Genomic DNA, 115,343 nt, shown 5'->3' with positions numbered 1-115,343 from the left:
ACAGAACGGTGTCGCGCTAACGGATGTTACATTGGTGGGCCAAGGCGGATTCGATGAAACTTATGTGGCGCTCAAAAAAGGCGAGATTGATGCAGCATGGGTATACGGTTCGGTATTGAATCAGAAGTTTGCCGCTCTTACCGAAGCGCATGAAATGACTGATATGTCCAAAACACCAGTGCGGCTAGGGACGGGACTCATCGCTTCCAATAAGCTGATTCAAGACAACCCGGACGGATTGATTGGGTTTATGAAGGCATTGGACGAAGCTTCCTCATATGCACAAGCTCACCCGGAAGAAACGGCTGACATCATGTATGACGAAGTGAAGCAGCCGAAAGAGGCTACGTTGAAAGATCTGCCGAAGAACCCTTGGAATATAGGTTTCACGGAGAAGGCATACGAAGGGCTTGTGGGTCAGAAGAAATATATGGTAGAGCACGGCATTATTGAAAAGGATTTTAATTTAAATGACAAACTGAACCTGGAGCTGGTTCGCAAAGCGTTTCCGGATCGTGTCATTGATTTGAAATAAGGAGGGTGGAGTATATGAGTACATTACCCAAGCAGAATGAAATTCACATTGAACGATTGAATAAGAGCTACACGCAGCAGTCCGCCGGGGACCTTCATTACATCATCCAAGATGTCGATCTGGTGGTCAAGGGTGGGGAGTTTTTTGTCCTGTTGGGTCCCAGTGGTTGCGGAAAGTCAACTCTACTGAGTCTGATCGCCGGATTCGTATCCAAGACCTCCGGACAGGTAAGGGTTGGAGAAAAGGAAGTGGAGCGTCCCGGCCAGGATCGTGCGGTCGTGTTTCAGCAGGCGGATTCTTCCCTTTTTCCTTGGCTGACGGTCAGAGAGAATGTGGAGTTCGGTCTTCGTATGAAACGGATTCCCGCAGCTAAGCGTCAGGAAATCTCCGATCAGTTCATCGCGTTGGTCGGGCTTCTGGGCCATGAAAGCAAGTTCCCGCGGGAGTTGTCGGGCGGCATGAAGCAGAGGGTACAGCTGGCGAGAGTATTATCCAATGATCCCGCGATTCTGCTCATGGATGAACCATTCGGCGCTTTGGATGCCATGACAAGAAGAACGATGCAGCGGGAACTGGTGAAAATATGGCAGGAGACCGATAAAACGGTTATTTTCGTCACGCATGATATTCAGGAAGCACTGCTGCTTGGGGGACGCATCGGAATCATGTCCGCTGGCCCATCCTCAAGAATCACCGACATCTACGATATCCCGCTCTCATATCCAAGAGACTTGGCAGCACCGGAATTTCATGCGCTTTATAGCCAAATCCAAGCCCATTTTGACGAATAGAAGAGAGGAACGGAGGAAATGCTCCATGAACGTGAAAGCTAAGAAAGGGTTGCTGCATGTTTTGTTTTGGATCGCACTATTGGTCCTGTGGCAATTGGCCTCGTTAATATATGGCCCGGAGATATTACCAGGACCCATATATACAGCCAAGGGCGGTTATGAACTGCTGTCGGATGGAACACTGCTTCAATATATCGGAATCAGCGCTTATCGGGTTCTGCTGGGATGGACACTTGGCAGCTTGATTGCCGTGCCAGTCGGAATCGTCATTGGTAAGGTGGGCGTAATCCGTATATTTGCCGAGCCGTTTCTTAATTTTATCCGTTTCATTCCCCCTATCGCATTTATTACATTATTTCTTGTCTGGTTTGGCATCGGGGAGACGTCCAAAGTGATGCTGATTATGTATGCGACATTTTTCATCGTCATATTAAATACGCTGACCGGGGTAATGTCCGTCGAAGAGGATAAAATCCGCTCTGCACGCAGCATGGGAGCTTCGGAATGGCAAATCGTCATTCATGTCGTTATTCCGGCAACGGTTCCCTTCATATTCACCGGTATCCGACTCGCTATGGGGACATCCTTTATGGCCATAATTGGTGCAGAGATGATTGCTTCCAACGAGGGTGTGGGCTACTTAATATGGAATTCCCGTTTATTTTTCCGAACCGATTGGATCTTCGTTGGACTTATTTGCCTCGGACTGATGGGCTTCATAACGGATCGGGTGGTGGCGATGCTTGGCCGCAAAGCGTTATCTCGGTACGGCGTTGTCAGCACAACATCTTTGAAACGCTAAATGCCGTGCAGGTCATGCGTGTATCGGTAAAGTAAATGAGTTGAAACTATCCGGTAGAGGTCTTTACGGAAGCGTACGGGGCGCCACATTTAAATAAGAAGCACATCCTGTCATGCAGGATGTGCTTCTTTTATAATTTACTGCGAATCATTTGGAACGTTGATATATAGTTCCGCGAGTTTTGGGTCCCACGAGACATCGAAGCCCATTGGTCTGAGCAATGAGGCAGGAATCATCGTAGCACCCGTCATTCCATATACCGGACTGGACAGTATTAATTTTTGCCCATTCATTTGGGCTTCGGCGGATCCCATTTGGAAAGTGACTGCAGTCTGCTTATATTGGAGCTTATATATTGTTTGACCAGTACTGGAAGTGGTCACAGTAAGCGATGCTCCAAGCTCTTTTGCGACATTCTTTAAAGGAATGCTGATCTGATTATTCGTCATGACAGAAGGGAAGGACGCCGGAAGCAATTTTCCATTGACGATAACCGTGATTGGTTTCTGAATGCGCTGAGGAATATATATCATTCCATCCGGCGTGTTCCGAGGCACTCCGACCTCATTCCATTGATTGGCTCCCCATCCCCAGACTTGTCCTTGGGAGTCGATCGCCAGACCGTGAGTATCACCGGCAGCTATGGATACAATGCCGCTTAACCCGTTTACCTTGCCTTCTTTACCTGCCGGTTTCTTACCGTATGTCCATACTTCGCCTTGCTGAGTTAGAAGGACAGCATAACCGTTGGCGGCTTTGATGCTCTTTGCTTTCAATTGAGGATAGATTTTAGAAGGCTTATTTGAAATCTTAATCGCAGCAGATGAGTTCGTTACGGACCATACCCATGCGGTTCCGTCGGCATCTACTCCATACGCCTTACTGGAATGGTACACTGAAATTTGCTTCAGTGCTGGTAATCCATTCATCCGGGAAGGAGACGAGAGAAGGAGCTGCTTATCTTTTAGGCTAGCCGAAAAGATCCAGACAGATCCCGAGGAATCAAGTGCATAAACCATTCCGTTACTGATATCCAGTTGTGTTATTTTATTCAGACCGTCGATTCGGAAGGGCTTCGTGGATTCCCCCGTGTCATGGTCCCGACTCCATGCGCTTACGGTGCCATCCTTCATAAGCGCAAAACTGAAATCTTGCAACGTTGAGACCTGGGAAGCGCCCGAGATTTGCGATAATTGACGCGGCGGCTGTGACTCGCGGGTTAATCCGGAATGAATGCCCCATTCCCATACACTACCGTCTTTTTTGACGCCCAGCTGATACCCGTATCCGCTGGAAGCAATGGAAGTGATATCCGAAAGAGCGCTTAAACGTACGGGAGCATTCATATTTGAGACTGCGGTCGTATCCGGAATACCCAGTTCACCATATAGATTTCTCCCCCATGTCCATACGGAACCGTCCGCGCGTAATCCTACCGAAAAGTAATTGCCTGCTGTTGTCTGAATAAAGGATGTACCTGCGTTGACGGTGCTGTTGACAGGTATGGACACGCTCAAAGCTTGTGATGCGGCATCGATCTCTGCAGAAACCGCTGAAGGTTGTCCAGATATGAGTACAGCAGCAATAACAAATGCAGTAACCTTAATCGTTGCAGAGTGAGATTTCTTCATCATTTAACCTCCGAAATAATGGATTGTATGATATCCAGACGTGAGGAAGTAGAAGAATGTTACGTACTAACTGGAATGTTGACACATTTCGGACACAGATGTATAATTGCTTTGTTGAACAACTGTTCAAAACATATGTTCAAAACAATTGTTTAGTTTTATGCAATGTTCTAATTTCATTGATTTCCATTTGACCTCATGATTTGGTGAACAACTCATATTTGAATCAAAAAATCCGGTACATGAAAATCAAATGATGTGACCGCAGCCATACCTTTGGGAAATTGACGTCATCCCAAACAAATGGTACGTTAATCATGAATTGATTTGAACAACTGTTCAAATAGGGTCCGGCATTTTTTAAATTGCTTCTTGCAAGCAGATGGGTGGGTTAACCATGAATAATAAGGATGAAGTCAAAGATAAAGACGTGAAAGCCGTTATCCTACAGGCAGCTAAAAAGCTGTTTGCCCTCAAAGGTTTTGAGGGAACGACGGTGAGACAAATTTGCGAAGAGGCTGGTGTATCGCTTGCGCTGGTGTCCTATCATTTCGGTGGAAAAGACAATGTCTTCTATGCCTTGTTCGAACCGCTCCGGCAATATTTTGCCAAAATGAACTATGAGCTTGCCGATCCCGTTTCGGATCTGCGTACTTTCATTGAGAGGTTTGTGGAATATCGTTATGAAGAAAGGCATTTAATCAGTATTCTACAGCAGGAGCTCATGATGAAAAGTCCAAGAGTGGAGAAGCTGACCTATGCCATTTTTCCAACCTGGGAGCATCTTCGGCTTATTCTGAAAGCTGGAATGGATCTGGGATTCATTCGTTTTCCTTCACTTGAATTTGCCGTGAATTTTACGATGGGGACGATCATTTCCTCCATGCTGGATCCTTATCTGAATCCGATGGAGAATCAGGAGAATGTATCATCGCAGCAAGCAGCCAGCCTTACTGTACAGTTTATTTTCAATGGATTAGGCATTGATAACCATTACATTTGAGGAGCTGACATCATGAAAGCAGCACACATTTACGGCGCCAGAGATATCCGGGTAGAGAATATTGAAATTCCTGAATTGCAGCCGGGGACGGTTAAAGTTAAAGTCGAATTTGCAGGAATCTGCGGAAGCGACATGCATGAATATTTGGCCGGTATTTATCCAATCCGTAAACAGCCCGTACTTGGTCACGAATTCTCTGGCGTGGTTACGGAAGTCGGCGAAGGTGTTGAAGGGATCATGGTCGGTGACAAAGTTGCGGTGGAACCGCTCATTCCTTGCGGACACTGTAAGAATTGCAAACGAGGAATGTCCAATCTTTGTACCCAATCCCAAGGTTATGGCTATTCCTTCTCTGGCGGTTTTGCAGAATACGCCGTCGCCAGAGCAGAAAACGTGTTTGTTTTGCCTCAAAACATGAGCCTTGAGCTTGGCGCACTGGTTGAACCAACAGCCGTTGCAGTACATGCAGTCCGTCAAAGCCAATTAAACCTGGGTGATTCCGTAGCCATTTTGGGCGCTGGTCCTATCGGTCTGTTGCTTCTGCAAGCGGTGAAGGCGGCAGGCGCAGGTCGGATATTCGTTGTGGAAGTATCTGAAGAACGCAGAGATAAAGCGCTTGAGCTTGGAGCTACACATGTCATCAACCCGGTCACGACGGACGCTGTTCAGCTTATCAACGAGATGACGGACGGCGGCGTAGACGTTGCTTATGATGCTGCTGGCGTACAAGCCACATTCGAGTCTGGCATTATGATCGTCAGACCTGGAGGCGAGTTTAAAATTGTCAGCTTGTGGGAGAAACCGGTAAACTTTAACCCTAGCATCATTGTTAAAACCGAAGCCAAAATCAGCGGGTCCTATGCTTACAATAATCTGTTCCCTGAGGTTATCAACCTGCTTGCGAGCGGAGCTATCAATGGCAACGCGGTTATCACCAGTATGATCGCATTGGACGATATTGTGGAAAAAGGATTTGAGCAGCTCACCAAAGACCGCAAGCAGTGCAAAATACTCGTAAATATGAGCCTGTAAGGACTCTTATCGTAAAGCCGGAAGCGAATGTAGGATTCGCTTACCGGCTTTTTGTATTGAAATACAACATTCGCCAATTCATAACGCTGCCCGAGAATCGGCAGCCTTTGATATTTTTTAATTATACATAAACTTTATTTTCCCAAAAGCAAAAGATCGGAATATGATTGAAATGTAAGATTCAAAAGAACGGATCGGTGATATCTATGCGCAAGTTGAAGATACGCTCTCGGGGATCAGAGTTGTTAAGTCATTTGCCAACAAAGACCTTGAGCAACAAAAATTTGATTACGAAAACAACCGTTTCGTTGAGAGCAGAAGAGATGGTTATCAGAGTGAAACATATTTTCACGAAGGGGTGACTGCATTTACGCAGCTACCGTGGCTGTCATTACCTTCTACGGAGCTGCGGGCTTGAAATCCGAGTTCTCTCCAAAGTCGCGAATGCGGCTTTTTTTGTTGTGAAAGAAATCATTGATGAGCAAAAAAATTCGCCAATTGCATATGATGATACATGGTCCTTATGGTACAATTTTCTTGTTGCGGTCATTCTAAGCAATCGTGGAAGACATTAAGATTCAAAAGCAATGTTTACAGGTCAGTCTGATGGCTGGAAGACTGCCGGAATGGGAGGGGAACGGATAGATCATTCTTCAATTTAGGATATCGGATGGAACCGATCCGGGAATACAACGTAGGTATAAAGCAGTGATATTAGCATCCCTTGGGATAACTCCACCCCGATTTTTTACATAAAGGGACAAATCAAGAACTGAGTCTACCGATTTTTCAAAGACCGTGAACGAATCGTGACGATGATAGCTGTCGCTGATAACACGGTAAAAGCGTCAACTTCAACTGAAGGGTTCCAACCCGGGAATCGTTTTGATGCAAGATACACATTCTTGGACATAAAGGATCACGGATTAGTATACTTCCAGCGATTCCTGATGGGGGTAGAGGAGGAAAAGGTATTGAAGCAAATGAAGTACATAAAATTTCTGGGACTGATTCTAGGAATATTGGCTTTGAACATTCTGGTGCTTTCACCCGGATTTCTGGGAGTTGAGATCGGAGGAAGCGCCCTCTCGACTGCGTTTGGTATTACCTTGCTGCTTGCCAGCGCAATCGCTTTGCTGTACGGGAGTTATGTCCTGCTGTTCAAGCCACCGATCGTTGTACCCGTCAAAGAAATCAAAACGCACGAAGACTATGTGGAAGGCTTAAATCAATACAAACACGTAAAAACGCTGGAAGAGGACATCACGCTTGCGCTGGAGCAGCTGGAACGCATGAAAAAGAAGCGGGGCACCTTGCTGAATGTGCTGAATCAGCGGTTTGATGAGACAGAGCTGAGTTACAAAAAGTTTTCATCCGTAACTTATGAGGTCGAAAAGCTCTTTTATCTTAACGTTAAAAGCATTTTGAACAGATTGAGCATCTTCGACGAGTCGGAGTTTCTGATCGTCATGAACCAGAAGCCGACCAAATTCTCCCGTGAATTGCTGCAGGAAAAGACGAATGTGTACAACGAGTTCCTGTCATTCATGAGAGGGTCCTTAAGCACGAATGAGGAGATTTTGCTGAAGCTGGATAAGCTTCTGGTAGAAATCTCGCGTCTGGACAGTTTTGAGCCGGGGGATATCGACAATATGCCGTGCATGCAGGAGATCGACTCTTTGATTAAGCAAACCAAATATTATAAACAGTGAGAGGTGCAGTGAATGGCAAAGAAGAAATTTTTCCTTATATCCGGAATCATTTTGGTTATCGTATTCGTTCTGGTGTACGTTGGGGTCAACATGACCTCAAATTTGGGGAAAACAAAAATGCAGGTGACTGCTGAAGATGCCGCCAAGCGATTAAACAAACTCTATTCCAACATCTCGGTAACGACCGACACACCCGTGAAAGGACAAATCGATTTGAATCCGGCAGATGTGGGGGATTCCTTACCGGATATCAACAAGTTCCCGATCACAGTCAATAACACAACCAATAATTTCGTTGAGATCTTCTCTTCTCCGGAGAAGGGGGGAACAGGGGTTGACGGGTGGTTATCGGATGTAGCAAAAGACTTTAACCAGGCTAACATCAGCGTAAACGGAAAACCGGTATCTGTAAAAATCCGCAATATAGCTTCCGGAACCGGCGTTGATTATATTAAATCCAAAAAATACATACCGGATGCCATTACGCCATCCAATGAATTATGGGGCGAGATGATCAAGGCAAGCGGTGTCAAAACGCAGCTTGTATCGAAACGCCTCGTCGGGAATATTCCCGGCATTGTATTATCGAAATCCAAGCACGACGCATTAGTGGAAAAATACGGAGCCGTGAATGTCAAAACCGTCACCGAAGCGATCGCAAACAACGAATTTTCGATGGGGTATACCGATCCGTTTGCCAGCTCAACCGGATTGAATTTTCTTGTTACGGCGCTCAACACCTTTGATAGTTCAAATATTTTGGGGGAAAAGGCCGTTCAAGGATTTGAGAAATTCCAGGCCAACGTACCATTTACGGCTTCAACGACCATCCAAATGCGGGATGCTGCCAAATCGGGCATGCTTGACGGGTTCGTATTGGAATATCAAACGTTCCTGAATGCGCCAGACTTGAAGGGCGGCTATGTTTTCACGCCATTTGGCGCAAGACATGATAGCCCGCTATACGCATTAGGCGATTTGCCTCAGAATAAGCGGGATATTCTCAAGAAGTTTGCCGACTTTGTTGCACAGGACAAATATCAATCAGCGGCAAAGGATAAGGGCTTTAATAACCTTGAGGATTACAAATCGGAGCTTGCCGCAGTGGATGGCAATATTCTGACAGCCGCACAAAAGTTATGGAAGGAAAAGAAAAACGGAAATAAACCGATTGCCGCAGTATTCGTGACGGATGTATCCGGCAGCATGGCAGGTGAGCCGTTGAATCGCCTGAAAGAGTCTTTGCTCAAAGGCCAGAAATATTTGGGGAGAGACAATAGTATCGGTCTTGTTTCTTACTCAAGCGATGTCACTATCAATTTGCCGATTGCCAAATATGACACGAATCAGCAGTCCATGTTCGTCGGGGCGGTCGACAGTTTGCAAGCCAGTGGGGGTACGGCTACATTCGATGGAATTGTTGTAGCTTTGAAAATGCTGCAGGAAGAGCTAGCCGTTCATCCTTCGAGTAAACCTCTAATCTTCGTTCTGAGCGATGGCGAAACGAATGAAGGGCATACGCTCAAAGACATTAAGAGCCTGATCGAGGCCTACAAGGTTCCGATTTACACCATAGGATACAATGCGAACATTAAAGCGCTGCAGAACATCTCCAGTATTAACGAAGCGGCCAGCATCAACGCAGATACGGACGATGTAGTCTACAAAATCGGAAACCTGTTTAACGTTCAGATGTAACGAATACTGTGAATCATACAAATCACTAGAGGGGGATTAAGATGTCATTTTCGATGGAAGTAGCAAGTCCGGACGAAATTAAAGCAGCGATTGAGGAAGAGGTAAAACCGGTACCTGAAGAGGTTGCAAAACTCCAGGAGCTGGCGGATTCCAATGTGGCTGCGATCATGGATCTCGATATCGAATCGCTGGATAAACGGAAAGAAATTCTGCAATCCATCGATGCTTTCGGTTTGAATACGATGAAAGTATCCTCGGATAAAAACGCCCTGCTTCAGGTTTCGGTAGGCAAACTATCCAAAACGGGTGACGAGGGCGGGGATGTCGCCAAAGGGCTGGCCGAACTGCATACACAATTGAAGGACTTGGATCCGAGCGTGGTAGACTTTGCGAAAACGGGCCTTCTAGGTAAGCTCTTCAACCCGCTTCGTGCCTATTTCTTGAGATTCGAGAAAGCGGATAGTGTCATTGCGGATATCGTGGTCTCCTTGGATAAAGGAAAGCAAACCCTTAAGAATGACAATACCACGCTGGAGATTGAGCAGCAGACGCTTCGGGAATTGACGAAAAAGCTCCAAAAGGAAATCCAGCTTGGCGGACTGATGGACGAATCGATTGAATCGCAGATCGAAGCCGCAAAGTTGCGCAACGAGGATCCAGATAAAATCCGCTTCATTACCGAAGAAGTTCTGTTTCCGCTGCGGCAGCGGGTTATGGATCTGCAACAGATGCTGGTCGTCAACCAGCAGGGGATCATGGCAATTGAAGTGGTCATCCGCAACAACAAGGAACTGATCCGCGGAGTGGACAGAGCGAAGAACGTTACAGTTTCGGCGCTTAAGATTTCCGTAACGGTTGCCAGTGCGCTCTATAATCAAAAGATTGTCCTGAAGAAAATCGAACTTTTAAATCAAACGACGAATGAACTGATCTCCAGCACGTCGAGAATGTTGAAAAACCAAGGGGCCGAGATTCAGAAGCAAGCGCTTCAGGCCAGTATTTCGGTAGATACGTTGAAACAAGCCTTTACGGATGTGTTGTCCGCTTTGGATTCCATCAGCACCTACAAGCAGGAAGCATTGCCTAAAATGCGCGATACGATCAATCAATTCCGTGAAATGGCAGACAGTGGTGAAAAGCAGATTCAGCGTCTGGAAAAGGGCCATAAATTAGGTTTATAAAGGGAATTCATTCCATAATACTGTTCTTATATGTATATATATACAAAAGCCCTTCCACTTGTGGAAGGGCTTTTTGAGTTAAGCCAAAAGTATGCCCATGCAAAGAACGTATTGCCGTAACATGCGATGTGAGGACGCTGTTTTATTTTTATGATAAGTTTGAAGTTAAGGTAACGCCGCTTTATCATTCGTTGAGTAGTCATGAAGGAGTGTTGATGATGGATATTAGAATTGACGATTTAAGCGGACCAGAGGTGGCTGACTTAATAGGTCAGCATCTTCATAACATGTCGGAGCTATCTCCGCCGGAAAGCACGCATGCGCTGAATTTGGACGGACTCCGAAGCCCGGAAGTGACATTTTGGAGTGCTTGGGAAGAAGGGGAGTTAGCCGGTTGCGGTGCGATCAAAGAACTGGATGAAGAACATGGGGAGATCAAATCGATGCGTACAGCAACGTCGCATCTAAGAAAAGGCGTTGCCAGAAGGATTCTTGCTCATATCATTGAAGAAGCCAAACGGCGCGGCTATCGGCGTCTTAGCCTGGAGACGGGCTCTATGGAAGCTTTCGAGCCTGCCAGGAGATTATATGAAAGCTTCGGTTTTCAATACTGCCACCCCTTTGCGGAATACATCGAGGATCCTAACAGTTTATTTATGACCTTGAACATAACAGTCGCCCAAAGATAAAAGCATGAAAAGCCTGAGAAATCAGGCTTTTCGTTTTTGCAGGCGGAGTGGATCAGCTTGAATGTGGCGAGCAATAGCACGCGAGTCATTAAGATGGCATTAACAAGTCATGATTATGGTAGTTAACTTTTGGGCTGCTGTGTATAATCGTCGCGTAAGGAGCAGCTGAATATGAATTGGGGGGGACTTATATAAGAAATGTTTGCATTGAAAACCTTAGCAGCATGATGATACTTTCATTCCATTCGTCACGTCATCCTGAAAAAAAGGTGGTTTTGTAATGGGAAGAAACATGGTAAAAAAGCTGATGAGTATTGCTTTAAGCGCTGTATTAGCCACAGTCATCACCGTGCCGCTCACCGCACATGCTGCGTCCGATGTTTCCATCAACTGGAATGACATCAAGCAAGATATTGACGGATTCGGGGTATCCCAAGCCGGGTGGTCTGACGCCATCTACGATTTGCAGGAGCCTGTACGGAGCCAAGTAATGGACCTTTTATTCACACCCGATACCGGAATTGGCATATCTATTTTTAGAGGCGCTTTGTTTGCGGCTTTCAATCCTGCTCCGGGACAATATGACTTTAATGCAAGACCTGATCAGGTATGGGTTATGCAGCAGGCCAAAGCCAGGGGAGTCGACAAGCTGATTGCAAGCACATGGAGTCCGCCGGCATGGATGAAGACAAATAATTCGACGACGAACGGCGGATACCTGAAGCAAGAGAACTATGGCGACTATGCTCTGCTGATGTCCAAGTTCATCAAAGAATATAAGCAGCAATTCGGCATTGATTTGTACGCTGTCTCGATCGCCAACGAGCCTAACTCCATGACGTTTCTGTCCTGGGATTCGAGTGAATGGAATTCGACCAATTTCCAGGTGTTCTTGAAGGACTACTTAAAACAGGCCATGATCAATGAAGGCGTGCAATCGACCAAGGTTATCGCGGGCGAATCATCCTGGTGGTCGGAGGATCTTATCAAGGATTCGTTGAATGATCCCGCATCCGCCGAGAGGCTCGACATCGTAGCCGGTCATAATTATCCCGTTCCCGTGATCAATACGGAGCTTCCTACCACTCCGTTCTCAACGGCTGCCGCTAAAGGGAAGAAGGTATGGATGACCGAAGTCTCCAAAGTGGATTCATACGATCCGGGAATGGGCTCGGCGCTCAAGTTCGCCAAACAAACCCATAACTTTATGACCAAAGCGAATGTCAATGCTTGGATGTACTGGACGGGAGCAATCCCAGGAAATAATGACGAAGGCCTGATCAATGTAGACAAAACGGCGAATACGTTCCAGCTGACGAAACGGTATTATGCCTTCGGCAATTTCAGCAAATTCATCAAACCTGGATATGTTCGGATCGGAGCTCCGGAAAGTCCGCAGTCAGGCGTATATACTTCGGCTTACAAAGATCCGGTTACCGGTAAATTCACCATCGTAGCAGTGAACGACAATGATTCTACAGCAGAGCTCAATCTCGTTCCAAGCGGTTTCACGGCAGGTCGGATCACTCCATACACCACAAGCGACAGCCTCAATCTGGCGGAAGGCCCGGTGATTCCTTTTGCGAGCGGCAAATTCCAAACGGTGATCCCTCCGAAAAGCGTCGTTACTTATGTAGGAGAAAATGGATCTTCGGCACCTCAGGTCACTACATTAACCGATGACTTAAACGATTGGTCCAAAACGAGTTCTCACACCAGCGGCCTTGCGATGGATTCCACGAACAGCATTTACTTTAACGGAGATACATCAAGGGTGAAGCGAACGGACGGCACAACTCAAAGTTTTGTGTATCATATTCCCAACATGACCCAATTCAAAGCAGACCTGTATCACTTCAGTGTTTGGGATGGCGTGGCATTCTATACATCTAACGATAACCAAAATTGGACCCCCGTGGTTCATACGAGTACGCAAGGCTCATATACCGGAAGCAAATGGTACAAAAAAACATATACGCCGGTGCAGCTTCTGCCTGCAGGCACCCAGTATCTGAAGGTCGAATTGTCGGGAAGCGATTCCTGGGAAAAGCAGGTGTCCAAAATGGTGATTACCTCACTGCAGTAGAGCCGGCCGAATAATAAAAAGACGACTAGCAAGAAGTTCCTTGCGTAGTCGTCTTTTTTTGCAATTAACCGGTGAATTCCTGAACCCATTCGTTGTTGTAAAAAGCGATGCCGATCTTGGAATAGCTTTTATTCAAAATGTTAGCCTTATGTCCGGGACTGTTCATCCAGTCCTTCATCACTTGCGAGGGGCTGGTTTGTCCTTTGGCTATGTTTTCTCCAGCCGAGTTATAGGTGATCCCGTATTCCTTCATCATGTCGAACGGGGAACCATGACTTGGGGAGTTATGATCAAAATAATTGTTGTCATACATATCCTGTGCTTTTGCCATGGCCATTTTGGAAAGATCTCCGTCCATGCTCAAGGAGCTCAATCCGGCTTTGGATCTTTCCTGATTCACCAAGTCGAGAACTTGTTGTGCGTACTGGGTCGAATCCTTTTGATTTGCTTGGTTTTGACCGGCCTGATTGGTTTGTCCCGTCGTTTGTCCCGTCTGTCCCTCTGTGGCTGTACCTGTATCTGTACCTGTACCTGTGCCTGTAGTGCCAGTTGGCATTTTCGCATTATTATTGCCGTTGGAACCCGTAGGGGCTTGACCCGTTGATCTATTGCCATTTGGAGCCTTTATCAAATCAAGCAGTTCGGAAGGAAGTTCGTCTTGAAGTCCTTTTGCAGACAGTTTCGATCCGCTCCAAGCTGTTGAAGTCGATGATGCTTGCGTCGCAGTAGAAAACGGTACAGCTTCCCTTGTATGCGATTGTATTTTTACGGGATGCGGATTAACTTGCTTCTCGGTCAAATGCCTTTGAGAAACTTGCTGTTGAGAAACCTGCTTTTGAGTCATATGGTCGTTAGTTGAACAGCCTGCAACCACGATCAAGGCAGCGAGCACGATAAACTTTATCATCACCAATCTCCTCGGTCCGTTAATTTTAGTGAAGTCACCGGGATTAAGTTATCCTGTTAGCCATCAATTTATTCCTCATTCTGATCATCAGTGGGAAGCGGTCGCATTGAGGAAGGAACACTCTATCAAAATAGTCATTAAACTCTTAGAATAGTGTTATGTAAGTGAAAATCGGAGGTGCTACAGCATGTGGCTAGAGGAACTTCATATTCAAGGTTATAAGTCATATTCCTGTCAAGAAGGAGTCCGTCTGGATAACTTTAAAAAAATCAACCTTTTCATAGGCGCAAATAACGTAGGCAAATCAAATATTATACGGTTGTTTGATTACCTGAAAAGCCGTAAGCATTATTATGGCGTTCCAGCTATTAGAGGGGGGGATTTATGGTCCGAAGATGAGGAAATATCCTTTGCAGCTTCACTTGTATGGAATGAGATCCCGCCCCAAGATACCCGGAAAACCATTCGCATGACTCAAAAAAAGAACGAAGATATAGAAGTCAGCGGCGACTGTAACAGGAGAGAGGCAGCAGAATGGATCAACCAGTACATACGCTTATTCTCGGATAAGAGGGGGTTCGTACAAAATCATAACACGCCAGGAGGAAGGGTACATCCTCAGATGGACGGGATTCGATTTGCAGATTCGATTCTCGAGCGTGCCATTCTGGAATATGACAGCTGGTACCTCCACTATCAGGAGAAAATGACGCTATATCTATCGCAATTGCTCCATGAAAGAGTAGAGTTTCATATTTGTTATCAGGATGACGGGAAAAATGAAGAACTACATATCGAAAAACGAGGCACCATCCAAAGCCAAATCGAGGATCTTCAAAAGCATAAAAGATTGATTCCAAGCTTTCAATTTAAAGCAGAATTTGAAATCAAACTCATGCGCAATGGCCAGTGGCGATCTTTTAAGCTGCAGGACCTCGGTTCAGGCGTATTACAATTTGTTGTTCTGCTGTCTGCCCTGTACATGGTAAAGGATGAGCGGGCAAATATTTTCCTGGAAGAAATCGAACTGAATATGCATACCAAAGCGTTGGTTCAATTGGTACATATTCTGGAACATGAAAAGGATTTTGAAGGTCACCGATACTTTCTTTTGACGCATTCGTCTGCAATCGTGGATCAGTTTTCATCCAATTACTCCATTTATTTGTTCGAACAAAATACCGATGGCTCAACAAACGTTCAGCGGTGTACTCAAAGAACGGACTTGCATCGTTTGTTGGATGAAATCGGCGTGAGGCCGTCTCAATTGATGCAGTCCAATTTTGTCATTTGGGTGGAAGGGCCCAGTGATAAATTATATCTTCAAAAATGGATTCAACTCATGGCTCAGGCGAGAGGCAAACAATACATTGAAGGGAAAGATTATAGCTTCGTGTATTATGGAGGGGCACTGCTCCATCATTACAGGGTTCTGGTTGAAACGGAAGAAGAGGATATGCACCATGAAACAAATACGCTCATTGATATTTTACGAACCAGCCGCTATGCTGCGATCGTTTGCGATAGCGACATAGGCGGCGAGCGTACCGAGTTTAAAGCAAGAGTGCAAAATATATCCAGGCATCTTGATGCAAATCCTGAATTGAAGCCATATATTTTCCAATGGATTACCGCAGGCCGCGAAATAGAAAACTATGTTCCGCAACCTTTGATGGAAGACGTGATCTGCAATCATATACCGCAGCGGGAAAGATTTAAATACCAGGAACAATCACGGGAGCTCCCGAAACCTGATCGTGCACGACTGCAAGATCAAACATTCCTGGAATCGGACTCTTTTGACGTGTTTTTCGCCCAGGCCTATTTAAAGGAAGGAGAGGAAGGAACGGCGTACGGACAAGCCGTGATCAAAAATGTTTCAGGCAGCTTCGATAAAATCAAGATTGCCCAAAAAGCAGCGGAGCTTTGGACAATGAATGATTTCGGTGTATTGGATATCGGACATCAATTGAATGCACTTCTTGATTACATGGATCGTTCAGCAGGTGTGATAGCATAAGCAATAGGTGAACCGGTTTCTCCATTTGGAGAAGCCGTTTTTTTTACGGAAAGATTCCCAATACTACAGGTTTTGTGTCCTGGATTTCAGTTCAATCGAAATTTAAGGAATATTTAATTTTTGCATCATTCCTATTTTAATAGTGTTCCTTATTGTTAGGGCAAGGGGATGATGATTGGAATCAAAAATGGAATCAGCTTGTATCAAGCATTTGTTAACGAAAGGATGATGAAGACGATTATGGGGAAGTGGCTCCGCAAGGATGCTCCGGCGGCAATATTATTCCTTATTCCAAGCGGTGTCGGCTTTGCGATGTTTTACCTTATCCCGTTTGTTTTGGGTATTTTTTATTCGTTTATGGACAGTACGCTGGATGGTCAATTTGTAGGACTCGATAACTATAAAGAGCTTATGGCGAGCAGTTCTTTCCGCAAAGCGGCGTCCAATACTTTTTATTTCAGTTTGATCAGCGTTCCGCTTCTCATTGTTGTATCCCTTGCACTGGCATTTTTACTCAATAAAAGTGTATATCTCCGAAAATGGCTGCGTACGGCTTACGTCATGCCTCTGGTCGTTCCGGTTGCCTCTATCATTCTCATCTGGCAAATGCTGTTTGACTGGAATGGATCTCTAAACGCCTGGCTTAGCCAGTTCGGGATTGCCCGCGTAGATTGGATGAAGACGGACTCGGCCCGCATCGTGATCATTATCGTGTATTTATGGAAGAACATCGGTTATAACGTTATTTTATTTTTGGCCGGGCTGCAGCAAATCCCAACGGATTATTACGAAACCGCTCAGATTGAAGGAGCAGGCCGTATACGGCAGTTTAGGAGCATTACGCTGGTCTATCTCACGTCAACGATGTTTTTTGTCGTCATGATGTCGATCATCAACTCATTTAAAGTGTTCCGGGAAACGTATCTCATCGCAGGTGATTATCCGCACGACAGCATCTATATGCTGCAGCATTATATGAACAATATGTTCATGTCGCTCGACATACAGAAGCTCACAGCGGCAGCGGCTTTGATGTTTTGCTGTATTCTGCTGATTGTTATGGGCATGTTTGCGCTGGAACGAAGACATCGGCAATTCATGGAATAGGAGGTGAGAACATTGCCGGTTGTCAAAGTCTTGCAAAAAAGCGCGTTAACCTTCGTCATGGGCGTGATCGCTGTAATGTTATTATTTCCAATTGTGATCACGTTCACGAATTCTCTGATGACAGAAAAGGAAATTGACATCAATTATGGCCCTATAGGGCAGATGAACGAAGCAGGCGCAGGGAGAGAAAGTCCATTCGTCAATTTGAAGCTGATCCCCGATAAAGTGTCGTTGGAGCAATATGGCAAGGTGCTCATGGACAACCCGAAATATCTGACGATGTTCTGGAATTCCGTATTTATGGTGGTGCCGATCATTACCGGGCAGACCCTTGTGGCGGCACTGGCTGCATACGCATTCTCCAAGTTGAGGTTCCGCGGACGGGATCCTTTGTTTCTTGTCTATGTCTTGACGATGCTGATGCCTTTCCAGGTGACGCTGGTTCCCAATTACATCATGTTGGATAAGCTTGGATTAATGAATAGTCCCGGTGCAATTATTTTACCAGGGATATTCGCGGCTTTCGGGGTGTTCATGCTAAGGCAATTCATGCTCGATATTCCACATGCTTACATAGAAGCGGCCAAAATGGATGGCGCAGGCCATTTGCGTATTTTTTTCAAATTGATTATTCCCATGATTAAACCAGGCCTGGCTGCGCTCATGATCTTATTGTTCGTCGATTATTGGAATATGGTGGAGCAGCCTCTTATTTTTCTGGACAATCCGTTCAAGCAGCCGCTGTCAGTCTTTTTATCAAGGATCAATGATGGGGAGCGGGGAATGGCATTTGCTGCATCCGTGCTTTACATGTCTCCGATGGTGCTGTTGTTCCTGTACGCGGAATCATATTTCATTGAAGGCATTCAATTGTCGGGCATCAAGGGTTAATCAAGAGAAGTAACGCTTACGATGTAAACTTTCCTACGGAAAGTTTTTAGCCAACGCTTACGATGTAAACTTTCCTACGGAAAGTTTTTAGGAGGTCAAAGAAAGGAAATGGAGCTAGGAAAAGAATCGGCTGACCAGAAACGCAAACGAATCATCCAGATCGTATTCGTATTTTTTGTGGGTTTGCTGCTATTTTTCACCTTGTTCAGCAACACGCTGCAATCGTTGACGCTGCCGAAAGTCGGAACGGAAAAGCCCTCTAAGGGTGGTCTTGATTACACGATTGAGGGCAGCGGTATGCTGCAGCCATTTGCTGAAGTAAAACTGTCGAATTCGGCCGACTGGAAAGTGCAGAAGATTCTCGTCAAGGAAGGAGAGCATGTGAAGAAGGGGCAAATGCTGATCGTCTATGACAGCCGATCTGCTGAACAAGAGATAGACGTGGAAGAGACGACCCTGGAAAAGCAGAAGATCGAGCAGCAAAATACGCAGGATCAATTCATCCAGTCCGCCATGGAAGAGGACGAGCTCAAACTGCGGAATGCCAAGCGCGAAATTGAAAAGGGAAAGCTGGAAATGGCTGCACAGGAACGAAAAATCATCGAAATGCGAACTCGTTTAACCGGTCAGAAACAGCTGACGTCTCCTTTCGACGGAATCGTTACCCAAGTGAATGCCATTGAGGGCCTCGCATCAACCGGAGAACCGGATGTGATTGTATCGAACAGCAGTCTGGGCTTCCGCTTAGAAATTCATGCAGAAGCCAAGGTGCTGAAGAGTCTCGGGATTAGAGCAGGAGAGCAAATAGAGGTTTATGTAGACGTAAGTCAGACCCAGCAAGCCAAAGTCATCAACGGCAAGATTGAAGAAGTGGTGAATGCGAATCCGCGAAGTGATCGCTCATCTGATGAAGAGGCCGGGCAGGGCGCTTCGATTCCTCAAAAGACCCTTCGTATCAAAGTCGCTGATTCAGATCTGAAGGGAGGAGAGCAGGCATCGATTCGAATCGAAAAACGCTCGGTGCGAGAAGGATTGCTCGTATCAAGCGAAGCGGTCCATCAAGATCGGCAAGGCCCGTTTGTTTACAAAGTCGAAGAACAGCGGGGGGCTCTCGGCAATGTATTTGTAGCCCGGAAAGTTCGGATTATGTCCAGTGAAAAGAACGAAAAAGAGACCATGATAGAGTCGGACAGCCTTTATGAGGAGGACGCAATCATTGTGGACAGCAGCGAACCTTTACAGGATGGAAACCGTGTTCGTTTGCAGTAGTTTTCGATATTACTTGGGAAAAATGGAGGGGTTTATACGATGAAAAAGTGGCTGATGGTGATATTTATGGGAGCACTCGTCACGACGACATCCGCATGCGGTTCAGGAGGAAGCGACAAACCGGGAAGCAAAGAAAAACAAACAACCAAAGACGGGAAAACGATCGTCACCTTATCGATACAGGAAGCGACGCCGTTCTATCAATCGCTGGAGAAAAAGTTTGAAGCAAAATACCCGGATATCGACCTGCAAATCAAGTCCTATAAAAACATGGGAGAACAGTGGGACTCCGGGGACTATGAGAAATACAAAAAAACGACGAATACGGCTATGCTTTCCGGCAAAGGAGCGGACATCATCGAAGTCGGCGGTTTGCCCGTGGAGGAGTATGTGAATAAGCATCTGCTGCTAAATATGAACGATTTAATGAAGCAGGACAAAACGCTCAATACAAACGATCTGCAAACGAGCATTTTGGATGCATTGAAGCTCAGTGGCGGTATGTACACGATCCCATCCGGTTTCTTCCTGCGGGCATTTGTAGGCGACGGTAACGTGATTAAGAACTCCGGCGTGAAAGTTGACGATAAGAACTGGAACTGGAAGGAGTTCGAAGCGACATCGAAGGAGCTCATTCAGCAGGCAGGAAAAAGCGGCAAAAGGCAGCTCTATGCTCTCGCAAACAATCCGCCGGAAGTCACTCTCCAAGAAATGGCCGTGGATAATTATACGGAGTTCGTTGACAGTACCTCAAAAACTTCAACCTTTGACGGACCCGCATTCATTGAACTGATGCAGCAAATCAAACAAATGTACGACGAAAAGATTATGACTTCCAATCAGGCAGAGATGGGCAATCAATTGTTTTATTCTACCGTTTTGTTCTCTCCGACAGATTTTGTTGACGGCCCTTATTCATACTTCGAAAATCCGCTACTGCTGCAAAAGCCGCATACAGGCAAAGCAGGCGGCATGCGCATCATTCCTTCATCCCAGTTTGCGATTCAAGCCAAGTCTCCGGTGAAGGAGGAAGCATGGAAATTTATCGCTTTCTTGTTGTCTGATGAAGCACAATCTTTGCAAGAGAGAGAAGGATTCTCGCTTCTCACATCAGTGAATAACAAGAAGTTGGACGAAGTTCAGGTGAAGGTTAAAGATGGAGCATACAAGCTTCCGGACGGTAAAACAGCCAAAGTACCGGACGATGCATTTATGCAGTTCAAACAACTCGTTCAAAGCGCGGATCAATACGCCGAACTGGATGGTAAAGTGATTTCCCTCATAGGCGAGGAAGGTTTGTCATTTTTTAGCGGACAGAAATCTGCAGAAGAAGTAGCCAAGCTTATCCAGAATCGGGCGACAACCTATTTGAACGAATAGGAGGCATGAATAACGGAGAAGCAGCCACCTCGTGAGCTGCTTTTTCTTTGGAAGAACTCATCCAGGAGGGGCATTGATGAACAAATCGATAAAGATATACGCAGCAGTTTTGGTTAGCACATTGCTCGTAAGCCAGATTATATCTAATGGAGCATACGCAGGGGCAGCATCGATCACTAAAACATACACAACAACCTCATTCACGCTTGATAAGCTGGGAACTGTTACCTTGAAGAGACAGTTCAGCGTAAAACTGATGAATGTGGATATGTTTGCCCAGCCGAGCGGGAATATTCTGATCTATACGCTTCAATACACTAATGGCACAGGAAGCAGCATGGATCTGATCGATTATTTTTCCAAAGTAACCACGACAGGCGGGACAGTAGTGCAAGGCAAACCCGTTACAAGGGATGTTGCGATAAAAAAAGTACCTGCGCAGAGCGGACAAACGGTTACGTACTACGTCAATATCGGCAAAGCAGCAAAAATAAGCGGAGTTAAAATATCGATGTTCGGCTGGGACTTCAACAGCTCCAATTACCAAAAATCGCTGGGCTCCTTCACGATACCGAACAGTTATTCAACCGTGGCATCCCAAGGACAAAGCAAAAAGATCATGATGAATGATCTGCCCGTGACGGCCAAGGCCGAAAGCATGCAAAAAGAAGTTCTTAACGGAAAAGTATACCTGAGAGTTGGCGTCAGTCTCGTGAATGCTGGTAGTAAGGTGCTGAACGATCCCGGATATAAAGCATACTTGAGATCGGCTGGTGGATCGGTATTCGAGCTCGCGCTGGAAGAAGGAAGCAGCCATTACAAAGTGCAGCCTCTGGAAAAGAAAACAATTAATTACCTGGCCGAAGTCCCATCTTACATGAAGACGGATAACATGATACTGCAATTCGCGCAGGAAGACCCGGCATTGAAATTCAACCTTCCAATTCAATCCTTCAATCTCCCGGCCCTTTCTGCTTCGGATTCAGCCGTGGGTGATTACTCCATCAAGAAGCTAACGATCGACAAGAATGCTGTGGAAACGCAGCTGAAGAGTGCAACGATATATACGGAGAACGAATCGGCGAAATGGAGTCTTCAATTCCGCATCAAGAATCTCGGCAACAAACCGGTGACGCTACCCGCTTACGATCTTGCGATTAAGGCAGTAGAAGGGTACAGCATTCCGGTGGATTCCAAAGAACTAGCCCATCTATCGATTAAACCTCTTGAAGAGAGGCTCATTGAACTAACCGCAATGGTGCCGTTAAAACTGAATCAAAGTTCACTGCAGCTGGTATTATCGGAACCGTATGTTGACGACAAGATCATTTTTCCAGCGGCTCGATACAAAATTCCGTATTCTCAGGAAAGTAACTACGTTCTGGGGATGGAGTACCCGCTTGAAAACGATCATGGAAGATTCGCTGTCAAGCTCGATGCTTTCCAGCGTCTGCCATGGGCCGATGGCGATCAGATTACGGCCAAAATCAGCTTGCGCAATACGACGGGCAATACCGTTCAGCTGCCACCGCTCAAGGCTTTAGTCAAAGCGGGAATGAATGATCTAAGTGGGTCAGCCCAGATCGTGAGCGGTAATGGTCACACGACTCTAGCACCAAATGAATCGGCAGAAATGTATGTGCTAGCGAAGGTGCCTTACACTTATAACATCAGTCAACTCAGAATTGTGCTACAGGAAATCGCGGGAGAGAATGTCAAGAAATTTCTATCGATGAATACGAGTGCAGTGAATACGGTCATGAATTCTGTGGCGGCTGGCGGTTCCTATCATGTGGACACCATGGGCAAAAAAGCAGAATTAAGGGAACGCAGATCGACCGTTTATGGCGATAACGGCAGCAACTTGATGTATACAGAGCTTGAAATGATAAACGAGGAACCGCGTCAATCGAAACCGTCTCAGCTCGTTGCTTATTATAAATCGGATGACAATCAATACTATGAATCCGTCGTTACGCAGTCATCCAGCTCGATCAGTCCGGGCGGAAAAAGCCTGGTAACCGTTTGGAGTAAACTGCCTCGCAATGTGAATACCTCAAAGCTGATGCTTTATATTGGGGAAGGCGTAACGGATAGCATGCTGACGGATGCAGGCGGAGAAGCAAGCGGGTATATCAATACATTCAGTCTTCACCTTACCCCGACTGCTGTTAAACCTGCTTCGAATCTGAAGGACGTGGATATGTTTCCGTATAGTCTTTCCATTGCAAAGGCGGAAAGTACTCTTACAGAAGGGACGGATACATTGAACACTGTCTTGCATTACAGTTTATCGCAAAATGGTGATTTTGAGGCAGGTGCCTATGAGCATAAGCTTGTCCTGGAACTTACGGACCCATTTGGACAATCTACGGAAAAATCGTTGACACTCGGAACGGATTGGACAATAGGTAACAGTAAATCGTTCTCAATAACGCTTACCAGCAATCTCTACAATACGTTGAAGGGAGGTTCTATCCGCGTAAATTTGTATGATGAATTCCAGGGGCGAAGAATTCTGCTGGGCAGTCAATCGTACCCGATTATTTACTTGCGAGCGGAAACGAGCAGCGTCAATCCATAGTTGTTGAAATGCATCTCGATTAGAGCAAGCCCAGTCACCTGACTGGGCTTATTTCTATCGTTCATGAGCGTGAAAAATCATTTGTAATCATCGCGAGCACAAATAGGCATTTATTACCATATATTCTCATATTATCCCTAATGTCCTGATCGCTTTTATGGGTTAAGAAAGGAGGGACGCTTCGGTTATTCAATCCACGATGTGATTTGTGAACGCTATCATTTGGGCTTTATTTTGAAGGAGGACTTTAGGGAATGGTTGTCAATCGTACCTTGTTTCGCAAGCCTTGGATTATCGCATTGATTACTATGTTAGCTGTAACTCTGCTTCAGTTGGTGATTTTTAACACACCGAAGGCGCATGCTGCCGTGGCAAGTAAGACCATTGTTGGTTACTGGCACAATTTCGATAACGGATCCGGGTTTATCAAGCTTCGGGACGTTTCCACCAAATTTGATGTTATCAACGTCTCATTCGCTGAACCCACCTCCGGTGTCACCAACGGAACGATCGGGTTTACTCCTTACAATTACACGGATGCCGATTTCAAAGCCGATGTAGCCTATCTCCAATCCCAAGGTAAAAAAGTGATCATCTCCATCGGTGGCGCAAACGGTCAAGTGCAGTTGACCAGCACGTCTGCACGCGATAACTTCGTGAATTCCGTGACATCCATCATTGAAAAATACGGGTTCGACGGATTGGATGTTGATTTTGAAGGTCATTCGCTATTCTTGAATTCAGGTGATAGTGATTTCAAGAACCCGACTACGCCAGTGATCGTCAATTTGATATCTGCGCTGCGAACCATCAATAATCATTTTGGAACGGATAAGTTTTACCTGACGATGGCTCCGGAAACTTTCTTCGTACAGCTTGGATATAGCTTTTATGGGGGCAGCTGCATCAGTTGTGATAGCCGCGCAGGCGCGTATTTGCCCGTCATCTATGCAACTCGCGATATTCTGGATTGGCTGCAGGTGCAGAACTACAACTCCGGTCCGATCACGGGGCTGGATGATCAATATCATACGATGGGTAACGCAGACTTCCACGTTGCCATGGCGGATATGGTATTGACAGGCTTTCCGGTTGCCAAAAACCAGAATAATATGTTCCCGGCGCTACGGCCTGACCAAGTCCTTCTTGGACTCCCGGCCAATGCCAATGCAGGAGGGGGCTTCACATCTGTTGCAGAGGTACAAAAAGCGCTTGATGCGCTGATTAAAGGCGTGCAGTTGACCAGTTATAAAACACGCGGCAGCACAAGCGGCTATCCTGATTTCCGCGGCGTGATGACGTGGTCCATCAACTGGGATAAGTTTAACAACTTTGAATTCTCAAACAGCCATCGTGCGTACCTGGATGCCCTAAGTCCCTCCGTACCGGATACCCAACCTCCAACGGCTCCAACGAATGTTGCCGTTGTCTCCAAATCGTCCACGACCGTCAATTTGAACTGGTCGGCCTCGACGGATAATGTTGGCGTAACGGGCTATACGGTTTACTATGGGTCCCAATCTCTGAATGTAACGGGTACCAGCGCATCGATTTCGGGTCTTACGCCGGATACATCCTATGTATTTACCGTAAAAGCCAAGGATGCAAAGGGCAATCAATCGGCTGCCAGCAGTCCACTTACCGTTAAAACGGATGCTGCAGGCACGGGAGTTGATCAAACCCCTCCTTCCCAACCAGGCAACCTGCAGGTGACGGGAAAAACTGCGACAAGCGTCTCTCTAAGTTGGACGGCTTCCAGTGATAATGTCGGTGTAACGGGCTACATAGTCGCATATGGAGCAAATTCCGTCAATGTGACGGGGACAACCGCCACGATCAGCGGCCTAACGGCAAATACGAACTACCAGTTTACCGTGACGGCAAAGGACGCGGCTGGTAACGTGTCAACGGGTGCTATTGTGAGCGCTACGACGGATCCGCAAAGCGGAGCACAGGCTTGGGCTCCGAATGTTAGCTATAAAGTCAATGACGAAGTGACGTATGGAGGCAAGACATATGTTTGTCGTCAGCCCCATACTTCTTTGATTGGCTGGGAGCCGTCAAACGTGCCAGCTCTTTGGTTGTTGAAATAATCTAGTTATCAGGGAAAAGCGAAAAGTCCCCAGTATTCGGTCTTTGCCGAGTATTGGGGACTATTTTTGCGTGACTGAAAAAAATAGATACTATCCCATGGATCACTTTTTCCTATTCGATTTTTTCTTCTGATTTCCATAATACTTTTGAGGCTTAGGAGGGGGTGTTGTTTGTCGAGCAGAATTAACCGTTTTCTCCGCTTCTAATTCGGCGATTCTTTTTTCGACCACAACCAACTGACCTTCGATGAATGTCTTGTTCTTTTGCGTGAAATAAGAGTCAATATAGGCCATGACTATAAAAGCTAAAATAAAGATGATCAAAGCCCAAAAAAAGTAGTACGGAAAAGTCAGGTCGGAAAATAAACCCATCAGAGTCAATACCACAGCGCTCATGGGCAAGTATATGGTACCGATAATTTTAGATGTTGTTTCAACCGCATTTCCTTGTCGAACTTTAAGTTCGGTATGTATATCCTCGAGTTGCTTTATATCGAAACAATTCCGGTAACGTGCGATCTCAGAATCTAGCTTCGGGTCCAGCACGATCGTTGAAGGGTCGGGAACATTGAATTTACGGAATAATTCAAGGGTATCTTTTATGGTCTTACGGTAGACCACAAAAACCACACCGGCGATAACAAGTCCCAACATAATTAAAAACAGAATCATTCGTTCCTCCTAGTTGTAAGAAGTATCGTTTTCATTTTACAATATTCGATTTTAATAGCGGATGCAATGCCAGGGGGTGTTAATCGGGCAACATCCCGAGAATGCTGTAGAAATATGGATTTATGTTTGGATTTTAATGGATATAGCCAAAAGCTATAGCTGGATATAGTTTTTTTCAGTTACACTATAACGATGAATACGTGATATCTTACTCGTAACAATTTGTATAGGAGTGTACGATATGGCGAAAAGCAGTGTATTGGGATATCCGCGTATTGGTGCGGAACGAGAGTGGAAGAAGGCATTGGAAGCATTCTGGTCCGGCAAGCTTGAAGAAGCAGCTTTTCAAGACAAGCTTCGGGAGATTCGTCTGAATCATCTGCGGAAGCAACAGGAAAAGGGCATCGATATTATTGCGGTCAATGACTTCAGCTATTACGATCATGTGCTGGATACAGCCGTAATGTTCGGAATTGTTCCGAAGCGCTTCTCTTATACGGGCGGCGAAGTTCCTTTGTCTGTATACTATGGTATTGCGCGCGGGACGAAAGAGGCAGCAGCGAGCGAAATGACCAAATGGTTCAATACCAACTATCACTACATCGTACCTGAGCTAGATGGTGCAGAGCCGACCATTACCGAGAACAAACCGCTTATTGCCTATCGCGAAGCCAAGGAACAACTCGGTGTTGAGGGGAAACCGGTTATTGTAGGACCATTAACGTTCTTGAAGTTGTCCAAAGGATATCAAGCATCGGAAACCGATGCCTGGCTGGAGCGCTTCATTCCGCTGTACATTCAGATTCTGCAAGAGCTCGAACGTGAGGGAGTCCAGTGGGTGCAAATTGATGAGCCGATCCTGGTCACTGGATTGGATCAGGCCGACTTAAGCCGGCTTCGGAACATTTATGAAGCTTTTGCTGCAGCGGTACCTTCTCTGAACATCATGCTGCAAACCTACTTTGAATCTGTTGAAAATTATAAAGAAATTTCGGAGCTTCCTGTTAAAGGTATAGGCCTTGATTTCGTGCATGGACACTCTGGTAATCTGGCTTCGATAAAAGAACTGGGTTTTCCTGAGGACAAAGTGTTGGGAGCGGGCGTTATCGACGGACGCGGCATTTGGAGAGCGTCACTTCGCGAGAAATGCGGACTCCTCAATGAACTGGCTGCAATCGTAACGAACGACCGTCTCATTGTGCAATCTTCATGCAGTCTACTGCATGTCCCCGTAACGGTACAAAATGAAGCAAAACTTCAAACGGAATTGAAAAATGCTCTCTCATTTGCTGATGAGAAATTGGACGAGATTGTCCTTTTAGTAAAAGCAATTAATTCAGGCGAGGGCTCCATAGCAGACGATTTGGATACATGCGAACGGGCTCTTCAGGCGCTTAAGAGTTCTGACGAACGAAACCGTCTGGACATACAACAAGCCGTATCTGCCATTAGTGGTCAGCAACCGCAGCGTTCACTGCCATTTGCCGAGCGTCATGTGGTCCAACAGAAGAAGTGGCAGCTACCGATTTTCCCAACGACGACGATCGGAAGCTTCCCGCAATCCGTAGAAGTACGGAAAGCGCGTCAATCGTGGAGAAAAGCCGAGTGGAACAATGAACAATACGCTGACTTTATCCGGGAGCAGATCGATATCTGGATTAAACTGCAGGAAGAGATTGGGCTTGATGTACTCGTGCATGGAGAATTCGAACGGACGGATATGGTCGAGTTTTTCGGTGAGAAACTTGCAGGCTTCGCCTTTACCCAATATGGATGGGTTCAATCTTATGGTTCCCGTTGCGTGAAACCACCGATTATTTTTGGAGACGTGGCCTTTGAGAACGCAATGACGGTCGAGGAGACCAAGTATGCACAGACAAAAACCGAAAGACCCGTAAAAGGCATGCTTACCGGACCGATTACGATTATGAACTGGTCGTTCGTACGGGAAGATATTCCGCGCGAACAAATTGCTTACCAGCTGGCTTATGCGCTGAGACAAGAGGTAGAGGCGCTTGAGGAAGCAGGCATCGGCATGATTCAAGTAGATGAACCTGCGGTTCGAGAAGGACTGCCGCTTAAAGAAGAAGACCAAGCGGAGTATCTGGCCTGGGCGGTCAAGGCATTCCGAATGACCACTTGTACGGTACAGGACACGACGCAAATACACACGCATATGTGCTATTGTGAGTTCCACGACATGATCGATTCGATCGAAGCCATGGATGCCGATGTAATTTCGATCGAGACTTCCCGCAGTCATGGAGAACTGATTCATAGCTTTGAGCAGAATACGTATGAACTGGGAATCGGTTTGGGTGTCTATGATATCCATAGCCCTCGCGTTCCACGAGTAGAGGAAATGACGAATATGATCGACCGCGCCTTACGCGTGCTGGATCCGAAGCTGTTCTGGATCAATCCGGACTGCGGACTGAAAACACGGGGCGTTGAGGAGACTGTTGATTCCTTGCGGAACATGGTCAAAGCAACGCAGATCGCTCGTGAAAAATATACCTTAAAGGTATAGGTATAAGTATAAAGAAACCCCGCCAATCGTATTGGCGGGGTTTCTTATTGGAAAATATCATGTACGATTACTTGCCAAGAAAACTTTTAATGAAGAAATCAAGCTGATAATCCAGGCTTAGCGGATCGTTAAAATAGAACGATTTGGCGTCGACTTCGAAGACATGACCGTTTTTAACGGCAGGAATATTTTTGTACACTTCGGTATTTTGGAATGAACTGTCCTCATCGGCGTTCTTGCTGAAAATAACATAGTCGCCAAAGTAATCCTTCAGCACTTCTGTCGATAAGGCAAGGTATCCATCCTTAGCTGTAGCCTCTTTGACAGCCTTCGGCATGTCGAGTTTGAATTCATTATAGAGAATCTCGGTACCGCGACCGTAATTGTAGCCATAAACGTAAAGCTGCTTATTGAAGGTTTCAATGACGGACACAGTCGCATTTGCTCCAATTTTAGCTTTGATTTCTTCACCGGCCTTTTGGGCGCGTGTCTTAAAATCAGTTACCCAGGCCTCGGCTTCTTTTTCTTTATTAAGCAGTTTCCCGACTTCAAGCTGCTGCGTTAAGTAATCAACTTTTCCGTAAGTATAAGTCACCGTAGGAGCTATTTTCTTGAACTTATCAATGTTTTTAATGTCTGACAGTCCAATGATAAGATCCGGGTTCAGTTCGATAATCTTTTCTACGCTTTCATCCGAAACGGCTTCAACATCTTTCAGCTTTTCTTCGAATCTGGGGTTGGTTTTGGACATTTCATCTACACCAACGACAGGTACACCAAGTGCCATGACGTTACCTGTTAGGAACCGGGTAAGAACTACGACGCGCTGAGGATTCGCCGGTACCTCGACCGGTCCATTTTCGGATTGATAGGTGACCATCTCGGTTTTGGAGGAAGCTGGCTCAGAAGATGGGGTTGCGTCGTTGGCTTTGTCTGTTTTGCCGCCACACGCACTCAATAGGAATACAAGAACTAGAACTACTAACGCAAAATGCTTTTTCATTAGACTCTCCCTTTGCACATGCTATGTATTTTTTTGATTATCAATTCACGGATGAGAAGCGTAACATAAAAAAATGAGAATGATTATCAATATCATGTATAATATAGTTCCGCATGGCTGCTGTCAATAGTTTTAATGACTTTAAATGAAGAAACACTCCAAGTAGGAGTGTTTCTTTGCTTTGCCGTTGCACTTCATCGGTCATTTTTCATTTGTTTGTACTACAGACATCGCATAGTGAATCTATTGGACTTAATTCATCAGAATCGCACCGCTTGAAGATAAATAGATTCGCCTTTAAAGCTTGAAATTCCGCCAGATTCATCGTTCTCTATGAAGAAGAATTCACGTAGTTCGTTTGAAGCTTGAAGCAGCTTTTTCTCAAGTAGATGTTGTTCTTCTGCCGCAAGTCCAGCCCGCTGGCACCAATCATGAAATTGGAACGGTTTCGGAAAAGAAACGATCGTTTCTAGGCGAAAGCCTGCAAGCTCAATGAGACGGATCCATTCCGTTTTTTTCCACGCCCGTACGTGGCTGGGATCTCTTTGCTTTTCAATTTCATTATAGAAATGATCGAAAATTTCTTTTTCGGGAGCTACGTTGTCAATAAGCAGCAGCTTCCCGCCCGGTTTGAGGACGCGGTATGCATCATGAACGAAAGCAGGGATATCCGGAAAATGATGTGCCGCGATTCTGCAGGTAACGAGATCGAAAACAGCATCGGAAAAAGGAAGATGCTCCGCATCCCCTTGTACGAAATCGACATTTGAATGACCGTTTCCCCGAATAAACTCAGCAGCCTTCATGAGCATCTCTTCAGTCAAATCCAAAGCCGTCACACGGCGGACCAAAGGGGCAAGAGCATTCGCAACATGCCCGCCGCCCGTCGCGATGTCAAGCACGAGCATCGTATCATCGGCCATTGAACTTGAAACAAGCAGGGCCAAATCTTCGCCTTTCGCATGACGAAAGCTAGTGACATATTTCTCCGCATTCTTTGCAAATTGCTGCTGCACTTGATGTTTAATTGAATTATCGATGACCAATTCCTCCTTAGAATACAAAAGCTTACGTTTTGTTTCATTAGATGAAACATTGTATCGCTTAATGGAATGTACTTTGAATTTATCATACATTTATTTAGCTGTAAATAGGTGGCAAGCCTATATGAGCGATTCGAAAGAGAGTGTGAAACTCAGAAAGTAAGTAACTCTTGAATCCAATGCCGTTTGGTTAGATATGCTTGAAATCGCATACAATTGTCGTAGTTCTGCCTATTATCCATAAATTGGAGGAATCTTATAATAAAACATATGACATGGAAGGGGGGAGGAGGACTGTTGACCATTGAAAATAATAGGCATATTCCTTAGGGGGAGGACGGGCAGTTATTAAATTTGAAAACGCTACCAAATATTTTGGGTTTAAGGTTTCCATTAACATATGACCGAGGAGGAGTAGAATGCGCAACAAATATACCGTTTGGTCTCTTGTCGTAACGATGCTATTTTCAAGCTTTTTCTTCGCTGCTGGCCCGGCTAGTTTTGTCACTGCAGCTGGTGGACCTAACCTTACGATAGGTAAAAGCGTCACAGCTAGCGGACAGTCCCAAACCTACAGTCCGGACAATGTAAAGGATAATAATCCGAGCACCTACTGGGAAAGTACGAATAATGCTTTTCCACAGTGGATTCAAGTGGATTTGGGGGCGAGTACTCGTATTGAGCAAATTGTACTGAAGCTTCCTGCCGGCTGGGAAACGCGTACCCAAACACTGGCTGTTCAAGGTAGTACGGACGGCTCCGCGTTTACCAATATAGTCGACTCCAAGGATTATGTATTTAATCCGGCGGTTGCCGGCAACACGGTCACCATTGCCTTTGCGGCAACGAACACGCGTTATGTAAGGCTGAATGTTACGGGCAACACTGCATGGCCTGCAGCGCAGCTGTCCGAGTTTGAGATCTATGGTGCGAGCGACACCACTCCACCGACAAATCCACCGCCTGCAGGGACTTACGAGGCTGAATCTGCTGTTCTGTCGGGCGGTGCAAAAGTGAATAACGACCATACAGGTTACACAGGAACCGGATTCGTTGACGGTTATTCGAAACAAGGTGCAGCGGCGACCTTTACGGTGGGCGTGCCAGAAGCCGGCTTACGCGATGTAACTTTGAAATATGCCAATGCCAGCGGCAGCACGAAAACATTAAGCATCTATGTGAATGGTACGAAAATACGCCAAACCTCGCTTCCTAGTCTGCCCAATTGGGACGCCTGGGGAACACAGGTAGAGAACCTAGACCTGAAGTCCGGCAACAACACGATTACATACCAATATGATGCAAGTGATTCAGGCAATGTTAATATTGACCAAATCAAGGTAGCGGACACCGTCACTACACCAACAACACCAACGACACCTCCACAAGGCAGCAATATTGCAATCGGTAAATCCATAACGGCATCCTCCAGTACGCAATCGTTTATAGCTGCAAACGCGAACGATAACGATACGAACACATACTGGGAAGCCAGTGGTAACCCCGGCACATTGACGATTGATCTTGGGGCTAACCACAATGTTACCGGCATCGTGCTGAAACTGAACCCTTCAGCGGCATGGAGCACCCGCACTCAAACGATACAAGTGCTCGGTCAAGACCAAAACGGGACGACGTTCACGAACCTGGTATCTGCACAACCCTACACGTTTAACCCTGCTTCCGGTAATTCAGTCACCATTCCGGTTACAGCAACCGTAAAAAAAATACAATTGAACATTACGGCGAATACCGGCGCTCCCGGTGGACAAATCGCAGAATTCCAAGTGTTTGGAACTCCAGCACCGAATCCTGACTTGACGATTACGGACATGTCTTGGTCTCCGGCGTCACCAACGGAGGCCAATGCGATCACGTTGAACGCCACCGTTAAAAATATTGGTAATGCAAGTTCTCCCGCAACGACAGTCAATTTCTACCTGAATAATGAATTGGCAGGTTCCTCACCTGTAGCTGCATTGACTGCGGGCGGGGCGACAACGGTTTCACTAAATGCGGGGGTGAAAACAGCCGCCACATATACATTAAGCGCCAAGGTCGACGAGAATAACATCATTATCGAGCAGAACAAATCGAATAATAGCTTCACCAATGCGGCGCCGCTCGTTGTTGCACCCATTGCCAGCTCTGACTTGGTGGGATCGGTATCATGGTCGCCTGGCAATCCGGTGGCCAATAACACTGTTAATTTTACGGTGAATATAAAGAACCAGGGAACCGTGGCAACCGCTAGCGGTAATCATGCAATTACTGTTGTTCTCAAAAATTCTGCAGGTCAAGTTCTTCAAACGCTCAATGGTTCCTATAACGGAAGCTTGGCTGCCGGAGCGGCAGCAAATGTAAATATTCCTGGCTCATGGACTGCGCTCAATGGCAACTATACAGTGACTACGACGATCGCTGCAGATGCCAATGAAGCAGAGAGTAAACAGGCGAACAATACAAGCGTTAGCAATCTTGTCGTCTACTCGGCTCGTGGGGCCAGTATGCCTTACAGCAGGTACGATACGGATGATGCTACCCGTGGAGGCGGAGCGACGCTGCAAACCGCTCCAACATTCGATCAAGCATTGACGGCTTCTGAAGCTTCTGGACAACGTTATATTGCGCTGCCATCCAATGGCTCTTACTTGCAGTGGACTGTCAAACAAGGACAAGGCGGGGCAGGCGTGACCATGAGATTTACCATGCCTGACTCATCCGATGGCATGGGGCTGAAGGGTTCCCTGGACGTATATGTGAATGGCAACAAAGCCAAGACCATATCGTTGTCTTCCTATTATAACTGGCAATATTTCTCCGGCGATATGCCTGCTGACGCTCCGGGTGGAGGTCGCCCGCTGTTCCGGTTCGATGAAGTACACTGGAAGATGGACACCCCGCTACAGCCAGGTGACACTATCCGCATTCAGAAGAACAACGGAGACAATCTGGAATACGGCGTTGACTTTATTGAGATCGAGCCCATTCCAGCGGCAATCCCACGTCCGACCAACTCCGTGTCCGTAACGGATTACGGTGCAGTAGCGAATGATGGCCAGGATGATTTGGCGGCTTTCAAAGCAGCGGTCAATGCAGCAGTATCTTCGGGCAAAACATTATATATTCCTGAAGGAACGTTTCATCTGGGGAACATGTGGGAAATCGGTTCCGCCAGCAATATGATCAATAATCTCAAAATAACAGGGGCCGGCCAATGGTATACGAACATCCAGTTTACCAATGCGAACGCTGCTTCGGGGGGCATTTCCCTTCGGATCAAAGGTCAGCTCGATTTCAGCAATATTTATCTGAACTCGAATTTGCGTTCGCGTTATGGTCAAAATGCGATATATAAAGGGTTTATGGATAATTTCGGTACGAACTCAACGATTCATGATGTCTGGGTAGAGCATTTCGAATGCGGATTCTGGGTGGGTGATTATGCGCATACGCCGGCTATCTATGCCAGTGGGCTGCTGATCGAAAACAGCCGGATACGGAATAACCTGGCCGATGGCATCAACTTCTCGCAGGGAACTAGCAATTCGACTGTACGTAACAGCAGCCTTCGCAATAACGGCGATGATGCTCTTGCTGTATGGCCAAGTAATACGAACGGTGCCCCTGCGGGTGTCAACAATACGTTCTCGTTCAACACGATTGAGAATAATTGGCGTGCAGGAGGAATAGCCTTCTTTGGCGGAAGCGGGCACAAGGCTGATCACAATCTGATCGTCGACACGGTTGGCGGCTCCGGAATCCGGATGAATACGGTGTTCCCGGGCTATCACTTCCAAAACAACACCGGCATTCAATTTACGGATACGACGATCATAAATAGCGGTACCAGCAAAGACCTATACAATGGGGAGCGGGGGGCGATTGATCTCGAAGCTTCCAACGATGCCATCCGAAACGTGACGTTTAACAACATCGATATCATCAATACTCAACGTGATGCGATCCAGTTTGGATATGGCGGCGGTTTTGAGAATATTATGTTTAACAACATCAACATTGACGGCACCGGCCTGGATGGAATTACCACTTCCCGATTCTCAGGACCTCATTTGGGTGCGGCGATCTACACGTATACCGGTAATGGCTCAGCAACATTCAAAAATTTAACGACGAAAAACATTGCCTATCCGAACAAGAATTATATTCAATCTGGCTTTAACCTGACCATCCAATAACGAATGATGAATGAATAAATGAAAAAGTTTGCATTGTTGATCGTAAGAAACCCGCCGTTTATCGGCGGGTTTCTTATCCATTGTAGGAACATAACAGCTTCAATGATCGGAGAAATGTATGTTCAACAGTCTTGGATTGTCATTAAAGTTCCGTCTTGAGTAAATGGATAGAATTAATTCAATACCTGTCAACGAAGGTAGACATCCGTTTGAGGATTCGTTATAGTGGTAATATTCTCGACACTTATTAAAAGACTTATTAAAAGTATTGGTGGTGTGAAATTGAGTCGGCTGGCCAACAATTCCATACGCGTAAAAAAAATTAATCAGGAGCTTATTAAGCAGGCTTTGAAATCGATGAAGCAAGCAACGAAATCCATGATTTCTACCGAAACAGGATTAAGCGTCGCGACCTGCGGAAACATTCTGAATGAAATGCTGGCAACAGGTGAAGTCATGGAGACTGAATTGGAAGAGTCTCATGGAGGACGACCGGCAAGGCAGTATGTATACAATGCCAATTTCTCTCACATCGTTTGCATCTTCGCCACGAATGAAGGCGGTCAGCATTCCATCTCATTCGCAGTAGCCAATTCAGTAGGCGAACGTGTGGAAGAAGGTAGCATAACACCTACTCGGATTCATGCCGGAACCTTCGATGAACTCATTGGCACTCTGATTGAGAAATATCCTACGATCAAAGCTGCAGGTATCGGAATACCTGGTCTAGTTCATCAGGGAGTCATTAATATTTGCGACATTAAAGAATTAATACAGGTGCCTCTTGAAGCGCAGCTTAGAGAGAAATACGAGATCGAGGTCGTCATGGACAACGATATGAATATGACTGTATACGGATTCTATAATAAGCAGGATTATGATGAGGATAAGACCATTGCTGTCCTGACCTTTATCAAGGATAATTTTCCTGGCTCCGGCATCATGGTTAACGGCCAAATTCACAGAGGAAACACGAATTTTGCGGGTGAGGTTTCATTTTTGCCCTTCGGAATTTCCCGTATGGAGCAATTGAAGCGGCTGAATCAGCCTGATAGCATGATCCCTTTGGCTGCCCATACCATCATGTCTATTACCGCCGTAATCAACCCGGAAACCATTGCTTTGACAGGAGAACAGTTCCGAAAGGAAGATGTGAGCAGCATATTTAACCATTGTCTGAAATGCATACCGGAGGAACATATGCCTCATCTGATTGTTCTGGAACATCCGCATGAGGACTATATGAACGGATTAATTGCGGTGACCCTCGAAAGCTTGACCTATCATTTGCAGCTAGTAGAAAAACGGAGGTAAAGCCTATTTTGAAAATAAAGAAACAAGCCGTTGCACCCAAAATTGTCCGTAATATGCTGTTTCTCTTATTCGCTCTTCCAGGCATCGCTTTTGCATCTTGGGTATCACGAACACCAACGGTTAGAGACATTCTCGGGGCTTCAACGGCAGAGATGGGAATCATCATGTTCGGACTGGCTGCAGGTTCGTTATTGGGGCTGCTCAGTACTGGCCACATCATCGCAAGAACGGGCGCAAGACCGGTTATCCTCGGAAGTGCACTTTCCATTTTAGCGGGGTTTGTGACGATTGGTATCGGAACGGCTTTTTCATCGAGTATCGTTGTGTTTATTGGATTAGCTATTTTTGGTTGCGGCTATGGAGGTGCAGAGGTTGCCTTGAACGTTGAAGGGGCTGCTGTTGAAAAACGTTTAAATAAGACGCTGCTGCCTGCATTTCATGGTTCATTCAGTGCCGGTACATTTGCGGGAGCATTCATTGGCTCAGCGGCTGCGGCATTAAGGATTCCTATTGCAATGCATTTTGGTGTATTAGCGATTCTGATTGCCGCGGTAACGCTATATCTGTTTCGATTCCTCCCTGAAGATACGGGCAAGGAAAGAAAAGAGGAGGCGGCTGAGTCCAAATCTGCATTTATGCGGCAGCTTGCGGTTTGGAAAGAACGGCGCGTGTTACTTATCGGATTGATCGTGCTCGGCATGGCTTTTGCGGAAGGATCCGCGAATGATTGGCTTCCACTTACCATGGTCGACGGTTACCACGTGGATTCACTAACAGGATCATTTATCTATGGCGTATTCGTCACTGCAATGACGATCGGCAGATTCACGGGTGGTTATTTGCTTGATAAATACGGAAGAGTGCCCGTTTTAAGAGGATGCGCAATTATCGGAGCCTCCGGAATTCTGCTGGTGATATGGGGACAGCATTATCTCGTTGCAATGATTGGCGTCATATTATGGGGACTTGGAGCATCTCTGGGTTTTCCTGTAGGACTGTCCGCTGCGGGTGACGAACCTCGCGGAGCGGCAGCAAGAGTTGGAGCTGTGGCAACTGCCGGATATCTAGCCTTTCTGGTGGGTCCTCCCGGTTTAGGATGGCTAGGAGAGCATGTAGGGCTCTTACATGCGATGATAACGGTCTTCATTGGCGTTGTTATTGCCGGGTTTCTATCGCGGGCTGCATCACCTGCCGAATCGGCAGGAAGGATGAATATGAATAATTGACAGAAGGAAGGATCTTAGAAGATGACAACCAAATCCGAAAAAGAAAAAATGATCAGCGGAGAGCTTTATTTGGCTTCCGACTCCCAGCTTACTCAGGAACGGGATCATGCGCGAAAACTAGTAAGGATTTACAATCAAACAACGGAAACAGAAGTGGAACGAAGAACGCAGCTGCTTAAACAACTGTTTGGATCAACTGGTGAAAATTTGTTTATGGAGCCTAATATCCGTTGCGATTACGGCTACAACATTCATGTCGGGGAAAATTTCTACGCCAATTTCGATTGTACCATCCTTGATGTTTGCGAGGTGCGTATTGGTGACAACTGTTTTATTGCACCGGGAGTTCATATTTATACGGCAACGCATCCTATTCATCCTTTCGAGCGTATTGCCGGACCGGAGTATGGAAAACCTGTTACCATCGGAAACAATGTGTGGATCGGTGGAAGATCTGTCATCAACCCGGGGGTTACGGTCGGGGATAATGTGGTGATAGCCTCTGGATCGGTCGTCACGAAAGATGTAGCTCCAAATACGATCGTAGGCGGGAATCCCGCAAAAATGATCAAACAAATCGAGCTCTGATAGGATACATATCCATTTCGTGCTCGGATGTTCTGGAAAAACGGGTGTATAATAACAATACTAAAAGTAAGCATTGCATAGTATCTCAACAAAGACGCTGTCCATTAGGATGCGTTTTTTGTTTTTTGACAGAAAAATAAAATTCAATCGTTTTTCCGTTCTACCGCGTCTTACTATAAAGAGCTTATCTTTGACTGCTTTTCCACGTACCGATGCAAACAAAGAAAGAAAGGGGGAGATGGTGTATGGTGGAAAATACAATACACGAGGTCAAAGAGGCGAAATGGGATCTGATGAACGAAGAGCAATTCTTTCGATACCTCTCCGGTGAACAGCGCAAACTGTATTCGATTGCCTTTAGTTATCTGCGCAACGAAGCGGATGCCCTGGAAGCGGTACAGGAAGCATCATGCCGGGCTTGGCTGAAACGTAAAAAGCTCAATGACGTTCAGTCCTTCACGCCTTGGCTGATTCGAATTACCATTAACTGCTGCATGGACGAGCTCCGGCGCAAAAAGCGTGTGTTTCCTGTAGAAAAGATGGAGGAAGAACCAGCCCAAGAAATGAAAAGCAGTGATCGGATCGACTTGGAACGGGCTATGGACCGGATGAAAAAGAAGTACAGGCATGTCGTAATGCTGAAATACTACCAGGATATGACGACTGCCGAAATTGCGAGAGTACTGAAAAGACCTGAAGGCACGATCAAAACCTGGCTGCGGGAAGGACTAAAGCAGCTTCGGAATTATCTCTAAGGAAGGAGGCGAGCCGATGGTGCTTGATAAAGAAGAGCGTGTTCTGATGCAGGATGTGAATGACGTGAAGAGGAATGTCGAAGCGATCCGGGAAATAAAAATTACGACTGCCGTTCGCGGCGGTGTATCCAAAGGAAGGAAGCGTGAAATGAGGCGCATCTATAAGTACGGCATTGGCGCGGTCGCTGCCGCAGCGGCGGCGGTTATCATTATATTTGCAAGCATAGGTTCTTCGGCTAATGAAGTTGAAGAAAAGGTGATCCAGACGGCGAGCGCAAACAGCGTTACCGATTTCGAATTGTTCCGTCCGATCGGGCAAAGAGATCAAGGATTTGCAGCGGCGATGGAGCAAGGTCTGTTGAAGCCAATCAAACAGGGTGTGGAGAAAAAGGGCTACCGCGTGGACGTGGCTGGTGCCGTCTCGGACGGGAGGAAGGCCTTTATTATGTTCAGCGTGCAAAATCACACGCAGCATCAGGTGAGTCCTGTCATTGATTCATTGTACTTTGGAGACGTCGAAGCGCCGTCTGCAAAAGCGGAGGCGAAAAGTGTAAGGAACAGTTACCGTATCATGCCTGGAGAAACGGCTTATTATGTATATACCACGAATCTTCTTCCTTCTGTCGATTACAGTAAAGACACGAAGATGAGTGTTAACATATGGGATACCGTTAGTCAAAAATATGAAAAAGGATTAGATATTAAGTTCGATCTCGATACCAAAGCGCTGAAAGATGAGGAACGGATCTATCATCCGAGTGAGACATTGACGGTCGACGGACAAAAAATCAACGTGAGTCAAGTACGATTCACTCCACTAAATACGTACGTAGACCTGGAATATGACAAAGCCAACGACCAACAGATTTTTAAAGTGATCAATCCGGTCGTGATCGGTAAAAGCGGAGATCATACCGAAAAATTATATTATCCGGAAGAAGTATTGAAGGATAATACCAAAGTTACTTTGGTATACAAGAGCAGCCAACTAGATCAACTGGATACGACTTCGCTCAAAGTATTCGGTATCGCTGCAGTGAAAAAGGATCAATTGAAAGTAGTCGTCGATTTGAAGAAAAGAGAGATACTGGCTGCACCGGACGACTTACTACAAATTCTGCCTTCCGATCAGCAAGCAGATGATGAGGAAGTTTATTTCTATCGAAAGCTCGAACAAGCCCAAGTTGCAGAGAGCTTAGGTATGTGGTTAGCCCCCACTTTTACTGATGCAAATGGTAAACAGCATAAGATGCTGTCACCGAAAAGCACAAGTCATAGCGGAACAATATCATCAACAAAAGAAGACACGATGGAAGATGAAACTCCTTATAACTTTGGAAAGGGAGCGTTAAACTATCCGCAACCGCTTACCATCGAGGTCAAGCAGTATTGGGTTCCGATCATGGATTCGCAAACCGTTGAATTGGCCAGTAAGAAGTAGGAAGGCAGAAACTCAAATTTGCTGCTTATTAAATAAAACAACACGCAAAAACCGAATTCTCTATCGGAGGATTCGGTTTTTTTTGCAACGAAGATATCTATTATTGTTCCCAAGTAGGATGTTGCTGGATTTCGCAGCTTTGAACGATTTTGCTTCCAAAATAAAAAATATTCGAATTTTCTTTGGAATGTGTCGATTAGGTCATCCGCCGTTCGTCGTTCTTATAGAGGCAAGGAACTACAATATCAATACTAAATTTTTAATCAAACAAAGGAGAGATTCCATGAACATCGCTATATCCAAAGATGGTACAAAAATCGCGTACGACAAATCCGGCCATGGACCGGCACTCGTTATGGTCGCAGGTGCATTTAGCTACCGAAAGTTTCCCGGACAGATTGAATTGGCCAATCGGCTTGCCGAAAAGCATACCGTTTACAACTATGACCGCCGAGGTCGCGGAGATAGCGGGGACTCGCAAACCTATGCCGTCGAGCGCGAAATCGAGGATCTGGAAGCTATCATTGACGCAGCCGGGGGTTCCGCAAATGTGTACGGATTGTCATCTGGAGCGGTTTTGGCACTCCAAGCTGCGGCGAGAGGATTGAATATTACCCGATTGGTTCTCCATGAACCACCATTCGTTGTCGATCCGGCCGATCATAAGACACCTACGGATTTTGTGGAACATGTGCGCGAATTAATCGCTTCGGATCGCAGGAGCGAGGCCGTCAAATATTTCATGATCCAAGGTATGGGTGTGCCTTCCTTTGTCATTCCTATGATGCGAATGATGCCGGGCGTATGGTCAAGACTGATGTCCGTTGCCCACACCTTACCGTATGATGCCGCACTGCTGGAGGGATTCATGGAAGGTAAGCCGTTATCCAAAGATCAGTGGCCGGGAGTCACGATGCCAACACTTATACTCGAAGGCATCGAAAGTCCGATATCGCTTCGGCATGGCGCGCGGGCTCTGGACGATGTACTCTCCAATGCACATCTCCGAAGCAAGAAGGGACTTGGACATACCAAGAAACTGAATGCGAAGATGATTTCGTCGGAAATTACTCCCTTTTTTGCAGGAGCTTAATCAAGTCGAGCAATCTGCAAGATTTTATTATCATCGTATCCTATCAAGAACTTTTCAAAAAATAATTTGGTATGTATGTCGATTTAATCGGAATCGATTCGTTGTATGAGTAGAAGCAGGCGATTCATGATCCTGTTCCATGACAGAGTCGCTTGCTATCAAAGATAATGGAGGTTTACTTATATGAGATTCATGATGATTGTCAAAGCTACAACGGATTCCGAGGCAGGAGTATTGCCAAGCCAGGAACTTATCGATGCCATGCAGAAGTATAACGAGGAATTGGTAAAAGCCGGCGTATTGCTCGCTGGAGACGGCCTTCATCCAAGCTCTACGGGAATTCGGATTTCCTATCCGGAGCCCGGGGGAAAGCCGAAGATGATGGATGGACCCTTCACGGAGGCTAAGGAGATGATCGCCGGATATACTCTAATAGAAGTGAAATCCAGAGAAGAAGCTGTTGAATGGGCACTGCGCATGCCCGATCCTCACGGGTATGGACAGGGCGAGATTGAGCTTAGACAGGTATTCGAAGCCGAAGATTTGACAGATAATCCGGAATCACTGGCAAAAGAAGCTGCGCTCCGCAAACAGGTTGAGGCACAGAAAAACGCATAATGTTACACCTATGATAAATACCTTACACGGATGTACGGTTGGGCCGAATTCAGAATTTATAAGGATACGGCCCCGGTATGATGAATCTACCCGACAGGGAATGAATGGATTAACACTGATGATGTATTAACGGAAATGGAATTATGTAAACTACCTGATATGATGAATGTATACCGGTGTATATAAGTAAACAACCTCGCCTTTAGATGTATCATCTTTGGTCGAGGTTGTTGCTGTTTACGTACTTATTTCATGGTGATGGCGATTCGTTCATCCGCAGCGATCCATTCTACCGTAGCACCCAGCTTTTCGCTAATAAATCGAAGCGGCAAGTACACTGTTCCATTCAGATTAAACGGTTTATTCTCAAGCTTGACAGGGACATTGTCCAGCGTTGTATCTCCCGTTTTCACGTTGACACGGATGGTGAGTGACGGTTGATCCTTACCTTTACGGGTCACCGTCGCCACTTTGTTTTTTTCATCGAATGTAATTTCAGCTCCCAGTTTTTCGAATACGGATCGAAGCGGGACGAAATTTTGGTTGTTTTTCGTAATGACGCCGCTTGTTAGTCCTACATTCTCTCCGTTTAGGAAAATGGAAATCGGCTTTTGAACCGGAACCGGTTCTCTAACCATAAATTCGTAGCTACCATTACCGAGCTCGGCATTTTTGTTGATGCCCCAGCCCCAGAGAGATCCGTCCGTTTTTTGCATTATGATATGCCTTGGGCCATTTTGAATGGATGCTACATCGCTTGCGACGAGCGAGAAACTTATATCGGAGGGCATATCCACCTGTCCGATCGAAGTCATGTAGACGCGGTGATCCGAAGTTAAAACAACTAAAGACCGTTCAACGATAGAAGCATCCTGGACATTGTTAACTCCCTTCAGCAATATGGGGTCCTGATGTTCATTTAATGTCGTAAAGTCGGATACACCTGTGATCGTGGCTCCCCAGAACCATAAGCGCTGCTGGTTGTCGATGGCCAGGGACGAATAGTGGTCATGCTTGATGCTCTTAATGTTGCTTAATGATTTAATGGGGGTCGCCGTAACCGCGCTTGGGAACTCTTCAGTTTCGCTGTATTTTTCCGGCCAAGTCCATACGGTACCGTCCTCCTTGAGCGCTATGTTATCCTCAATCTGAGTCACATGTTCGAGACTTGGCACGGGTGCGAATGACTGCAACGTTTCATTCGCATACCAGACCGTCCCATCTTGCTTTAAAAAGATAAAGCGAAGATTGCCCTTCTTATCATTGTATTCGTATGTTCCCTTAATCTCTGCCACATGATCTATGCCTTCGACTTGCTCAAAATGAGTGCGGTCCCATCCATCGTTCGTTTTGACTGAAGTATATACCTTGCCTTCTGTATCCCAAGCAAGCGTTCTTCCGTTTTCATACACATCCACGATATGGCTTAATCCTTGAACAGGTAGTATTTTGACCGTAGGGGTCGGATAAGCGGATTGCCATAACCATACGGATTGGTCCTTTTTCTGAAAATATCCGTTACCCCAAGAATCCGCTACATCTGACACCTCGGAGATCTGAGTGGGTACGGGACGCTGCCAACCCCAAACCCAATAACTTCCGTCTTTTTTGATCAGCGAATCTGCATGATACGTAGCGATATCGGATGAAGATGAAGTATCAGCAAATGCCACCCTTGCATGAACGGCTAACGATATTCCGACTATAAAACTTAAAGCTATCGCGCTTTTTCTCATAGCTTTTCAGAACTCCTCTTATTAAATTGAATTGAACTATTTGGCTAACTGAATTCATTGGAACATTACCAATATTTAGACGCAGCGAGAGTGGGATAAGTTTCCTTTTTATGAAAAACTGTGGTTAATGTCTAGAATTAAGATGAATAATATGCGGGATATGCAAAAAGGACTCTATCCGGAAGTCAATCACTTGACGCACCTAAATAGGGTCCTTTTTCATTTTTGACTAAAGCTCAGGTGGATGAATTATCACTTGAAGGCGAGTTTATATGGTGAATTTGATTTTCAATGACTGTACTGGCTTTTTCTAGAAAATTCGAAATAAAAGTAAGCTCTTCATCCGTATAGGAGGAAGCGAGGGCAACCATCGCGTTGTGCAGTGGGATGTACGTGTTGCTGACTTCTTCTTTTTGTTCGTATTGTGGAACGATGATGACTTTGCGCCGATCCTTCGGATCATTTTGCCTGCGAACATATCCGATTTTTTCAAGACGGTCAATTAATTTCGTGATGCTTCCGGTTGTTAGCCCTGTTATTTTGGACAACTCTCCGGCAGTGATCGGGCCTTTCTCACGCAAAACATCGACGGGGATGTAATCGTTATTGGATAATCCGAGAGAGGTGGATACATTTTGTTGGTATAGCACCGTTCGGGTACCCAACCCTCGCATGAGCGAGACAAAATGTTCCTGCAAGTCTGATGTTTGAACTTGCTTTTGGCTTGACATTAGACAAACCTCCTTGTTAAAATTAAAATATCTTGATAGGGAAGATAAATACCAAGCGAGATACTTGACGAGGAATCAATCAAGCAAGTTCATTTTATCGAATACATTTAATATTTGCAAATGGACATACAGAGAGTAGGTAAATTACTTGCTTTAGCGGATGTAGCCCATTTTGCAGTGAGGAGGATATATATGAAAGAAACCATCGTGATTAAGGGTGCCAGAGAAAATAATCTCAAGAATATCTCGCTTTCCATACCTAAATATAAGCTTGTTGTTCTGACAGGACCATCGGGATCTGGTAAATCGACGCTGGCCATGGACACATTGCAGCGCGAATGTCAGAGACAGTATCTGGATTCCATGGGAATGATGTCGGATGCGATCAGCAAACCCAAAGTCGAGTCCATTGAAGGGTTGTCCCCATCCATTAGCGTTGGACAGCATGTCACGAATCGTAATCCGCGTTCAACGGTGGGCACTGTGACGGACTTGTATACGTATGTACGTTTTATCTTTGCAAGATTGGGCGAGCGTATTTGCCCTCATTGCAGCGGCAGGATCTTGCCTTCTTTTGAACCTGTAGGCTTGCTCATGGAAGAAGATGAGGAGATCGATCGTCAAACAACGAGTTGTCCACATTGTGGAGAGAAGCTGGAAAAACTGGGTATGTCCCACTTTTCCTTTAACAAGCCGGAGGGTGCTTGCGAAGCATGCAGCGGACTGGGGCATGTGGCAACGATAAATGAGGCAGCGGTATTTCATCCTGAACTCAGCTTGAGCGAAGGTGGGGTTGCTTCGCTGAATGGCGTCCATCGCGATATTCAGACACGCATATTAGTAGCGGCTGGTAAACATTTCGGATTTGAGTTCGATCCGGATCAGCTCTTGAAGGACTACGGCCCAATTCAGCGTGACTTGCTGTATTACGGTGTTGAGAGTGAAGCATTCAAGCGTCATTATCCGGATGTCAAACCAATTCAAGGGACCAAGTTCGAAGGGGTCATACCTGGATTATGGCGTCGTTATAAGGAAAAGGAAGGGGAGGCTGGAAGCCAAGAGAAAGAGGGCGGTTTTTTCCATGAGACGCTTTGCCCTGAATGCCACGGAGCTCGCTTGAAAAAAGAAGTTCGTCTTGTGGAGGTAGCGGGCTCATCCATATCTGAAGTTTCAGACTGGTCGCTAGGCGAAGTATACGATTGGACGAAACGCTTACAGGAGGAACAGCCTCCGGAAGCCCTTCATGTGATTGAGCCGATTCATGATATGCCTAAAAGATTAAAGCGGATTTTGGATGTCGGGTTAGGCTATCTTTCCTTGAACCGTCAGACCGTCACATTATCCGGAGGAGAAGCACAACGGCTGCGGCTTGCATCATTGCTTGGTTCTGGTCTTACCGGTGTGCTCTATATTCTGGATGAACCGACTACGGGACTTCATCCCCGGGATACCTCAGGTCTCATTCGAGTGCTTCAAGATCTGCGTGATCTAGGCAATACGGTGCTCGTCATTGAGCACGATATCGAGATGATGCGTGCGGCAGACCATGTCATCGATATCGGACCAGGTGCCGGATTGAACGGGGGGAACGTCGTTGGAGAAGGCAGCCTGGAGGATTTGATGTCCAGCGAGCTATCGGTTACGGGGGCCTATTTGAGAGAAGAAAGCGTCAAAGCTCCGGTACGCCAGCGCAGGAAAGGGAACGGCCAACAGATCACAATCCTGGAGGCAAAGATTCGCAATATCGATATCCCGTCTGTTTCTTTTCCGCTGGGATGTCTAGTGGCCGTAACCGGAGTTTCGGGCTCAGGCAAATCCACGCTTGTCTTTGATATTCTTGCACAAGCACAGTCCAAAGAACAAGAATTGTCCGGGTGCAAGGAAATGAAGGGACTCCAGAACATCGGAGATATCGTAACCTTCGACCAAACACCGATGGGCCGAGTCCAGCGCTCCAACGTTGCGACGTATACAGACGTGTTCACACATTTGCGAAAACTGTTTGCCGGCTTGCCGGAGGCCAAAGATCGAAACCTGACTACCAAACACTTTTCGTTTAATACGCCTGGTGGTCGTTGTGAGACATGTCAGGGCTTAGGCGTTCTTACTGTCGATATGAACTTCCTTCCGGATCTGGAGGTCAAGTGTCCTGACTGCAAGGGAAGACGGTTTTCCGACGAGGTCCTTGAGGTTCAGTACAAAGGCTTGTCGATCTCGGATTTGCTGAATATGTCGGTGCAGGAGAGCCTTCCAATCCTCAAGGATGAGACCAAAATGGCAGGCATCATTGAAATGCTGTGCGAGGTGGGGCTTGGTTACCTTCAGTGGGGTCAATCCGTCAAAACCCTTTCCGGCGGTGAAGGTCAGCGAATCAGATTGGCCAAAGAGCTCAGCAAGCCATCCAAAAACCATACGCTGTACCTCCTGGATGAGCCGACAACCGGTCTCCATCCGTCTGACATTAGACAGCTTCAGGTCTTGCTGGATAAACTCGTCGATACGGGAAATACCGTAGTTGTCGTCGAGCACAGCCTGGAATTGATAAGGGAATCGGACTGGGTTATAGATATTGGTCCGGAAGGCGGGGCGGAAGGAGGGAAGCTTGTAGCGGAAGGAACACCGGAACAGGTTGCAGAAGTGAAGGCTTCTTATACCGGAATGTTCTTGAAACAGATCCTTGCCGAGGGAATCTAAAAGTAGATTTGACGTTCAAGAAAGAAATTGCGGAAACAGTGGAGGGAACAATAGAAAATGGCAAAGAAAAATAATGTAGTTGTGATCATCGTGGCATTATTGCTGGCCACGCTTATGGCTTCGATGGATAATACCATCGTATCCACGGCCATCGGTACCATCGTCGGGGACCTGGGGGGCTTCGATAAATTAATGTGGGTGACTTCCGCTTATATGATCGCAGAAATGGCGGGCATGCCGATTTTCGGTAAACTATCCGATATGTATGGCCGCAAGCGATTCTTTATTTTCGGTATTATCGTATTTATGGCTGGTTCAGCCCTATGCGGCACTGCGGATTCTATTATACAGCTTAGTATTTACCGGGCTATACAGGGGATTGGCGGCGGAGCTCTCGTGCCGATCGCATTCACGATTATGTTCGATGTGGTTGCTCCGGATAAACGGGGCAAGATTGGTGGATTATTTGGAGCCGCATATGGTATTTCCAGTATTTTCGGTCCGCTTTTGGGTGCATATATTACGGATTATATCCATTGGTCCTGGATTTTCTATATTAACTTACCGGTAGGCGTGATTGCCTTCTTCATGATTGTCTTCTTTTACAAGGAATCCGTTGAGCATTCCAAGGAAAAAATCGACTACTTTGGCGCTTTCACGCTTGTAGCTTCCATTTTGTGCCTGATGTTCGGACTTGAGCTTGGCGGGAAGGAGTACGCTTGGAACTCTGGTATGATCATCGGTTTGTTCGCAGCTTTTGCCGTGCTTTTGGTTGGTTTTATTTTCATCGAACGCCGTGTGGAAGAGCCCATCATCACCTTTGGCATGTTTAAGAACCGTTTATATTCGACAAGCAATATCATGGCTATATTTAGCGGTGCAGCGTTTATTACGGCTTCGGTCTACATTCCTATCTTTATTCAAGGCGTATTTGGCGGCTCGGCTACTAGTTCGGGACTGGTTCTGCTTCCCATGATGGTCGGTTCCGTGATTACAGCAGCAGGCGGCGGTTTCTTGCTGGCTAAGTTCAATTATCGTTCCATCATGATATCGACGTTGGTACTGCTTCTTGTCGGTATGGGTCTGCTTACCACGTTAACGACCGATACTCCGCGCTACCTGGTCACCATTTATATGATTTTAGTCGGTCTTGGGATTGGTTCGTCGTTCTCCGTGCTGAGCAATGCGGCGATTCATGGATTCACGGCAAGACAGCGGGGGTCCGCAAGTTCGACGCTTAGCTTCACGCGGGAGCTGGGAATGACCTTGGGCATTACGGTATTCGGCATTATTCAAAGTCATGTGTTTACCAAGAATCTGTCCACCGTGTTCGCCGGTGGCGGCGCAGCGCCGGAAGGCGTCAATCTTAGTGATCCGAGTAAAATCCTGACTCCGGGAACACGTGAAAATATCCCGGCTCAAATTTTGGATAAGATTACAGATGCGCTGTCTTCATCTCTGGTTCATACGTTTGCTTGGGCTATCATTCCGTCCGTTATTGCTCTTGTAGCCGCATTTGCCATGAGCAAGGAGAAGTTCGACCCGGCTTCCGAGCTGGAAGAATATACGGCAGCACATTAATAGAACTTATTAACGAAATGGATGGGTCGAATGGATGGACAAATGGATGGTGTCACAGGCCTGACAATTCATTATAATGAGACATGTTTTAACAGGAACCCATTTAGGAGGGGGAACATGCTCGGATTATTGATCATGGCCATTATTGTGATGGCAGCCGGTTTTGTCGCAACGATGATGATAGGCCAATCCAAAAGCAATAAAAAAGCAGACCCGAAATATTTTCAGCACACCGGGAAAAAGTGGATGCGTCTTAGTGGAATATATATTGCCTGCATCGTTATTCTGGCAATCATCACGATCGTTGTTTGGAAAGCGTAAATCATGATAATTAAAAACAACCGCAGAAGCGCATGCTCTGCGGTTGTTTTCAGTTGAAGGAAGTCCTAAACCTTTGTCATGCATTTATTTGATAAGCTCTCGTAGTGCTTCCGCAAAGGCTGCAATACCAGGGCCGATATCCTCCTCTTTTGCCCGGGCAAAAGTAAATCGGACATAACCTGAATCGGAACCATATACGCTGCCCGGCACGAATACAACCCCTTTTTTTATTCCTTCTTCCAGGAGCTTGGCATCATTAACTTCAGGTACCAGCTTGCACCACATATGTATTCCGCCCTGGGGAATGTTGTACTGAATGAGGCCCGGAAGCTCTTTTTGCAGGGCTTCGATCAGCAGATCACGCTTATAACGAAGCTGCATTCGCAGACGGTTCAGCTGGGGCTCAAAATGAGACGATATCAAAAACTGCGCCGCCACTTGTTGCGGTATCACGCTGAGTCCAAAATCCATTTGCTGTCTGGCATCCGCCAGCCGTTCCACAATGGCATGCGGAGCAACCATCCATCCGATGCGCAGCCCAGATGCGACGATTTTGGAGAAAGAACCAATGTAAATGATATTGCCATGCGGATCTACCGATTTGAGCGGGGGACAAAATTCACCTTCATAATCCGTTAGGCTATAAGGATCATCTTCCACAATGGGAAGACCCAGTTCACTTGCGATCTCGAGCAATTTGTTCCGTCTCTCATCAGTAAGGAAAGTTCCCGTTGGATTCTGATAATTAGGATTCGTGAAAATCATCTTGATCCGGTGCTTCTTGTACAACGTTCGGATATCCTCCGGTCGAACGCCATCACGATCAACGGGCAGCCTGAACAATCGGAGTCCCGCGGATTGAAACATCGGCAAAGAATAGCAGTAGGAAGGATCTTCGATGGCTACGGCATCTCCAGGAGACAGAAGACACTGCGTAATCAAGAATAACGACTGTTGGGAGCCAGATGTAATCAGGATGGACGACTCCGTCGTTTGGATTCCGCGGTATTGATCAAGATAGGCAACAAGTGCCTGCCGAAGCGGTATGTATCCTTGTGGATTGGCGTAACCAAGGTATGAGGTATAATGATGCTCATCCATCAACATTGCGATTTCGTTCATGGGCGATAAGTCGCCGGAAAGCTCTCCGCTCGCAAAGTCGATCATGGAAGGGGTCTGGCTCAGCGCTTCACGGATTCTGCGTAGGAACGGAACGTTAGGAAGGAAGCTTCCGCCTTCGGCATATCTCTTCCAGTTCGGGGTATGCCTAGGCGTAGCGCCCCATTTATACTGGCTTACCCGTGTTCCGCTACCAGAACGGCTTTCGATGATACCCATGGATCTGAGCTCGGCGAAAGCCAAAATAACGGTGCTCCGGTTTACCCCTAATTGTTCAGCTAATTTTCGTTCGGACGGAAGCAAGCTCCCTGGCGGAAATTCACCATAAGAGATTTTCTGTTCAAGATGATCGGCGATTTGTTCGTACAGAGGTTTTTGACTTTGACGATCTGGCTTCCACATATATACACTTCCTTGAATGGCAACTAAATTCATAACGGCGATATTAATGATAACATGGATTTCTTGGGAAAAGGATATCGGTGTAACTTCTATCAGAGCATCATATTTTTAATATACCATTTCTATCTAAACTTTTATAAAAGCGAAATTCGGAGTATAATGGCTCGTTGTGCCTATGCTTATTTGAAGTTGTCTATGAACGTGAGTAAAATATTAATGATAGTGTAAGTCACTTCGAAGGTCTGTTAGACATCGGAATCATAGAGGTAAGGAGGATGGGGCTTTAATGAACAAGCGATTCACCCCTAAAAACGGACCTATATTCCTATTCAGCTTTATCCTGCTCTTGAAAAGCGCGGTAGCGTGGTTCGTCGTATTTGACGAAGGACTCAACTGGAGCATGGTGTTCACTGAAATTCCGTTTTTTATTATCGTGTTTAGTTTAATTGAGTGGTTCGCCACGAAACGAAAGATCCTATATTATATGATCGCGAATCTATGTATCACGTTAATCTATTTTGCCGTCCTCATGTATTACAAATACTATGGCGTCATTGCCACCTACCATGCCTTGCAGCAAGTGGACAAAGTTACAAAGGTAGGAGAGAGCACCTATTCGCTCATTACACCTTATTATCTGTTTATTTTTGTGGATATCGTGTTTTTCCTTTTCTTCATGTTCCGTCCAAAATACATTGCCAGATGGAAGGAAAGAGGCTCTAAACGAATGAACCGGATGGTTCTGATCGTCATTTCCGCTATCTCGTTCGGACTGTGTATTTTTAACATCTGGCCGAACCACGCTAGCATGAGTGAGATCAAAAAAGCTGAGAGCATGGGCATTCTTAACTACGAGGTGTATACCTTATTTGCGGATACGACGGAGAAGGAAGAGATCATTCCATCCGATGAGATTTCGCAGCAAAAGATTGATGATCTGAAGGGCATGGTAACGCCGGAATCACCGAAATATTGGGGCGTTGATCAAGGCAAAAATCTGATCGTGGTACAAATGGAATCCTTCCAAAACTTTTTGATCGGACTTACCCTTGATGGCCAGGAGATCACGCCAAATCTGAACAGGCTGGTAAAAGAGAATACGTATTTCAGCAATTTTTACACCAACGCAGGTCAAGGAACGACCTCGGATGCCGAGTTTGCCGTGAATACCTCATTTTACGTGCCTAAAAATGAACCTGCGACTTCATCGGATTATATGAAAAAAGCACTCCCGAGCCTGCCGAAATTACTAAGCGGGAATGGCTATAACACGGCAACTTTCCATACAAACAGTGTTGATTTCTGGAACCGGACGGATCTTTATAAAGCCATTGGATTCGACAAATATTACGACCAGTCCTTTTATGGCGATGATGACCATATTGCTTTTGGATCTTCGGATGAAGTATTGTTCGCCAAAACCGTACCGGAACTAACCAAAATCGATGCCGAGAAGAAACCGTTTTATGCCATGGTCATTTCCATGAGCGCGCATCATCCATTCCGTATACCGGAAGAGAAGTACAAAATGAAGCTTCCCGAGGCTTACGAAGGAACATTGCTTGGGGACTATATCCGTGCACAGAATTATGCGGATTATGCGATGGGTCAATTTTTGGATGGACTGAAGACTAGCGGAATATGGGATGATAGCCTGGTTGTCTTTTATGGAGATCACCAAGGCGTGCCGATGTATACCCTCGGAAGCAAAGAACGGAACTTGATGGAAGAGCTCATTGGGCATGAGTATGGCTACGCAGACATGTTCAACATTCCGTTCATTGTCCATTCGCCGAGCGGCGAACTTCCTGCCAACATCGAACGGACTGGCGGTCAGGTTGATATTTTACCCACGGTCGCGAACCTGCTTGGAGTTTCGGTCACGCAGCAGCTGCATTTTGGCGAGGATCTTCTGAATCAAGAGACGAATCTGATCCCGCTCAGACACTTTTTGCCGACAGGCTCATTCATAAACGACACAAGCATCTATGTGACAGGTAAAGCATATGCGGATGGAACCAACTACAGCTTAAACGACAATTCCATGACGAAGGATGGATCGACCGAAGCGCAATTTACGTCAGCCCAGCGGTTGCTAAACATATCGAACAGCTATATATTGCAGCTGCCGGATCAACCCTAATCTTGAACTATGAAGCATCGCGTGAAGCAAATACATGAATAAGCAAAAACGACAAACCTTGAAAAGACTATTTTCAGGCTTGTCGTTTTTATTTTTCCTAAGGAAGGATGAGGCAGGTTCTGGAATGCTTGGATGGAAATCATATGCTTTCGATCGCAGCTTACAAACCTGTAAGGTTAGCGTAAGCAACTTGAATAGGATGACAGATCATTTCCCTATATAATGTGAGAATAGCATTCGAGATACACTCAAAAAAATGATAGTGAAGGAATAAGGGAGGAACGGTTGTGGAAGAAAAACAAAATAATTTTCTAACCATTTTAATCATATTGTTGATTGTTTATTTGCTGTACATGGCGTTCGGAAGAGTGATGGATGGAGCTGTGCATGCGGGTGAGCATTGGTTTGGTTTTATTAGAAATGCATTTTCCCGGATACTAAACTAATCCCAGCAGAAATTTCGATCGAAGGAGCTTGTATGGACGCAAAGCAGCGTAAGTGGATCATGATAGCAACGCTTCTTTATAGTGTGTTGATATTATATTTTATGTTTCTAGGCTTTGGTAGAATCGGTGCATCGCATGATGTAGACAACTATACATTCATTACTATTCCAGATGAATTTTTAAAGTTTCCCAAGATGTATGATTTTCGGCATTTAACGCTCATGGATTGGGTCGGCTTGGGAAATCTAGCCGCATTCATGCCATTCGGCATCATGATTCCGTTATTGTACGGTACTCGGTTCTTCAAGTTCATTAGTATATTCTTCTTGTCCATTCTTGTGCTGGAGACGCTTCAAATGCTGACTTACTTAGGCAGCTTCGATATTAACGATGCAATTCAGAATTCCATTGGCGCTGCTGCAGGTTTCGCTGCCTATAAAATCGGCTTTCGATCAAATAAGATATTCAAAAACCTTATGACTACAGGTGCATCCGCCGTTATTCTCGCGGTCGGTGTTTTGGGGTTGTCGGAGATGGCAGATAAAGCCTTTTTCAACAAAATTGAAAGTCCTGCACAGGGATTGAATGAAATGGAAGAAAGAAACGGCAATACGTCTGTGGGTACAGAGCTGCATGATTTTACCATTGGCGGCGAAAAGGTTGTGCCCCATATAAACGTTTATACTAGTCAGGGTAAAGATTTCGAAAAATACACTTATGCATTGGGGAATAAAGAAACGATGATTTCCGGTTATTACGGTACTAAGAATCCTAAGGATCCGAAAGCCGGGGCAACCCTATCTTGGGATGGAAATGAAATTTCTCTCTCCGAAGTATGTCGTCCTATGGATAATGAAGATAATCAACCTTGCTCCTTTGAATTTCCACTGAACAGGGTCAAAGAGCTTACAATAACGATTGAACCGGATGCAATGCTATGGGATGTAACGGTTAAGAGAATGAAATACTGGTGGAATTAGTGCTTCGTTCGAAGGAAGACAACTCGTTGAATTCCCGGTCTGACCCGGTATAATGGTCCGGCAAAGAAAAAAAATGTTTACCTCGGCGCGTTTTTTTTATATTATAGTCAGTAATATCAAATGCGACGAAGAGAAGAGTAAATAAATGAATTCTTTTACAGAGAGCTCCGCCAGCTGAAAAGGAGTAAGGAATTGTTTATTGAACAAAGCCTCAGAGCAGCACCTCGGAACCTTTTTAATCAAGGGGATGTCGTGCCAGGAGCTCCTGTTACAGAGCTAGAGTATAAATTCATGACATGGTCATGACGTACTCGAAGAGGCGAATATGGCGACATATTGGCGAATCTGGGGTGGTACCACGAGCATACAATCTCGTCCCTAAGACTACGGTCTTGGGGGTGGGATTTTTTATTGTGTCTTTAGGAAAAATGCTGCATACATGTAAGATGGGAACACGAAGCCGGATGGAATGATTATTTAGACGAAAATCACTGCATACCGAATCCATGATAACGGATGATTGGTATTGCGATGAACATAATGCCATATTGAAAGGATTTGAAGATCATGTCAGAAAAACTTAAAGTGGGTATTGTCGGAGGAACCGGCATGGTAGGTCAACGTTTTGTTCAATTGCTCGATGAGCATCCCTGGTTCGAAGTAACATCCATTGCAGCCAGCAGCAGCTCGGCAGGCAAAACCTATGAAGAATCCGTACAGAACAGATGGAAGATGGCCGGTCCCATCCCTGAAAAAGTAAAAAACATCATCGTTCAGGACGCTTCGAAAGTCGAAGAGGTTGCCGCCGATGTCGATTTCATTTTCTGCGCGGTTGATATGAAAAAGAACGAAATTCAAGCGTTGGAAGAGGCGTATGCCAAAACGGGAACGCCCGTGATTTCCAATAATTCGGCTCATCGGTGGACGCCGGACGTTCCAATGGTTATTCCGGAGATTAATCCAGGGCATTTGGAAGTGATTGAAGCGCAGAGAAAACGTCTGGGCACGGAGACCGGATTCATCGCGGTTAAACCGAATTGCTCCATTCAGAGCTATGTTCCGGCACTCCATGCTTTGCTTGATTTCAAACCTACGCAAGTGGTTGCATCGACCTACCAGGCGATATCCGGAGCAGGCAAGAACTTTACCGATTGGCCGGATATGCTGGATAATGTCATCCCGTATATCGGCGGAGAGGAAGAGAAAAGCGAGCAGGAGCCGCTTCGTATTTGGGGCAATGTAGTGGATGGCGAGATCGTGAAAGCAAGCTCCCCGCTCATCACGACGCAGTGTATTCGTGTTCCGGTTACGGATGGACATTTGGCGACTGTATTCGTATCGTTCGAGAACAAACCTTCCAAAGAAGAAATTCTTGCTCGCTGGAGCCAGTTCCAAGGCCGTCCACAGGAATTGGGATTGCCGAGCGCGCCGAAGCAGTTCATCACGTATTTTGAAGAAGAGAACAGACCGCAGACCAAACTGGACCGTGACATCGAGCACGGCATGGGCGTATCGGTGGGAAGACTGCGCGAAGATTCCATCTACGATTTCAAATTCGTAGGCCTATCTCATAATACGCTGCGCGGCGCTGCCGGCGGTGCTGTTCTGATCGCTGAATTGCTCAAGGCTGAGGGATATATTCAAGCCAAATAAGAACCCATGCGAGTCTTTAAAGAACGGACGGATGTCGCAATATTCCTGAACAGGGGTATTGCGGCATTTTTTAATCAAATCTGTACGGGGAGGTAGAAAGATGAATCATGTTTTCCTAACAAAGCCCACGTTGAACCTCAAGAACGAATATTTCGATTTTTATACGGAATGGAAAGAAAGCGGAGAAGATATGGTTCCGTGGGTCATTAGCAGAGATCCTCAAGATTTTGAGGCGATGTTAGACTGGCTTGATAATCATGCTAGAGGGATAGATTTACCGGAAGGCTGGGTTCCTGATTCAACGTTCTGGTTGGTCTCCGCAGATCAAAAAGTAATCGGTGCGGTTAATATCAGGCATGAATTGAACGATTTCTTGATGAATGAAGGCGGGCATATCGGTTATGGAATTCGTCCTTCTGAAAGAAGGAAAGGATATGCAACACAGTTGCTGGCATTATCTCTGGCAGAAGCTAAAACGTTAGGTATCGATAAAGTACTGGTCGTATGCGACGAAATCAATGTCGGCTCGGAAAGAACCATCATCAATAATGGCGGAGTACCTGATCAGGATTATGTTGAAGAGAACGGAAATGTTATCAAGAGATATTGGATCGACATTCATGGATAGGAGCATTGACCATGTATCGTAAATTAAGTTCAACCGAGTTGGACTCCCTTTTATGCACGATCAATCGGGACCAGCATTTTTTGTATTATTCATACCTGACTTGCCGCAGGCCGAATACCGCTCATTACGGGCAATTTACGGAGAGCGGAGAGCTCTTCGGAGTCTTGGCTTATCTCAGGGGTCTTCCGTTCCATGCATTTTCGGTGTATTCCCTTCATGAGTCGTTTGATCTGCAGTCAATGATGGCGTTCATGAAGGAGGAGCTTCAGTTGCCTGATGGCGCCGTGGGCAGCTTTATTCTGAACGAAGAAGAAATGGACGTTTTCTCTCGCCAGATCGAGATCTCTGGCTCTCCCAAAAAACTGCTTCTCATGAAGCATGTCCATCAGGAAGCGCTGCCGTCAAGGGACGAAAGGGTTATTCGATTGCAGCCGTCTTCCTATGGGCTAATTGAGACCAAGATGGCAGAACTGCAGACCATGGCTTTTACCAAAGAAGAATTGAATCATCCTTTTTATGGCGTGATGAATCATGATGAACTCATAGCCGTGGGAGGATACCACATCTTTAGTGAAAATTACGTCGAGCTCGGAAATATCGGAACAGATGCAGCTTGGAGAAGAAATGGGTATGGAAAGTCGGTTTGTACGGAGCTGACACGATCGGGCAGAGAGGTTACGCCACATGTATACTTGAATGTCCTGGAGGGAAATGTCGGGGCGATCCAGCTCTATCAATCAATTGGATACGAACCCATTTGCACCCAATACATAGTAGAATTTGTGATAGGGAGCGGACCGCGAGAATATCAAATTTGATTATAGCAGCCATTAGGCTGCTATTTTTATTTTCAACATAGGGCTTGCAATTATTGTGAGAAGTGTAAGATTATAAGAACATCTGTCCTTTTAATAGTACGACAAACCAGAGAAATGCAATATACGGGGGATACGGGAATGGCAAAGATATTGGTAGTCGAAGATGAAAAGCCGATTAGCGATTTGATTACGATGAATTTAAAGCTTGTGGGGCATCAGTTTTTTAAAGCTTTCAGCGGGGCTGAGATGGGGCCTATTTTGGATCGGGAGAAGATTGATCTGATATTGTTGGACGTGATGCTGCCTGATTTGAATGGTTTTGAAGTCATGAAACGTTATCGGCACCTCAATGTTCCGGTGATTTTTATTACTGCCAAGGATTCATTAGTGGACCGTATTACGGGGTTTGAACTTGGCGCGGATGATTATATCATTAAACCATTTGAAATTTTGGAGCTGCTGGCGCGCATTAATGTGGTTTTGCGCCGAAACGCCCGGGAACATGACGGATTTATAGCCGGAGACGTGGATGTCCATTTGGCTGCCAGGAAGATCTACAAGAGTGGACAACCAGTGGAACTGACTGCAAGAGAGTTTGAGCTGCTGGAGGTTTTGATTCAGAACAGAAATATTGCATTATCCAGGGAAAAGCTGCTCGAACTGGCTTGGGGATATGAATTCGAAGGAGATACCCGTACCGTGGACGTACATATCAGTCAGCTGCGCAAAAAACTAGGATGGGAAGAACAAATAAAAACCATTTACAAGCTTGGTTACCGTCTGGAAGCGGAGGGGTGAGCCATGAGATTTTGGCAGAAAACGCTGTTGGTTATGCTGTTCTTATTCATTCTGACCCTGGATATTAGCGTCATTATGATTATGAACAAAAGCTGGAAGCTAAACATGGAGAGAGAGATGCAGCGTGCTTCCAGTGAGCAGGCATTAATTGCCAACAATATTTACGAAAATTTGAATTCCGTCAAATCACGGGGAATCTCCATTAACGATAACGTATTGTTTGATGTTGCGCACTCTTACGCGGATTATTATCGGCAGCAGGGGATCACGTTACAACTGTGGGATCAGGGGCACTTGGTGTATTCTGACGATTCCGCTGCACAGGACATTACCGGAATACGAAACGAGAAGACAGAAGAACAAACGGTACGAGAAGCGGTCATATCCAATGAGCTACCGTCCCCGTACAATCATCTGTTGTTGACATACCGCCGGGATATCGGAGAGCTGTATGCCAAAAAGGCGGAATTAAATCGTTATTTTGTTTACATCAATTTTATCGCGAGTCCGATTCTGGTTATTTTGCTCTTTGTCTTGATCCGGCAGTTAACGAAACCGCTTAGGCAATTGTCCAATACGACGAAAAATATCGCAGAAGGAAATTATGGCGAGCGGGTGACATTAAAGAACAACGATGAATTTGGGGAAGTGGCGCAAAACTTCAATCGAATGGCCGAAGCCGTGCAGCTTCATGTAACCGAGCTTTCTGCTATGGCTGAGGAAAAGCAAAGAATCGTCGATAACCTGGCACATGAATTGCGAACCCCCCTGACAAGCATGCAGGGCTTTGCCCAATATTTGAATTCCGCCAACATTGGCGAGGAAGAACGAATGACGGCCAGTGGATATATCTGGAGCGAAACACTGCGCTTGAAGAACTTGGTCTTTAAGCTATTGGATCTATCCATTCTTAGTCATCAGTCCGTGGAACGAACAAGAGTATCGGTTAGTGAATTGTTCGAATCCGTTCGGCAGACGGAGCAGAAGAATTTGGAACTGGCCGGTATCGGTCTTGTTCTTCATTCCGAAATTGACAGTGTATGGGGAGATCAGGATCTCCTGGGTTCTTTTCTCGTGAATTGTATTGAAAATGCAATTCATGCCTCGTCCGAAGGTTCCGAAATTAGACTGAGTGCATATGAACAGAATTCCGCAGTAATTCTGGAAGTGCGCGACTTTGGGAGAGGGATGTCACCGAAGCATGTGAAGCAGGTATTTGAGCCATTCTACCGAGTGGATAACGCCCGTTCAAGGGAGCATGGGGGTGCTGGTCTGGGGCTATCCTTATGCCGTCAAATCGCGGAGGCGCATCAAGCGGAGCTGTCCCTCGAATCCGAGGAGCATATCGGAACCAGCGTCAAAATGATTTTACAACTTCATAACAATGCGCTTCTTACTCTATAACATGATTCAGTTAAGGTATACACATGGAGCCAAGCCTACTTGAATATGGAGGTTGTCAATCATGAACAAAAAGAAACTATCCAAGACTCTCGCGGTAGTCGCCATTTCCGGCGGTCTGATAGCCGTCAGTGCGGTTGTCGTTCCGCTTATTACGTCCACGACATTTGATCACAAAGTACCTGAAACGTATTCGGCGTCTAGCCGGCAAGAGGTGCCTGCCATTGCTTTAACGAACACCAACGTGCCGGTATTGAAGGTAGAAGCGGACATTCCGGTATCCACAGTGGAGGAATATTTAAGAGAAACCATGACGGACGAAGAAATACAACAAATCTATCGCTATGTTGACGGCAACAAGACCGGAAAGAATAATAGTACCCGTAAAATGACCGATCAGGAAACCAAACGGCTGGAAGTTTTGAAGGCACAATATATTTATGAAGGTATTCGTCCTCAAAAGCCATTGCCCCTTAAAGCCGGAGCCTATAGTTTCTATTTCGACTTAAGTAAAGTAATCTTTGTTTATCCCAAGCGTCCCCTGACAGATGAGGAATTGTTGCAGTATATTGATTGGCATGCCCGAGTGAATTTTGCTTTAGGTCAACGAGTAGAAAAATCTCAGCCCGATACGAAAGATATAAGCGAGACAGATGCGTTGGCAAAGGCACATGACAGTGTAACCCGTTTGTTTGATGTCGATCTCTCTAAACTGAAAGTAACCACATCCTATCATAAATTCGGCCCTGGGCAAATTGGAGAATGGTATGTTCATTTTCAGCCTTACAATGCGGAGTCACTGCAAGCAAGCGGAGAAACTTACTTCATGTATGATGTATTCATAGATTCTTTGACCGGGAATGTGGTCGATACCACTCTTTTTAAGAGTACGTATAAAAGGACGCCCATCACGGCAGCTATGAAAGAGCAGATCAAACAGGATCACAGCTGGATCGATGCAGCTAAAACCATACTAAGAGAGAAACAGGGAGAGACTCGCGAAATAACAAATGTGTCTTACATTGAGGATGTCAAATATGATCAGCGCGGTCTCGTACCCGTATCCGTCAACATGAAAGACGGTAGCTCCTACATAGCGGAATTGCGGTATCCTGAAAAAACATTGCGATGCCTTATATACGAACCGGCAAAACAGGCTATGCAATAACATATCAATGATCACAGAAGGTTGATCTCGTCAGATCGTCGGAGGACATCTGTTGAAGATCAACCTTTTAAATTCTTAACAAATGACATGGAGGTCATAATATATCCATACAGGCAAACTCGTCGACTCTATTATGATAGATATGAAATGAATGGAGAAGGAGCGTGAATGTTTGTGAAAACGGCGTTTAACCATCCGAAGATTGATTATGCGGAGCTTGTATCGCGGGCTGATTTGCACTATGAGCATACCGTAAAACGAAGCGAAGGCGGATTGCCGCTGGGCAACGGTAAAATGGGCAGCTTGCTGTGGACATCTCCATCTGCCCTGAAATTTCAGGTGAACCGCGTCGACGTGTATGCAAACGACTGTAATACGAACAGTTTCAATCAACGACACTCCGATTACGCTTATGCGAGCGGGTTCGTTGACATCGACTTTGTCGATTATGGCGAGGACGTTTTTCATGATCATGGCATCAAGCAGCATTTACATCTTTTTGACGGGTTGGCCAAGATCGCTGGCGAAGGAGTGCAAGCTGAGGTCTTCGCTTCAGCCCATCAGGACGTATTCGGAGTCCGTGTGCAGGATGAGAGAGTAGATCCTCAAGGAATTAACATTAAACTCAAAATGATGAGACCGGCAGAGGTCGTAACCAAAAATCATTCGGCGATCTCGGCTTTAAGTATGCGGGACGGCATGATTGTCTTAAAGCAAGAATTCAGGGAGGGTGGCTATTACTGCAGCTCTGCCGTTGCCATCGGAATAAACGGACGCGCAGCCAAGGCCAGGATGAACGATGAGCTCGGTGGACGAATGCCAGTAGGGAGCTTCAGGGAAAGCCAAGTCATCGGACAGCCGAATGAAACTGAAATGCGTTTGTGCGTTAAACCGGGTCTTGGAATATTCGATATTTTTATTGGCAGCGCGGCCAGCTTTGATGAACACGAGGACGTTGTAGAAACAGCCATCCGCACCGTACAGCAAGCAATTACGGCAGGGTATGATAGGCTGTTTCAGGAGCATAAGACTTGGTGGAACCGGTTTTGGGAGAAATCATATATACGTTTAAGCAGCGAAGACAACAGCGCTGAAACGGTAGAGCAGCATTACACTTACTATTTGTATCTGATGGCGTCAAACTCCAGGGGCGGGCAATTTCCGCCAAACTTCGGAGGAATGCTGCTAAGCCCGAGGGGAGATCTCAGACATTGGGGAGCCATGCATTGGTGGAATAATATGAACCTGTATTATAACGCTGTGCTTCCGTCAGGACATAACGAGCTATTTCAGCCTTATTTTAACATGTATTCGTCCATGCTAGACTCCTGTGCTACAGCTGCCAAGCAGCAGTGGGATAGCGATGGCATTTACATTCCTGAGGTTGTGACATTCAACGGGATGGAGGAGTTGCCTGAGGCCATCGCGGCTGAAATGCGAGATTTGTATTTGGTACGCAAGCCATGGGATCAAATGACCGACCGTTTCCGCGAATTTGCTTATTCGAAGCGCCCGCATGAGAGCAGATGGAACTGGAAATATCACGAGAAATACGTAGATGGCAAGTTAGTCTATGTAGAGCGTGACTATGGCGCATTTGGCTTCACCACCCATATGTTTGCATCACAAGTCGGGATTGCATATCATTTCTGGATGTACTTTGAGTATACCAAGGATGAAGCTTGGCTCCGGGAGCGGGCTTATCCGATGATTAAGGGAGTTGCCGAGTTTTTCAGACATTTTCCGAACCTGAGAAAGGGAGCAGACGGCAGCTATCACATTTACAATACGACGAGTGACGAGAAATATTACGGCGGCCAAAATACGATGGATTCCATGGCAGGAATGCATACGATTTTCCCGGTGGCGCTAAAGGCTTCGGAAATACTGAGCGTAGATGAGGATCTAAGTGCAGCATGGAAAGAGATCTACGAACATCTGGCTCCACTGCCGCGAAGCGATCATCCTGATGCTGTTTTGAGAACGCAAGAAAATGAACCCGCCGTGTGGGTGGGCTCACTCGGGCCTGTGTTGGATAACAAGAGCGGCATCAGCTTGAAACCGGGCGCATTCGGCAACCTTAGTTCGCTGGAAACGCAATATGAAAATCCCGAAATGTATGAAACGACACTGGCAACAATGAAGTACCAGGAAGCTCTGCTTGATCATGACTGGAGCCGTGGGGCATCCGAAATGTCGAGCACAGCCCGCGTCCTTGCACATATGGGCTTGGCCGAACCGTTCAAAGAGTTTGTTTTGGCTCAATTGGCATGCGTTAACGCAGAGCGTGAATATTGTTATTTTGCGGATACCGGACGCGTGAAATTTTACGATAACAGGCTTACCGTTCGAGAAGGCGTCAACTGCATCAGTATACAGCGATTAGGCAATGCTGCCTCTGCGCTTCAGGCGGCGCTTTGCCAAAGTCAGCCTCCGGGTCCAGGCAAGGAATCGGTCATTCGTTTGTTCCCTGCATGTCCGGCAGACTGGAATGCGGAAATGTCCCTATGGTGCCATGGAGGATTTATCGTTGCATCAGCCATTCAATCAGGCATCATTCCCTATGTTAAGATCACGTCTACGCTAGGCGGAATGTGCAGAGTCAGAAATCCATGGGGGGAAGCAGATGTTTTTTTGCAAAACGCAGAGGGGGAGAAAAAGGTAATGAAAGGCTCTTTGCTGGAATTCAACACGCTGAAAGGCGAAGAGTTCGAGTTATGCAGATTCAGTTAAGAATGCTTTTTTAACAGATAAGTTTATGTTTTTATTGAAAGTTTTACTTCATCATGCTTATAATAGATCGATAAAATTAGAAAAAGGTGTCTATCGATGAGCATATTAAATGTTGAAGGATTAAGTCATGGTTTTGGAGATCGCGCCATCTTTAAGGATGTTTCGTTTAGACTTCTAAAAGGCGAACACATCGGATTAATCGGTGCGAACGGTGAAGGTAAATCTACGTTCATGAACATCGTCACGAACAAGCTGCAGCCGGATGAAGGCAAGGTTGAATGGTCCAAGCGGGTACGGGTGGGTTACCTGGATCAGCATGCTGTATTGACCAAAGGCATGACCATTCAAGATGTGCTTCGGGGTGCGTTTCAATACTTGTTCGACCTCGAGCAAGAAATGAATGACATGTACAACAAGATGGGTGAAGTAACGCCGGAAGAGCTGGATAAGCTGCTGGAAGAAGTCGGAACCATTCAAGATACGCTGACCAGCCAGGATTTTTATATGATTGATGCGAAGGTGCAGGAGACGGCACGCGGGCTTGGCATTACCGACATTGGTCTGGATCGCGACGTCAACGACCTTAGCGGCGGGCAGCGCACGAAAATTTTGCTGGCTAAGCTTCTGCTGGAAAAACCGGATATTCTGCTCTTGGACGAGCCTACCAACTACTTGGATGAACAGCATATCGAATGGCTTAAACGTTATCTGCAGGAGTATGAAAATGCATTTATCCTGATCTCGCACGATATTCCGTTCCTGAATAGCGTCATCAATCTGATTTATCATATGGAAAATCAAAAGCTGACCCGTTATGTCGGCGACTACGATCAGTTCCAACAAGTCTACGAAATGAGAAAACAACAGCTTGAATCGGCTTATAACCGTCAGCAGCAAGAAATCGCAGACCTGAAGGATTTTGTTGCCCGTAACAAAGCGAGTGTAGCTACCCGGAATATGGCGATGTCCAGACAGAAGAAACTCGATAAAATGGAAGTTATTGAGCTTTCGAGAGAAAAACCGAAACCGCAATTTAACTTCAAGGATGCTAAAGCGTCCGGCAAAGTGATTTTTGAGGCTAAAGGATTGGTCATCGGTTATGACAGTCCGCTATCCAGACCGCTTGACCTTCAAATGGAACGCGGACAAAAAGTGGCGCTTGTGGGTGCGAACGGCATCGGGAAAACGACGCTGCTGCGCAGCATTTTAGGCGAGATCCCTGCGTTATCCGGTTCCGTTGAGCTGGGTTACAACCAGGAGATTGGATACTTCGAGCAAGAAATGAAAGAGGGCAATTACAACACGTGTATCGAGGAAATATGGGAAACATTCCCATCCTTGAGCCAGTTTGAAGTTCGGGCAGCGCTTGCGAAATGCGGACTCACCACCAAGCATATCGAGAGCAAAATCGCGGTGCTGAGCGGCGGGGAAAAAGCCAAGGTCCGTCTCTGCAAACTCATTAACAGGGAAACCAATCTGCTTGTACTTGACGAGCCCACGAACCATTTGGACGTCGATGCGAAAGACGAACTGAAACGTGCGCTAAAAGCGTACAAAGGCAGCATTCTGATGATCTCTCACGAACCCGAGTTTTATAACGATATCGCTACAGATATTTGGAATTGCGAATCTTGGACGACAAAAGTATTTTAAGTCTTACACTTCACCTGATCCATAAGTTTCATGAAATAATCAGAAAAAGTCGCAGTAATGCGACTTTTTTTGTGTTTGTATCACATGGAGTGATCAAGAAAGGAAGATGCATATGACGAACGACGATCTTAACGGTATTTTACAAGGCTACGGCATTCATCAACCCGTGATTACATTTCTGAGGCATAACGAGAATAGAACCTATAAGGTGGATGATGCTAACGGCAGTTCTTATGTCCTGCGCATTCATCAACCTCTCAAAGATAGCATGGCAGGCCTCCAGCATACGTATGAGGGTCTTCTGGGTGAACTTCAGATGCTGGAGGAACTATCCCGATGCAGCAGCTTCAAGGTCCAAAAACCTCTTCGCACTCACGAGGGCAAGTTCATCATGGTAATTGATTACGAAGGAGAATCTCTGAATTGCTCGATGCTTACGTGGCTGGAAGGAAGAGACTTACATAAGGATGATGTTGCCAACCCTGAATTGGTCAAAAAGCTGGGTCTCCAACTCGCAGAGCTTCATGCCTTTTTCAAGAACTATTCGCAAGACGGCCTAGAGAAACGTCCTAGCCAGGGAATCGCATATAACCAACATATGAACTCAGTCATCAAGGGAGGAGTTGACAAAGGGTTATTCACTTCTTCTGATGTATCCATCATAGAAAATACGATTAAGCTGATTAATTCCAGACTTGAGGAGAACGGGAACACAGCAGATTCATGGGGGCTCATTCACGGAGACTTGGGTCTTGGAAACATCATTATAACTTCCGATCAGGAGACTTCTTTTATTGATTTCGGGTTTTTCGGATCAGGGTATTACTTGTTGGACGTGGCTATGGGGGCAATGATGATTCCCGCGGAATATAGGCGAATGTTCCTTGAGGGATATTATGGATCCTCTGTGATAGAAGAAGACGATATCGTTATATTGGAAGGGTTTATGTTGGTTGCGATTATCGGATATTATGTCTTTCAGATGGAGAATGAATCGGTTTATGCATGGATGAAAGAGCGAATGCCGCTGCTCTGTGCTAATTATTGCAGTCCTTTTCTAGCCGAAGAACGAATTTTTTATAAAATCTGAGCAGGTATATTCATCTTAATCTTAACATCGCCAATGCAGATAACAGCACTTCAATTCGGGTTGTGGCCTTGCGAAACATAATTGTACTTGAACAATAAAGTTAGAGGGGCACTTCATTTTATGAGGAGGACAAAACTGTTTCTCTAGACCCACACAAAACCAGTAAGGTATTATAAATAAGCTGTTTATTAATTTCAAGGCAGGTATAGCGAAGAATGTATAAAAAAAAGACAGAGCTTGCGGTGTGGATTAGTCTGATCAGCAATTTGGCATTAACGGGTTTGAAAATAATTGTCGGGTTTATTTTCAAGAGCCAAGTCCTCATTGCTGACGGTGTTCATAATGCTGGTGATGTGGTAGCTACCTTTGCTGCACTGACGTCAACAAGAATATCGAAAAAACCGGCAGATGACGATCACCCGTATGGTCATGGAAAAGCGGAGGTCATCGCTTCAGACGTCGTTGCCATCATCTTGGCTTTAGCCGCTGTGCTCATGGTAGTAAAGTCCATAGAAGCTCTGTTTCAGCCTGCTGCGGAAGCGAGCATTATCGCGCTGGTAGCAGCTTTGATTTCTCTAATATGGAAACAATGGTTATACGTATATTGCATGCGGATTGGAAGACATGAAAATAGTAAAAGCTTAATCGCAACGGCATATGATCATATTGCTGACGTTTATGCTTCCATCGCAGCTGTTGCCGGTATCGGCGTTGCTCTGATCGGTGATTATTTCGATATCCCTTTGACTAAGTACGGTGATCCGCTTGCGGGCATTATCGTATCCTATTTTGTAGGTAGACTCGCTTACAAAATGGCGCGGGAATCTGTAGATATCCTTATGGAAAAAAATATCTCCGAGGCTGAACTTGATCAATTAAAAGAGATTGTTGCTGCCGTGCCCGATGTCAAAAGAATTGATAGAATACGGGCGAGGGAACTGGGAAATTACATCATGGTGGATGTTAGAGTGAGCATTCCCAACGAATTAACGGTACAACAAGGGCATGATGTCAGCAAGGAGATTAAGAATTCGATCATAGGCCGAATTGACTTTGTTCAAGAGGTGTTGGTCCACATTAATCCATGGTATCCCGAGGACAAAGTGCAGGATCATGATCGGATCAAGGTGAAATCGTAAATTCGCAATAAAAAGCCTGATTTTTCAGGCTTTTTATTGCGAAATAAGGTAGCTTGAATGCAAAGGAATAGGATAAGATGAAAGAGGCAGTCGGAATTTTATACAGATGAGGAGAATGCATGATGAATCAGATTTCACTTGAAATTCGAAGCGCGGATGGAGTCGTACAGGCGACCGGTACGGATGCGGGACAAGCCCAGTTGGTTTATGAGAGAGCCTACGAGCCAGGGGATCAAATTATTTTGCGAAGTGAACATATCGATGTCTACCTGGTTATTCAGCTTGATGACGCCATGGATCCGGCATTTATTTACATGACCGGTCATGAGTACCGGTTCGTCATTCCATTTGATGAGAAAAAGAAATCTTACTCCCTAAAATCTTTCAGCGGAGAATTGCATGCGCTGACGGCGCGGATGGCTGCGAAGCATGAAATCGATGCTTACAAAAACCTGGCGCTCAATGTGTATGATCAGCATGAAAATGAAACCGTTTACCCCCATGCGGTCGCTAATGTTGAAACCCGCGGCGAATCTGTATTCGCTGCCCGTAATGCGATTAACGGGAACACCGTGAATTTCTCCCATGGCAAGTGGCCATTTGAATCCTGGGGGATCAATCAGAAGAAAGATGCCGAGATCACCGTAAACTTTGGAAGACTCGTTGAAATTGATCAGATTGCGCTGACGATTCGGGCGGATTTTCCGCATGATAATTACTGGGAGCGGGTTACGCTCGCTTTTTCGGACGGAAGTACATACGTAGCGGAACTGAAGAAAACCCACTTACAGCAAATGATCAATCTGGAACCTAGAAAAGTGGAGTGGGTTACTTTGAAAGAACTCATTCAATCCGATGATCCTTCCCCATTCCCTGCACTCACCCAGTTTGAAATCTTCGGCCGCGAAGCTTCGAAGTCATGATTCTTTGTTATCTTTTACATGAGTGGAGTTATTAACAAGCTTTATTTATATGGAATATATTGGTGTGACGCAGACGCTGCTTCGGCGTCAACAGTCAGTTCGGCTTTAGCCGAACTGGCTTTTTTTATGGAAGATTGAGCATGAATTTGGCATTAGTTGTTTAAGGAAGAACAATAAATGGGTAACTTTCTTAAGAGTTGTTTATCAAGAGGAGGACCCTATGAAAACAATACGAGTATTACTATTCACCTTATCGCTGTTGCTTCTCGTAACGGGGATCCCTTTGGGGCTGGAATCTGCTGAAGCGGAACCTGCCACGGGAAAAGTATATCAAATCGGAACGGACATCACGTTTGCCCCCTTTGAATTTCAAGATGTGGACGGCAAGTACGTGGGGATTGACATGGAAATGCTGGAGGCGATCGCCAAGGATCAGAACTTCAAGTACGAGATCAAACCTCTTGGGTTTAACGCTGCGGTACAGGCCTTAGAATCCCATCAGGTGGATGGCGTTATTGCCGGTATGAGTATCACGGAGGAACGGAAACAAAAATTCGATTTCTCGGAACCTTATTTTGATTCCGGCGTGCTCATGGCCGTTAAAGAGGATAATACGGATATCAAGGGCTATGAAGACTTGAAAGGTAAAAAGGTGGCCGTAAAGACGGGAACTGAAGGATATAGCTTCGCGGAATCGATTTCATCGAAATACGGTTTCACGATCGTTCCGTTCGATGATTCTTCTCAGATGTATGAAGATGTAAAGGCCGGAAACTCTGCTGCGTGTTTTGATGATTATCCCGTGCTTGCTTACGGGGTGAAACAGAAAAACGGATTGAAACGCGTCACGGAGCCGACGAAAGGCGCTTCTTACGGATTCGCCGTCAGCAAAGGACAGAATCAGGAGCTGCTAGAAAAATTCAATGCCGGTTTGGCTAACCTGAATGCCAATGGCGAATATGATCGAATCAAAGATAAGTATATTTCGGATGAAGGACCGGGGAGCCTTAGCCGCTCCGAACTTATGAAGCAATCTATCCCGCCACTGCTTAAGGGTCTGGGTAAAACACTGATCTACACGATCGTATCCCTGTTTTTTGCATTCATTTTGGGACTCATCTTCGGTTTCATGAAGGTGGGGCGGAATAAGTGGCTGAGAGGCGCCGCAACCGTATTTGTCGACTTGTTCCGCGGTATCCCGCTGATCGTGCTGGCTTTCTTCATCTATTTCGGCATTCCGCAGGCATTGGGCTTCAAAATGCCGCTGTTCGTGGCAGCGGTACTGACGCTTAGTCTTAATGCAGGCGCATACGTCACCGAGATCATCCGAGGGGGGATTGAGTCCATTGACCGTGGTCAAATGGAAGCTGCACGCTCACTCGGTCTGCCTTACCGGAAATCCATGATGAAGATTATTATCCCGCAGGCCATCCGAATCATGATTCCGTCATTCATTAACCAGCTTGTGATTACGCTGAAGGATACGTCCATTCTTTCAGCCATCGGTTTAGTCGAGTTGACCCAATCGGGTAAAATCATTATTGCAAGAACCTTTGCTTCATTTGATATCTGGCTCATGGTAGCCGTCATGTACTTGATTGTCATTACCATTCTCACTAAAATTTCTAGCCGCCTGGAAAGGAAGGTGCGTCATGGGTAAAATCCGGGTAGAAGGACTAAAGAAGAGCTTCGGGACCAATCAGGTACTGAAGGGCATCGATATGGAAGTCAAAGAGGGTGAGGTAGTTTGCGTGATCGGACCCTCCGGGTCTGGCAAGAGTACCTTCCTTCGCTGCATGAACCGACTCGAGGATATGACAGCCGGGCAGGTGATCGTTGATGATCAAGACATTAACGATCCCAAAACCGACATTAACAAGGTTCGCGAAAATATCGGAATGGTGTTCCAGCACTTTAACCTGTTCCCGCATTTCAACGTTCTGAAAAACATCATGTTCGCTCCGATGGAACTGGGCAAGCAAACCGAAGAACAGGCACGTGAAACGGCGCTGCGATTGCTGGAACAGGTCGGCTTGTCGGATAAAGCCGAGGCTTTCCCAAGTCATCTGTCGGGCGGACAGAAGCAGCGGGTGGCCATTGCGAGGGCACTGGCAATGAATCCGGACATCATGTTATTCGATGAACCAACGTCTGCCCTCGATCCCGAAATGGTCGGCGAAGTGCTTGGCGTCATGAATGATTTGGCGCGCGAGGGAATGACAATGGTCATTGTCACGCATGAAATGGGCTTTGCTCGCGAGGTGGCGGATCGCGTCATTTTTATGGATGGGGGTTATATCGTGGAAGAGGGCAAACCGGAGGACGTCTTCGGCCAGCCTAAGCATGAACGCACGATCAGCTTCTTAGAGAAAGTGTTGAAGGCTTGATCAATGGCGTTGAACATACCATTAGCCGTAGATAGCAACAATACGTCGCACCTTAAGTTTAGAAAAAGCTCATTCTCCGAACGGAGAATGAGCTTTTTAATATGCAGTTTCAACATGCTATCATCGTTTCTTATATAACAGATGAAATTATTCAGTGACGAAAACTTCCTGATGATGATAGGTGGGATCCTGTAACTGCTTTAACATAAAATCGGCTAAATTGGCTCGGGATAACTTCAATGTATAGGACTTGCCTTTGGCAATTTCTGCTTCATGTATATAATTGCCCGTAAACGGTCCCGAAGTCAGAATTGGCGGCTGCACTAAAGTCCAATTGAGGCGGCTGTTTTTCAGTAAAGCATCCTTTTCCCTATGATCCCGAAGCAGATTTTTCATGAATAACGGAATCATATGCTTATATAACATACCTAGATGTTCGGAATCTTTCCGGACCCCGGTAAACGAGATGTGAATCAGCTGGCTAATTCCGTTTTCCTCCATCGCTTTGATGATGTTTTTCATGGCTTCAATAAGGAGGGGTTCTCTTTTGAACATACTTTTTGCTCCCAACGCAGAAAATGCCGCGTCATAATGTTCGGATTTCGCAACCTTGTCAATGTCAGCATAATCAATTACTTGCCCCTGTACAATTCTTAAGTTCTCATGGACTATATCCAGTTTTGCCGGTTCCCTGACAAAGGCGGTAATGCTGTGACCTTGTTTCAATGCTTGGGAAATCAGCTCGCGCCCCGTTCTTCCGTTCGCTCCAAAAATGATAATATTCATGTCTTTCCTCCTGATTGATCGTCAATATCAATTTTCATATATAACCATTTATTCGTCCTTCTTGTGTCCAAAGGGATTGTCCCAATAATATTCGTTCATGATGGTTTCGATATTTTCTATTAGATGCTTAAGTCGTAGAACAAAGCTCTTTGTCGGGTCCAGATAATAATAGTTTTTAGTTCCTTCGCGATGAACTCCGATAAAATGGGCATCTTTCAACACCTTTAAATGGTGGGATACGGCTGGTCGAGACAAATTGGTGTATTTCGTGATTTCGCCTACCCGGATACCCTTTTCATCGGGATTTTCCAGCATAGCGATAATAATAGATTGACGAGTTTGGTCACCGATCGCTGTCAGGGCATTTTGACATTCGCTGAATTCTTTCGCCAAGCGTTTTAAACGTTCCTGATTATCCATGTTCAGCTCCTTCTGTCGAATGGTTGAATCCTACGAACCATGCTAGCACAATATACCGTGAATTATTCATTGGGAAAGAAAATCGAGACGGATATATAAGAGCCTAGGATGATGAAATGATCCTGAAATGACACCTCGTTTTTTGGTGAAGGAGCATTTGGCTGGCTTATCGGTGTACATGGAGTAGTGGAATATGCCTGAGAGTTTGCAGCGTTGAAATAACGATCTTTAAGGATGATCGACAAAAAAGCGCTAAGCCTTATGGCTTGGCGCTTTTAATTTTGCATGCGTCATAACTGGACAGGTCGAAAGGGTCCACGATATGGTTATGAATGGTAACGATTTGTGCCTTTATGTACCTCTTGATGACCAAAGGCAGTGAAGACACTCTGTTCGACGATTTCCTTAAGTTCTTCCTTGTGAGCGGCATATTGCTCGGCGGTAATGCTTCCGCTATTTAGGCGGTCATCCAGCTGCTGTGCAAGTTGCGCGGTTTGCAGCTCGATGACCTTTGCGATGTTACCGCCTCGATCTACCGCAATGTCATGAAGGGATTGACCTTCGTACAAGGAGTCGTACAGTTCCTCGTCAGAGGAATAATTGAGTGCATCCAGCAGGTCATCTTTTTCCGCAACGCCAGGGAAAGACCACTTCAATACAGGACTAGCGCTTGTGATGGAGCCGCCTAGCGCTGTGCCTCCGAAGGACATAACGACTACCATCGTTCCGACAATCATCACTCGCTTTATGTTCATGGTTATAAATCCTCTTTTCGTGTTTTTTGTTGCACTTTATTGTGTTGATCATGGGGTGTAGACTTCTCATCTTATTGACATTGTAAACCTCAAACCTGAGGAGAACCTTAATTATTCTTTAAATTCATCTAAAATATTTTATTAAGTTTAGCCCTTCGAATCTATGATACAATGGGTTTTATTGGAACCGAACATAGGTCAATTAATACATGGGAGAGGTGCATAGCATATGTCGAAAATTTTAACTCGAGCAGAAGTGAATGTGGAATCAACCTGGAACTTAAATGACATCTTTGAAACCAAAGAGGCGTGGGAAGAAGAATTAAAGGCTGTTTCGCAGGATATCTCCTCTGTAAGCAAATTTGAAGGAAAACTGAGCGAAGGAGCGGATACGCTGTTGGCTTGCCTGATCGCACAGGAAGAGCTTCAGGGTCGAATCAGCCGTGTCGGATCCTATGCTTACTTGAACCAATCCGGCGACAGCATCAGTCCGGAGAATCAGATGAACGCCGCAAAAGCGCGTGACCTTGCATCAAGCATCGGTTCCGCTATCTCCATCATCAAATCAGAAATCATCGCTCTTCCGGAAGGAACGATCGATCAATACATACAAGAGCAACCGGAGCTTCTGGAGTTCGAACGGAGCCTGAACTTACTGTTGCAAACCAAACCGCACCGTTTGTCGGCAGAGACGGAGAAGGTGCTGGCCTCCTTCGGTGAGGTGCTAGGGGCTCCTTACCGAATTTATGAGCGAAGCAAACTCGCGGATATGACGTTTCCTTCTACGAAGAACGGTCACGGGGAAGAAGTGCCGGTTTCGTTTGCGCTTTACGAGAATAAATACGTTGAATCTCCGGATACCGATTTGCGCCGCAACTCGTTTAAAGCATTTAGCGAGACGCTGCACAAATACCGCAATACTTTCGCTGAAACTTATGGAACCGAGGTCAAACGCCAGGTGATCGAATCGCGGCTGCGCGGGTATGAATCTGTCACGGACATGTTGTTAACGCCGCAGCAGGTTACGAAGGACATGTATAACAATGTATTGGATATTTTGCAAGATGAGCTTGCGCCCCATATGCGCCGATACGCGGCACTCAAGAAACGCGTTCTCCATTTGGATGAAATGACGTTTGCGGACCTTAAGGCTCCGCTTGATCCGGATTACAGTCCAAGTATTACGTTTCAGGAAGCAGGAGACCTGATCAAGGAAGCCTTATCCATCCTTGGGCCAGAATACGGGGAGATCGTATCGGATGCTTTCCAAAACCGGTGGGTGGATTATGCGGATAACGCAGGTAAGCGAACGGGTGCTTTCTGTTCGTCGGTTCCCGGCGTTCATTCGTATATCTTGATCAGCTGGGCTAATAGCATGAGGGGAGCCTTTACGCTTGCCCATGAAGTGGGACATGCCGGTCACTTCATGCTGGCGGGCAAATATCAGCGTTTGACGAACTTAAGACCCTCCCTGTATTTCATTGAAGCTCCATCTACGATGAATGAGCTTCTGCTTGCGGATCATTTGCTGGCACGCTCGACTGATCCCAGAATGCGTCGTTGGGTGATTTCACAGCTGCTGGGCACCTATTTCCACAACTTCGTAACTCACTTGCTCGAAGGAGAGCTGCAGCGCCGGGTATATGATCTTGCCATGAAAGATGTACCGATTACCGCTGTGAAGATGTGCGAATTGAAGGGAGAGATCCTTTCTTCGTTCTGGGGTGAGGACGTGGTGATTGATGAGAATGCCAAGTTGACCTGGATGCGACAACCGCACTATTATATGAGCTTGTACCCTTACACTTATGCCGCGGGTCTTAGCGCTTCTACCGCTGTAGCCAAGCTCATCAAGGAGGAAGGGCAGCCTGCGGTGGATCGTTGGCTTGAAGTATTAAAAGCTGGCGGTTCCATGAGTCCGCTTGAACTGATGAAATTGGCCGGGGTGGACATGTCGCAGCCGGATCCGTTGCGCAGTGCTGCAGCTTACGTAGGATCGCTAATCGATGAACTGGAGCGCCTGTATTAAGTTCTTGACGTATCAAAATATCGGTTAAAAAATAACAAACATTCAATTGTTTAAAAGGGTAGCAGCGCTATGATGCGCAACGGCTACCCTTTTTTGAATAAATCGGCTCATTTGGTCTGCTCGTACCAATCAGAAGGTTTATATGGTTGATGGCAGTGAAACTTGTCCCCTCTAGGTACAAGTACATATAAATACAACAAACTGCGTAAAAGGAGGCTTTTATGATTTGATGTGGGTTATTACTAGCCGAAACCTTACCTAAGCACTGCCATCGGACAATTTGTTTCTACATTTTATAGCTGAATAGAACCATTTTTCTGGGATGTTTGAGCAAATGGGTGTACGTAGTGTGCTGGATATAATACGATCAAACGGAATCATTTTTGTTCGTAAACACGAATAAAGACGAAATACAACGAATAACGGAGGGACATGCATGAAAAAGTCGAAGGGGATGATAGCAAAGATTATTCTGGGAGGTGTTTGCTTGTTTAGCATCGGCTGCACCGATCAAAAATTGAGTTCGGCGGAATCATCGTTGGGACAAGCCAAACAAAACGGCAGCGAAATTCGCATTCCTCACAACGAGCGATTGCACTTGTCCACCGACCAGAAGTGGATCAAGGAGGAGGGGCATCTATCCGATCTGATCCGATTGCAATGGACGGGGGATCGGGCCAAGCCCGCGATCGTATGGGCCGACGAGAAAGGCATGGACAAGACTGCGATCATCTCTCACGATAAAGCGAATAATCCGGAGCAGCACGACCATAAACATATCTCATTTGAGACAACGATGTCACCGACAGGAAAATATGCTAACCAGCTGTTCACACGGTTTGAAATTCCTTATGACACGGACGTAAGCGAGATCCGCACCCATTCGTCCAACTTCAATGTGATGAACGGTATTTTGCGGGTCGCGGGGGAAAAGGATTCGAACCGGGACCTCCAGTTCAGCGTAGCCGGCAAGGATAACAAGACAACGGCGAGATGGGCCGTAAGGGCGGACAGCTCGAAGGAAGCAGGCGATGACACGGGGGCCAATCTTCAGTTCGTCCGTTACGGCGATGATGGTGAAGTGGTGGATTCCGCGCTCACGATGCAACGAAGCAACGGCAATATCGGGATCGGCACAAATGATCCGGATACCAAGCTGGACGTGAACGGAGATAAGCTGCGCATACGCGAGAAGTATACGCCAGCGTCATCCAGTGCCCCTTGCAGTCAAGGACAGATGGCTTGGGACGACCAGCATGTATACGTATGCGTTGCCCAAAACAGCTGGAAAAGAACGGAACTGTCGTCCTGGTAAGGCGCAGTTGATTTGAAACATAATCGTCGTATGGCCGGTATATATATACCGGTCATACGTTTTTTTAAAGAAGGATATAGCAAGACTTTCACGGAATTTTTCTCACAACGTTTTCATATACCAGGCGTCACAAGCAAAATGCTCTGTTGCATTTAAAGGCTTGTCTAGTAATGTGAATCCGTGTTTTTTATAAAATGTATTGGCTGCGCCCATATTGCTGAGCGTTTCTAGGTAGCACTTGTCATAGTAATCTTTGGCATAATCCAAGGCAATTTGCAGTAATTGGGTTGCGATTCCCATTCCCCGAACTTCCTCAGAAGAGTACATTTTTTGCAATTCGCAAATGCGCGGAAAGTTCTGTACCGGACCGATGCCGCAGCCGGCAACGATTTTGCCTTCTTCCTCTGCAACCCAGTATTTGGAACCTTCACGACGATATACATGATATAAATCTCCCAAATCAGGGTCTGCCCACGCGGTGCCCGGCTTGTTCGCGCCGAACTCTACCAAGCATGTCCGGATTAAATGCTCCACCTGTTTATTATCTATTTCTTCGATCTCTCGGATGACCATGATGTAAACCTCCATTATTGAACATGAGTAACACGCCTTTTTTCGAACCATGAAGAGAAGCATTGATGCTGAGTTGTTTACTTCCCAACAAGCTCATCAGTTATTTCAAAAGATTCCACCGTTTTATCTTCCCCGTACAACTCGTTCATATGCTCAACGTGAGCCATTCCCCAATCATTCATCGCTTGTAATACAGAGGTCATGCCTTTGCCGTATTCCGTAATGGAATATTCGACTTTTGGCGGGATTTGCTGATAGATCTCGCGATGAACAATATCATGATACTCCAATTCCCTTAATTGCGCGGTCAGCATTTTTTTGGTGATATCCGGTATCGCTTTTTGAAGTTCGCTAAATCTCATCGTACCATTGGAAAAAAGCTGAAATAGAATGACAGGTTTCCATTTGCCAACTAAAATCTCTAATGCTGTCTCGACTCTGCATTCATTAGACATTTGAAGTCCTCCTTTGGAATCAATAACGTGTAGGTATCTTTTTGTATACTAGGTATAGTATTAGTGCCTACTTCCGGTGAATGACCCTTGGTATTATTATATCTCTATAAATAAGCCATTTACAAGGAGGACATTCAGTTCATGAATATCGCATTGTGGATCGTTCAGGGCCTTTTAGGATTGATGTTTATTTTTGCAGGCTCGACGAAAGCATTTCAGTATGAAAAAACGAAGGCTTCAATGCCTTGGGTAAAAGAGTCGTCGAAAGGATTAGTCATTTTTATCGGGATCGCGGAGCTGCTTGGGGGACTTGGTTTAATCTTGCCTGAGGCCACGGGAATATTACCCATCCTGACGCCGATTGCGGCAGTGGGCCTTGGCGTAGTCATGCTTCTGGCTGCTGGATTTCACGCGAAGCGAAAAGAATATCAGGGAATCGGGATGAACATTATTTTGTTGGTGTTAGCTGTATTTATTGCGATTGGCCGTTTTTAATATCTTCATATAGAATATAGGAGGTCAAATGATGCTTTCACCCGTCTTTTTGGCACATGGTTCACCGTTCACCATCTTTGAGGAGTCCGATTATACGCAGTTTCTCAAACGATTCGGGCAAGAAAATCGTCCTAGAGCGATCGTTATATTCTCGGCGCATTTCGAAAGCGAAATAACAACCATTGCGGCTACAGATGATGTGCATGAAATGGTTTATGATTATTACGGTTTTCCGGATTCCTTTTATCAAGTACAGTACCCGGCGAGGGGGTCAACGATTGTTGCCTCTATTGTGGAGGAACGGCTGAAACGGCATAACATTCCTGTCCAGCAGAAATACCGGGGACTCGATCATGGGGTATTTCCGATCATGATGCATGCTTATCCGGAAGCGGATGTCCCAATCGTTCCCGTATCGGTCAATCCTTTCTTGCCGGCAAGACAACAAATTGCCATCGGCGAAGCGCTACAGGGGCTTGAAGAGGAAGGTATTCTTGTAATTGGCAGTGGTTTTGTGAGTCATAATCTTCGAGCATTGGACCGTGATAAGGATGCACCGCCTCGCGATTGGGCCGTGGAGTTCAAAAATTGGATTCGGGACAAAGCAGTCGAGCGGGATATTGAATCCTTGAGTCAGTATGAGGTTCTAGCCCCGCATGCAGCATTGGCCGTTCCGCGTCCAGAACACTTCGTTCCGCTGCTCATCGCTCTGGGTAGCGGAACACCCGAAAGAAATATTCGTGTCTTGTATGACACTGTGGAGCACGGTACAGGGAGTACGCTATGCTTTCAGTTTTAATTGCGGAAATACAGCCGTCAGAAAACGGTGTGAAAAAAAGCCTGAGAAATCAGGCTTTTTTGTTTTGGCAAGCAAGGATTGCTTGCACCTACTCAGGAGTGATGCGCTCCAAGCGATGCGCCAAATCCCAGTTTGATGCCCGGTCTTAAAGGGTGTTACTTTGAATTTTCCGATACCGTAGTAAAAGCGGGTAGATTAAAACTCCGCTGACAATAAGCGCAAGGCCAAGCAGGAACGTCTTAAGATTCGCTGTTCCCGCTACGATTACCCACAGTGAGTAGATGGCGGCTGCAGCCGCAATGATTCCTTCGGTTATCCGTTCCCTACGCAGCGAATAGGTCTCGCCGGTCCAAACCAACTTGAGGTTGTAGATCGATGCGATCAGATAAGGTACCAAATAGGCAAGTGTAGCAATGTAAATGATAAAATCAAAAGCCGCTGAAATGGAACCCGAGATGGTGGACAACAGCAAAATCTGACCCACTGCGTTAGAGATCCAGAGCGACACCTTGGGCATGCCTTGGCGGTTCTCCTTGGCGAACGACGGCAGAAATACGCCAAGTTTGGCTGCCTGAAAAGGTACTTCGCTGCTAAGCAGTACCCAGCCGATCGTAGAGCCAAGCAGACTGATTAGTCCGAGCCCGGCAAGCAGCTTGCCCCCAATGGGTCCCAGCACGGTCGTAATGCCGTCAACCAGCGGGTTTTGGGAAGCCATCAGCTGGTCTTGGGTCAATAAACCCATCGTCAGAATGCTGATCCCGACATACAGCATGAGGGAGATTACCAGCCCAGCGATGGTCGCGCGGCGGATATCCAACTTGCGACGTGCACGTGCGGCAAAGACCATTGCGGATTCCACGCCGATAAAAGCCCATAACGTCGCAACCGCTGCGCCGTTAACTTGGGAAAGAAGGCCTAGCATTTCTCCACCGCTACCGGTGCGCGGAGCCAGGAACGGCCCGATATTGCTCTGTTGAAACGCAAATAGGGCAATAACGATAAAGAGCGCAAAGCCAATGACTTTGATTGTCGTAGCGATTAAATTCAATCGTCCCGCACTTTTCATCCCATTTAGGCAAATGGCGTGCGTACCCCATAGCAAAATCGAGCAGACGAGAAACGTCAAGACATTACCCGCCTTTAAAGAGAAGCTTCCCATGGTAAGCCATGCCTTCTGACTGGTAAGCACCGGAAAGAAGGTGGACAAATAGCTTGCGAAAGTCGTGATAACCGCGACGAAACCGGCGATATTGCCGATCCAATAACCCCAAGTAGACATAAATCCGGCCAAGAGTGAGCCGGGCGAACCTTCACGAAACAACTCTTTCGCATAAATTTGCGGACCTCCGCTAAGCTCAGGCTTTCGAACAGCGAGACTGCCGAAGACAAGAGCCAGGGTAAGTACACCGAGTCCTGTAGCAGCCCAGGCAAGAATGACCCCGGCGGGACTCGCCGCTTCGGATAAAGATCTGGGGAGCATAAAGATTCCGGAACCGACCATGTTTCCGACCACGAGAGCGGTTAGGATCCAGAAGCCTAATTGATGTCTTTTCATGATGGTAAACCCCTTTTTCAATTTGTTACAATGTCGCATTGATCTAATAAATAAAAGGACAGGTACTAATCATACACTTTCTTCTGCTAACGCACCAGAGTAAAATCCAGGAGTTCCGATTTTTCTGCTGGTAGTAGGTACAACGTTTCGGCAGACCCTTGAAGGGGGAAGAATAGATAAGATGCGCAGTAAACGAAGAAGGAGCGTGAAGATAATGAAAGATATTCGTGAAGAAAGTCAGGGTCTTGTGATGGTTGAGAATGAGCAAAAGGTTGCCGAGATCAGCTTCAAACCGATCGATGACCGTACAATCGTGATTGATCACACCTATGTGTCGGAGGAGCTTCGAGGCCAGAAGATCGGCGATCAACTGGTTTATGCCGCTGTTGAAAAAGCCCGCAGGGAAGGCAAGCGAATTGTGCCCGCATGCTCGTTCGCTTTGGCTCAATTCAAAAGGCATAAAGAATACGCAGACGTTTGGCAGCAGAATGGATAAACGGATGGGCAGTCATCCGAAGGATAACGCGGTTGATATTTTGGCGATTAATCCGGAGCAATCGGAAACGTCGTTGGACAGTATGTGAGAATGCCTTTGTTGGACACGGGGTTGAATGGGACGCAGAACCGAGCATAATGCAAAATGTTCAAAAGGGCAGAAAGGCTGCTTTCAAGCAGACTTTCTGCCCTTTATGTATTTTGCTAATAGTCGCTTCTCAATTTTCAATAACGATGCGATCCAGCTTGATGTTCACTGGGTTCGCTATTGTGTCGCCTACAGGACATTTACTCTCCAGAAATTGAATGAATTGTTCGACGTTCTCGGTAGAAGAACGGGTCTTGATATAGAACGTGTAATGAATATCGGAGTAACCGGGGCGAACTTCGGATCGGTTAAAAAATCCGTCGAGATCCAGGTCACCTTCAACCTCAACCCGGAAATCCTCAAGCTCTACACCGAATTTGGGTGCATAGGCCCTGGCCACAATGGATTGGCATGCACCAAGGGACGCGAGTAAAGCTTCTACAGGGTTCATCCCCGTATCCGAACCGCCAAGGCTTTTCGGCTCATCAATGATCAGTTCGAAATGTCTTACATTGGCAACGACTTTGAATCCTTCTTTTAAGTGGGCGGTTGCTTTGAAAGTCTGAACATTTGGCATGCGTATACTCTCCTTTTCCAAACAACAAGATATTGGTTTTACTTCATTTAAATATAAGTAATATACTAGGAATTGTATGAATTATAATTCTACTAATCGTTACCTGTCAATATAAGAATACGATAGGGACCGATCAGATTCTCCATGCAATGAAACGGTAGCCTAAATATACGATAACGTTTACAATATCAATGACATGAATTATTTGTAAAGTGAGGTGGATCCATGGAAGACTTCCGCTGCATGAACCACTCGCAAGAGCCGGCCGTCGCCCAGTGCAGGCGCTGCGGCAAGCCGGTATGTGAGCATTGTTATGATCCCGAAACCGGGTGTTGCCGGGATCGCTGCGGCGTCATGAACAACGGTTCCTCCATGCCCTACAAGCAAAGGAGCACGGCATGGACCATCGTCGTATCCCTGCTTGCCATCGTTGGCGGGCTTGCGCTGCTGCTGATCACGATTTGCGGAGCCTTGATTTTTTCCTATTAAAGAACGACATACAAGGAGTTGCATATGGAATTTCCCGTATATTTGCATTTGGGTTCCTGGCGAATTCATCCGCATGTACTGTTTGAATCGTTGGCTTATTTTATCGGTTTTCGAGTGTACCTTTGGACCCGGCGACCGAGCGGCATGTCCAAATTGATGAGCCTGCAGATTCTGGCCGGTATCATTGCCGGTGCGGCTATTGGCGCCAAACTGCTATTCTGGCTGGAGGACCCCGCGGCGACATGGGAGCAGCTAAGCCAATTCCATCTGCTGTGGGGGGGCAAAACGATTGTCGGAGGCCTTTTGGGCGGGCTGATTGGGGTCGAACTGACCAAGCGTTGGGTCGGATGGAAGCATTCAACGGGGGATGATTTTGTGTACCCGCTGATGATAGGGCTTGGACTCGGCCGGATCGGGTGCTTCTTAACGGGACTCGATGATCATACGTATGGCACGCCAACAACCTGGATAACCGGGGTCGATTTCGGCGACGGGATTCTTCGCCATCCGACCCAGCTGTATGAGATCTTCTTTTTGATGATTCTAGCCCTACTCTTAATACCCTTATATCGTCAAAGCCGCGGCAAAATACAGCATGAAGGCTATGTATCCGGAAGAATGTTCCAATTCTTTATGGCCGGGTACCTGTTGTTCCGCCTCGTCATCGAATGGATCAAGCCTACGCTGCATCCGTACTTTGGCCTCAACAATATTCAGCTGGCTTGCATTGCCGGCCTGATCTATTATGCGTGGCTGATTGGCGGCAGGAGAAGGTTCGGTCGTTCAATCCCGCGTTCACAAATTCCAAGCTGACCAAGGAGCGTTATCGTATGCCTAACCGGCCTTATCTGTATCATGAATTGACGAACAGCATTTGCAGTACCTGTTACCGCAAAGTCGAAGCGAAGATCATCGAGGAGAACGGCAGGATTTATATGGTCAAAAGATGCCTCGTGCATGGTCCCGAAAAAGTGCTAATCTCCACGGAGGTCGATTACTATCATCAAACGCGGCGATTCATTAAGCCCTCCGAGATGCCTTTGCAATGGAATACGCCGATTCGTTACGGCTGCCCGTATGACTGCGGACTGTGTCCGGATCATGAGCAGCACAGCTGCCTCACGCTGCTGGAGATTACGGACCACTGCAATTTGCAGTGTCCGATCTGTTTCGCGGAATCCTCGCCGCATCGCACGACGCACAGATCGCTTGCTCAGATCGAGTTCATGCTCGACCGGATTGTGGAGAACGAAGGAGAGCCGGATATCGTGCAGATCAGTGGCGGCGAACCGACGACGCATCCGAATTTCTTTGATATTCTTGATCTGTGCAAAAGCCGTCCAATCAAGCACATCATGGTGAACACCAACGGCATTCGCATCGCCCAGGACAAGGAATTCGCGCGGAGGCTAGCGGAGTATATGCCCGGATTCGAAATTTATCTGCAATTCGACAGCTTTGAGGCACATGTCCTGAAAGAGCTGAGAGGAGCCGATCTCCGCCGCATACGACAGCAAGCCATCGATCATTTGAATGAATTCAACATTTCCACCACGCTGGTCGTTACGCTGAAAAAGGGACTTAATGACGGAGAGATCGGAGACATTATCCAGTACGGTTTGGAGCAGAAAGCCGTGCGAGGCGTCACGATTCAACCGATCCAAGCCGCAGGCCGGCTTGAAGGCTATGATCCGGCAACCGACCGCTTGACGGTCAGTGAAGTACGGCGGATGATTATCGAGCAATCCGAGGTTTTTGAGGATGCGGACATGCTGCCGGTGCCGTGCCACCCGGATTGCCTGGCCATGGGTTATGCATTGAAGCTGGGAGGGGATGTTCTCCCTCTGACGCGGATGATCGACCCGGAAATTTTGCTGGAGGGCGACAGCAATACGATTGTGTTCGAGCAGGATCCGGTCATCCGGGGCAAAATGTTCGAGCTGCTGTCCACGGGCCATTCGCCGGAGTCGTCTGCGCTGTCCCTGAAAAGCCTGCTGTGCTGCCTGCCTCTTGCCGCCGTGCCGGAGCAGATATCTTATGACAATGTATTTCGCGTCATTATCATGCAGTTTTTGGACGCACATAATTTTGATGTGCGTTCCGTCAAAAAATCATGCGTGCACATCGTCCATCCGGACGGCCGAATGATTCCGTTCGATACGTATAATCTCTTTTACAGGGATGATAAGGAGAAGTTGCTGGAGGAGCGGAAAGAAGAGATTGTTACCGCTTGGGATTAGTGGTGTAAATGACAACATAGCAGAAAACCGCGATTATCGCGGTTTTTTTGTTGTTAAGCGACTGCAAACTATACTTCGATGCTTTGCTTCATGCCTCTATTGTTAACCTTATATATTTTTAAAGGTTTACAATAGCGAATTGCCCGTCTATAATTCTATTACGTTAGATGTCGACACTAATAGATTAAGATGGATAACATAACAATGGAGGTAGTCTCTTGAAGACAAAAGAAATCGTATTTGCTGCATTATTTGCCGCATTCATTGGAGTACTGGGCCTGATTCCGCCTATTCCGCTCGGATTCATTCCGGTTCCCATCACCCTGCAGACGCTTGGCGTCATGTTGGCCGGATGCTTTTTAGGAAAACGAACCGCAGCAATCAGTTTGATTTTATTCATCGTCATCGTTGCTCTGGGTGTACCTTTGCTATCTGGCGGACGCGGAGGCTTATCTGTATTCGTTGGACCGTCCGTTGGATACATCCTAAGCTGGCCAGTGGCGGCATTCTGTATCGGATATACGACTGAAAAGGTATGGGGATCGCTCCGAACATGGAAAATCGTTGTCATTAATATTGTTTTTGGGGTTATTCTCGTCAGCTTAATCGGTGCTCCCGTGATGGCCCTCATCACGCATACATCGATTTGGGCAGGATTATCGGGTGCTGTCGTATTTTTACCCGGTGATTGCATCAAAGCGATCATCGCAGCCGTGGTTGCCGTGCAAGTAAAATCCATCAGCCCCATTGAAGAAAAAGTGCATGGCTCTTAAAGAAGCGAAATCATTAATTCGTAAACAGGTGAGATGAAAAATGAATCTAGTAACCCCGATACTGCGGCATGCAGCGCAAAAGCCGGATCATATCGCTTTATCCTGCAGCCAAGAAAGCCTGACTTATTCGGCATTGGTCCAACGGATAAAACAAATCGCTCAAGGTTTGAAAGAGAATGGTCTGGAACATGACAAGATAGGTATTTTGTCTTCGAATCGGATCGAATTTGTGGAGGTTTTTCTCGGGGCCGTCTACGCAGGATGTGTACCCGTTCCTTTGGATCCGAAGTGGAGCGCAGCAGAAGTGAACGCCATTGTAGAACTATGTCAGCCGAGAATGATTTTTTCAGAAACGGCATTCGCCGATAATCTGATCGTGCAGGACGGAGACATACGGATTCTTACGTTTTCGGATCAGGAAAGGGGTACTTATGACCACTGGATAGAATCGTGCATTCCGAAAGCCGAAAACGATGATACAAACGAACTGCTGTTTATCGGTTTTACTTCAGGAACAACAGGGACGCCCAAAGGCTATATGCGTACGCACTTGTCGTGGATTCAAAGCTTTGAGGCAACGAGTGAAGCCTTTGAACTGAATAACATGGAACATATTTGCGCTCCTGGTCCGTTCGTTCACTCTTTGTCGTTGTTCGCCTTGATGCAGTGTCTATACAGTGGTGCGACATTCCATATTGTCCGGCAATTCGAAGCCGGGGAATTGTTGCAGTTATGCAGCCGTATTCCGGATATGATTCTTTTCGTTGTACCCACGATGATTGAGTCGATGATGCAGCAGGATTTTCCGGGCCAGACGAATATTCAGGCGTTGATCAGTTCCGGTGGGAAATGGTCAGAGGCGTCCAAGAAGAGATGCCATGAGGTATTTGGCGGAGCTAAACTATATGAATATTATGGCTCATCTGAAGCGAGCTATATCAGTTATATGGATGTATATGCCGAGAATAAGCCTAACTCGGTGGGTAGACCCTTCAGTGGCGTGGAGATTTCCGTTCGCAATGAAGATTTTCATGAATTACCTGCCGGAAGCGTCGGACAGCTTTATGTAAGAAGCGGCATGATGTTTACAGGGTACTATCGATTGCCTGACGAGAGTGCTGCCGTCTTTCGCGACGGATGGCTCATGCTTGGAGACTATGTATCGGTGGATGCGGAAGGCTATTTGCATATGGCTGGTCGCGCCAAAAACATGATTGTATCGGGTGGTCTGAATGTTTATCCCGAAGAAGTGGAGTCTGTTCTGCAGCAGCTCCCGGCCATTCAAGAAGTCATGGTGTTCGGGGTGCGAGATGACTACTGGGGCGAGCAAGTGACGGCGATCGTCAAATGGAACGGACAAGAACGCTTAACCCTGGAACAAATCAAAGATTACTGCCGCCAGCATGTAGCAAGTTACAAAGCGCCAAAGCAGCTAATCACAGTGGATCAATTCATCTATACAAGCAGCGGAAAAATGGCCCGCCATGCGATGAAAGAAACGATGAAAAGAGTGATGAAATGACAGAGGCCGTGATCGTCATGGCAAAACGTACGCCGATAGGCAGGATGGGCGGTGCATTAAGCGGGCTGGAGCCGGAGGCTTTATTGGCGCCGTTAATTCAGCATATCGTATCCGAAACAGGCTTGCCGAAGGATGCCATCGATGATGTCATTATTGGCAATGTTGTCGGTCCAGGCGGCAATATTGCGCGGGTTGCGGCTCTGGAAGCAGGACTTCCGGTCACAGTTCCGGGGATTACGATCGACCGGCAATGCGGTTCGGGTCTGGAAGCGATCAATATTGCGTTGCGGCTTATTCAGAGCGGCGCAGGTGAGGTGTATTTGGCAGGCGGCGTCGAAAGCACAAGTCGTGCACCCTGGAAAATGGCCAAGCCGCAAACCTTGACGGGCGTACCGCAGATCTATACGCGAGCTCGCTTCACTCCAAGCTCTTATGGCGATCCGGATATGGGGATAGCCGCGGAAAATGTGGCCCGGACATTCGCGATTTCCAGAGAAGAACAAGACCGTTATGCCTTGAATAGCCATCAAAAGACGGTTCGTTCGCAGCAATCCGGCCGATTTCATGAGGAAATTGTACCACTTGAAGTCCATGGGAAATGGATTGCTGACGACGAATGTCCAAGAGCGAATACGAGTCTGGAAAAACTGCAAAAATTGCCGCCCGTTTTTATGGAGCAAGGGACGGTAACAGCAGGCAATGCATGTCCGCTTAACGACGGAGCGGCTCTTGTTCTAATCATGTCCCGAAGAAAATGCCATGAGCTTCAACTCCAGCCGATTTTGCGCGTGGTGGATGCCCAAGCCATAGGAGTCGATCCGCATATTTTAGGCATCGGGCCGGTGCCAGCTGTTCAAAAATTGTTAAAACGTCAGCAGTTGAACACGGACGATTTGGATATCATTGAGTTTAATGAAGCCTTTGCCTCCCAAGTATTGGCCTGTTTGAATGAGCTTGAGATTCCGCAGGACAAGGTCAATCTTGGAGGCGGAGCGCTGTCCATCGGTCATCCGTATGGCGCTTCCGGCGCTATCTTAATGACACGCTTATGCGCTGAAATGCTGCTGAAGCCTTTCAAACGGGGTCTGGCTACAATGGGCATTGGCGGCGGAATCGGTCTTGCGACCTTAGTGGAGGCGGTCGAATGACAAAGCTCCATCAACGGGTTCAACTGTCCGCCGAATGGATTTCAGCGTATGCGAAAAGCATCGGGGCACCCATGCAAACGCTAAACGGCGTTCTGATCGCTCCTGCAACCATGCCCGTTATTTTCTGGAAAGGCTTTGATATCCCTTGGCTTCACATGAATAAACCTCTAATTCACGGCTCGCAGCGTTTTTCATACGAGGCACCCATTACGGCGGACATGACGCTTGACTGTGAATTGTCATTAACCAAGATAGAGAAAAAAGCAGGCAAACAAGGAGAGTTGACATTCTATACCCATAGCCTTGTGTGCAAGTGTGAAGGTGAGCATATCGTCACAGCGGAAACCGTATTAATCGCGGTAGGTGGTGGAATATGAAAATAAAAATTACGGCTGAGACCATCCGGCAATATGCTGCTGCCTCACAAGATACGGCTGATATCCATCTGAATGCTGAAGCTGCCGCAAGAGCCGGATACCAAAGGCCCATAGCACATGGGATGTATTTGATGGGACTTGCCCAATCCCTATATTTGGCCGAACACCGAACACAGTGGATTAACAGCTGCAGCATGAAATTTATGAAGCCGCTTTGGGTAGATTCTCATGCGAGCTTTGATTTTGAAGTGAATGAGAACAACATCCAAGTAACCGTTACAGCAGATCATGGCGAGACGATTGCTGTAGGGGAGTTCACGGTGAAAGAGGGGTTCCGATGGGGAAGACAGCCTTAATTACGGGGGCGTCCAGAGGGATTGGGCGCAGTATTGCCACAGAGCTTGGTCAAAACGGTTATCAAGTCATCGTCAATGGTACGAAACAAGCATTCATTGATGAAGTGGTGTCGGAAGTGCTCCGGCTAGGAGGAGAGGCAATCGGTTACTGCGCCAATGTTGCGAATCCTTTAGAGGTCACTGCGATGGTGGATGCCGTAGCAGCGAAGTTTGGCTGCATCGACGTCTTGATTCACAATGCCGGCAACTTGCGTGATCAGAAGTGCCTGCGCATGTCGGATGAAGAATGGCAATCCGTCATCGATGTGCATTTAAATGGCGCCTTTTATTGCGTACAGAGGGTGTTACCCCATTTGCCGGAGCATGGGGGAGACATTCTAATGATGACTTCGTCCGCCGGATTGACCGGTTCTATCGGACAAGTGAATTACAGCGCGGCCAAGGCAGGCATCCTCGGGATGGTGTGGACGTTAGCCGCCGAACTGCAGCGCAAACGGATTCGGGTGAATGCCATTTCACCGGCTGCCTTAACGGATATGACCAGACCCGTCATCGAGCATCTTAAGGATAAGTACGCCAAACGCAATGAACCGTTTCCTGAGTTCTGGCAAGTGGGGGATGCAGATGACGTCGCCCGCTTCATAAGCGCGCTGCTCAAGTTGCCGGATCCGAATTTAACAGGTGAAATTTTTGGCATCAACGGTACGAAGGTAACAAGATGGCAGAAGCCGGAACCCGCCTTTTCCGAAAACGGCATAGAGAGCTTTTTTGCGGCATGGAAGCAGCAGAGGGGAAGGAGATAGATGCTTACATTCGATCAAGTTCAATTTTATTATCAAAAGGGACAACCGATCATCGACAATATGAGTTTTACGATTGACTCAGGCGAATTCGTGGCGCTGATCGGCCCGAATGGCTGCGGGAAATCCACGATGGCGATGCTTATGGATGGACTACTCCTGCCGAAGGAAGGTCATGTGATATTCAACGATTTGAACACATCAAAGCGTGCGGACCTTGCCAGGATTCATGAGCTAATCGGCTTTGTTTTTCAAAATCCGGAGGATCAATTTATCACCACAACGGTGATGGACGAGGTACTGTTCGGATTGGAAAATATTCGCGTGCCAAGGGAAGAAATGCAAGGCCGCGTGGAGCTTGCCTTACAAGCTGTTCACATGGAGGATTACGCAGATGCAATGCCGCATCAGTTGTCCGGAGGTCAAAAGCAGCTCGTCGCGATTGCGGCAATTATTGCCATGCGTCCACAGCTCATCATTTTCGATGAGGCAACCTCGATGCTTGATCCGCAGGGGAGAAATCAGGTGCTGTCCATTATGCACGAGCTGCACCGTCAGGGCATGACCATCATTCACATTACCCATCATATGGAGGAAGTGCTGTCCGCCGAACGTCTCATGCTAATCCATCAAGGCCGGATTGAATATGATGGTGCCCCATGGACCTTTTTCGATACCGTGCATGTAGCTGACTACCAACTAGTGGAGCCTTTTACCGTCAAGTTACATAATAAACTTCAGTTAAACGTACCCTTAACGGCTGATTGGAAGGAGATGCTTCGTTCCGAATGGTCTACGAATTGAAACATGTGAGCGTGAATTATGATGAACGGGCGGCTCTGCAAAATGTCACTTGTACCATCCGGGAAGGGAAGTGGATATCGATCATTGGCAGGGCGGGAGCAGGCAAGTCAACCTTCGTCAAAGTATTAAAGGGGCTGATTCCCGACTTTAACGGTGATTATCGGATTAACCGGCAGCCCATCTCTAGAGATTCCAAAGGACGGGTCAAAGTTGTCCCTGATATCGGTTTTGTATTTCAGTATCCGGAACATCAAATATTTGAGACAAGCGTCTATAAAGAGCTCGCCTTTGCACCCAAAATGCAGGGGGAATCGCCTCACCAGATTGCGCAGGCTATTGAACTCATTTTGCCTCAGGTGGGTCTTCCCAAGGAGATTCTTCCATACGCTCCCTTTCAATTAAGCGGAGGCCAAAAGCGACGTCTAGCGATTGCCTCGGTATTATTGATGAATCCGAAGCTGCTTATTTTAGATGAACCCACAGCAGGATTAGACCCACTAAGCCGGATGGTGCTGCTGAAGATGCTTAAAGAATGGCAGCGACAACATAACCGCACCATTCTGTTCATCTCGCACCACATGGATGATGTTGCCGAATATTCGGATGAAGTCATGGTATTTCGCGCAGGCCAACTCCTGGGGCATGTTGACGCCAATACGCTGTTTCTGGAAAAATCAGAATTGTTGGAGCAAGTCGGATTACCGTTGCCTGAATCGGTGCAGCTGCTAAAGCTCGTTGAGGAATTATCCGGTGAAAAAATCAAAATCGAGAGCTGCAGGGAGCAAGTGATTTTCCGGGAAATCCTGCCAATTTGGCATGCAAGAGGCATTTCAGATGGCGAATAGCATATTACTAGGACAGTATACGGAGACGAATTCGATCCTTCATCGTCTGGACCCGCGGACGAAGCTATTATGCTTCATCGTACTCATGATTGGTTTTCTAATGCTGGACAAGTTCGTCAGTTATGCAGTCGCAACCTTCTTCGTTCTGGGTATTATGCGAGCATCAAAGGTTCCGCTTCGCATGTTGGGGAGAGGACTAAAACCAATGGTATTGATTTTGATGTTCACCTTTCTATACCATGCCATAAGCACGAAGGGTACGGTTATTATGTCCTGGATGTTCATTCATGTGACCCTAGAGGGGCTGCAAAACGGATCACGCTTTGTGTTGCGCATCATTCTACTTGTCTTACTCGCATCCATACTCACGTTAACGACGAAACCATTATCGTTGGCCCAAGGGCTGGAGAAATTGCTATCACCGCTGTCCAAAATTCATGTTCCCGTCGAACAGTTTTCTTTGATGATTGTCATCACGATTCGTTTCATTCCGACGATTATGCATGAGCTTGATCGTATTCTTCTCACGCAAAAAGCCAGAGGCTACGACATCTCGTCCGTCAGACGATCGAAACGTATGTTGGCATATATTCCGATTCTGGTTCCGCTGATCTTTACCACCATCAAACGTGCCGAACAGTTGTCTTTGGCAATTGATGCTCGTGCTTATGGAGATGGCAGGAGAAGAATCGTCTATAAGCAGCTGGAATGGAAACGTTTGGATTATTTTGCCGGGGGATTAGCCATCTTGTTTCCGGTGATCCTGCTGGTATTGAAGATAGGGGGAATATAAATGGATATTTATGGGGCAGTCATAGACAACGAGACGCGATGCGTACATTATCATACTGAGAAGGATATTATCGCCATAAAGTTCAAATGTTGCAATCGCTATTATCCATGCTATAAATGCCATGAGGAACAAGCGGATCACGACATCAAGCGCTGGCCGCAGGAGCAATTCGACGAATGGGCCATCCTTTGCGGCAGCTGTCACACCGAACTCACCATCAGACAATATATGAATACGACATGCTGTCCGCAGTGTAAGGCGAGTTTCAATGAGAGATGTACTGCACATTATCCAATCTATTTTGAACAATCGGCTCACGAAGAGTAAGGGAGGAATAACAATGAAATGGAATACGCGCCTGACGGAGCTGCTGCATATCAAATACCCGATTATACAAGGGGGACTTGCTTATTTAGCTTATGCCGACCTCGCTGCTGCAGTATCGAATGCAGGTGGACTGGGCCAAATTACAGCGATGAGCCTTCCGAGTGCAGACGCTCTGCGCGAAGAAATCATTCGCGCCCGCACCCTTACCGACAATCCGTTCGGAGTCAACTTTGCGATTGGAATGCATGGTGCTGATTTCAGCGATCGCGTGCAAGTTGCCATCGATGAGCGTGTATCCGCAGTGACGATAACGGGCGGAAATCCCGCTCCGATTTTAGAACAATTTCAGCCTACAGGCATTCCAACGCTGGTACTTGTTTCCTCGCGCAGACAAGCGCAAAAAGCGGAGCAACTTGGCGCATCTGCCGTCATTGTCGTAGGACAGGAGGGAGGAGGACATTTGGGGCGTGAAGATGTTGGCACCATGGTGCTTGTCCCTCAGGTCGTCGATGCCGTACACATTCCGGTTGTTGCTTCAGGTGGTATCGGCGATGGCCGCGGTTGGATGGCTGCCCATGCACTTGGAGCGGAGGGCATTGAAATGGGCACGCGCTTCATCGCCACCCAGGAATGCGTGGATGCCTCGGCTTCTTATAAACAGGCGTTAGTAGAGAGTTCGGAATCCGATACGGCTGTTATCAAACGATCCATCGGTTCTCCTGGCAGAGTATTACGAAACGACTATATCGATTACCTTCTCGCCATTGAACGTAAGACGCCTACGTATGAAGCACTAAAAAAATATATTAGTGGTGAAGCCAACAAGCGTTGGATTTACGATGGCGTTCAAGAGGAAGGCTTCGGCTGGGCGGGTCAAGTTACCGGGATGATCCACGATATTCCGACCGTGTCGGAGTTGATCGACCGAATGGTGAAAGAATCAGAGAATATACGCGGAAAATGGGGGATATGATGGGCCAATCCCGATGATGGTAGTATTGTCTCATACTTGAGTAGTTCTGAATTTGTAACTTATGAATATTTCATTCTGTAATGACTAAGCGTCAAAAGTGGCCAGATGTATCGATAACTATGATAATGGGAATAAAAGTTGCCTGGAAGTCCGGCGCCTGTCGGATAAGAAGACTTCCAATCATCTTCGTGCAAATTCGTGATCAAACGTAAAATTCCTTGATCAATGGCCGTTGTTGGCTGCGGATGAACCGCGATAAGTGCATCAAGGGCCCAGGCGGTTTGGGATGGCGTGCTTTCCCCTAAAGGGACATAACGCATAAGCCGGTCACTTTGACAGGATTCTCCCCAACCGCCGTCCGGGTTCTGAATGCTGAGGAGCCATTTGGCTCCTTTTTGAATAGCATCATGGTTTACCGGGAGGCCAACGGCTTGCAAACCGGTTAATGCGGCCCATGTACCATAGATATAACATACGCCCCATCTTCCGTACCACGAACCATCCTTCTCCTGATGATGAATCAGCCAATTTGTTCCCCTTTTGATGAATGCATGCCGCATATCTAGACCGGCAAAGTTTCCGAGATACTCCAAAGTTCGACCGGTAAGATCGGCCTCCGAGGGGTCAATGGCAGCGAATTTGGCACCGTCGATGGCAAGCCAGGTGAGCATTTCTTTATGGGTATCTTTTTCGAATGCCGGCCAGCCCCCGTCTTTGTTTTGCATGGACATGACCCAATTCAGTCCACGATTCCATGATTCCTGATACACTCGGTCAATGCCAGACAAGCCGTGAATAGCCCGCAAGGCTGCCGTTGTATCATCCACGTCCGGATTGAGCGTATTTGTATCGGAAAATCCCCATCCACCGGGAACGGTATCGGGGTTATGGATGCTCCAATCGGCGGTTTTCTGGTGCTGTCTGGATAGTAAGTACGAAGCAGCACGCTGAATTGACGTATGATCATCGGCAAACCCAGCTTCTTGCAACGCATAGGTGAGCAGTGCCGTATCCCACACGGTTGATGGGGAGTTCTGGATCGTTATGAAACGCTCCGTGCGACACTGCATCTCGCTGAGTCCTTGAATGGCGCGCATGATGATTGGATGCCGGTGATCGTATCCAAGAGCCAGCAGAGCGAAAATCATGAGAATTGTACTGCTGGCGTAACTGTATAAGGTACCGTCGGATTCAATTCGCTGGAGCATGAACTTTTCCGCCTTGTTCCTTGCGGATTCATGAATAGAACGCGGAGTACCAATAAGTCTGTTTTGACCTGCTCGGATGTCCTCCTGCATTTCTTCATATTCCCTCGAAAAGGGTTCATCTTCATCAAAACGCGGATCCTTGAGATCAGAGAGATCAGGAGCATGCGCAGATTGGACGGAAAAATGCCTGTTAGCCATGAGAAGCATGGGAGTAAGATGAACTCTTGAATATCCGGAAAAATCAAAATAGTTGATCGGAAAATAGTTGGGAAATAGCAGAATTTCCAGCGGGATCAGGGAGACCGATAAGGGCCATTTGATCTGCCCTGTGGCGGCAAGGATGGCTTTCGTCAAAATGCTTGTGACTTTTCCAAGACCGCCTTTGGAGCGGATGTAACTCTTCGCCCGCTGAATCGGTTCTTCGTTATCCTTGCTATAACCGGAATAGAGCAGGGCGTAATAGGCTTCAACCGTCGCGGATAGATTTCCTTCTTCTTCATCGGCATACAAGGACCAGAAACCATCCCGCTGCTGAGCACCAAGGATACGATCATGAAGCTGGCGGATCAAAGTTTCATTCTGTATGTCCAATATTCGAAAAAGGATAATGACATAGGCATCGATCACGATGCCGTTCTCAAAACAGAAATGCCAGGTTCCGTCTGGCTTCTGCTGCTGAATGAGGCATTCCGACAACTTCTCGATTTCCTCATTCACGGCGCTCAGTATTTTTCTCATATACGCGTACCTCCGAAAAGAAGTCTTATAGCATGATATGATGCGGGAAAGCAAGGAAGGAGGAGAAAAAGAAGAGCGGACGCTTTTCTCAAGCATCCACTCTCCAGTAAAGGGGCGACTATCCAAGCACTGATTAGTTCAATGTGTTATTTAGCCTTGGTTTGAATTTCTCTTGCAACCCGTTCTCCAAGTTCCGCCGATGCTTCACTCAGATAGCCGAGGACTATGGTTTGTGTTTCGCGGGAGATATTCGAAAGATCAGAAGCAAGATTATCGACCAAATGATCTTGCTGTACAGGAGTAAGGGCCCTGTAAAATTGACCCGCCTGCGTAAAATCATCCGGCTTAGACAGGTCCGATCGCTCCAGATGACCCTCCACATACCTGCCGTTGCCGCTGGTGACGAGGGAAGCCGGCGACCAGTCTTCCTGGTGGTTGACGGGTATCTTCCGAAAATCCGGCCCCAACCTTCTGCGCTGGGAGTCCCAATAAATATTGGTACGCCCCTGTAGCATCTTATCGTCTGATAGCTCGGCTCCCTCAAGCAGATTGGACGGAGAGAAGGCTATTTTCTCCACTTGTTCCATGTAATTATCGGGATTGCGGTTCAATACCAGCCTGCCTACAGGAATCAAAGGATATTGCTGCTCATCCCAGATTTTGGTGTCATCCAGCGGATCATAGGGAAGTTTTGCCGCATCATCAGGATTCATCAACTGAACATAGAGACCGTAGTCAGCGATATTTCCCGCGGCAATCGTATCGTATAAATCTTTGCCTGCAATATCCGGATTCTCGCCGGCCAATCGTGCGGCTTCCTGACTGTCGATATACTTCTCGCCGCCAAAAGGAATCCAATGGTATTTAACATAGGTACGGACGCCCTGCGCATTTTTCCAGACATAGGTATTCACACTGTGACCCTTGATGTGACGCAGGCTTTTTACCGTCCCTACATCAGAATAGAGCCAGACCAAAAAGTGCGTTGATTCCGGTGCCCTGGCTATGAAACTCCAGAATCGTTCAGGATCAATTAAGTTATTTTTCGGCGATGGAAGTAAGGCTTGGACGGACTCCGGAAAGCGTATGGCATCCCGCACGGAAAATACGGGGATATGATTGCAGACCAAATCGAAAACACCTTGTTCCGTGTAAAATTTCGTGGAAAAACCGCGTATGTTTCGTGAAGTATCTGGAGTTCCTTTCGTACTTACCGCAAGGGAGAACCTCACGGTGACGGGGACCTGTTGTCCCGGATTTTGCAAAAAGCAGAGCTTTGTATGTTCAGCCATGGAGTGAACGGTCTGAAAGTACCCGAAAGCGCCAAAGCCTTTCACATGTACCGGTCTTTCGATAATTTTAGTATGTACGAAGGTTTCCAGGGTCTCATGCAAAATATTATCCTGTTCTAATACGGGACCTCTGTCGCCGACCGTTTGGGAATGTAAGTTAGGGTCTGACGCATGATGATCATTGTTTTTTTGGAAGTGATTATTTTCTTTCATTGTCGCCCTCCAATGACTATTAGTTGATTCTCTCTTATACAATAGGGTTATGCTGAGTTCCTGTTCAATTATGACCACCGATGCACATTTGACGTTGAGGACCGCAGCATGTTACTTCCTTAGTCGTAGCTGCGTAAATCGCGGCTTTTTTTATTGGAAAGACGATCATTTCAAAAGATTTGTCGATGATGACACTGCAAAATGTTCACAAAGTGTTCACTTATGTGGAGCTGTTCACAATCTCTATAATTACAAAGGTAAACAGAAAGGATGAGGAATTTGCCAACAACGAAAAAGGAAAATCTATATTTTGGACTGATGATGTGCTCTGGAATGGTTGTATTTATGACGTTTTACAACTTATTTACACACGGCTTATTGGGTTCGATATCTTTAGGAGGCATACTTATTCAACTCATTGGCGTCTTTATGATAGCTTCCTTGGTCGAGTTATTTATTGTGGGTCCCGTAGCCAAGAAAATTGCCTTTTCGCTGCCGTTTGATAAATCCAATAAAGTGTTAGTGATTGTATTCCTTGCATTTTTCATGGTGAGCGGAATGGTTCTCTGCATGTCACTTTACGGCTTGCTGACGAGCTATTTTTCCAACCATCTGATCGGAGAAACATTATTTAAAAGTTACTTTACATTAGTATTTAGAAATTTCATTTTTGCGTTCCCGCTTCAGCTAATCATTATAGGGCCTCTTGTTCGATTCCTTTTCAGTAAATTTGTCAAAGGCAAGGTCGGTACGGAAACTTTCGCTGGCGTTCAGTCCTCGTAATGAAAGATCAAGTAAAAAACCTGTTCGCCACAGCGTTCAGGTTTTTTTATGGCAGTATAGTAAGTTGATTGACTTGAATTGTCTCGGATTCTGCATGATTATCGTCGAATTTCAACATAATAGCTGAATGAAAGCTATGCTTGGAGCTTGGCTCTAACCACATGTATATCGTTCACAAGGAAAGAAAAAGATGATCATAACGAAGCGAGTGATGATGCTTGAAATGGACATCCATGGCGTGTCTCCTGTTCATGCTTCTTCAGGATCTTGATGGGGAACAGGATCATGGTAAGCTCACCGTCACCCATGAAGGCAAAACCATCTCCAGTCTGGACCGAAATGCCCACAGCCTGGAAGTATTTCCTTTGCTGGATATGGAAAAGTATAACCAATGGGTGGGTGAGTTGGACCGGAAAACGAAAAAAGAGGCACAAAATGCCCGCATTGACGGAAATGGGAAAATCGTACCCGGGCAAAACGGTTACCAGCTTAATCGAAGAGAGTTTTTGAATCGCTATTATGCCTATCTATACAATAAGGGCCTGGCTAGCATCGAAGTTCCTGTATATCCGGTGTATCCGAAGGTGGATATCGAGCTGCTGGCATCGCTGCGGGCTAAACAGATTGGCTATTATGTAACTTATTTCAACGCCAGTAATACAGATCGTTCTCATAATATCGCTTTGGCGGCAAGAGCGATTGACGGCACGGTCATATTCCCTGGAGAATCCTTTTCCTTTAATCGGGTAGTTGGCATACGGACAACGGGAAAAGGGTACAGGCAGGCGACAGTGATCGTGCGAGGCGAATTATCCGAAGGAGTAGGAGGTGGGATCTGCCAGGTGTCCTCAACCTTATACAATGCGGTCGATCGGACAGGAATGAACATTGTGCAGCGATATTCACACAGTCGCCACGTTCCCTACGTTCCTCCGGGAAGGGATGCAACCGTAAGCTGGGGAGGACCGGATTTTGTATTTCATAATGCATATAACCAGCCCATTCTAATCCGGTCATTTGCAGGCCATGGAAGTGTTTCCGTGTCCATCTTCTCATCCGATGTCATCGAATATACCCCTAGGAAGGTGCCGAGCATGACAAACCAACTTCCAGAAGAAATAAGCGATTCACCTGTATTGCCTAATCCTGTTAGTGGTGAATGAAAAAATAGTGACGTTATAGGCCATGTTCCGGGGAGAATAATCGCTGCGATGGTTAAATATCTGCAATGCATTGAAATCAAACATATGTTTCGTGTTATGATAGAGGGGCATGCAGACAAGCCAAACAGGCTTGGATATGAGTAGGGTGAAGACCATCGGGTTTAAGGTTTACTCATGATAAAGGAGAGGAATAGTCCATGATCAACAAAGTCGGGCAAATCATGTTGTACGTAAATAATCAAGATGAAGCAGTGAATTTTTGGACGGAAATCGTAGGGTTTCACGTCATTTCTGAAGAAAATAACGGCCAAGGAATGAGATGGATTGAAATTGCTCCAGCACAGGGCTCGGAAACCAGCCTCATTCTGCATAATAAAGAATTCGTTGCTAAAATGTCGCCTGGGTTACACCTTGGCACACCTTCTCTCATGTTTTTCACGGAAAATCTTGATGAATTACATAGCAGCTTAGCAAGTAAAAACATCAAAGTCGGCGATATTGTCCATATGCCTTCCGGCAGGGTGTTCAACTTTGCAGATCATGAAGAGAATTATTTTGCTGTCATGGAAAAGAAATGACTTACTTATCTTACCTCTTGTAGAACAGAGAACCGCATGTTATGAGGTAGCTGACAGGAAATAGTCGGCTGCCTTTTTCGTTTAAATCCAAATACCAATATTACAAAATGAGATTTGTGCCTTAGGAGGACACGACAATGCCTAACATAGCCAATAATTTGACGGAACTAATCGGCAATACTCCATTGCTGGAGCTTGTCAACTTTAATAAACAAACCCATGCTGGCGCAGCGATTATTGCCAAACTGGAATATTTCAACCCGGCCGGGAGCGTCAAAGACCGGATTGGGTATGCGATCATCAAGGATGCGGAGGAGAAGGGGCTTCTTCACCCGGATTCCGTCATTATCGAATCGACCAGCGGCAACACAGGCATCGCCCTCGCTTTCGCCGCCGCGGCGCTCGGTTACAAACTGATGATTACACTACCGGATAGTTTCAGCATCGAACGCCGTAAGCTGCTTGCGCTCTTAGGAGCTGACCTTGTGCTCACGCCAGCGAGTGAAGGCATGCAGGGTGCAATCCGGAAGGCCGAGGAGTTAGCCGAGACAATCCCGCATTCGTTCGTTCCTCAGCAGTTTACTAACCCGGCCAATCCGGATATTCATCGGAAGACAACGGCTGAAGAAATATGGCGGGACACCGATGGACAAGTAGACATATTCGTTGCCGGTGTGGGCACAGGAGGTACGATTACCGGTGTGGGCGAAGGATTAAAACAGCGGAACGAATCGGTGAAAATCATCGCCGTTGAGCCGGCTGCTTCTCCCGTCTTGTCTGGAGGAGCCCGAGGAAACCACAAAATACAAGGAATCGGAGCCGGTTTTGTCCCAGAAAATTTCAATCGGAACGTGGTCGACGAGATCATGGGAGTGAGTAACGATGACGCACTCAACACCTCGCGTCTCCTTGCGAGAAGTGAAGGATTAATCGTCGGTATTTCTTCCGGAGCCGCAGCCTTTGCCGCTCTGCAGTTGTCCAAGCGCCCTGAAAATGCGGGCAAACGCATCGTCGTCCTGCTTCCCGATACCGGCGAGCGTTATTTAACGACAGAGCTGTTTCCGTCCGACAACAATTGAGATGAAATGGTAAGTAAATTGCTTTTTTTATGAACATCTATTAAGATAGATGAAACTATTTAGCAAGAAAGGAGGCAAAAAGTGATGGAAACTGTATTCAGAAGTATAGAAATCGAAGTAAAGTCATATTTACATCTAGGAGATTTGCTTGCGACGGGATCAGTATGCCCATTTTCAAGTAAACTTCATAAGGATACAGATACCGGAAACTTTTTGTCTTGTGAAATTCCATAGATGGCATTGTGGATTTTGATTGATTAAAAGCAATGACTTGACGCCGGTTTTATTACGGCGTTTTTTTGTGTTTTGAGGAGAAAAATTGAATGAAAACATAAACCAGGCTTCTTGTTGAATTAGACACAAGTGTGTTAGATAAAGGAGCTTTAGAGAGGGTGACTCAATTGTCTAAAAAGCTTAGGCAATATAGAAATGTTTCAGTGTTCCATGCGCTTCTAAGTTAAATAAAATTTAGAAGCGAGGGACCATAAATGAACAATCACAAAATTTTTAATAAATCATTTCTTTTTTTGCTCGTCAGCAATTTGTCAGTCTTTATCGGATTCGAAATGTTGCTTCCTATTCTGCCGGCCTATTTGATATCGCTTCAAGCTTCTGCCATACAAGTGGGTTTGGTGACAACGTTATTTACAGTGGGTGCCGTATTCATCAGGCCGCTGGCAGGATACTATTTGATGGATAACCAGCGTAAAACTCTAGCCATGGGTGCTTGTGCAGTTTTATTGATGATTACAGCGGCATATCCTTATCTTCATATTGTATGGCTGTTTTTATTGTTAAGATTAATTCATGGCATTGCGTGGGGCGTATCCACAACAGCGAACGGTACAATTGCAGTCGATTTGATTCCTAAGACGCGGTTAGGAGAAGGGATGGGGTATTTCTCTATTTCAACCACAGTGGGAGCTATCATAGCACCAAGTCTAGGCATCTATATCTATGGCTCTTATTCCTTTGACACGTTAATTTGGTCATCGGTTATCCTTAGTCTTACTGCGCTTATTGCACTCCAATTCATGCATACGCCTACCCCTGTAAAGAGAGAAAAACAACCATTTCAATTCTTCAAGATGATTTTTGAAAGAGACGCATGGTTCCCGGCACTACTGTCGGTCATTACTACGTTTTCTTATGGGGCAATTGTTACTTTTTTGGTTCTCTTCGGAAAACAAAAAGGGTTGGAGCATATATTTCTATTTTTTCTGATCAATGCTATCGTTTCAACTTTATTACGTCCGTTCACCGGAAGATGGTATGACAAAAAAGGACCTTGGTCTATCATTATTGTGTCATCCGTGTTAGGATTTTTGTCACTTGTGGTGCTGTCTTTTGCAACAAATGATCTTCACCTGATTATCTCAGCGATATTATTCGGAGCGGGTTATGGAACGGTATCCCCCAGTTTGCAAACCTGGGCAGTTCAAAGGGTAAGTGAAGAAAAAAGCGGCTCGGCGAATGCAACCTTTTATTCCAGTTTTGATGTTGGGGTTGGAATTAGCGCATTGGTTTTAGGTATTTTAGCTGAATGGTTCAGTTTAGAGATGATCTTTAGGTTGGTAAGTCTTAATTTCATTGTGGTCGCAGCTTTAGTCTATAGGGATTATGTAAGTGAAAAGAATAGATAAGGATGAATGTCCATAAATGCTATATTTTCGCACCGTGTTCGCTATAATGGGTACAGTGAGTAAGAAAGGATTGTAGTTATGAAGAAATTCATCGTCATTGGATCAGGAATTTTAGGGGCATCAACAGCGTATCAGTTAGCAAAAATGGGGTCAGATGTCATTGTGATTGACCGTAAAGATCAAGGACAGGCCACAGACGCCGCTGCCGGGATTATTTGCCCCTGGATATCACAACGACGCAACCAGGCGTGGTATCGGCTCGCTAAGACTGGCGCTCGTTTTTACCCCGATTTGATTGAAGAACTCAAAAGTGAAGGTGAAACCGAAACAGGTTATGCCCAAGTGGGGGCTTTGAGTATTCATCAAGATTTGGAGAAAATCAGCAAGATGGAAGAACGGGCACACCTGAGAATGGAGGAAGCCCCGGAAATGGGTGGGGTTACACGGCTAAATGAGCAAGAAACTCATGAGCAATTTCCTCTGTTAGCGGAAGGATACCATTCGGTTCGCATTAGCGGGGCCGCACGTGTTGACGGCCGAGCCTTGCGCGATGCGTTGATCCGGTCTGCGCAGAGAAAAGGGGCTATCCTTATAACTGGTGATGCTACGCTCAAGTACGAGTCGAACCGCGTAACTGGAGTAACCGTTGGGGAAAAGAATTATGCGGCCGATAAAACGATTGTTTGCGCAGGCGCTTGGGCGGGTCAACTGCTGCAGCCTTTAGGCATTGAATTTAAGGTTAGTTTTCAAAAAGCCCAAATTATGCATGTGCAGGTTCATGACAGGGAAGACACTGGCAGCTGGCCGGTAATCATTCCGCCATCAGATCAATATCTGCTCGCCTTCAACCATCAGAAGATCGTCATCGGGGCAACGCATGAAAACGAAATCGATGGATACGACACTAGGATAACCGCGGGAGGAATGCAAGAAATTCTGAATAAAGGGTTAGCATTGGCACCTGAGTTAGCCGATAGCACTTTTCAAGAAACAAGGGTTGGTTTTCGCCCTTTTACCCCCGGTTTTCTCCCGGTGATCGGCGCTATTCCAGGATGGGATGGCCTTATAACAGCGAATGGACTTGGCGCGTCCGGACTGACGGTGGGTCCCTTTATGGGAAGCCAGCTCGCAAAGATGGCACTAGGTACGGATATGGATATCGACGTCGATGATTATGATATTCGAAAAGCAATTTCTGAAAATAATGATTAATGCTCGAGAACAGTTGGTTTAACGGGTTTGAGGGTTTACTTTTCGAAGATAATTCGCCGGGATTTAGATAACGTATTGAAAAGAAGAGGCGTCCAGAGAAAGGGACATATGTACACGGAAGCCCGCTGAAATAGCGGGCTTTTTATTTTGGGGAGATATGCTCATGCTTTTTGATAATTTGCCTAAAAACAAAAAAACAACCTTGAATCTCTCAAGATTGGGTTAAAAACAAATATGGGTATTGATTAATATCATGGATACTGGTATAATTACAATTCACATTATCCGATGACATTCATTAATAATGATACCATACATCTTCGGAAATGTCAATAGTAAAATGATGTTTTTCGTTTTGATCCAAGCTGCATGGAGGAGGAACAGCATGATTACGAATAAAACGTATCCCGTCTTAGATCCTGAAAAGGAGCGTGAGGAGAAAATAGAACACCCATCAGAACATCCCGATCAAGGTGAAGCGTTGAACGATACCTCGGAACGATATGAAGATGTTACCCTTCCTCCGGGAATTAAAATGGACGATTCTGTCCGTATGTACTTGAAGGAAATGGGGCGAGTGCCGCTATTGTCGGCTGAAGAAGAAGTAGCATTGGCAAAACGCATCCAGCAAGGGGATGAGGCGGCGAAGCGCCATCTCGCCGAAGCGAATTTGCGACTCGTCGTCAGTATTTCAAGGCGTTATATCGGGCGAGGACTGCAATTACTTGACTTGATACAAGAGGGTAATATGGGATTGATGAAAGCTGTTGAGAAATTCGATTACTCCAAAGGTTTCAAATTCAGCACATATGCTACATGGTGGGTGCGTCAAGCGATCACTCGTGCGATTGCTGACCAGGCCAGAACGATCCGAGTTCCCGTCCATATGGTCGAAACGATCAATAAATTTATCCGCGTGTCCAGGCAACTATTGCAAGATATCGGCCGCGAGCCGACGCATGAAGAAATTGCGAAGGAAATGGACATAACCGTGGACAAGGTAAAAGAAATCATGAAAATAGCCCAAGAGCCTGTATCGCTGGAAACACCGATAGGCGAAGAGGACGACTCGAAATTGGGTGATTTTATCGAAGATCATGAAGCACAGACGACCGCAGACGCGGCCGCGTTCAAGCTGCTGAAAGAGCATCTGAATGATGTCCTGGATACGTTGACAGAGCGGGAAGAGCACGTGTTGCGACTTCGCTTTGGTATCGATGACGGACGCACTCGAACGCTTGAGGAAGTTGGCCAACATTTTGGAGTAACGCGCGAACGAATTCGCCAAATTGAGGCAAAAGCACTACGAAAGCTGAGACATCCAAGCAGGAGCAAGCTTTTAAAAGATTTCTTGGAATAAACGCATTCCATAAAATATAAAGGATGATGCAGCCATGGAAAACGGTTTTTTGATCCGATGCTTAACATGCGGCAATGAGTTAAAGGTAGTACCTGGACGCCGTGATCACAGAAATGAACGTATTGTATTCGGAACGGATAATTACGGAGCGGATCAGATTTCATGCGAATGTGGAAATGCTCTCGATGAATACAGCAGGTTTGCAGGTGACTTCGAGGGTGAGTTCATTGTCGAATGGAGATATACAGGAAATGGATCGACTCTAAATAAAAAGTAGGATGAATTAGTGCTGAAACAACAAGTTAAAATATAGAGCCTAGGCATGGTACAGGAAGTCAGAAGTATCTTCCACTCGAAAAATGGCGTGAATATGAGATAATTAAAGATAATAATAGTATACCCGTGTTGTAAGCGATAACATCAAACGATATTACTTGTTTTCCAACCTATGCCTGATTCTTTGCTCCTTTACAGCAAGCGTTCGGAAGGAGTAAGATTTCATTCGTAATAATGACTTGTGAACCTGTAATTAAATACTCCTAGATCGCTTAGTTCTGGAAATCAGGAGCGGGGGAACCAAAGGGATGAGTCAAATTTCATCCCAGGGGTGAATCACTTGGTTATTAACTTTAAGTGTAGGGATACTTTCAAGCCCGAATCCGTCAGCTAACCTCGTAAGCGTTATGAAAGAGGAATTTGTCGTGTGCCATGTTTTTTACAAGCCGCGGGAAGGTCCAACTTTCCTGCGGCTTTTTTTGTCGTGCGAAAATTTCGAGGTAGGGTAGGCATTAAGAGACTCACATGATAATACAACTTGACAATGGCGGTGACATTTAGACAATGGCAGCATTAAAAAGACTTCTGATTGGACGACCGCTGAAATCGACCGAGCTCGGAGAACAAAAACTAAATAAGAAAAAGGCATTGGCCATCCTATCCTCTGATGCCTTATCATCCGTTGCTTACGGTCCGGAACAAATCCTCCTCGTTTTGGTTACGTTAAGCACGGCAGCATTCTGGTATTCAATACCCATTGGAATCGGAGTTTTGGTTTTATTAACGGCGCTGATTCTTTCATATCGCCAGATCATCTTTGCTTATCCTCAGGGCGGGGGAGCCTATGTCGTATCCAAACAGAACCTTGGCGTATACTCGGGGCTGGTTGCCGGAGGCTCTCTATTGGTGGATTATATTTTGACAGTAGCTGTCAGCGTGTCGGCGGGAACAGATGCATTAACTTCGGCTTTCCCTGCTTTGCATGAGCACACGGTAATTATCGCCGTAACTTTTGTTATTCTGATTACGATATTGAATTTGCGAGGCGTGACCGAGTCTGCATCTATTTTGGCTTACCCGGTGTATTTATTCGCATTTGCCCTATTTATTTTGATCGGTGCCGGCATTTACAACATTCTGACGGGTCACGTATCACCCGAATTACATGCGCCATTAGGAACGCCGGTTGCAGGCATCAGTTTATTTTTACTCTTAAAAGCTTTCGCCTCGGGCAGCTCAGCCCTCACAGGTGTTGAAGCGATATCGAATGCCATACCTAACTTTAAAGATCCTGGGCCTAAAAATGCAGCCAAAACCTTGATGGCAATGGGGATCCTGCTTGCCGTGTTATTCTCGGGCATTGTATTTCTTGCTTATTATTTGGGGATTTCGCCTAATGCCCAGGAAACAGTGGTATCTCAGATTGCCAAGCAAACCTTCGGACGGAATTTTATGTACTTCTTTATCCAGGGAACGACAGCTTTAATTCTGATTCTCGCAGCCAATACAGGGTATTCGGCATTCCCGTTGCTTGCGGTCAATCTTGCCAAAGATAAGTTCATCCCAAGAATGTTCACGGTCCGGGGAGATCGTCTGGGGTATTCGAATGGCATTATCATTCTCGGATTATTATCGATCATTCTGATTATTGCTTTTAACGGACAGACCGAGCATTTGATTCCATTATATGCGGTGGGGGTGTTCATTCCATTCACCCTTTCGCAGACTGGCATGATGGTGAAATGGATTCGTGAAAAGCCGGCAGGATGGGTCCCTAAGCTGATTATTAATACGACAGGGGCACTTATCAGTTTTACGGTGTCCATCATGTTCTTCATGACCAAGTTTTCGCAGGTGTGGCCCGTATTGATATTTTTGCCGCTGATCGTTTACCTGTTCCATCGCATTAAGAAGCATTATGAAGCTGTTGGCGAGCAATTGCGGCTTGCTACCTGCGAGAAAGTCATCCCGATTGCCGGAAATGTCGTCATTCTCCCGGTATCAGGCATTACGCATGTCGTCGAGCATTCCTTGAATTATGCCAAGTCTCTATCAGCCGATCAGATTATCGCTGTTTACATTCCGTTTGAAAGAGAAGAGGAGACAAAGTTCGAGGAAAAATGGAACAAGTGGAGACCCGATGTACGCCTTGTGACTTTACATTCTCCATATCGGAGCATCATTCACCCATTAAGTAAATTTATCGATACGGTACATCGGAAAGCCAGTGAATCTAACTACCAGGTAACGGTCGTGATTCCGCAATTTATTCCTAAGAAAAGCTGGCATAACCTGCTGCACAACCAGACAAGTTTTATGATTCGCGCCTACTTGCTGTACCGAAAAGACGTCATCGTCACAACGGTTCCGTATCATCTGAAAAAATAAAACAACCGGGCATTATTTCACGCCAGCTACGTCTCTCATCACAACCCAATCCACAATGGATTGGGTTGTTTGTATTTCTCCATAATCACGGAAAGCAGGATAAGGTCCATATCACGCTAAGACTATGACATCTTATGTCATAGTTAAGATCTATAATGACTGTAGATCATCGAAAGGAGTAACAAAACATGAAACCTCTCAATGGAAAAATAGCATTGGTGGCAGGCGCAACACGTGGTGCGGGCAGAGGTATTGCTATCGAACTTGGTGCAGCTGGGGCTACCGTGTATGTGACAGGGCGAACGACAAGAACTCAATCCTCAGAGTACAACCGCCCCGAAACGATTGAAGAAACAGCCGAACTTGTCGTTCAAGCCGGTGGTCATGGAATAGCGGTTCAAGTAGACCATACGGATCCCGATCAAGTTCAGGCTCTAATCGCTCGCATCGAGAAGGAACAAGGGAGATTGGATATTCTGGTCAACGATGTGTGGGGAGCTGAGAATTTGATAGAGTGGAACGTACCCGTGTGGAAGCACTCGCTTGAACGTGGTTTCCGCATGCTTCATCTTGCGATTGATACCCATATTATTACAAGCCACTTTGCGCTCTCCTTATTAATACGAAACAAGAACGGACTGGTCGTTGAGATAACGGATGGCACGGCTGAATACAACAACAATAACTACCGTCTTTCATTATTCTACGACCTGGCCAAGACGTCGGTCATTCGCATGGCTCAGTCCCTGGCTCATGAAATTTCACCGTTTCAATGTACCTCAGTAGCCGTAACGCCGGGTTGGATGCGTTCTGAAATCATGCTTGATCACTTTGGTGTACATGAAGAAAACTGGCGTGACGCCGCTGCGGCGGAACCTCATTTCATCATCTCGGAATCGCCCCGTTACGTAGGACGTGCCGTTGCCGCACTAGCCGGAGATCCCGAAGTTGCAAGGTGGAATGGCTGCTCTCTCTCTAGCGTGAAGCTTGCGCAAGAGTATGCTTTTTATGATATCGACGGCTCACAACCAGATTGTTGGCGTTATCTCGAAGAGGTGCAGAATGCAGGCAAACCGGCGAATGCAAATGGATACCGCTAATTTTCATGATTGATCCAAATTCAAGCATTGCAAAGAGTACTAGTGTAACACTCGATCTTTTTCGGCATGGTTTTGTAAAATGAAAGCCTCCCCCATAGTAGGAGAGGCTTTTTTTAGTAGGCTTAAACCATTGGCTACCTGCGGAATACCCGTACCGGCAAATAGGCCAGCGTTTGTCCGGCAGCGGAAGGAGTCAGATTCTCTTCCAGCGCAAAACCGGGAATGGGCTCGATGCGTTCAAAATGGTCCATGAACAGTCCAAGACCGATATTAGCCTCAAGACGCGCAAGCGGAGCACCCAGACAAAAATGCGGTCCATTGCCGAAAGTCAAATGCTTTTTATTGTTAGAGCGGTGAATGTTCAGTGTGAAAGGATCGTCAAACATATCCTTGTCCATATTGGCGGCGCTCATCCAAGCCACGACGACGTCGCCTTTTTTCAAGGCTACGCCGAGCACGTCGTTATCCTGCTTCACCGTCCGGTCCATTTTGGCTACATGGAAGCGATAGCGGAGCATTTCTTCCACCGCGTTCGGAAGCAAGTCGCGGTTCGACTGGATCTCGGCATAGACCTGGTCATTATCATATAAGAAGGAATAGAACGTGCAGGCAAGCAGATGGCTTGTCGTTTCAATGCCGGCTCCCAGAATAAACATTGTCATCCGGACGATCTCGTCGTCCGTCAACCGCTCTCCATCCACTTCCGCACGAATCAGATCCGAGATGATGTCGTCTGTCAAATTCAATCTTTTCTGAACGATATGGGGGTAGAGGTAGTCGTAATACTCCTTGGCAGCTTGACGCTTCAGTTCCTGCACATCCTCGATATTGTCCTTGGGGAGTGGGAGGAATAGATGATCGACCCATTCTTTGAATAGAAATCGATCCTCGGGAGGAACGCCGAGCAATTCCGCAATCACGATCGTTGGCAGAGCGCTGGAGAAGGTCTTGACGATATCGATGACGGGCTCGTCTCCCATATCCCGTATCAATTGCTTCACCACCTCATGAATGCGGGGCTCCCACAGCTTCAAGCTTCTAGGGGTAAAGGCAGCTGAAAGCAAACTGCGGCTTTTCCGGTGTTCCGGAGGGTCCGAATTCAAATTGACTCGGCCGGAATTATGCTGACCTTCCTCATTGTCGGCCCCGGCACTGATGGTCGTCCGAGTTCGCACATTAGAAAAATACTCGTAATCGCTGAGCACTCTTTTGACATCTTCATAACGGAACACATTCCAAGAATTCGTTACTTCATTGTAATAGATCGGTTCATGTTCCAAATGGTGCTTGTACCAATCGAAGGGATTAAACTCCTCGGCAGCTGAGCGAAACTGGGTGATTTCAGCTAAGGAGATGATTTCCTTTTGCATAAACTTCACTCCCGTTTTGTTGGATTGGATGGATCCAGTTTAGTTGCAATATGTCAATCGTAACACACATAAAATAGTGCAACCACCTTCGAATGACCCATGACATATGGTCTGCGCCACTCGCATTTCTTGGAAAAAAAGTCGCAATTGATCGCTTGGCGTTTGTTCATAAGAGAAAAGGGAATTTTTTGAAATGAAGTTCTTGAACAATACAAATGAAATCTGACATTACTGGGTATATCGTCAGGAAGTATCGTCATATATATCACTCACTCCTGTTTACAGGAAAAAAATAGCAGGAAAATCGTCAAAAAACAAGAACATGTATATATAACAGATTCAAAATTTGTTGTAGGGAGGGTGCATGTCCCATGAACGAAGCCTTAATGGAAAGATTACGGAATTTCCTTCTTAGGGAGGACAATATCACGCTTTTGGGCAATCCGGCGAGCCAGGAAGAAATAGATCATGCGCAGCAGCGTCTGAACGTATGTTTTCACGAAGACTATATGCACTTTATCCGAACGTTCGGGGGAGCATACATAGGGCTTGCGGTACACGCCTTCTCGAACGGTTCCAGTCTTGGTAAAGAGACGGTTGTCGATTTGACCCTCGGGTTCCGAGAGCAATATAAGGAACTACCGATTGCTGAAGTTTTACGAACCAGTTATGTCATCTCTATCGATGGTTCGGGCGATCCAATTTTTATTAATCCGGCAGGAAATGTTTTCATCTGTTATCACGATAGCGGGGAGTTCAAGTTATTAGCAAACTCATTTGAGGAGCTGATCGAGGAGTCATTTTGCGAGTGGTGAGACGAAATGAATGCCGAGAGGGTTCACCAATAAGGAATGCATTGTTCATAAAAGGGCAGCTGATCAGCGATCAGCTGCCCTTTTCCCGTTTCCATGAAGGATGCACTTTTTTTGCCTACCCGTGGTTGATCGGTCAAAAAATGGGATCGTCTCGGGGATTCTCATTTTTTGACGCGCCCAAACCGCAGGACATGAATTGGTCATTGAGCAGTACCCTTGCTAGCTGATACATTCGAAATCAAGAAAATCGTTTCATTCTGAAGTCGGATAAGCCGGCAGGAACAAGAATGCGATTTCAACAATCAAGGGGGGAATCCGTTGCTTCAACAAGACGAAGACAAAATGGCCTTACAGTTAGCAGACAGCTCGGTCGCCAAAACAATAGGCAAGCGATCTTGGCTCAAGGAATGGGGTGTTGCACTTCGACGGGATAAATATCTGTATTTATTGGCAGCCCCAGGTTTATTGTACTTTTTAATATTCAAGTACGTTCCTTTATGGGGATTGCTGATTGCCTTCAAGAATTATTCCGTCTTTCTAGGTTTCCAAGCGAGCGAATGGGTAGGGCTGCAATATTTCGCAGATTTTTTCTCGAATCCCGATTTCGGACTGCTCTTTCGGAATACGATGGCGATCAGCTTCCTGAACATTCTGTTTTTCTTTCCGCTGCCCATTATATTGGCCCTACTGCTGAATGAAGCGCGTAACATGGCATTCAAACGGTTTGTCCAGACCGTCGTGTACCTGCCCCATTTTTTGTCATGGGTTATCATTGTCGGTATTTGCTTCCTGATCTTCAGCCAGGGAACGGGCATTGTGAACAATTTAATCAGCGATGCGGGCGGTAAGCCCATTCCGTTCCTCACGGAACCGAATTATTTCTGGGCGATGCTCACGGCGCAGTCGATCTGGAAAGAAGCCGGCTGGGGAACGATCATATTTTTGGCGGCGCTGGCCGGCATAAATCCGGATCTGTACGAAGCCGCAAGGGTCGATGGAGCGAGCCGCTGGAAGCAGACGATTCACGTGACGCTGCCAGGGATACGGAGTACGATCATCATTCTTCTGATTCTTCGGCTTGGTCAGGTCATGGATGTCGGATTTGAACAAATTTACTTGATGATGAGCGCACCGGTTAGCCATGTGGCCGATGTATTCGATACGTATGTATATCGTCTCGGCATCCAAAATGGACGCTTCGGTTATGCAACTGCCGTCGGCATTTTTAAATCCGTTGTGGGTCTCGTGCTGGTGGTACTGGCGAACCGGCTCGCCAAAAAATTCGGCGAGGAGGGGCTCTACTAATGAAAACGGGTTATGGTTACAGGGTTTTTCAGGTCATCAATTACTTCTTCCTAGCCCTATGTGGTTTGGTTACTCTAGTTCCTTTTCTGTACGTTATTCTGGTTTCGTTCACCGATGCAACAGAGTACATGACATCACCCATTGTCATCATCCCGAAGCATTGGAGCCTGGCCTCGTATGAATATATTTTTTCGACGAGCACATTCATGCGATCCATGGGCGTGAGCGCCTTTCTGGCCATCGTCGGAACCGCATGCAGCCTCATTGTCACAAGTGCATTGGCGTACGCGATATCACGTAAACGGCTGAAAGGCAGAAAGTTTTTTCAGGTGTCTATATTGATTACCATGTTGTTTAGTGCCGGAATGATACCAAACTTTCTCTTGATCGACAGTCTCGGATTGATGAACTCGATCTGGTCGTTGATCATTCCGTCTCTGACAAGTGCATGGTATGTGCTTCTAATGAAGAACTTTTTCTCGGAAATTCCGGATGAGTTGGAGGAAGCCGCCCGGATTGATGGATGTACGGATATCGGTGTTTTTATTAAGGTGATTCTTCCGGTCTCAACCTCTGCGCTGGCCGCATTCGGGCTGTTCTATGCGGTGGGTTACTGGAATACCTACTTCAACGCTATTTTGTACATCAACAATGATGCACTCCGGCCTATGCAGGTCGTTCTGCAGCTGATGCTGATTACCTCATCCACTCAGATGGCTGATCCCTCTGTGGCTGCGATGTTGGAGAGCGAGGCGAATATACCGCCGCAAGTCATTAAAATGGCTGCCGTTGTTGTGTCATCACTTCCGATCGTCATGGTATATCCGTTCCTGCAAAAGTATTTTATCAAGGGAATGATGGTCGGATCCGTGAAGGGATAATGGCGGCCCAGGCCGAATTGGAATGGGGGTGGTTACGGGGAAACATCTCAACATGACGGGAACCGAGTGAAAAAAACCACGTTTTGAGGGAGGGTAATAAGCTATGAAAATGAATTCTAAAAAAATGTTGACTGCGATCTTCGCGCTTGTGCTTACCTTCTCTATGGCCGGCTGCGGCAGCAAGTCGAGCGGTACGGCATCTTCTGGAGTATCGGAAGACAAGCCTACCGATATTTCGGTCACGACAATAACGTTTGGAGGCACGCCAAGCAATGATCTCGAAGGGTTGCAAGAGATTGGTAAGAAGCTGAACGTGAAACTGCATATCAATTATATCCCTGCGAACAATATCGGTGAAAAGCTTAACGCGCTGCTTGCCTCTAAGGATCTGACCGATGTGATGTTCGTTGAATATCTGGAATCTGCTCCGGCTTACCTAAGCGCCGTCCAACAAGGTGCCTTTTGGGACTTGACTCCTTACATCAAGGACTATCCCAATCTATCCCAATATCCGGAGTCTGTCTGGAATAATCTGAAAGTGGACGGCAAAATCATGTCGTTGCCACGGATACGGCCATTAGACGGACATATGGCTATGAGCATCCGGCAGGATTGGTTGGACAAACTTGGCTTGAAAGCGCCGACGACGATGGATGAACTGTACAATGTTATGGAAGCGTTCACGAAGAATGATCCGGACGGCGACGGTAAAGCCAATACATACGGGCTCGCTTTTGTCGGTGCTCCGACTGGATTAATGCCTATGTTCGGTGCCGGAAACGGTTGGACTCAAGATTCAAGCGGCAAACTGATACCGGATTGGTGGACGCCTCAGTTCAAAGAAGGCATGGCTTTCTTGAACAAAGCTTACAAGGCAGGTCTTATTTTGCCGGACTTCCCGGTCATGAAGAGTACGCAGCTGAAAGAAATGCTTTTGCAAAGCAAAGCGGGTATCGCCGTCAATAACATTATTGATTCCTACAACTATTCTCAAGACCTGCAGAAGGTTAAACCTGAAGCGAAGTTGACGGCGTATGAATTGCCTAAAGCGTCAGACGGTGCTTCTCATTATACTCAAGCTACGGGTTACTATGGACAGCTCCTGATCAATAAAAAAGTGAGCGAGGATAAGCTTAAGAAGATTTTGGAAGTATACGATTACACAGCAACTCAGGAAGGATACAATCTGGTTGCCTACGGAATCAAGGATAAGGATTATACTGTATCTGCAGATGGATTCATCACGCAAAAAGAGGAGAGCAAGAAGCTGTACGACAACTCCTCTTCTTGGCTCTCCGGCTACTTTAATAAGTATGCAAGAGCGGAAGAGCCTGGTATTCCGGCCGATATTCGTGATTACAATCATAAATTGGTAGACTCGATCTCCCAAGTATCCGTAGCGGATCCTACGATCGGCTTCAGCCCTTCCGAAGTTTATCTGGAAAACGGGGCAGACTGGACGAAAAAGAAGCAGGATATGATGGTTAACGTAATTCTCGGTAAAAACACGCTCGATGAATGGGATACATTCGTCCGATCCTATCAAGAGGATTCCAAATTCAAAAAGTATGTGGATGAGATTAACGAACAATACAAATAAAAATAATTGAAACGGATCCTTCTTCAGAAGGATCCGTCTCATCGTTTCGTTCATTGTTCATATGTAAAAATCTAATAGAGCGATAGGATGAATCCAATTAGAATCCCAAGGTGGAGTCTCTGTATTGTTTGGGTGTCACTGTCATGTGTTTTTTGAAGACGCGGATAAAGTTTTTAGGCTGGTATCCGACTTTTCCGGCAATCTCGTTAATGGTTAGCTCGGTCTCCTCCAGATATCGCTTGGAATGTTCAATTCGGAGCCGTGTTAAATATTCAATAAATGTTAAATCCATCGACCTCTTAAAGAGTTTGCTTAAATAATGGGAGCTAAGACCGCAAAGCTGCGCGCATTGGTCAAGCGATAGATCAAGGTGATAGTTCTCCTCGATAAAATGGACCACCGTCTGAATCATGGCTTCGTGTTCCTCCATCTGCTTGCCCTTTACGTTCATGACAATGGGTTCGACGAGCCTGTCCCGGAACCAGTCATTCAATTCGTGAATGGTGGTGAAGTTCCGAATATGAATATAAGGATCTTCCTCATTCGGGGTGAATAGTGCTTCCGAAGGAATACCGAGCAAGAAAGCCGTTCTTAAGGTTGCAGTGAGCAGATGGTAATAGTTCATATCGACGAGTTCGGACTTATGAATGACGCCTCGGGTAGCGCGTGCGAATTCATTCAGCATCCTCACGGCTTCTTCCAGATCACCAAGCCGAAGGCTGTTTTCGTAATGGGCTTCAATCTCGATCGGATAACGGTAATGAATGTCCGGTTCGGCAGTCGGAGGGGTATAGTAAATAATCCGATCATTCCCATTGATGAAACGGGATCGAAGAGCGAGCATGGCTTCTTGATACAAACGCGGCAGCATTTCCCTCTGCTTATCGAATCCGCTGCTGATGCCGATGGTGACGGGGAGCCTTAAATATTCGGACAACCTGAGCCGCAAATGCTCGGCAGAGGATTTTACCCGCTGCAGCCAATCATCCATTTCTTCCGTTTCTCCTTCTTTCCATAACCAAACGGCGATCTGGTCGTCCGGCAAATGGATGGGAATTCCGTGAAGATCATTCTGTAAGAAGTATTGTATGATGTTCTTTACCGCGAAAAGGATTAAATCCTTTTCATTTGAGAAAAACCTTCCCTCCCGGCCTGAAGGCTGATCATAGGCAATGATCATTACGGCGTGCTCCGATACGGAAGGAAGATGATACCGGATGAATTGCCGATTCAACTGTTCAGGCGTGTAATGAAGAAAATGACCCTGAAGCGCTTGAAGCGCAACCATTTCTCGGATGAGCGGCTTTTGCTCATTGACTTGAGTCTGCAAATGGGAAGCGGTTTGGCTAAGCTCCGTCCAACGTTTCATGACAATTCCCATCTCATCGAGTTCTGAGCGGTCGGATTGATTTCCTTTGACGAGATCTACGAGTTTTTCTATGGGGCGGTATGCCCGCTTGGTTCCCCAGAAAGCCAATGCCAAACCAATCAGAAGGAAAGCGGCTACAATAATTAGCGTCATGATCGCAATGCCTTTCGATTGTTTATTCAGTTCCTTGATCGGAATCATGTCGATATAAGTCCATTGATTAAAATTGGATGTGATGGGGGTCACTAAATAATTCGTTAATTCCCAAGATACATTAAAGCTATCCGATCCGGCTTTCGAATGAATACGCTTGAACAGATCATGAGGAGGAGGTTCAACGCCGCTCAGGGTTCCATATTGAGCGACGACTTGGCCGTCCGCGTCCAAGATCATCATGTTCTCTCCGTCATAGCCGAGGAAGCTTCCCATCAGGTTTTGAAACAGATGACTGTTAAGGCTGATGAAGAGCAGGCCCGTTGGACGAGCCGCTTGAATGGGAACTTTCAGAATTAGCGTCACCTGGTGTTCTCCCGACTGCGCCATAAAAGGGTAATGCTGAGTGGTCCATATAAAGTTCGGATTAGCAGCAAGCTCTTTATCTATGATTTTGCGATCCTCCGGTTCGATCCGCCGGCCACCCGAAACCGGCGATAACAGATAGTCATCGCTCCCCGTATAGAGCAGAACATCATAAATTTCGGTGTTCGCGGCTTGGAACAAGGAGAGATCTCGGGCAATCGTGGA

General features: G+C 46.3%; 97 protein-coding genes, 1 pseudogene, 1 riboswitch and 1 other annotated feature (2 of these 100 cut by a window edge). Of the genes and pseudogenes, 79 read left to right on the top strand and 19 right to left on the bottom strand.

What is annotated here, in order from left to right; translation table 11 throughout:
* The 3 genes in view from GRF59_RS04380 to GRF59_RS04370 are tightly spaced (at most 25 nt apart) and all read left to right on the top strand, a layout consistent with a single transcriptional unit that may run on beyond the window.
* Positions 1 to 535, top strand: partial view of an ABC transporter substrate-binding protein gene (locus GRF59_RS04380; protein WP_160496422.1) — the 3' portion only. It extends 476 nt beyond the left edge of the window; the window shows 535 of its 1,011 coding nt (coding positions 477–1,011); its start codon lies off the left edge, out of view; its stop codon occupies positions 533 to 535.
* Between the two features lie 14 nt (positions 536 to 549).
* Complete coding sequence (locus tag GRF59_RS04375; RefSeq protein ID WP_160496421.1) at positions 550 to 1,326, top strand: ABC transporter ATP-binding protein; 777 nt, start codon at positions 550 to 552, stop codon at positions 1,324 to 1,326.
* 25 nt (positions 1,327 to 1,351) lie between these two features.
* The gene (locus GRF59_RS04370; RefSeq protein WP_160496420.1) at positions 1,352 to 2,128 is read left to right on the top strand and encodes an ABC transporter permease; all 777 of its coding nucleotides are present in this window, start codon (positions 1,352 to 1,354) and stop codon (positions 2,126 to 2,128) included.
* 137 nt (positions 2,129 to 2,265) lie between these two features.
* Here the strand turns inward: GRF59_RS04370 and GRF59_RS04365 are convergent, their stop codons facing one another.
* Positions 2,266 to 3,759 (bottom strand): stalk domain-containing protein, encoded by a 1,494-nt coding sequence (locus GRF59_RS04365; RefSeq protein WP_160496419.1) that lies wholly within the window; start codon positions 3,757 to 3,759, stop codon positions 2,266 to 2,268.
* Between the two features lie 397 nt (positions 3,760 to 4,156).
* Between GRF59_RS04365 and GRF59_RS04360 the strand changes: the two genes are divergently transcribed.
* The 8 genes from GRF59_RS04360 to GRF59_RS04325 all read left to right on the top strand — a co-directional run bounded on the left by GRF59_RS04360 (position 4,157) and on the right by GRF59_RS04325 (position 13,160).
* On the top strand, positions 4,157 to 4,762 hold the full coding sequence (locus GRF59_RS04360) for a TetR/AcrR family transcriptional regulator (RefSeq protein ID WP_160496418.1): 606 nt from the start codon (positions 4,157 to 4,159) through the stop codon (positions 4,760 to 4,762).
* Positions 4,763 to 4,774: 12 nt separating this feature from the next.
* On the top strand, positions 4,775 to 5,794 hold the full coding sequence (locus GRF59_RS04355) for a 2,3-butanediol dehydrogenase (protein ID WP_160496417.1): 1,020 nt from the start codon (positions 4,775 to 4,777) through the stop codon (positions 5,792 to 5,794).
* A gap of 193 nt (positions 5,795 to 5,987) precedes the next feature.
* On the top strand, positions 5,988 to 6,212 hold the full coding sequence (locus GRF59_RS29655; RefSeq protein WP_341480056.1) for a 6TM ABC transporter family protein: 225 nt from the start codon (positions 5,988 to 5,990) through the stop codon (positions 6,210 to 6,212).
* A 565-nt stretch (positions 6,213 to 6,777) separates the two neighbouring features.
* On the top strand, positions 6,778 to 7,506 hold the full coding sequence (locus GRF59_RS04345) for a hypothetical protein (RefSeq protein ID WP_160498113.1): 729 nt from the start codon (positions 6,778 to 6,780) through the stop codon (positions 7,504 to 7,506).
* 12 nt (positions 7,507 to 7,518) lie between these two features.
* Positions 7,519 to 9,204, top strand: coding sequence for a vWA domain-containing protein (locus GRF59_RS04340; protein ID WP_160496416.1), 1,686 nt, complete (start codon positions 7,519 to 7,521; stop codon positions 9,202 to 9,204).
* Positions 9,205 to 9,245: 41 nt separating this feature from the next.
* Positions 9,246 to 10,385, top strand: coding sequence for a toxic anion resistance protein (locus GRF59_RS04335; RefSeq protein ID WP_160496415.1), 1,140 nt, complete (start codon positions 9,246 to 9,248; stop codon positions 10,383 to 10,385).
* A 218-nt stretch (positions 10,386 to 10,603) separates the two neighbouring features.
* On the top strand, positions 10,604 to 11,074 hold the full coding sequence (locus tag GRF59_RS04330; RefSeq protein WP_160496414.1) for a GNAT family N-acetyltransferase: 471 nt from the start codon (positions 10,604 to 10,606) through the stop codon (positions 11,072 to 11,074).
* A 292-nt stretch (positions 11,075 to 11,366) separates the two neighbouring features.
* Positions 11,367 to 13,160: a glycoside hydrolase family 30 protein gene (locus tag GRF59_RS04325; protein WP_237391625.1), complete on the top strand. Its 1,794-nt coding sequence runs from the start codon at positions 11,367 to 11,369 to the stop codon at positions 13,158 to 13,160.
* Positions 13,161 to 13,224: 64 nt separating this feature from the next.
* Here the strand turns inward: GRF59_RS04325 and GRF59_RS04320 are convergent, their stop codons facing one another.
* Positions 13,225 to 14,067 carry a CAP domain-containing protein gene (locus GRF59_RS04320; RefSeq protein WP_160496412.1) on the bottom strand — a complete coding sequence of 281 codons (843 nt, stop codon included), beginning with the start codon at positions 14,065 to 14,067 and terminating at the stop codon, positions 13,225 to 13,227.
* 187 nt (positions 14,068 to 14,254) lie between these two features.
* Between GRF59_RS04320 and GRF59_RS30355 the strand changes: the two are divergent.
* The 8 genes and pseudogenes from GRF59_RS30355 to GRF59_RS04285 form a co-directional block, all read left to right on the top strand.
* Positions 14,255 to 14,536: pseudogene (locus GRF59_RS30355) on the top strand (AAA family ATPase); the annotation flags it as partial.
* Positions 14,537 to 16,087 carry an ATP-dependent nuclease gene (locus tag GRF59_RS04315; protein WP_341480004.1) on the top strand — a complete coding sequence of 517 codons (1,551 nt, stop codon included), beginning with the start codon at positions 14,537 to 14,539 and terminating at the stop codon, positions 16,085 to 16,087. It begins immediately after the preceding pseudogene.
* A 240-nt stretch (positions 16,088 to 16,327) separates the two neighbouring features.
* Positions 16,328 to 17,194 carry a carbohydrate ABC transporter permease gene (locus GRF59_RS04310; protein ID WP_160498112.1) on the top strand — a complete coding sequence of 289 codons (867 nt, stop codon included), beginning with the start codon at positions 16,328 to 16,330 and terminating at the stop codon, positions 17,192 to 17,194.
* Positions 17,195 to 17,251: 57 nt separating this feature from the next.
* Positions 17,252 to 18,085 carry a carbohydrate ABC transporter permease gene (locus tag GRF59_RS04305; RefSeq protein WP_202128588.1) on the top strand — a complete coding sequence of 278 codons (834 nt, stop codon included), beginning with the start codon at positions 17,252 to 17,254 and terminating at the stop codon, positions 18,083 to 18,085.
* A 108-nt stretch (positions 18,086 to 18,193) separates the two neighbouring features.
* The gene (locus tag GRF59_RS04300) at positions 18,194 to 19,354 is read left to right on the top strand and encodes an efflux RND transporter periplasmic adaptor subunit (RefSeq protein WP_160496409.1); all 1,161 of its coding nucleotides are present in this window, start codon (positions 18,194 to 18,196) and stop codon (positions 19,352 to 19,354) included.
* A 39-nt stretch (positions 19,355 to 19,393) separates the two neighbouring features.
* Positions 19,394 to 20,734, top strand: a complete 1,341-nt coding sequence (locus tag GRF59_RS04295; RefSeq protein ID WP_160496408.1) for an extracellular solute-binding protein — start codon at positions 19,394 to 19,396, stop codon at positions 20,732 to 20,734.
* Positions 20,735 to 20,810: 76 nt separating this feature from the next.
* Positions 20,811 to 23,318, top strand: a complete 2,508-nt coding sequence (locus tag GRF59_RS04290) for a hypothetical protein (protein WP_160496407.1) — start codon at positions 20,811 to 20,813, stop codon at positions 23,316 to 23,318.
* Positions 23,319 to 23,572: 254 nt separating this feature from the next.
* Positions 23,573 to 25,411, top strand: coding sequence for a fibronectin type III domain-containing protein (locus tag GRF59_RS04285; protein ID WP_160496406.1), 1,839 nt, complete (start codon positions 23,573 to 23,575; stop codon positions 25,409 to 25,411).
* Positions 25,412 to 25,513: 102 nt separating this feature from the next.
* Here the strand turns inward: GRF59_RS04285 and GRF59_RS04280 are convergent, their stop codons facing one another.
* The gene (locus tag GRF59_RS04280) at positions 25,514 to 26,083 is read right to left on the bottom strand and encodes a DUF2207 domain-containing protein (RefSeq protein ID WP_160496405.1); all 570 of its coding nucleotides are present in this window, start codon (positions 26,081 to 26,083) and stop codon (positions 25,514 to 25,516) included.
* Positions 26,084 to 26,324: 241 nt separating this feature from the next.
* Between GRF59_RS04280 and metE the strand changes: the two genes are divergently transcribed.
* Entirely contained in the window at positions 26,325 to 28,613 is a 2,289-nt protein-coding gene (metE, locus tag GRF59_RS04275) for a 5-methyltetrahydropteroyltriglutamate--homocysteine S-methyltransferase (RefSeq protein WP_160496404.1), read from the top strand.
* 67 nt (positions 28,614 to 28,680) lie between these two features.
* On the opposite strand, the gene GRF59_RS04270 is transcribed toward metE, so the two are convergent.
* Both GRF59_RS04270 and GRF59_RS04265 read right to left on the bottom strand, forming a co-directional pair.
* Positions 28,681 to 29,616 carry an iron-hydroxamate ABC transporter substrate-binding protein gene (locus tag GRF59_RS04270; RefSeq protein ID WP_160496403.1) on the bottom strand — a complete coding sequence of 312 codons (936 nt, stop codon included), beginning with the start codon at positions 29,614 to 29,616 and terminating at the stop codon, positions 28,681 to 28,683.
* A 260-nt stretch (positions 29,617 to 29,876) separates the two neighbouring features.
* On the bottom strand, positions 29,877 to 30,656 hold the full coding sequence (locus GRF59_RS04265; RefSeq protein WP_160498111.1) for a methyltransferase domain-containing protein: 780 nt from the start codon (positions 30,654 to 30,656) through the stop codon (positions 29,877 to 29,879).
* A 422-nt stretch (positions 30,657 to 31,078) separates the two neighbouring features.
* Between GRF59_RS04265 and GRF59_RS04260 the strand changes: the two genes are divergently transcribed.
* The 8 genes from GRF59_RS04260 (at position 31,079) to GRF59_RS04225 (ending at position 41,893) form a co-directional block, all read left to right on the top strand.
* A complete protein-coding gene (locus GRF59_RS04260; RefSeq protein ID WP_160496402.1) occupies positions 31,079 to 34,858 on the top strand; it encodes a discoidin domain-containing protein in 3,780 nt (1,259 codons plus the stop codon).
* A gap of 282 nt (positions 34,859 to 35,140) precedes the next feature.
* On the top strand, positions 35,141 to 36,172 hold the full coding sequence (locus tag GRF59_RS04255; RefSeq protein ID WP_160496401.1) for an ROK family protein: 1,032 nt from the start codon (positions 35,141 to 35,143) through the stop codon (positions 36,170 to 36,172).
* Positions 36,173 to 36,225: 53 nt separating this feature from the next.
* A complete protein-coding gene (locus GRF59_RS04250) occupies positions 36,226 to 37,398 on the top strand; it encodes an MFS transporter (protein WP_160498110.1) in 1,173 nt (390 codons plus the stop codon).
* Between the two features lie 21 nt (positions 37,399 to 37,419).
* Positions 37,420 to 37,986 carry a sugar O-acetyltransferase gene (locus GRF59_RS04245; protein WP_160496400.1) on the top strand — a complete coding sequence of 189 codons (567 nt, stop codon included), beginning with the start codon at positions 37,420 to 37,422 and terminating at the stop codon, positions 37,984 to 37,986.
* Positions 37,987 to 38,231: 245 nt separating this feature from the next.
* Entirely contained in the window at positions 38,232 to 38,741 is a 510-nt protein-coding gene (locus GRF59_RS04240; RefSeq protein WP_160496399.1) for a sigma-70 family RNA polymerase sigma factor, read from the top strand.
* Between the two features lie 16 nt (positions 38,742 to 38,757).
* A complete protein-coding gene (locus tag GRF59_RS04235; RefSeq protein ID WP_160496398.1) occupies positions 38,758 to 40,182 on the top strand; it encodes a DUF4179 domain-containing protein in 1,425 nt (474 codons plus the stop codon).
* A gap of 283 nt (positions 40,183 to 40,465) precedes the next feature.
* Entirely contained in the window at positions 40,466 to 41,275 is an 810-nt protein-coding gene (locus GRF59_RS04230) for an alpha/beta fold hydrolase (RefSeq protein ID WP_160496397.1), read from the top strand.
* A gap of 183 nt (positions 41,276 to 41,458) precedes the next feature.
* Positions 41,459 to 41,893 carry a YciI family protein gene (locus GRF59_RS04225; RefSeq protein WP_160496396.1) on the top strand — a complete coding sequence of 145 codons (435 nt, stop codon included), beginning with the start codon at positions 41,459 to 41,461 and terminating at the stop codon, positions 41,891 to 41,893.
* Positions 41,894 to 42,138: 245 nt separating this feature from the next.
* On the opposite strand, the gene GRF59_RS04220 is transcribed toward GRF59_RS04225, so the two are convergent.
* Positions 42,139 to 43,629 carry a stalk domain-containing protein gene (locus GRF59_RS04220; RefSeq protein ID WP_160496395.1) on the bottom strand — a complete coding sequence of 497 codons (1,491 nt, stop codon included), beginning with the start codon at positions 43,627 to 43,629 and terminating at the stop codon, positions 42,139 to 42,141.
* 236 nt (positions 43,630 to 43,865) lie between these two features.
* Positions 43,866 to 44,360 carry a MarR family winged helix-turn-helix transcriptional regulator gene (locus tag GRF59_RS04215; RefSeq protein WP_160496394.1) on the bottom strand — a complete coding sequence of 165 codons (495 nt, stop codon included), beginning with the start codon at positions 44,358 to 44,360 and terminating at the stop codon, positions 43,866 to 43,868.
* Positions 44,361 to 44,552: 192 nt separating this feature from the next.
* On the opposite strand from GRF59_RS04215, the gene uvrA reads away from it, so the two are divergent.
* From uvrA to GRF59_RS04200, 3 genes are all read left to right on the top strand, one after another.
* Entirely contained in the window at positions 44,553 to 47,054 is a 2,502-nt protein-coding gene (uvrA, locus tag GRF59_RS04210) for an excinuclease ABC subunit UvrA (protein ID WP_160496393.1), read from the top strand.
* Between the two features lie 57 nt (positions 47,055 to 47,111).
* Positions 47,112 to 48,635 carry an MDR family MFS transporter gene (locus GRF59_RS04205; RefSeq protein ID WP_160496392.1) on the top strand — a complete coding sequence of 508 codons (1,524 nt, stop codon included), beginning with the start codon at positions 47,112 to 47,114 and terminating at the stop codon, positions 48,633 to 48,635.
* 117 nt (positions 48,636 to 48,752) lie between these two features.
* On the top strand, positions 48,753 to 48,956 hold the full coding sequence (locus GRF59_RS04200) for a hypothetical protein (protein WP_160496391.1): 204 nt from the start codon (positions 48,753 to 48,755) through the stop codon (positions 48,954 to 48,956).
* A gap of 84 nt (positions 48,957 to 49,040) precedes the next feature.
* On the opposite strand, the gene pdxR is transcribed toward GRF59_RS04200, so the two are convergent.
* Positions 49,041 to 50,477 (bottom strand): MocR-like pyridoxine biosynthesis transcription factor PdxR, encoded by a 1,437-nt coding sequence (gene pdxR / locus GRF59_RS04195; RefSeq protein WP_160496390.1) that lies wholly within the window; start codon positions 50,475 to 50,477, stop codon positions 49,041 to 49,043.
* Between the two features lie 286 nt (positions 50,478 to 50,763).
* Between pdxR and GRF59_RS04190 the strand changes: the two genes are divergently transcribed.
* From GRF59_RS04190 to GRF59_RS04115, 16 genes are all read left to right on the top strand, one after another.
* Positions 50,764 to 52,620, top strand: a complete 1,857-nt coding sequence (locus tag GRF59_RS04190) for an LTA synthase family protein (RefSeq protein WP_160496389.1) — start codon at positions 50,764 to 50,766, stop codon at positions 52,618 to 52,620.
* 287 nt (positions 52,621 to 52,907) lie between these two features.
* A complete protein-coding gene (locus tag GRF59_RS04185; RefSeq protein ID WP_160496388.1) occupies positions 52,908 to 53,066 on the top strand; it encodes a hypothetical protein in 159 nt (52 codons plus the stop codon).
* Between the two features lie 32 nt (positions 53,067 to 53,098).
* Complete coding sequence (locus tag GRF59_RS04180) at positions 53,099 to 54,046, top strand: VanZ family protein (protein ID WP_160496387.1); 948 nt, start codon at positions 53,099 to 53,101, stop codon at positions 54,044 to 54,046.
* A 116-nt stretch (positions 54,047 to 54,162) separates the two neighbouring features.
* Positions 54,163 to 54,429: a binding site (T-box leader), on the top strand.
* 184 nt (positions 54,430 to 54,613) lie between these two features.
* Positions 54,614 to 55,699 (top strand): aspartate-semialdehyde dehydrogenase, encoded by a 1,086-nt coding sequence (gene asd, locus GRF59_RS04175; protein ID WP_160496386.1) that lies wholly within the window; start codon positions 54,614 to 54,616, stop codon positions 55,697 to 55,699.
* 100 nt (positions 55,700 to 55,799) lie between these two features.
* Complete coding sequence (locus GRF59_RS04170; RefSeq protein ID WP_160496385.1) at positions 55,800 to 56,327, top strand: GNAT family N-acetyltransferase; 528 nt, start codon at positions 55,800 to 55,802, stop codon at positions 56,325 to 56,327.
* An 11-nt stretch (positions 56,328 to 56,338) separates the two neighbouring features.
* Positions 56,339 to 57,145, top strand: coding sequence for a GNAT family N-acetyltransferase (locus GRF59_RS04165; protein WP_160496384.1), 807 nt, complete (start codon positions 56,339 to 56,341; stop codon positions 57,143 to 57,145).
* A 138-nt stretch (positions 57,146 to 57,283) separates the two neighbouring features.
* Positions 57,284 to 57,943, top strand: coding sequence for a response regulator transcription factor (locus tag GRF59_RS04160; protein ID WP_160496383.1), 660 nt, complete (start codon positions 57,284 to 57,286; stop codon positions 57,941 to 57,943).
* 3 nt (positions 57,944 to 57,946) lie between these two features.
* A complete protein-coding gene (locus tag GRF59_RS04155) occupies positions 57,947 to 59,347 on the top strand; it encodes a sensor histidine kinase (RefSeq protein WP_160496382.1) in 1,401 nt (466 codons plus the stop codon).
* Between the two features lie 61 nt (positions 59,348 to 59,408).
* Positions 59,409 to 60,512 (top strand): hypothetical protein, encoded by a 1,104-nt coding sequence (locus GRF59_RS04150; protein WP_160496381.1) that lies wholly within the window; start codon positions 59,409 to 59,411, stop codon positions 60,510 to 60,512.
* A 168-nt stretch (positions 60,513 to 60,680) separates the two neighbouring features.
* Positions 60,681 to 63,245 carry a glycosyl hydrolase family 95 catalytic domain-containing protein gene (locus GRF59_RS04145; RefSeq protein ID WP_160496380.1) on the top strand — a complete coding sequence of 855 codons (2,565 nt, stop codon included), beginning with the start codon at positions 60,681 to 60,683 and terminating at the stop codon, positions 63,243 to 63,245.
* A gap of 96 nt (positions 63,246 to 63,341) precedes the next feature.
* Positions 63,342 to 64,898: an ABC-F family ATP-binding cassette domain-containing protein gene (locus GRF59_RS04140; RefSeq protein ID WP_160496379.1), complete on the top strand. Its 1,557-nt coding sequence runs from the start codon at positions 63,342 to 63,344 to the stop codon at positions 64,896 to 64,898.
* Between the two features lie 112 nt (positions 64,899 to 65,010).
* Complete coding sequence (locus tag GRF59_RS04135; protein WP_160496378.1) at positions 65,011 to 65,988, top strand: phosphotransferase enzyme family protein; 978 nt, start codon at positions 65,011 to 65,013, stop codon at positions 65,986 to 65,988.
* Between the two features lie 215 nt (positions 65,989 to 66,203).
* Entirely contained in the window at positions 66,204 to 67,127 is a 924-nt protein-coding gene (locus GRF59_RS04130) for a cation diffusion facilitator family transporter (RefSeq protein WP_160496377.1), read from the top strand.
* Positions 67,128 to 67,249: 122 nt separating this feature from the next.
* Positions 67,250 to 68,050, top strand: coding sequence for a carbohydrate-binding protein (locus GRF59_RS04125; RefSeq protein WP_160496376.1), 801 nt, complete (start codon positions 67,250 to 67,252; stop codon positions 68,048 to 68,050).
* Positions 68,051 to 68,270: 220 nt separating this feature from the next.
* Entirely contained in the window at positions 68,271 to 69,710 is a 1,440-nt protein-coding gene (locus GRF59_RS04120) for an amino acid ABC transporter substrate-binding protein/permease (RefSeq protein ID WP_160496375.1), read from the top strand.
* Entirely contained in the window at positions 69,703 to 70,437 is a 735-nt protein-coding gene (locus tag GRF59_RS04115) for an amino acid ABC transporter ATP-binding protein (RefSeq protein ID WP_160496374.1), read from the top strand. The genes GRF59_RS04120 and GRF59_RS04115 overlap by 8 nt, the downstream gene beginning before the upstream one ends.
* Positions 70,438 to 70,584: 147 nt before the next feature.
* Here the strand turns inward: GRF59_RS04115 and GRF59_RS04110 are convergent, their stop codons facing one another.
* The 3 genes from GRF59_RS04110 to GRF59_RS04100 all read right to left on the bottom strand — a co-directional run bounded on the left by GRF59_RS04110 (position 70,585) and on the right by GRF59_RS04100 (position 72,398).
* Positions 70,585 to 71,223, bottom strand: a complete 639-nt coding sequence (locus GRF59_RS04110; RefSeq protein ID WP_160496373.1) for an NAD(P)-dependent oxidoreductase — start codon at positions 71,221 to 71,223, stop codon at positions 70,585 to 70,587.
* A 48-nt stretch (positions 71,224 to 71,271) separates the two neighbouring features.
* A complete protein-coding gene (locus GRF59_RS04105) occupies positions 71,272 to 71,643 on the bottom strand; it encodes an ArsR/SmtB family transcription factor (protein ID WP_202128486.1) in 372 nt (123 codons plus the stop codon).
* Between the two features lie 326 nt (positions 71,644 to 71,969).
* Positions 71,970 to 72,398, bottom strand: a complete 429-nt coding sequence (locus GRF59_RS04100) for a hypothetical protein (protein ID WP_160496372.1) — start codon at positions 72,396 to 72,398, stop codon at positions 71,970 to 71,972.
* 229 nt (positions 72,399 to 72,627) lie between these two features.
* Between GRF59_RS04100 and pepF the strand changes: the two genes are divergently transcribed.
* Together pepF and GRF59_RS04090 are read left to right on the top strand one after the other, a co-directional pair.
* The gene (pepF, locus tag GRF59_RS04095; protein WP_160496371.1) at positions 72,628 to 74,427 is read left to right on the top strand and encodes an oligoendopeptidase F; all 1,800 of its coding nucleotides are present in this window, start codon (positions 72,628 to 72,630) and stop codon (positions 74,425 to 74,427) included.
* Positions 74,428 to 74,863: 436 nt separating this feature from the next.
* The gene (locus tag GRF59_RS04090) at positions 74,864 to 75,742 is read left to right on the top strand and encodes a hypothetical protein (protein ID WP_160496370.1); all 879 of its coding nucleotides are present in this window, start codon (positions 74,864 to 74,866) and stop codon (positions 75,740 to 75,742) included.
* A gap of 102 nt (positions 75,743 to 75,844) precedes the next feature.
* Here GRF59_RS04090 and GRF59_RS04085 read toward each other — a convergent pair whose 3' ends face one another.
* Positions 75,845 to 76,315: a GNAT family N-acetyltransferase gene (locus GRF59_RS04085; protein WP_160496369.1), complete on the bottom strand. Its 471-nt coding sequence runs from the start codon at positions 76,313 to 76,315 to the stop codon at positions 75,845 to 75,847.
* A gap of 77 nt (positions 76,316 to 76,392) precedes the next feature.
* Complete coding sequence (locus tag GRF59_RS04080) at positions 76,393 to 76,770, bottom strand: winged helix-turn-helix transcriptional regulator (RefSeq protein WP_160496368.1); 378 nt, start codon at positions 76,768 to 76,770, stop codon at positions 76,393 to 76,395.
* Positions 76,771 to 76,911: 141 nt separating this feature from the next.
* Here GRF59_RS04080 and GRF59_RS04075 point away from each other — a divergent pair, with 141 nt between their 5' ends.
* On the top strand, positions 76,912 to 77,265 hold the full coding sequence (locus GRF59_RS04075; protein ID WP_160496367.1) for a DoxX family protein: 354 nt from the start codon (positions 76,912 to 76,914) through the stop codon (positions 77,263 to 77,265).
* Positions 77,266 to 77,296: 31 nt separating this feature from the next.
* Complete coding sequence (locus tag GRF59_RS04070; RefSeq protein WP_160496366.1) at positions 77,297 to 78,064, top strand: DODA-type extradiol aromatic ring-opening family dioxygenase; 768 nt, start codon at positions 77,297 to 77,299, stop codon at positions 78,062 to 78,064.
* A gap of 145 nt (positions 78,065 to 78,209) precedes the next feature.
* Here GRF59_RS04070 and GRF59_RS04065 read toward each other — a convergent pair whose 3' ends face one another.
* A complete protein-coding gene (locus GRF59_RS04065; RefSeq protein WP_160496365.1) occupies positions 78,210 to 79,619 on the bottom strand; it encodes an amino acid permease in 1,410 nt (469 codons plus the stop codon).
* A gap of 214 nt (positions 79,620 to 79,833) precedes the next feature.
* Between GRF59_RS04065 and GRF59_RS04060 the strand changes: the two genes are divergently transcribed.
* The gene (locus tag GRF59_RS04060; protein WP_160496364.1) at positions 79,834 to 80,115 is read left to right on the top strand and encodes a GNAT family N-acetyltransferase; all 282 of its coding nucleotides are present in this window, start codon (positions 79,834 to 79,836) and stop codon (positions 80,113 to 80,115) included.
* A 217-nt stretch (positions 80,116 to 80,332) separates the two neighbouring features.
* Here GRF59_RS04060 and GRF59_RS04055 read toward each other — a convergent pair whose 3' ends face one another.
* Complete coding sequence (locus tag GRF59_RS04055) at positions 80,333 to 80,779, bottom strand: OsmC family protein (RefSeq protein ID WP_160496363.1); 447 nt, start codon at positions 80,777 to 80,779, stop codon at positions 80,333 to 80,335.
* Positions 80,780 to 81,004: 225 nt separating this feature from the next.
* On the opposite strand from GRF59_RS04055, the gene GRF59_RS04050 reads away from it, so the two are divergent.
* From GRF59_RS04050 to GRF59_RS03985, 14 genes are all read left to right on the top strand, one after another.
* A complete protein-coding gene (locus GRF59_RS04050; RefSeq protein WP_160496362.1) occupies positions 81,005 to 81,268 on the top strand; it encodes a B-box zinc finger protein in 264 nt (87 codons plus the stop codon).
* Between the two features lie 24 nt (positions 81,269 to 81,292).
* Positions 81,293 to 82,081 carry a prolipoprotein diacylglyceryl transferase gene (locus tag GRF59_RS04045; RefSeq protein WP_160496361.1) on the top strand — a complete coding sequence of 263 codons (789 nt, stop codon included), beginning with the start codon at positions 81,293 to 81,295 and terminating at the stop codon, positions 82,079 to 82,081.
* A gap of 17 nt (positions 82,082 to 82,098) precedes the next feature.
* The gene (locus tag GRF59_RS04040) at positions 82,099 to 83,508 is read left to right on the top strand and encodes a radical SAM protein (RefSeq protein ID WP_160496360.1); all 1,410 of its coding nucleotides are present in this window, start codon (positions 82,099 to 82,101) and stop codon (positions 83,506 to 83,508) included.
* Between the two features lie 218 nt (positions 83,509 to 83,726).
* The gene (locus GRF59_RS04035) at positions 83,727 to 84,281 is read left to right on the top strand and encodes a biotin transporter BioY (protein WP_160496359.1); all 555 of its coding nucleotides are present in this window, start codon (positions 83,727 to 83,729) and stop codon (positions 84,279 to 84,281) included.
* A 40-nt stretch (positions 84,282 to 84,321) separates the two neighbouring features.
* Positions 84,322 to 85,803: a class I adenylate-forming enzyme family protein gene (locus tag GRF59_RS04030; protein WP_160496358.1), complete on the top strand. Its 1,482-nt coding sequence runs from the start codon at positions 84,322 to 84,324 to the stop codon at positions 85,801 to 85,803.
* The gene (locus GRF59_RS04025; protein WP_160496357.1) at positions 85,800 to 86,951 is read left to right on the top strand and encodes a thiolase family protein; all 1,152 of its coding nucleotides are present in this window, start codon (positions 85,800 to 85,802) and stop codon (positions 86,949 to 86,951) included. Before GRF59_RS04030 ends, GRF59_RS04025 begins: the two co-directional genes overlap by 4 nt.
* Entirely contained in the window at positions 86,948 to 87,328 is a 381-nt protein-coding gene (locus GRF59_RS04020; RefSeq protein ID WP_160496356.1) for an FAS1-like dehydratase domain-containing protein, read from the top strand. The genes GRF59_RS04025 and GRF59_RS04020 overlap by 4 nt, the downstream gene beginning before the upstream one ends.
* Complete coding sequence (locus GRF59_RS04015; RefSeq protein WP_160496355.1) at positions 87,325 to 87,684, top strand: MaoC family dehydratase; 360 nt, start codon at positions 87,325 to 87,327, stop codon at positions 87,682 to 87,684. Before GRF59_RS04020 ends, GRF59_RS04015 begins: the two co-directional genes overlap by 4 nt.
* Positions 87,666 to 88,487, top strand: a complete 822-nt coding sequence (locus GRF59_RS04010) for an SDR family NAD(P)-dependent oxidoreductase (RefSeq protein ID WP_160496354.1) — start codon at positions 87,666 to 87,668, stop codon at positions 88,485 to 88,487. The genes GRF59_RS04015 and GRF59_RS04010 overlap by 19 nt, the downstream gene beginning before the upstream one ends.
* Positions 88,488 to 89,288: an ATP-binding cassette domain-containing protein gene (locus tag GRF59_RS04005; protein WP_160496353.1), complete on the top strand. Its 801-nt coding sequence runs from the start codon at positions 88,488 to 88,490 to the stop codon at positions 89,286 to 89,288.
* Positions 89,273 to 90,133, top strand: a complete 861-nt coding sequence (locus tag GRF59_RS04000; RefSeq protein ID WP_160496352.1) for an ATP-binding cassette domain-containing protein — start codon at positions 89,273 to 89,275, stop codon at positions 90,131 to 90,133. Before GRF59_RS04005 ends, GRF59_RS04000 begins: the two co-directional genes overlap by 16 nt.
* A complete protein-coding gene (locus GRF59_RS03995; protein ID WP_160496351.1) occupies positions 90,123 to 90,926 on the top strand; it encodes an energy-coupling factor transporter transmembrane component T family protein in 804 nt (267 codons plus the stop codon). Before GRF59_RS04000 ends, GRF59_RS03995 begins: the two co-directional genes overlap by 11 nt.
* Entirely contained in the window at positions 90,927 to 91,253 is a 327-nt protein-coding gene (locus tag GRF59_RS03990) for a CHY zinc finger protein (RefSeq protein ID WP_160496350.1), read from the top strand.
* A 13-nt stretch (positions 91,254 to 91,266) separates the two neighbouring features.
* Entirely contained in the window at positions 91,267 to 92,226 is a 960-nt protein-coding gene (locus GRF59_RS03985) for an NAD(P)H-dependent flavin oxidoreductase (protein ID WP_160496349.1), read from the top strand.
* 59 nt (positions 92,227 to 92,285) lie between these two features.
* On the opposite strand, the gene shc is transcribed toward GRF59_RS03985, so the two are convergent.
* Together shc and GRF59_RS03975 are read right to left on the bottom strand one after the other, a co-directional pair.
* On the bottom strand, positions 92,286 to 94,172 hold the full coding sequence (shc, locus tag GRF59_RS03980; protein WP_160496348.1) for a squalene--hopene cyclase: 1,887 nt from the start codon (positions 94,170 to 94,172) through the stop codon (positions 92,286 to 92,288).
* 146 nt (positions 94,173 to 94,318) lie between these two features.
* Positions 94,319 to 95,677, bottom strand: coding sequence for a catalase (locus GRF59_RS03975; protein ID WP_160496347.1), 1,359 nt, complete (start codon positions 95,675 to 95,677; stop codon positions 94,319 to 94,321).
* Positions 95,678 to 95,956: 279 nt separating this feature from the next.
* Here GRF59_RS03975 and GRF59_RS03970 point away from each other — a divergent pair, with 279 nt between their 5' ends.
* The 9 genes from GRF59_RS03970 (at position 95,957) to GRF59_RS03930 (ending at position 107,259) form a co-directional block, all read left to right on the top strand.
* A complete protein-coding gene (locus GRF59_RS03970; protein WP_160496346.1) occupies positions 95,957 to 96,460 on the top strand; it encodes a DUF2798 domain-containing protein in 504 nt (167 codons plus the stop codon).
* Between the two features lie 218 nt (positions 96,461 to 96,678).
* Complete coding sequence (locus GRF59_RS03965) at positions 96,679 to 97,623, top strand: VanW family protein (protein ID WP_160496345.1); 945 nt, start codon at positions 96,679 to 96,681, stop codon at positions 97,621 to 97,623.
* Positions 97,624 to 97,820: 197 nt separating this feature from the next.
* Complete coding sequence (locus GRF59_RS03960; protein WP_160496344.1) at positions 97,821 to 98,201, top strand: VOC family protein; 381 nt, start codon at positions 97,821 to 97,823, stop codon at positions 98,199 to 98,201.
* A gap of 137 nt (positions 98,202 to 98,338) precedes the next feature.
* The gene (gene cysK, locus GRF59_RS03955; protein ID WP_160496343.1) at positions 98,339 to 99,280 is read left to right on the top strand and encodes a cysteine synthase A; all 942 of its coding nucleotides are present in this window, start codon (positions 98,339 to 98,341) and stop codon (positions 99,278 to 99,280) included.
* A 488-nt stretch (positions 99,281 to 99,768) separates the two neighbouring features.
* Positions 99,769 to 100,923, top strand: a complete 1,155-nt coding sequence (locus tag GRF59_RS03950) for an MFS transporter (protein ID WP_160496342.1) — start codon at positions 99,769 to 99,771, stop codon at positions 100,921 to 100,923.
* A gap of 78 nt (positions 100,924 to 101,001) precedes the next feature.
* Positions 101,002 to 102,135, top strand: coding sequence for an NAD(P)/FAD-dependent oxidoreductase (locus GRF59_RS03945; protein WP_160496341.1), 1,134 nt, complete (start codon positions 101,002 to 101,004; stop codon positions 102,133 to 102,135).
* Between the two features lie 385 nt (positions 102,136 to 102,520).
* Positions 102,521 to 103,495 (top strand): RNA polymerase sigma factor RpoD, encoded by a 975-nt coding sequence (rpoD, locus tag GRF59_RS03940; RefSeq protein WP_160496340.1) that lies wholly within the window; start codon positions 102,521 to 102,523, stop codon positions 103,493 to 103,495.
* A gap of 535 nt (positions 103,496 to 104,030) precedes the next feature.
* Positions 104,031 to 104,192, top strand: a riboswitch (cyclic di-AMP (ydaO/yuaA leader).
* Between the two features lie 143 nt (positions 104,193 to 104,335).
* Positions 104,336 to 106,159, top strand: coding sequence for an APC family permease (locus GRF59_RS03935; RefSeq protein ID WP_160496339.1), 1,824 nt, complete (start codon positions 104,336 to 104,338; stop codon positions 106,157 to 106,159).
* 188 nt (positions 106,160 to 106,347) lie between these two features.
* Positions 106,348 to 107,259, top strand: coding sequence for an SDR family oxidoreductase (locus GRF59_RS03930; RefSeq protein WP_160496338.1), 912 nt, complete (start codon positions 106,348 to 106,350; stop codon positions 107,257 to 107,259).
* 134 nt (positions 107,260 to 107,393) lie between these two features.
* Here GRF59_RS03930 and GRF59_RS03925 read toward each other — a convergent pair whose 3' ends face one another.
* Positions 107,394 to 108,629 (bottom strand): cytochrome P450, encoded by a 1,236-nt coding sequence (locus GRF59_RS03925; protein WP_160496337.1) that lies wholly within the window; start codon positions 108,627 to 108,629, stop codon positions 107,394 to 107,396.
* A 371-nt stretch (positions 108,630 to 109,000) separates the two neighbouring features.
* Between GRF59_RS03925 and GRF59_RS03920 the strand changes: the two genes are divergently transcribed.
* From GRF59_RS03920 to GRF59_RS03905, 4 genes are all read left to right on the top strand, one after another.
* Positions 109,001 to 109,444, top strand: a complete 444-nt coding sequence (locus tag GRF59_RS03920) for an SMI1/KNR4 family protein (protein ID WP_160496336.1) — start codon at positions 109,001 to 109,003, stop codon at positions 109,442 to 109,444.
* Positions 109,445 to 109,786: 342 nt separating this feature from the next.
* Positions 109,787 to 110,749, top strand: a complete 963-nt coding sequence (locus GRF59_RS03915; protein ID WP_160498108.1) for an ABC transporter permease — start codon at positions 109,787 to 109,789, stop codon at positions 110,747 to 110,749.
* Positions 110,749 to 111,630, top strand: a complete 882-nt coding sequence (locus tag GRF59_RS03910) for a carbohydrate ABC transporter permease (RefSeq protein WP_160496335.1) — start codon at positions 110,749 to 110,751, stop codon at positions 111,628 to 111,630. Before GRF59_RS03915 ends, GRF59_RS03910 begins: the two co-directional genes overlap by 1 nt.
* 103 nt (positions 111,631 to 111,733) lie before the next feature.
* Positions 111,734 to 113,230: a type 2 periplasmic-binding domain-containing protein gene (locus GRF59_RS03905; RefSeq protein ID WP_237391623.1), complete on the top strand. Its 1,497-nt coding sequence runs from the start codon at positions 111,734 to 111,736 to the stop codon at positions 113,228 to 113,230.
* A gap of 97 nt (positions 113,231 to 113,327) precedes the next feature.
* Here the strand turns inward: GRF59_RS03905 and GRF59_RS03900 are convergent, their stop codons facing one another.
* Positions 113,328 to 115,343, bottom strand: partial view of a helix-turn-helix domain-containing protein gene (locus GRF59_RS03900; protein ID WP_237391622.1) — the 3' portion only. It continues 246 nt past the right edge of the window; only the last 2,016 of its 2,262 coding nucleotides appear in the window; its start codon lies beyond the right edge, outside the window; its stop codon occupies positions 113,328 to 113,330.

The sequence above is a fragment of the Paenibacillus dendrobii genome (genome assembly GCF_009807035.1).
GTDB classification, from domain to species: domain Bacteria; phylum Bacillota; class Bacilli; order Paenibacillales; family Paenibacillaceae; genus Paenibacillus_AQ; species Paenibacillus_AQ dendrobii.
Note: the sequence above shows the minus strand (reverse complement) of the source record. Positions and strands in the feature narration are given on the sequence as shown.

What these genes read in the sequence shown, in the direction of transcription:
- GRF59_RS04375 (WP_160496421.1), top strand. Translation starts at nt 550, where the DNA reads ATGAGTACATTACCCAAGCAGAATGAAATTCACATTGAACGATTGAAT.
- GRF59_RS04370 (WP_160496420.1), top strand. Translation starts at nt 1,352, where the DNA reads ATGAACGTGAAAGCTAAGAAAGGGTTGCTGCATGTTTTGTTTTGGATC.
- GRF59_RS04365 (WP_160496419.1), bottom strand. Translation starts at nt 3,759, where the DNA reads ATGAAGAAATCTCACTCTGCAACGATTAAGGTTACTGCATTTGTTATT.
- GRF59_RS04360 (WP_160496418.1), top strand. Translation starts at nt 4,157, where the DNA reads ATGAATAATAAGGATGAAGTCAAAGATAAAGACGTGAAAGCCGTTATC.
- GRF59_RS04355 (WP_160496417.1), top strand. Translation starts at nt 4,775, where the DNA reads ATGAAAGCAGCACACATTTACGGCGCCAGAGATATCCGGGTAGAGAAT.
- GRF59_RS04345 (WP_160498113.1), top strand. Translation starts at nt 6,778, where the DNA reads ATGAAGTACATAAAATTTCTGGGACTGATTCTAGGAATATTGGCTTTG.
- GRF59_RS04340 (WP_160496416.1), top strand. Translation starts at nt 7,519, where the DNA reads ATGGCAAAGAAGAAATTTTTCCTTATATCCGGAATCATTTTGGTTATC.
- GRF59_RS04335 (WP_160496415.1), top strand. Translation starts at nt 9,246, where the DNA reads ATGTCATTTTCGATGGAAGTAGCAAGTCCGGACGAAATTAAAGCAGCG.
- GRF59_RS04330 (WP_160496414.1), top strand. Translation starts at nt 10,604, where the DNA reads ATGGATATTAGAATTGACGATTTAAGCGGACCAGAGGTGGCTGACTTA.
- GRF59_RS04325 (WP_237391625.1), top strand. Translation starts at nt 11,367, where the DNA reads ATGGTAAAAAAGCTGATGAGTATTGCTTTAAGCGCTGTATTAGCCACA.
- GRF59_RS04320 (WP_160496412.1), bottom strand. Translation starts at nt 14,067, where the DNA reads ATGATAAAGTTTATCGTGCTCGCTGCCTTGATCGTGGTTGCAGGCTGT.
- GRF59_RS04315 (WP_341480004.1), top strand. Translation starts at nt 14,537, where the DNA reads ATGACTCAAAAAAAGAACGAAGATATAGAAGTCAGCGGCGACTGTAAC.
- GRF59_RS04310 (WP_160498112.1), top strand. Translation starts at nt 16,328, where the DNA reads ATGGGGAAGTGGCTCCGCAAGGATGCTCCGGCGGCAATATTATTCCTT.
- GRF59_RS04305 (WP_202128588.1), top strand. Translation starts at nt 17,252, where the DNA reads ATGGGCGTGATCGCTGTAATGTTATTATTTCCAATTGTGATCACGTTC.
- GRF59_RS04300 (WP_160496409.1), top strand. Translation starts at nt 18,194, where the DNA reads ATGGAGCTAGGAAAAGAATCGGCTGACCAGAAACGCAAACGAATCATC.
- GRF59_RS04295 (WP_160496408.1), top strand. Translation starts at nt 19,394, where the DNA reads ATGAAAAAGTGGCTGATGGTGATATTTATGGGAGCACTCGTCACGACG.
- GRF59_RS04290 (WP_160496407.1), top strand. Translation starts at nt 20,811, where the DNA reads ATGAACAAATCGATAAAGATATACGCAGCAGTTTTGGTTAGCACATTG.
- GRF59_RS04285 (WP_160496406.1), top strand. Translation starts at nt 23,573, where the DNA reads ATGGTTGTCAATCGTACCTTGTTTCGCAAGCCTTGGATTATCGCATTG.
- GRF59_RS04280 (WP_160496405.1), bottom strand. Translation starts at nt 26,083, where the DNA reads ATGATTCTGTTTTTAATTATGTTGGGACTTGTTATCGCCGGTGTGGTT.
- metE (WP_160496404.1), top strand. Translation starts at nt 26,325, where the DNA reads ATGGCGAAAAGCAGTGTATTGGGATATCCGCGTATTGGTGCGGAACGA.
- GRF59_RS04270 (WP_160496403.1), bottom strand. Translation starts at nt 29,616, where the DNA reads ATGAAAAAGCATTTTGCGTTAGTAGTTCTAGTTCTTGTATTCCTATTG.
- GRF59_RS04260 (WP_160496402.1), top strand. Translation starts at nt 31,079, where the DNA reads ATGCGCAACAAATATACCGTTTGGTCTCTTGTCGTAACGATGCTATTT.
- GRF59_RS04250 (WP_160498110.1), top strand. Translation starts at nt 36,226, where the DNA reads ATGCTGTTTCTCTTATTCGCTCTTCCAGGCATCGCTTTTGCATCTTGG.
- GRF59_RS04245 (WP_160496400.1), top strand. Translation starts at nt 37,420, where the DNA reads ATGACAACCAAATCCGAAAAAGAAAAAATGATCAGCGGAGAGCTTTAT.
- GRF59_RS04240 (WP_160496399.1), top strand. Translation starts at nt 38,232, where the DNA reads ATGGTGGAAAATACAATACACGAGGTCAAAGAGGCGAAATGGGATCTG.
- GRF59_RS04235 (WP_160496398.1), top strand. Translation starts at nt 38,758, where the DNA reads ATGGTGCTTGATAAAGAAGAGCGTGTTCTGATGCAGGATGTGAATGAC.
- GRF59_RS04230 (WP_160496397.1), top strand. Translation starts at nt 40,466, where the DNA reads ATGAACATCGCTATATCCAAAGATGGTACAAAAATCGCGTACGACAAA.
- GRF59_RS04225 (WP_160496396.1), top strand. Translation starts at nt 41,459, where the DNA reads ATGAGATTCATGATGATTGTCAAAGCTACAACGGATTCCGAGGCAGGA.
- GRF59_RS04220 (WP_160496395.1), bottom strand. Translation starts at nt 43,629, where the DNA reads ATGAGAAAAAGCGCGATAGCTTTAAGTTTTATAGTCGGAATATCGTTA.
- GRF59_RS04215 (WP_160496394.1), bottom strand. Translation starts at nt 44,360, where the DNA reads ATGTCAAGCCAAAAGCAAGTTCAAACATCAGACTTGCAGGAACATTTT.
- uvrA (WP_160496393.1), top strand. Translation starts at nt 44,553, where the DNA reads ATGAAAGAAACCATCGTGATTAAGGGTGCCAGAGAAAATAATCTCAAG.
- GRF59_RS04205 (WP_160496392.1), top strand. Translation starts at nt 47,112, where the DNA reads ATGGCAAAGAAAAATAATGTAGTTGTGATCATCGTGGCATTATTGCTG.
- GRF59_RS04200 (WP_160496391.1), top strand. Translation starts at nt 48,753, where the DNA reads ATGCTCGGATTATTGATCATGGCCATTATTGTGATGGCAGCCGGTTTT.
- pdxR (WP_160496390.1), bottom strand. Translation starts at nt 50,477, where the DNA reads ATGTGGAAGCCAGATCGTCAAAGTCAAAAACCTCTGTACGAACAAATC.
- GRF59_RS04190 (WP_160496389.1), top strand. Translation starts at nt 50,764, where the DNA reads ATGAACAAGCGATTCACCCCTAAAAACGGACCTATATTCCTATTCAGC.
- GRF59_RS04180 (WP_160496387.1), top strand. Translation starts at nt 53,099, where the DNA reads ATGGACGCAAAGCAGCGTAAGTGGATCATGATAGCAACGCTTCTTTAT.
- asd (WP_160496386.1), top strand. Translation starts at nt 54,614, where the DNA reads ATGTCAGAAAAACTTAAAGTGGGTATTGTCGGAGGAACCGGCATGGTA.
- GRF59_RS04170 (WP_160496385.1), top strand. Translation starts at nt 55,800, where the DNA reads ATGAATCATGTTTTCCTAACAAAGCCCACGTTGAACCTCAAGAACGAA.
- GRF59_RS04165 (WP_160496384.1), top strand. Translation starts at nt 56,339, where the DNA reads ATGTATCGTAAATTAAGTTCAACCGAGTTGGACTCCCTTTTATGCACG.
- GRF59_RS04160 (WP_160496383.1), top strand. Translation starts at nt 57,284, where the DNA reads ATGGCAAAGATATTGGTAGTCGAAGATGAAAAGCCGATTAGCGATTTG.
- GRF59_RS04155 (WP_160496382.1), top strand. Translation starts at nt 57,947, where the DNA reads ATGAGATTTTGGCAGAAAACGCTGTTGGTTATGCTGTTCTTATTCATT.
- GRF59_RS04150 (WP_160496381.1), top strand. Translation starts at nt 59,409, where the DNA reads ATGAACAAAAAGAAACTATCCAAGACTCTCGCGGTAGTCGCCATTTCC.
- GRF59_RS04145 (WP_160496380.1), top strand. Translation starts at nt 60,681, where the DNA reads ATGTTTGTGAAAACGGCGTTTAACCATCCGAAGATTGATTATGCGGAG.
- GRF59_RS04140 (WP_160496379.1), top strand. Translation starts at nt 63,342, where the DNA reads ATGAGCATATTAAATGTTGAAGGATTAAGTCATGGTTTTGGAGATCGC.
- GRF59_RS04135 (WP_160496378.1), top strand. Translation starts at nt 65,011, where the DNA reads ATGACGAACGACGATCTTAACGGTATTTTACAAGGCTACGGCATTCAT.
- GRF59_RS04130 (WP_160496377.1), top strand. Translation starts at nt 66,204, where the DNA reads ATGTATAAAAAAAAGACAGAGCTTGCGGTGTGGATTAGTCTGATCAGC.
- GRF59_RS04125 (WP_160496376.1), top strand. Translation starts at nt 67,250, where the DNA reads ATGAATCAGATTTCACTTGAAATTCGAAGCGCGGATGGAGTCGTACAG.
- GRF59_RS04120 (WP_160496375.1), top strand. Translation starts at nt 68,271, where the DNA reads ATGAAAACAATACGAGTATTACTATTCACCTTATCGCTGTTGCTTCTC.
- GRF59_RS04115 (WP_160496374.1), top strand. Translation starts at nt 69,703, where the DNA reads ATGGGTAAAATCCGGGTAGAAGGACTAAAGAAGAGCTTCGGGACCAAT.
- GRF59_RS04110 (WP_160496373.1), bottom strand. Translation starts at nt 71,223, where the DNA reads ATGAATATTATCATTTTTGGAGCGAACGGAAGAACGGGGCGCGAGCTG.
- GRF59_RS04105 (WP_202128486.1), bottom strand. Translation starts at nt 71,643, where the DNA reads ATGGATAATCAGGAACGTTTAAAACGCTTGGCGAAAGAATTCAGCGAA.
- GRF59_RS04100 (WP_160496372.1), bottom strand. Translation starts at nt 72,398, where the DNA reads ATGAACATAAAGCGAGTGATGATTGTCGGAACGATGGTAGTCGTTATG.
- pepF (WP_160496371.1), top strand. Translation starts at nt 72,628, where the DNA reads ATGTCGAAAATTTTAACTCGAGCAGAAGTGAATGTGGAATCAACCTGG.
- GRF59_RS04090 (WP_160496370.1), top strand. Translation starts at nt 74,864, where the DNA reads ATGAAAAAGTCGAAGGGGATGATAGCAAAGATTATTCTGGGAGGTGTT.
- GRF59_RS04085 (WP_160496369.1), bottom strand. Translation starts at nt 76,315, where the DNA reads ATGGTCATCCGAGAGATCGAAGAAATAGATAATAAACAGGTGGAGCAT.
- GRF59_RS04080 (WP_160496368.1), bottom strand. Translation starts at nt 76,770, where the DNA reads ATGTCTAATGAATGCAGAGTCGAGACAGCATTAGAGATTTTAGTTGGC.
- GRF59_RS04075 (WP_160496367.1), top strand. Translation starts at nt 76,912, where the DNA reads ATGAATATCGCATTGTGGATCGTTCAGGGCCTTTTAGGATTGATGTTT.
- GRF59_RS04070 (WP_160496366.1), top strand. Translation starts at nt 77,297, where the DNA reads ATGCTTTCACCCGTCTTTTTGGCACATGGTTCACCGTTCACCATCTTT.
- GRF59_RS04065 (WP_160496365.1), bottom strand. Translation starts at nt 79,619, where the DNA reads ATGAAAAGACATCAATTAGGCTTCTGGATCCTAACCGCTCTCGTGGTC.
- GRF59_RS04060 (WP_160496364.1), top strand. Translation starts at nt 79,834, where the DNA reads ATGAAAGATATTCGTGAAGAAAGTCAGGGTCTTGTGATGGTTGAGAAT.
- GRF59_RS04055 (WP_160496363.1), bottom strand. Translation starts at nt 80,779, where the DNA reads ATGCCAAATGTTCAGACTTTCAAAGCAACCGCCCACTTAAAAGAAGGA.
- GRF59_RS04050 (WP_160496362.1), top strand. Translation starts at nt 81,005, where the DNA reads ATGGAAGACTTCCGCTGCATGAACCACTCGCAAGAGCCGGCCGTCGCC.
- GRF59_RS04045 (WP_160496361.1), top strand. Translation starts at nt 81,293, where the DNA reads ATGGAATTTCCCGTATATTTGCATTTGGGTTCCTGGCGAATTCATCCG.
- GRF59_RS04040 (WP_160496360.1), top strand. Translation starts at nt 82,099, where the DNA reads ATGCCTAACCGGCCTTATCTGTATCATGAATTGACGAACAGCATTTGC.
- GRF59_RS04030 (WP_160496358.1), top strand. Translation starts at nt 84,322, where the DNA reads ATGAATCTAGTAACCCCGATACTGCGGCATGCAGCGCAAAAGCCGGAT.
- GRF59_RS04025 (WP_160496357.1), top strand. Translation starts at nt 85,800, where the DNA reads ATGACAGAGGCCGTGATCGTCATGGCAAAACGTACGCCGATAGGCAGG.
- GRF59_RS04020 (WP_160496356.1), top strand. Translation starts at nt 86,948, where the DNA reads ATGACAAAGCTCCATCAACGGGTTCAACTGTCCGCCGAATGGATTTCA.
- GRF59_RS04015 (WP_160496355.1), top strand. Translation starts at nt 87,325, where the DNA reads ATGAAAATAAAAATTACGGCTGAGACCATCCGGCAATATGCTGCTGCC.
- GRF59_RS04010 (WP_160496354.1), top strand. Translation starts at nt 87,666, where the DNA reads ATGGGGAAGACAGCCTTAATTACGGGGGCGTCCAGAGGGATTGGGCGC.
- GRF59_RS04005 (WP_160496353.1), top strand. Translation starts at nt 88,488, where the DNA reads ATGCTTACATTCGATCAAGTTCAATTTTATTATCAAAAGGGACAACCG.
- GRF59_RS04000 (WP_160496352.1), top strand. Translation starts at nt 89,273, where the DNA reads ATGGTCTACGAATTGAAACATGTGAGCGTGAATTATGATGAACGGGCG.
- GRF59_RS03995 (WP_160496351.1), top strand. Translation starts at nt 90,123, where the DNA reads ATGGCGAATAGCATATTACTAGGACAGTATACGGAGACGAATTCGATC.
- GRF59_RS03990 (WP_160496350.1), top strand. Translation starts at nt 90,927, where the DNA reads ATGGATATTTATGGGGCAGTCATAGACAACGAGACGCGATGCGTACAT.
- GRF59_RS03985 (WP_160496349.1), top strand. Translation starts at nt 91,267, where the DNA reads ATGAAATGGAATACGCGCCTGACGGAGCTGCTGCATATCAAATACCCG.
- shc (WP_160496348.1), bottom strand. Translation starts at nt 94,172, where the DNA reads ATGAGAAAAATACTGAGCGCCGTGAATGAGGAAATCGAGAAGTTGTCG.
- GRF59_RS03975 (WP_160496347.1), bottom strand. Translation starts at nt 95,677, where the DNA reads ATGAAAGAAAATAATCACTTCCAAAAAAACAATGATCATCATGCGTCA.
- GRF59_RS03960 (WP_160496344.1), top strand. Translation starts at nt 97,821, where the DNA reads ATGATCAACAAAGTCGGGCAAATCATGTTGTACGTAAATAATCAAGAT.
- cysK (WP_160496343.1), top strand. Translation starts at nt 98,339, where the DNA reads ATGCCTAACATAGCCAATAATTTGACGGAACTAATCGGCAATACTCCA.
- GRF59_RS03950 (WP_160496342.1), top strand. Translation starts at nt 99,769, where the DNA reads ATGAACAATCACAAAATTTTTAATAAATCATTTCTTTTTTTGCTCGTC.
- GRF59_RS03945 (WP_160496341.1), top strand. Translation starts at nt 101,002, where the DNA reads ATGAAGAAATTCATCGTCATTGGATCAGGAATTTTAGGGGCATCAACA.
- rpoD (WP_160496340.1), top strand. Translation starts at nt 102,521, where the DNA reads ATGATTACGAATAAAACGTATCCCGTCTTAGATCCTGAAAAGGAGCGT.
- GRF59_RS03935 (WP_160496339.1), top strand. Translation starts at nt 104,336, where the DNA reads ATGGCAGCATTAAAAAGACTTCTGATTGGACGACCGCTGAAATCGACC.
- GRF59_RS03930 (WP_160496338.1), top strand. Translation starts at nt 106,348, where the DNA reads ATGAAACCTCTCAATGGAAAAATAGCATTGGTGGCAGGCGCAACACGT.
- GRF59_RS03925 (WP_160496337.1), bottom strand. Translation starts at nt 108,629, where the DNA reads ATGCAAAAGGAAATCATCTCCTTAGCTGAAATCACCCAGTTTCGCTCA.
- GRF59_RS03920 (WP_160496336.1), top strand. Translation starts at nt 109,001, where the DNA reads ATGAACGAAGCCTTAATGGAAAGATTACGGAATTTCCTTCTTAGGGAG.
- GRF59_RS03915 (WP_160498108.1), top strand. Translation starts at nt 109,787, where the DNA reads ATGGCCTTACAGTTAGCAGACAGCTCGGTCGCCAAAACAATAGGCAAG.
- GRF59_RS03910 (WP_160496335.1), top strand. Translation starts at nt 110,749, where the DNA reads ATGAAAACGGGTTATGGTTACAGGGTTTTTCAGGTCATCAATTACTTC.
- GRF59_RS03905 (WP_237391623.1), top strand. Translation starts at nt 111,734, where the DNA reads ATGAAAATGAATTCTAAAAAAATGTTGACTGCGATCTTCGCGCTTGTG.